Origin of the sequence: Chryseobacterium sp. PTM-20240506 (genome assembly GCF_048296755.1) — a bacterium.
GTDB lineage: Bacteria > Bacteroidota > Bacteroidia > Flavobacteriales > Weeksellaceae > Chryseobacterium > Chryseobacterium proteolyticum.
Genome location: NZ_CP182581.1, coordinates 288,358 through 403,700 on the forward strand (window position 1 = coordinate 288,358; position 115,343 = coordinate 403,700).

Annotated in this window: 85 protein-coding genes (1 of these 85 running past the window's edge); 63 read left to right on the forward strand and 22 right to left on the reverse strand. The window is 38.8% G+C overall.

Going from position 1 to position 115,343, the window contains the following annotated elements; translation table 11 throughout:
- The 3 genes from ACNFU2_RS01315 to ACNFU2_RS01325 form a co-directional block, all read left to right on the forward strand.
- Positions 1–781: the 3' portion of a sce7725 family protein gene (locus tag ACNFU2_RS01315; protein ID WP_418123371.1), read on the forward strand. The gene continues 158 nt to the left of window position 1, outside the view; only the last 781 of its 939 coding nucleotides appear in the window; its start codon lies off the left edge, out of view; the stop codon is at positions 779–781.
- Between the two features lies 1 nt (position 782).
- Entirely contained in the window at positions 783–1,850 is a 1,068-nt protein-coding gene (locus ACNFU2_RS01320; protein ID WP_418123372.1) for an RES family NAD+ phosphorylase, read from the forward strand.
- A gap of 946 nt (positions 1,851–2,796) precedes the next feature.
- Entirely contained in the window at positions 2,797–3,375 is a 579-nt protein-coding gene (locus ACNFU2_RS01325) for a Crp/Fnr family transcriptional regulator (RefSeq protein WP_273651045.1), read from the forward strand.
- Positions 3,376–3,939: 564 nt separating this feature from the next.
- Here the strand turns inward: ACNFU2_RS01325 and ACNFU2_RS01330 are convergent.
- Positions 3,940–4,935 carry an SDR family NAD(P)-dependent oxidoreductase gene (locus ACNFU2_RS01330; protein WP_273647678.1) on the reverse strand — a complete coding sequence of 332 codons (996 nt, stop codon included), beginning with the start codon at positions 4,933–4,935 and terminating at the stop codon, positions 3,940–3,942.
- A gap of 36 nt (positions 4,936–4,971) precedes the next feature.
- A complete protein-coding gene (locus ACNFU2_RS01335; RefSeq protein ID WP_273647679.1) occupies positions 4,972–5,739 on the reverse strand; it encodes a succinate dehydrogenase/fumarate reductase iron-sulfur subunit in 768 nt (255 codons plus the stop codon).
- A gap of 392 nt (positions 5,740–6,131) precedes the next feature.
- Between ACNFU2_RS01335 and ACNFU2_RS01340 the strand changes: the two genes are divergently transcribed.
- From ACNFU2_RS01340 to ACNFU2_RS01505, 34 genes are all read left to right on the forward strand, one after another.
- The gene (locus ACNFU2_RS01340; protein WP_273647680.1) at positions 6,132–6,323 is read left to right on the forward strand and encodes a DUF3606 domain-containing protein; all 192 of its coding nucleotides are present in this window, start codon (positions 6,132–6,134) and stop codon (positions 6,321–6,323) included.
- A gap of 93 nt (positions 6,324–6,416) precedes the next feature.
- Complete coding sequence (gene ligD, locus ACNFU2_RS01345; RefSeq protein ID WP_273647681.1) at positions 6,417–9,113, forward strand: DNA ligase D; 2,697 nt, start codon at positions 6,417–6,419, stop codon at positions 9,111–9,113.
- 53 nt (positions 9,114–9,166) lie between these two features.
- Entirely contained in the window at positions 9,167–9,352 is a 186-nt protein-coding gene (locus ACNFU2_RS01350) for a hypothetical protein (protein ID WP_306611805.1), read from the forward strand.
- Positions 9,353–10,038: 686 nt separating this feature from the next.
- A complete protein-coding gene (locus tag ACNFU2_RS01355; protein ID WP_172278131.1) occupies positions 10,039–10,764 on the forward strand; it encodes an NUDIX hydrolase in 726 nt (241 codons plus the stop codon).
- A 15-nt stretch (positions 10,765–10,779) separates the two neighbouring features.
- Complete coding sequence (locus ACNFU2_RS01360; protein WP_273647683.1) at positions 10,780–12,264, forward strand: xylulokinase; 1,485 nt, start codon at positions 10,780–10,782, stop codon at positions 12,262–12,264.
- 107 nt (positions 12,265–12,371) lie between these two features.
- On the forward strand, positions 12,372–13,700 hold the full coding sequence (gene xylA, locus ACNFU2_RS01365) for a xylose isomerase (RefSeq protein ID WP_273647684.1): 1,329 nt from the start codon (positions 12,372–12,374) through the stop codon (positions 13,698–13,700).
- Between the two features lie 93 nt (positions 13,701–13,793).
- Positions 13,794–16,688 (forward strand): SusC/RagA family TonB-linked outer membrane protein, encoded by a 2,895-nt coding sequence (locus ACNFU2_RS01370; RefSeq protein WP_306611807.1) that lies wholly within the window; start codon positions 13,794–13,796, stop codon positions 16,686–16,688.
- Positions 16,689–16,700: 12 nt separating this feature from the next.
- Entirely contained in the window at positions 16,701–18,659 is a 1,959-nt protein-coding gene (locus ACNFU2_RS01375) for a RagB/SusD family nutrient uptake outer membrane protein (RefSeq protein WP_172278139.1), read from the forward strand.
- A gap of 79 nt (positions 18,660–18,738) precedes the next feature.
- A complete protein-coding gene (uxuA, locus tag ACNFU2_RS01380; protein ID WP_418123378.1) occupies positions 18,739–19,914 on the forward strand; it encodes a mannonate dehydratase in 1,176 nt (391 codons plus the stop codon).
- 31 nt (positions 19,915–19,945) lie between these two features.
- Positions 19,946–20,761: an SDR family oxidoreductase gene (locus ACNFU2_RS01385; RefSeq protein WP_273647687.1), complete on the forward strand. Its 816-nt coding sequence runs from the start codon at positions 19,946–19,948 to the stop codon at positions 20,759–20,761.
- Positions 20,762–21,007: 246 nt separating this feature from the next.
- Positions 21,008–22,426, forward strand: a complete 1,419-nt coding sequence (gene uxaC, locus ACNFU2_RS01390; protein ID WP_418123380.1) for a glucuronate isomerase — start codon at positions 21,008–21,010, stop codon at positions 22,424–22,426.
- 4 nt (positions 22,427–22,430) lie between these two features.
- Positions 22,431–23,426, forward strand: a complete 996-nt coding sequence (locus tag ACNFU2_RS01395) for a sugar kinase (RefSeq protein WP_418123382.1) — start codon at positions 22,431–22,433, stop codon at positions 23,424–23,426.
- Complete coding sequence (locus tag ACNFU2_RS01400) at positions 23,423–24,055, forward strand: bifunctional 4-hydroxy-2-oxoglutarate aldolase/2-dehydro-3-deoxy-phosphogluconate aldolase (protein WP_418123383.1); 633 nt, start codon at positions 23,423–23,425, stop codon at positions 24,053–24,055. Before ACNFU2_RS01395 ends, ACNFU2_RS01400 begins: the two co-directional genes overlap by 4 nt.
- A gap of 4 nt (positions 24,056–24,059) precedes the next feature.
- The gene (locus tag ACNFU2_RS01405) at positions 24,060–25,334 is read left to right on the forward strand and encodes an MFS transporter (protein ID WP_418123385.1); all 1,275 of its coding nucleotides are present in this window, start codon (positions 24,060–24,062) and stop codon (positions 25,332–25,334) included.
- Between the two features lie 32 nt (positions 25,335–25,366).
- Positions 25,367–27,877 (forward strand): glycosyl hydrolase family 95 catalytic domain-containing protein, encoded by a 2,511-nt coding sequence (locus ACNFU2_RS01410; RefSeq protein ID WP_418123387.1) that lies wholly within the window; start codon positions 25,367–25,369, stop codon positions 27,875–27,877.
- An 11-nt stretch (positions 27,878–27,888) separates the two neighbouring features.
- The gene (locus ACNFU2_RS01415) at positions 27,889–29,607 is read left to right on the forward strand and encodes a glycoside hydrolase family 43 protein (protein WP_273647693.1); all 1,719 of its coding nucleotides are present in this window, start codon (positions 27,889–27,891) and stop codon (positions 29,605–29,607) included.
- A gap of 85 nt (positions 29,608–29,692) precedes the next feature.
- On the forward strand, positions 29,693–31,300 hold the full coding sequence (locus ACNFU2_RS01420) for a glycoside hydrolase 43 family protein (RefSeq protein WP_273647694.1): 1,608 nt from the start codon (positions 29,693–29,695) through the stop codon (positions 31,298–31,300).
- Positions 31,301–31,394: 94 nt separating this feature from the next.
- On the forward strand, positions 31,395–33,320 hold the full coding sequence (locus tag ACNFU2_RS01425; RefSeq protein WP_418123390.1) for an alpha/beta hydrolase-fold protein: 1,926 nt from the start codon (positions 31,395–31,397) through the stop codon (positions 33,318–33,320).
- 49 nt (positions 33,321–33,369) lie between these two features.
- Complete coding sequence (locus ACNFU2_RS01430) at positions 33,370–35,817, forward strand: TIM-barrel domain-containing protein (RefSeq protein ID WP_273647696.1); 2,448 nt, start codon at positions 33,370–33,372, stop codon at positions 35,815–35,817.
- 16 nt (positions 35,818–35,833) lie between these two features.
- Positions 35,834–37,207, forward strand: coding sequence for a glycoside hydrolase family 43 protein (locus ACNFU2_RS01435; RefSeq protein ID WP_273647697.1), 1,374 nt, complete (start codon positions 35,834–35,836; stop codon positions 37,205–37,207).
- 95 nt (positions 37,208–37,302) lie between these two features.
- The gene (locus ACNFU2_RS01440) at positions 37,303–39,321 is read left to right on the forward strand and encodes an NPCBM/NEW2 domain-containing protein (protein WP_418123393.1); all 2,019 of its coding nucleotides are present in this window, start codon (positions 37,303–37,305) and stop codon (positions 39,319–39,321) included.
- Between the two features lie 13 nt (positions 39,322–39,334).
- Positions 39,335–40,741: a glycoside hydrolase family 43 protein gene (locus ACNFU2_RS01445; RefSeq protein WP_273647700.1), complete on the forward strand. Its 1,407-nt coding sequence runs from the start codon at positions 39,335–39,337 to the stop codon at positions 40,739–40,741.
- A 168-nt stretch (positions 40,742–40,909) separates the two neighbouring features.
- On the forward strand, positions 40,910–42,292 hold the full coding sequence (locus ACNFU2_RS01450; RefSeq protein WP_418123395.1) for a glycoside hydrolase family 43 protein: 1,383 nt from the start codon (positions 40,910–40,912) through the stop codon (positions 42,290–42,292).
- On the forward strand, positions 42,289–44,226 hold the full coding sequence (locus ACNFU2_RS01455; protein WP_418123397.1) for a glycoside hydrolase family 97 catalytic domain-containing protein: 1,938 nt from the start codon (positions 42,289–42,291) through the stop codon (positions 44,224–44,226). Before ACNFU2_RS01450 ends, ACNFU2_RS01455 begins: the two co-directional genes overlap by 4 nt.
- 27 nt (positions 44,227–44,253) lie before the next feature.
- Complete coding sequence (locus tag ACNFU2_RS01460) at positions 44,254–45,474, forward strand: SGNH/GDSL hydrolase family protein (protein ID WP_273647703.1); 1,221 nt, start codon at positions 44,254–44,256, stop codon at positions 45,472–45,474.
- 16 nt (positions 45,475–45,490) lie between these two features.
- Positions 45,491–48,013, forward strand: a complete 2,523-nt coding sequence (locus tag ACNFU2_RS01465) for a glycosyl hydrolase 115 family protein (RefSeq protein WP_273647704.1) — start codon at positions 45,491–45,493, stop codon at positions 48,011–48,013.
- A 256-nt stretch (positions 48,014–48,269) separates the two neighbouring features.
- Complete coding sequence (locus tag ACNFU2_RS01470) at positions 48,270–51,008, forward strand: T9SS type A sorting domain-containing protein (protein ID WP_273647705.1); 2,739 nt, start codon at positions 48,270–48,272, stop codon at positions 51,006–51,008.
- 295 nt (positions 51,009–51,303) lie between these two features.
- Positions 51,304–53,937, forward strand: coding sequence for a beta-glucosidase (locus tag ACNFU2_RS01475; RefSeq protein ID WP_273647706.1), 2,634 nt, complete (start codon positions 51,304–51,306; stop codon positions 53,935–53,937).
- A gap of 52 nt (positions 53,938–53,989) precedes the next feature.
- Positions 53,990–55,978, forward strand: a complete 1,989-nt coding sequence (locus tag ACNFU2_RS01480) for an alpha-L-arabinofuranosidase C-terminal domain-containing protein (protein ID WP_418123400.1) — start codon at positions 53,990–53,992, stop codon at positions 55,976–55,978.
- A gap of 128 nt (positions 55,979–56,106) precedes the next feature.
- Complete coding sequence (locus tag ACNFU2_RS01485; RefSeq protein ID WP_273647708.1) at positions 56,107–57,807, forward strand: ribulokinase; 1,701 nt, start codon at positions 56,107–56,109, stop codon at positions 57,805–57,807.
- Between the two features lie 33 nt (positions 57,808–57,840).
- A complete protein-coding gene (locus ACNFU2_RS01490; protein ID WP_273647709.1) occupies positions 57,841–58,551 on the forward strand; it encodes an L-ribulose-5-phosphate 4-epimerase in 711 nt (236 codons plus the stop codon).
- Positions 58,552–58,589: 38 nt separating this feature from the next.
- On the forward strand, positions 58,590–60,086 hold the full coding sequence (gene araA / locus ACNFU2_RS01495; RefSeq protein WP_273647710.1) for an L-arabinose isomerase: 1,497 nt from the start codon (positions 58,590–58,592) through the stop codon (positions 60,084–60,086).
- Between the two features lie 27 nt (positions 60,087–60,113).
- Entirely contained in the window at positions 60,114–61,271 is a 1,158-nt protein-coding gene (locus tag ACNFU2_RS01500) for an aldose epimerase family protein (protein WP_273647711.1), read from the forward strand.
- Positions 61,272–61,274: 3 nt separating this feature from the next.
- Positions 61,275–63,002 (forward strand): sodium:solute symporter family transporter, encoded by a 1,728-nt coding sequence (locus ACNFU2_RS01505; protein ID WP_273647712.1) that lies wholly within the window; start codon positions 61,275–61,277, stop codon positions 63,000–63,002.
- Between the two features lie 80 nt (positions 63,003–63,082).
- Here the strand turns inward: ACNFU2_RS01505 and ACNFU2_RS01510 are convergent, their stop codons facing one another.
- The gene (locus ACNFU2_RS01510) at positions 63,083–64,801 is read right to left on the reverse strand and encodes an RICIN domain-containing protein (RefSeq protein ID WP_273647713.1); all 1,719 of its coding nucleotides are present in this window, start codon (positions 64,799–64,801) and stop codon (positions 63,083–63,085) included.
- 645 nt (positions 64,802–65,446) lie between these two features.
- Positions 65,447–66,133, reverse strand: coding sequence for an NUDIX hydrolase (locus tag ACNFU2_RS01515; protein ID WP_172278194.1), 687 nt, complete (start codon positions 66,131–66,133; stop codon positions 65,447–65,449).
- 514 nt (positions 66,134–66,647) lie between these two features.
- Here ACNFU2_RS01515 and ACNFU2_RS01520 point away from each other — a divergent pair.
- Genes ACNFU2_RS01520 through ACNFU2_RS01545 form a run of 6 tightly spaced genes read left to right on the forward strand, consistent with a single transcriptional unit; the run spans position 66,648 to position 76,611 of the window.
- Positions 66,648–69,035, forward strand: a complete 2,388-nt coding sequence (locus ACNFU2_RS01520) for a beta-L-arabinofuranosidase domain-containing protein (protein ID WP_418123405.1) — start codon at positions 66,648–66,650, stop codon at positions 69,033–69,035.
- 21 nt (positions 69,036–69,056) lie between these two features.
- Positions 69,057–70,961 (forward strand): sialate O-acetylesterase, encoded by a 1,905-nt coding sequence (locus ACNFU2_RS01525; protein WP_273647715.1) that lies wholly within the window; start codon positions 69,057–69,059, stop codon positions 70,959–70,961.
- A gap of 28 nt (positions 70,962–70,989) precedes the next feature.
- Positions 70,990–72,435, forward strand: a complete 1,446-nt coding sequence (locus tag ACNFU2_RS01530) for an MFS transporter (RefSeq protein WP_273647716.1) — start codon at positions 70,990–70,992, stop codon at positions 72,433–72,435.
- Between the two features lie 9 nt (positions 72,436–72,444).
- A complete protein-coding gene (locus ACNFU2_RS01535) occupies positions 72,445–73,554 on the forward strand; it encodes an endo-1,4-beta-xylanase (RefSeq protein ID WP_273647717.1) in 1,110 nt (369 codons plus the stop codon).
- 21 nt (positions 73,555–73,575) lie between these two features.
- On the forward strand, positions 73,576–74,550 hold the full coding sequence (locus ACNFU2_RS01540; protein WP_273647718.1) for a glycoside hydrolase family 43 protein: 975 nt from the start codon (positions 73,576–73,578) through the stop codon (positions 74,548–74,550).
- A gap of 27 nt (positions 74,551–74,577) precedes the next feature.
- Positions 74,578–76,611, forward strand: coding sequence for an alpha-glucuronidase (locus ACNFU2_RS01545; protein ID WP_418123409.1), 2,034 nt, complete (start codon positions 74,578–74,580; stop codon positions 76,609–76,611).
- Positions 76,612–76,725: 114 nt separating this feature from the next.
- Here ACNFU2_RS01545 and ACNFU2_RS01550 read toward each other — a convergent pair whose 3' ends face one another.
- Positions 76,726–77,322: a hypothetical protein gene (locus tag ACNFU2_RS01550; protein WP_273647720.1), complete on the reverse strand. Its 597-nt coding sequence runs from the start codon at positions 77,320–77,322 to the stop codon at positions 76,726–76,728.
- A gap of 156 nt (positions 77,323–77,478) precedes the next feature.
- Between ACNFU2_RS01550 and ACNFU2_RS01555 the strand changes: the two genes are divergently transcribed.
- From ACNFU2_RS01555 to ACNFU2_RS01620, 14 genes are all read left to right on the forward strand, one after another.
- A complete protein-coding gene (locus ACNFU2_RS01555) occupies positions 77,479–78,351 on the forward strand; it encodes an AraC family transcriptional regulator (protein WP_306611857.1) in 873 nt (290 codons plus the stop codon).
- Between the two features lie 92 nt (positions 78,352–78,443).
- Positions 78,444–79,097, forward strand: coding sequence for a fructose-6-phosphate aldolase (gene fsa, locus ACNFU2_RS01560; RefSeq protein ID WP_273647722.1), 654 nt, complete (start codon positions 78,444–78,446; stop codon positions 79,095–79,097).
- A gap of 90 nt (positions 79,098–79,187) precedes the next feature.
- Positions 79,188–80,372 carry a galactokinase gene (galK, locus tag ACNFU2_RS01565; RefSeq protein WP_418123412.1) on the forward strand — a complete coding sequence of 395 codons (1,185 nt, stop codon included), beginning with the start codon at positions 79,188–79,190 and terminating at the stop codon, positions 80,370–80,372.
- Complete coding sequence (locus ACNFU2_RS01570) at positions 80,356–81,405, forward strand: UDP-glucose--hexose-1-phosphate uridylyltransferase (protein ID WP_273647724.1); 1,050 nt, start codon at positions 80,356–80,358, stop codon at positions 81,403–81,405. Before galK ends, ACNFU2_RS01570 begins: the two co-directional genes overlap by 17 nt.
- 83 nt (positions 81,406–81,488) lie before the next feature.
- Positions 81,489–82,283: an HAD family hydrolase gene (locus ACNFU2_RS01575; protein WP_172278218.1), complete on the forward strand. Its 795-nt coding sequence runs from the start codon at positions 81,489–81,491 to the stop codon at positions 82,281–82,283.
- 55 nt (positions 82,284–82,338) lie between these two features.
- Positions 82,339–83,073, forward strand: a complete 735-nt coding sequence (locus ACNFU2_RS01580; RefSeq protein ID WP_172278220.1) for a helix-turn-helix transcriptional regulator — start codon at positions 82,339–82,341, stop codon at positions 83,071–83,073.
- A 70-nt stretch (positions 83,074–83,143) separates the two neighbouring features.
- Positions 83,144–83,677: a dihydrofolate reductase family protein gene (locus tag ACNFU2_RS01585; protein ID WP_172278222.1), complete on the forward strand. Its 534-nt coding sequence runs from the start codon at positions 83,144–83,146 to the stop codon at positions 83,675–83,677.
- Positions 83,678–84,079: 402 nt separating this feature from the next.
- Positions 84,080–84,274: a hypothetical protein gene (locus ACNFU2_RS01590; protein ID WP_273647725.1), complete on the forward strand. Its 195-nt coding sequence runs from the start codon at positions 84,080–84,082 to the stop codon at positions 84,272–84,274.
- A gap of 57 nt (positions 84,275–84,331) precedes the next feature.
- A complete protein-coding gene (locus ACNFU2_RS01595; protein WP_418123415.1) occupies positions 84,332–84,784 on the forward strand; it encodes a hypothetical protein in 453 nt (150 codons plus the stop codon).
- Entirely contained in the window at positions 84,781–85,695 is a 915-nt protein-coding gene (locus ACNFU2_RS01600; RefSeq protein WP_172278232.1) for an alpha/beta hydrolase family protein, read from the forward strand. The genes ACNFU2_RS01595 and ACNFU2_RS01600 overlap by 4 nt, the downstream gene beginning before the upstream one ends.
- Positions 85,696–85,855: 160 nt before the next feature.
- Positions 85,856–86,650, forward strand: a complete 795-nt coding sequence (locus ACNFU2_RS01605; RefSeq protein WP_411246714.1) for a hypothetical protein — start codon at positions 85,856–85,858, stop codon at positions 86,648–86,650.
- A gap of 180 nt (positions 86,651–86,830) precedes the next feature.
- The gene (locus tag ACNFU2_RS01610) at positions 86,831–87,697 is read left to right on the forward strand and encodes an AraC family transcriptional regulator (protein WP_418123418.1); all 867 of its coding nucleotides are present in this window, start codon (positions 86,831–86,833) and stop codon (positions 87,695–87,697) included.
- Positions 87,698–87,769: 72 nt separating this feature from the next.
- Positions 87,770–88,825 carry a hypothetical protein gene (locus ACNFU2_RS01615; protein ID WP_418123420.1) on the forward strand — a complete coding sequence of 352 codons (1,056 nt, stop codon included), beginning with the start codon at positions 87,770–87,772 and terminating at the stop codon, positions 88,823–88,825.
- A 200-nt stretch (positions 88,826–89,025) separates the two neighbouring features.
- Positions 89,026–89,841, forward strand: a complete 816-nt coding sequence (locus tag ACNFU2_RS01620) for a helix-turn-helix domain-containing protein (protein ID WP_418123422.1) — start codon at positions 89,026–89,028, stop codon at positions 89,839–89,841.
- Position 89,842: 1 nt separating this feature from the next.
- On the opposite strand, the gene ACNFU2_RS01625 is transcribed toward ACNFU2_RS01620, so the two are convergent.
- From ACNFU2_RS01625 to ACNFU2_RS01635, 3 genes are all read right to left on the reverse strand, one after another.
- The gene (locus ACNFU2_RS01625; RefSeq protein ID WP_273647731.1) at positions 89,843–90,289 is read right to left on the reverse strand and encodes a YybH family protein; all 447 of its coding nucleotides are present in this window, start codon (positions 90,287–90,289) and stop codon (positions 89,843–89,845) included.
- A gap of 134 nt (positions 90,290–90,423) precedes the next feature.
- Complete coding sequence (locus ACNFU2_RS01630) at positions 90,424–91,254, reverse strand: universal stress protein (protein WP_418123424.1); 831 nt, start codon at positions 91,252–91,254, stop codon at positions 90,424–90,426.
- Positions 91,255–91,305: 51 nt separating this feature from the next.
- Complete coding sequence (locus ACNFU2_RS01635) at positions 91,306–92,718, reverse strand: inorganic phosphate transporter (protein ID WP_273647733.1); 1,413 nt, start codon at positions 92,716–92,718, stop codon at positions 91,306–91,308.
- A 334-nt stretch (positions 92,719–93,052) separates the two neighbouring features.
- On the opposite strand from ACNFU2_RS01635, the gene ACNFU2_RS01640 reads away from it, so the two are divergent.
- Positions 93,053–93,688, forward strand: a complete 636-nt coding sequence (locus ACNFU2_RS01640) for an FMN-dependent NADH-azoreductase (RefSeq protein WP_273647734.1) — start codon at positions 93,053–93,055, stop codon at positions 93,686–93,688.
- 171 nt (positions 93,689–93,859) lie between these two features.
- Here ACNFU2_RS01640 and ACNFU2_RS01645 read toward each other — a convergent pair whose 3' ends face one another.
- The gene (locus ACNFU2_RS01645; protein WP_172278248.1) at positions 93,860–94,006 is read right to left on the reverse strand and encodes a bacteriocin-like protein; all 147 of its coding nucleotides are present in this window, start codon (positions 94,004–94,006) and stop codon (positions 93,860–93,862) included.
- A 27-nt stretch (positions 94,007–94,033) separates the two neighbouring features.
- On the reverse strand, positions 94,034–94,177 hold the full coding sequence (locus ACNFU2_RS01650; protein ID WP_172278250.1) for a bacteriocin-like protein: 144 nt from the start codon (positions 94,175–94,177) through the stop codon (positions 94,034–94,036).
- Positions 94,178–94,491: 314 nt separating this feature from the next.
- Between ACNFU2_RS01650 and ACNFU2_RS01655 the strand changes: the two genes are divergently transcribed.
- A complete protein-coding gene (locus ACNFU2_RS01655) occupies positions 94,492–95,367 on the forward strand; it encodes an alpha/beta fold hydrolase (protein WP_273647735.1) in 876 nt (291 codons plus the stop codon).
- Between the two features lie 53 nt (positions 95,368–95,420).
- Positions 95,421–96,014, forward strand: coding sequence for a dihydrofolate reductase family protein (locus tag ACNFU2_RS01660; RefSeq protein ID WP_273647736.1), 594 nt, complete (start codon positions 95,421–95,423; stop codon positions 96,012–96,014).
- A 40-nt stretch (positions 96,015–96,054) separates the two neighbouring features.
- Here ACNFU2_RS01660 and ACNFU2_RS01665 read toward each other — a convergent pair whose 3' ends face one another.
- The 6 genes from ACNFU2_RS01665 to ACNFU2_RS01690 form a co-directional block, all read right to left on the reverse strand.
- Positions 96,055–96,951 carry an aminoglycoside phosphotransferase family protein gene (locus ACNFU2_RS01665; RefSeq protein WP_273647737.1) on the reverse strand — a complete coding sequence of 299 codons (897 nt, stop codon included), beginning with the start codon at positions 96,949–96,951 and terminating at the stop codon, positions 96,055–96,057.
- A gap of 116 nt (positions 96,952–97,067) precedes the next feature.
- The gene (locus ACNFU2_RS01670) at positions 97,068–98,492 is read right to left on the reverse strand and encodes an MATE family efflux transporter (RefSeq protein ID WP_273647738.1); all 1,425 of its coding nucleotides are present in this window, start codon (positions 98,490–98,492) and stop codon (positions 97,068–97,070) included.
- A gap of 278 nt (positions 98,493–98,770) precedes the next feature.
- A complete protein-coding gene (locus ACNFU2_RS01675) occupies positions 98,771–98,953 on the reverse strand; it encodes a hypothetical protein (RefSeq protein ID WP_273647739.1) in 183 nt (60 codons plus the stop codon).
- Between the two features lie 182 nt (positions 98,954–99,135).
- The gene (locus ACNFU2_RS01680) at positions 99,136–100,065 is read right to left on the reverse strand and encodes a bifunctional helix-turn-helix transcriptional regulator/GNAT family N-acetyltransferase (RefSeq protein WP_273647740.1); all 930 of its coding nucleotides are present in this window, start codon (positions 100,063–100,065) and stop codon (positions 99,136–99,138) included.
- A gap of 138 nt (positions 100,066–100,203) precedes the next feature.
- Positions 100,204–101,052, reverse strand: coding sequence for a universal stress protein (locus ACNFU2_RS01685; protein ID WP_172278260.1), 849 nt, complete (start codon positions 101,050–101,052; stop codon positions 100,204–100,206).
- A gap of 20 nt (positions 101,053–101,072) precedes the next feature.
- Positions 101,073–101,522, reverse strand: a complete 450-nt coding sequence (locus tag ACNFU2_RS01690; RefSeq protein WP_172278262.1) for a MarR family winged helix-turn-helix transcriptional regulator — start codon at positions 101,520–101,522, stop codon at positions 101,073–101,075.
- Between the two features lie 237 nt (positions 101,523–101,759).
- Between ACNFU2_RS01690 and ACNFU2_RS01695 the strand changes: the two genes are divergently transcribed.
- Positions 101,760–102,890 carry an alpha/beta hydrolase-fold protein gene (locus ACNFU2_RS01695; RefSeq protein ID WP_418123430.1) on the forward strand — a complete coding sequence of 377 codons (1,131 nt, stop codon included), beginning with the start codon at positions 101,760–101,762 and terminating at the stop codon, positions 102,888–102,890.
- A gap of 51 nt (positions 102,891–102,941) precedes the next feature.
- On the opposite strand, the gene ACNFU2_RS01700 is transcribed toward ACNFU2_RS01695, so the two are convergent.
- The 5 genes from ACNFU2_RS01700 to ACNFU2_RS01720 all read right to left on the reverse strand — a co-directional run bounded on the left by ACNFU2_RS01700 (position 102,942) and on the right by ACNFU2_RS01720 (position 112,398).
- Positions 102,942–106,043 carry an amino acid adenylation domain-containing protein gene (locus ACNFU2_RS01700; RefSeq protein ID WP_273647742.1) on the reverse strand — a complete coding sequence of 1,034 codons (3,102 nt, stop codon included), beginning with the start codon at positions 106,041–106,043 and terminating at the stop codon, positions 102,942–102,944.
- Positions 106,044–106,431: 388 nt separating this feature from the next.
- The gene (locus ACNFU2_RS01705; RefSeq protein ID WP_273647743.1) at positions 106,432–107,358 is read right to left on the reverse strand and encodes a hypothetical protein; all 927 of its coding nucleotides are present in this window, start codon (positions 107,356–107,358) and stop codon (positions 106,432–106,434) included.
- Between the two features lie 68 nt (positions 107,359–107,426).
- On the reverse strand, positions 107,427–108,530 hold the full coding sequence (locus tag ACNFU2_RS01710) for a hypothetical protein (protein WP_273647744.1): 1,104 nt from the start codon (positions 108,528–108,530) through the stop codon (positions 107,427–107,429).
- A gap of 246 nt (positions 108,531–108,776) precedes the next feature.
- Positions 108,777–109,391, reverse strand: a complete 615-nt coding sequence (locus tag ACNFU2_RS01715; protein ID WP_273647745.1) for a response regulator transcription factor — start codon at positions 109,389–109,391, stop codon at positions 108,777–108,779.
- The gene (locus ACNFU2_RS01720) at positions 109,384–112,398 is read right to left on the reverse strand and encodes a ligand-binding sensor domain-containing protein (RefSeq protein ID WP_418123434.1); all 3,015 of its coding nucleotides are present in this window, start codon (positions 112,396–112,398) and stop codon (positions 109,384–109,386) included. The genes ACNFU2_RS01715 and ACNFU2_RS01720 overlap by 8 nt, the downstream gene beginning before the upstream one ends.
- Positions 112,399–112,668: 270 nt before the next feature.
- Here ACNFU2_RS01720 and ACNFU2_RS01725 point away from each other — a divergent pair, with 270 nt between their 5' ends.
- Positions 112,669–113,223: an OmpH family outer membrane protein gene (locus ACNFU2_RS01725; protein ID WP_418123436.1), complete on the forward strand. Its 555-nt coding sequence runs from the start codon at positions 112,669–112,671 to the stop codon at positions 113,221–113,223.
- Positions 113,224–113,341: 118 nt separating this feature from the next.
- Here the strand turns inward: ACNFU2_RS01725 and ACNFU2_RS01730 are convergent, their stop codons facing one another.
- Positions 113,342–114,457, reverse strand: coding sequence for an endonuclease/exonuclease/phosphatase family protein (locus tag ACNFU2_RS01730; protein WP_418123439.1), 1,116 nt, complete (start codon positions 114,455–114,457; stop codon positions 113,342–113,344).
- Positions 114,458–114,646: 189 nt separating this feature from the next.
- Between ACNFU2_RS01730 and ACNFU2_RS01735 the strand changes: the two genes are divergently transcribed.
- Complete coding sequence (locus ACNFU2_RS01735; RefSeq protein ID WP_172278278.1) at positions 114,647–115,240, forward strand: TetR/AcrR family transcriptional regulator; 594 nt, start codon at positions 114,647–114,649, stop codon at positions 115,238–115,240.
- Positions 115,241–115,343 lie beyond the last annotated feature (103 nt).

A 115,343-nucleotide genomic window follows, 5' to 3' on the forward strand; every position in this document is an offset into this window, starting at 1 on the left:
TAATAACATTAATTTCACTGTTATTGTCAATCCTCAATATGGAACTTTTAAAGACACTGAAAGCATTTTAAATTCTATTCAGATAGCATTAGATAATTACACAGATTTTCAAATAGGAGTTATTTTTGATGGTATGATAAACCATACTTTGATGCTATCAATTTTAAATCAATATCCAAGTTTAGCTAAATATCTAACTATTGTTCACCAAACAATATATGATAATATTGTGGATATAATTCCTCAATATGAAGAGATTGCTGAAATAAAATTTAATGTTGTTGATTTTGCAAATACCAGCAAAAGATATTTTCGCAATTTTGACAGAAGTACATTGGTGGAATTAGACGATTATTTTGGAAAGCAAAATAAAAATTCTGATTACCTGAATACTCCTGAAAGTTTTTTTTCAGAAGAACATTTACACTATATTGAAGATGGTTTTGTAGGTTTTTCAGATTACCTGACAATTGGAAATGATTATTCTGAAAGTGGTTTCCTTCCGTACGCAGTCGCGATACATCTATCGCACCCTGATTCTCAAAATAGAATATTTGTTCGCCATTTTGTTTCAAATTCAAATACTGACCAGTCTGATGTTCCTGGTAAATTTGCAGAAGCACTAGATAAATTAATAAGCTGGTGTGATACATCGGGGTACAATTCTGTTGCTATTCCTATTTTTAGAGATTATCATACTACTGGACATTTTCCAGGTTTGGGAACTCTTAAGAAATTGTCTTTAATGAATCACATAGATTTGGTTTTACGATTGATGTAATATGAATTGTTGTATCGGTTGTTTTGAAAGTCACTATCTTAAGCAGATAATACTCACAAATAATACTAAGGGAGATTGCGATTTTTGTGATTCTAAACAGGTAAATGTTTATAATGCGGAAGAATTGAATATTTTCTTTAAAGGTTTGTTGGATTTGTATGAAGTTGATGAGATAGAAGGTGATTCAATAGAAAATCAAATTCAAAAAGATTTTCCAGGTAAAGTATTTACCCAAACATTAATTACTAGAAATAATACAAAAACTTTACTTATTAATATGATGAGTGAAGAATCATCTGATTATGCAGATGTTTTGTCCAAACCTGTCATTCTAAAATTTCACAAAACTGATTATGAAGAGAGGATTGTAAAGCCTTTGGTCTTTTCTTGGGAAAACTTTTCTCGAGAAATTAAATCTGTAAACAGATTTCACTTTCAAAATAGTTTAGATTTAGAAAAATTAAAAGAAATTTTTGCTCACTATAAAAAAGAAATAATTAAAGGAAAAAATTTTTATAGAGCACGTATATCCTCTGATAAGAGTGGGTATCTTATTTCAGAAATGGGTAACCCTCCGAATAGTAAAGCTAGTGATGGACGTGCTAATCCTAAAGGTATCTCTTACTTGTATTTATCAAATGATATCAAAACTGCCTTGTTTGAAGTTAGAGCTAATTTGTATGACTATATTAGCGTAGCTAAGTTTAAGCTTAAGGAAAATTTGCAAGTGATTAATCTAAGTTCGAAAGTAATAGATATTTTTACTTTTTTAGATAACGATTTACTGGAAGAGCAAATTATACACCAGCCATTTATAAGTCGTCTAGAACAAGAATTAGCGAAACCACATAGGAAGAGTGATTCAGAGCTAGATTATCTTCCAACTCAATATATTTCTGAACTTATCAAATCTATGGGGTTTGATGGAATTGAATTTAAAAGTGCTCAAAATCCAGATGGTTATAATTTAGCTATATTTCATCCGGGTAAATTTGATGTTATAAGTGTAGAAGTTGTAGAAGTCACGAATCTTGATATTGAATATCAAAGAGTTGAGGTTGATATCTAATGGTTTAAAACAAGAGTCTCTCTAGCTATTCCCAAATAACATAATCAAATTTATACATACAAAAGCAGTGAAACGTTGCTTTTCAGTCAGTATAGTATTTAAAAATTTATATACAGTAGTACCGTCAAAAATAAAAACAGAAACCAAAAATAACTCGCTTTCCAGTCCAGCAGCTAAATTCTGTCAAGATCAAGTCCTCCGGATTTTCAGAAAAACTTTTTCCGTATAAAATCTACGCAAAAACTTTTTCCCAAAAACCTTGACAGAATGCCACGCTCATTTTCAAAAGGCTTTCTTTTTTTCTTTTTTTAAATTTTTTTTTCTTCGTTTTCTTTTAGAAATATTTCAACTGAGAAAATTCAGGCGCTAAGAGAAGGATTAAATTCTTGCTTTGAACACTCAAAAAAACTTGTTCAAAATTTGACCTTTTTACTTGCAGATTTGAACAAAAATTTTTAGTTTTACTACGTAAAATTTAAATTAGGATTTTACCACTTTTTTGCAAATGTCCTATTTAAGGCCATTCACAGAGATGCTACAGCGAAAATCTTATCCATAAAGCGGTGAGAAATGGGTACAAAATCCCTCACTCTCCGCAAATGCTTAACAAGAGTTTTTCTGAAAGCGTAAAAACATGAATACATCCTGCAAATTAAGATTTGCAGGATGTATTGTTTTTGGGATGAATGAAATTTCAAAAGCACTTCAAAAAATTTGTGATAACTCTGCAGTAGTTTTTAAATCACTTTAAAATTGCCATAAAAAATAGATTCAAGAGCTGTAAAATACCGGATGTTATGCTTTAATAACTACAGCTTCTCGTTATCGACTTTGATGATCCATTAATGAAGCATTTTTACACATTTTATTTACCAAATAAGTTTTTACGAAGATGATTATTTAAAATTATTAACAGTTAAAAAAAGATTATGTTATTAGCGAAGAAATTTTAAGCTCAGCTGGTGCTGGGTTAAAAAGATACAATCCAGAAGAAACGATTTTTCACGAGGGAGGCGCACCGTTATATTATTATCAAATAGTAAAGGGTGAAGTTAAACTGAATAATTATAATGCCGAAGGAAAAGAATTTATCCAGAATATTCTATTTGATGGACAAAGTTTTGGTGAGTCGCTTTTATTTGATGATAAACCATACCCAATGAGTGCAGTAGCTATCACTGCCAGTACTATTCTTAGATTAAGTAAACGAGATTTTTTAGAGATGCTGGCAAAGCATCCACTTCTCTTTTTTAATTTCTGCAAAGAGCTATCAGACGGGCTGTATTACAAATATATTATGCTTCAAAAAAATTCTCTGGAAAGTCCGGAGGAAAGGCTTATTGGCGTTATGGATTACATGAAAAGTTTTCAAAAAGAGCAAGCTACGTTCTCTTTCCAAGTACCTCTTACAAGACAGCAACTTGCCAGTCTTACAGGAATTCGTGTAGAAACTGCCATAAAAGCTATCAAACGTATGGAAAAAGAAAAAATTGTAAAAATAATTAACAGAAAAATTTTGTATTAATTCGTACCATTATGAAGTCACTCATAAAACCCGAATTACTCTATTGTAAAATTGGTTTGACAATACGATAAATCTACAGTTTTCCCTTGATACATGATAGAGACTGAATTATCAGCCTTTTTAAGAATAAAAGTGGGAAAATAAACACAGTATTATGGGTTTCAAAAAAATATTTTGGCATATATCAGTTAGGCTTTCTGCTTATAAAATTTTACTTACTTCTCTGCTTATAAAGGAGAAATCATCTTTACAAAAAGTTGGAGCTGTATCCCAAAACTGATGCTTTAAATGTACAACTCTAATACAGCCTTAATTTGAAAATGGTCCCTTAAAATCATAAAAGTAGAGGTAGAGAACCTGCTGTAGAAATGTTGTATATAAAAACGAGTACTATTGGTTTGCAGGAAGGCTCAATTTTTTTTAATGATAATAGTACCATGATAGTAGATTAAGAGAAACTTTCAAGAGCAGCCACAATTTCTTTTGACAGGAGTTTAATTAATATCTGAATGGCGTTGAACTTGTTGTATCTGTCCATTTATTTGATCAACAAAACGTGCTGCTTCATTCTTTTTTACTCAGAAAATTCCTGATATGGAAATCGAGGCTGTCTTCCACAGTAATAAATTCATAATTCAAAGTTTTTACAATTTTAGCATTAGACATTTTTGAGAAAGAGGTTAAAAATTCTATGTTTGCTTTGGTCAGTAATCTTAATTTTGGGATTAATCCTCCAGAAAGAATATTTAAAATTCTCCCTATTTTTAAAATGTTCTCAGATAAAATAAAAGGATTAACCGTCTTTTTAATTAGTCTAGACAGATCGCTGTACTTTCTGTTCTCTGAAATGATGATGAAACGTTCTCCGAAAATATTTTTTTCCATCAGTTCGATAGCGATTTCTGCTACATCCCTTACATCTACACATCCTGTTCCGCCAGGGAAAGAATACAATCTGTTAGCAAAAACTTGTAAGAATTCGCCACTGCTTTTTTGCCAGTTACCACTTCCGATAATCATCCCCGGATTAATGATAATGGTATCTAAACCTTGATGAAATGCATCAAGCACCGCTTTATCCGCATTGCATTTTGAGATGGCATATATTGTATTGTTTTCACCGCTGATAAGATCTGAATTTTCATCAATAAGTTTTTCACATTTTCCTTTATTGAAAATAGCTGCGGAACTTACATACAGAAACTTTATTTTATGGAAACGGTGGCAGCATTCAATTATGTTTTCAGTTCCTTCAACATTGACTTGGGTAACATCTTTCTGTTTTTTCGGATCATAAGTTACCTTCGCGGCACAATGATATACCTCCTGAACATCTTTAAGTGCATTTTGCAGACTTTCCTTGTTATGTAAATCTACCGTCACCCATTCTATCTTATTAAAATAGCTTTCAGCATTTTCTGAGTAATACTTCAATGATTGTTTCACTTCTTCCAAATCACTGGAGTCTCTTTTTGTGGCACGCACAGTTCTGCCTCTTTTGAGAAGTTCCAAAACAATTACCCTACCGAGAATTCCGGTAGCTCCGGTTACTAAAATCATTATTAAATAATTAAAATTACAATGTAGAATCTCGCCCTATTCTTCACTAAGCCAGGCATTCATATACTCTCTGTTCATTCTGGCGATAGTATCCAGTGAAATACTTTTGGGGCATTCAATTTCACATGCTCCAATGACAGAGCAATTTCCAAATCCCTCATCATCCATAGCTTTTACCATATTTAAAACCCTTCTCTTTCTTTCAATCTTTCCTTGTGGCAGTAATGCAAAATGAGAAACTTTAGCACCAACAAAAAGCATTGCAGCACCATTCGGACAACAAGCTACACATGCTCCGCAGCTAATGCAGGCGGCAGCGTCCATTGCTTTATCAGCATTCTCTTTGGGAATAGCAATAGCATTGGCATCCAGCGTATTTCCTGAAGTGTTGACAGAAATAAATCCACCTGCTGCCATTATCCTGTCAAAAGCACTACGGTCTGTCATTAAGTCTTTGATAACAGGAAATGCAATACTTCTCCATGGCTCAATGATAATAGTGTCTCCATCGTTAAACATCCTCATATGGAGCTGGCATGTTGTAATTCCTGTGTCCGGACCATGTGCTCTTCCGTTTATGTATAAAGAACACATTCCGCAAATTCCTTCACGACAGTCATGATCAAAAGCAACAGGGTCTTTATTTTCATAAATTAGCTGTTCATTAAGTATATCCAGCATTTCCAGAAAGGAAGAATCGGTAGAAACACCAGAAATTATATATACTTCAAATTTTCCTTTACTTTTTCTATTTTTCTGTCGCCAGATTTTCAAGGTAAGAGATAAATATTTCCTAGTATTCATAGCAGTTTTAAATTTGATTATCAAAGTATAATTAATACCATTATAGTTTTTATGAGTAAAATCATATTATAACTGAATACAGCAGGAAATACTTATTAAAGAAAAGGAAATATAATTTAATGCTATTTTTTCTTGCCTGTGAATACATGGTTACTGAAATCAATTTTACAACCCCCAGTTAATATATTAGCTTTAAGAAACAGATTGCTGTAAAGTCTGACAGATCCGATTTTGATCACTAATTTATTTTTATACAACAATTTTCATTCATAAGTCTTATGTTTTTAAACTTTTTAGTTTTGGTTATCTTATGTAAAAATAAATAATACGTAACGGCGTAATATTTGTATTTTTTTTAATCACCAAATGTAAATCACTTAAAATATTAAACCATGACAGACGATAAATCCAAAAAAGGGAAAAAAGACCGCAAACAGGTAAGTGGTTCAGAAAATTATGAAATCCAGTATTTCAAGGAAAAAATGGGAGTAACCTCACAAGCCGTTGTCGGTGCTATAAAAGAAAACGGTTCTAATGACCGAAAAACATTAGAAGATTACTTAAGGAAGCGTCACCAAAAATAGCAATACTTGCATCATTAGAGTGTCAGCTGTGCATTTGTTAAGTGCGGCCAAATTTTTAGATTCTAAAATCCATTAACTTAAAAAACAATTGGTATGGCTTTAGAAAAATATCGTGAAAAGCGGTCAGAAGAAAAGACTCCCGAACCCTTTGGGGGTAAGCCATCTGGCAAAGAATTGAGGTTTGTTGTTCAGAAACATGATGCTTCCCATCTTCATTACGATTTTCGTCTTGAAATGGACGGAGTGTTAAAAAGTTGGGCGGTTCCTAAAGGACCCTCCCTGGATCCGAATATTAAAAGACTTGCTATGATGGTTGAAGACCATCCATATGATTACCGGGATTTTGAAGGTATTATCCCAAAGGGACAGTATGGTGGGGGTACGGTGATTGTTTGGGACGAAGGTACTTATGAACCTTCGGAGCCAGTGGAAGGAGATTTGAAAAAGCAGGAGGAAAATCTATTGCACCAACTTCATGCCGGTAAGTTGAAAATAAAGCTAAATGGTAAAAAACTAAAAGGAGAATTCGCCTTGGTAAAAGCTTATGGTAGGGGCGAGAATAGCTGGCTTCTGATGAAGCTTGAAGATAAATACGCAACGACCAGGGATATTACATTAAAAGATAAATCCGTGATTTCCAAAAAGACAATAGTCCAGATGGAAAAATCTCCAGATAAAGTTTATGGAAAACCTAATGTAAAAAAGGAGAGTAGGCTCAAAGATAAGACTACTGAAAAAAAAACGACTCCAGAACTCATTGAGGAACAATTAAGCTCAAACAGATCAGAGAAGGAGGATATTGATGTGGATAAGATTTTAAAAGGCGCGCCAAAGAAGGCTTTTTACAATCATGTACAACCAATGCTTGCTACACTTGTGGATAAGCCCTTTGAAGATAAAAATTGGCTCTATGAAGTGAAATGGGATGGGTACAGGGCAGTGTCCTTTTTAAAAGGGGGCAAGGTTGAGATCAAATCTCGTAATGACAAAAGCTTTAACGAGAAATTTTATCCGGTATATGATTCGCTCAAGGCGCTTAATCTTAATGTTATCTTGGATGGAGAAATAGTCGTTGTAGGGGAGGATGGCAAGGCTGACTTCGGATCATTACAAAACTGGCGCAGTGAGGCAGACGGAACTTTACTGTACTATGTCTTTGACATTATATGGCATGATGGAAAGGACCTTACAGACCTTACCTTATGTCAGCGGAAGGAAATTCTAAAAGAAATATTAGAGGAGAATGATATAATAAAAATCAGTACACCATTTTATACTTCCGGGATAGAATTTTTGGAAGCTGCAAAGAACATGGGACTTGAAGGCATAATGGCCAAAAAGAAGGATAGTTTGTACCATGTACATGTAAGGACAAAGGACTGGCTTAAGATCAAAGCCAATAAAAGACAGGAAGTGGTTATTGGAGGTTTTACGTTGAATGATGACTCCAGAAAATCTTTTAGCAGCATCCTTGTAGGAGTTTATGAAGGTAAAGATCTTGTGTATAAAGGAAAAGTGGGCACAGGATTTAATGACAAGTTGCAGAAGGAGATGATGGAACAATTTAAACCACTGTTCACTAATAAGCCTCCTTTTTCTGAGGAGCCTGATGTCAACAAACCTTCCCGATTTCGGCCTAATCCCCCTCATGCTTCCGTTACATGGCTAAAGCCTAAACTTATCTGTGAAATAAGTTTTACAGAAATGACCAGTGATGGAGTTATGCGTCACCCTTCCTTTGAGGGGATGCGGGAAGATAAAGACCCAATGGAAATTATTCTTGAAAAAGAAATTGATACAGCTCAGATTACTGATGAACATCATGAAAAAATAATAAAACCTGCTGGCAAAATGAAAAGGAAAACCTTATTGAATCCTACTGAAAAGACACAGGTGAAAACCGTCAATAAGCACGAACTTAAATTTACAAACCTGGATAAGGTTTTTTGGCCAAAAGCAAAAATTACTAAACGCGATTTGATCAATTACTATTACCAGGTAGCACCATTTATTCTTCCTTATTTAAAGGACCGCCCACAGAGTATGAACCGATTTCCCAATGGTATTGAAGGTAAAAGCTTTTATTTTAAAAATGTGACAGATACAGCACCGGACTGGGCTGATACTTTTTTGTATAGGAGTGAAACAGATAATGAGGACAAGCACTACCTTGTTGGGAAAGATGAAGCAACATTGTTATATATGGCAAATCTTGGCTGTATAGAGATGAATCCCTGGAATAGTACAATAAAAAAACCTGAACATCCGACATACTGTATCGTAGACCTCGATCCTGATAAAAACTCTTTTGATCAGGTAATCGAAACCGCACAGGTTACAAAACAGATTTTAGATGATATGGGTATAGATTCTTACTGCAAAACAAGTGGATCGACCGGTCTTCATATCTATATTCCGTTGGGAAATAAATATACATATGAACAGTCCAAAGAATTTGCTCGCGTAATAGTCACCTTGGTACATCAAGAACTTCCTGATTATACAAGTTTGGAACGGGTCATTAAAGACCGTAAGGGAAAAATGTATCTTGATTTTTTACAAAACAGGCCTCATGCAACTATTGCATCGGTGTATTCTGTGCGACCAAAACCTGGGGCGACTGTTTCTATGCCTCTGCATTGGGATGAAGTTAAAAAGGGACTTAAAATGAGTGATTTTCATATTTTCAATACGTTGGAGCGATTGCAAAGTGAAGGCGATATATTTAAGCCAGTGCTAGGAAAGGGAATTGACCTTAAAAAGATAATTGATAAATATGCTGGGAAATGAAAAATGCCAGCAAGTCAAAAATAGAGGATACTAACCTAATAAAAAATAATATCATGAACGTCAAAAGAATTTTTGGGACAATATTAACCCTACTTGGGATAGGTGGCCTTATTTATGTAGGAAATGGCTTAATCACCAAAGGTGTAGCCAATATGCCGATTATCGTGGTGGGAATTATCGGTTTACTTTTCTTTTTTGCTGGAATCAGCTTAGTCAAGAATACAAAGGATGAGAGCTAAGCCAGGAAATAGTAATGAAGAAATTACATAGTTCAGATTCTCCGGACTATTACATCAGTAAAAGATTTAATATTCTGTGGTGTCCAGAGATGGACACTGCAGAATATAAGTTTCTTTGCAATTAATGACCGACAATAAAGTTGCCATATATTTTTTGTTTTCAACACTAATTTTCTTCTTCATAGTAAACATCTTGCCTGTCTTTTGATAGCAGTAGATGATATCGAAATCATCTGGCAATTCCAAGTTATAATTGGATTTTTTTGACGGATACCAGATCAAATAATCACACCTTTTAAATTTATTGTTTCATAATTTTTTGCTGTTAGAGCGGAAAATTGGTGAATGAAAATAGGTTTTTATTTACTTTTTCATAATAAAAAGTGTCTTTTTTACATTTTTTTTTCAGCTAAAATGAAAAAAAAATTAATTCTTCTTATCATAATATTTATTCAGAAAAAAATGATCCTCTTTTTGGTGTTGTGATATTGCAATTAATTGTGAACTCATGTCTTATGAAATAAGTAAGTGTATTTTTAATGATAACCTTATCATAATTTTTATACAATTCATATCATAAAAATTCGATATGTAATGTGTTGATAAGCAGTAGATAATGATGGATTTATTTTTTTTATTCAGATGAATTTTTATATTTGTAATGTTACCAAAATGTTAACAAACTAATGAATCAGAATTTTATTCATACCTACGTCTCTGTAGATTGCGTTGTGTTTGGATTTGACCATGAAAACCGGTTGAATATATTATTAGTACAACGTCATGTAGATGATGTACCATTGGAAAAACAAATCAAGCTTCCCGGAAGTTTGATTTTCAGCGACGAAGATGTGGATGATGCTGCACAAAGAGTACTGCATGAACTTACAGGGATTAAAAAAATGGTCCTCAAACAGTTCAAATGCTTTGCAGATCCCATGAGAGCAAGTAATGCGCATGATATCAAATGGATGGATCAGGAATACAAACATCATATAGACAGGATCATTACAGTGGCTTATCTTTCTCTTTGTAAAATAGACCACAAGATCAACAGTACAAAATATGATACCGTAGACTGGTATCCTATTGATGAAGTTCCGGGATTGCCTTTCGATCACAACAAAATTATCAGTGAATCTCTAATGGAGATCAGAAAATGGATTGAATCTGATTTCTCTATCATTTTTGAGCTGCTGCCGAAAAGATTCACCATCAGACAGCTCTATCAGCTCTATAGTGCATTAAGTGAAAAAAATATTGACATCAAGAATTTTCATAAAAAAATTTCTTCGTTCCCCTATATTGTTCCCTTGGATGAAATTCAAAAAGATGTGTCACACCGTGCAGCAAGGTACTACAGATTTGACGCTAAGATTTACAAGAAAAACAATACAAAACTTATAAAATAACCTTTTTAAAAAATTATGTACTTACTAGGCTATGACATTGGCAGTTCTTCTGTGAAAGTTTGTCTCATCGAGGCATCCAGTGGAAAAGTGATTGCTTCTGAATTTTCTCCCAAAAAAGAAATGAAAATCACTGCTATAAATCCGGGATGGGCAGAGCAAAATCCAGTCGACTGGTGGACCAATCTGAGGTTGGCACATGAAGCTGTGATGCATGAATCCGGTGTACATGCTGAAGATATCAAAGGAATTGGAATTACCTGGCAGATGCATGGTCTGATTCTGGTGGATAAAGATCAGAATGTCTTAAGGCCATCCATTATCTGGTGTGACAGCCGTGCTGTGCCTTACGGCGAAAAAGCTTTTAAAACAATAGGAGAAGAAAAATGCCTGTCTCATTTGTTGAATTCACCCGGAAACTTTACAGCATCAAAGCTGGCCTGGGTAAAAGAAAATGAGCCTGAAATTTTTGAAAAGATAGATAAAATCATGCTCCCGGGAGACTATATTGCTATGAGACTCTCAGGGGAGATCGGAATAACCATTGAAGGATTATCAGAAGGGATCTTCTGGGATTTTAAAAACAACTGCATTTCGGAAGATATCATCAACTACTATGGTATTCCTAAAAGCTTTTTCCCTGAAATCGTACCTACATTTGGTATCCAGGCAACGGTTTCCAAAGCAGCAGCTGAGGAATTAGGCTTAAAAGAAGGGACACCTATATCCTACAGGGCAGGTGATCAACCGAATAATGCGCTCTCCCTGAATGTTTTTAATCCCGGAGAAATTGCCTCCACAGCAGGAACCTCAGGAGTTGTCTATGGTGTTCTGGATCAGCTGGAATATGATAAGTTATCACGGGTAAATACATTTGCCCATGTCAATTATACACCTGAACAGATCAGGCTGGGAGTTTTACTATGTATCAACGGAACCGGTATTTTAAATTCCTGGCTGAAGCATAATTTCGCAACCTCACTTTCTTCTTATGGGGATATGAATGATATGGCTTCGCTTTCACCTATTGGCTCAAAAGGGTTAAGTATCATTCCTTTTGGAAACGGTGCTGAAAGGGTACTGGAAAATAAAGATACCAGCTGTTCTATTCACGGAATCAATTTCAATATACACACTAAGGGAGATATACTGCGTGCGGCGCAGGAAGGTATTGTATTCTCTTACGAATACGGAATGGATATCATGAGAAATATCGGAATGGATATACAGGTCATCCGTGCAGGAAATGCCAACATGTTTTTAAGTTCAATTTTTCGCCAGTCTCTGGCCAGCGTGAGCAATGCGGTCATTGAACTTTATGATACCGATGGAGCAGTGGGAGCTGCAAGAGCTGCTGGAATGGGAATTGGATTTTATTCAGATTCCAGGGAAGCATTTTCTTCACTTGAAAAGATAGCGGTGATAGAGCCGGAACACGAAAAACAAGAACAATATACAGAAGCCTATGCGCGATGGAAACATCATCTTAATGAAATAATCTAAAGCAATTACAACCGTATTTTTCATCCTCTTACTGACTTTTAAGAACCAGTGAGAAGGGAATTCCTACGCAAAAATTAAAAAAACAAATTAAAAATAATCAAATAAATATGAACACTTTAACAGGTACAAAAGAGTTTTTTACGGGTATTGAAAAAATTAAGTTTGAAGGAAAAGAAAGTAAGAACCCGTTGGCATTCCGATATTATGATGCTGAAAAGATTGTGATGGGAAAACCTATGAAAGATTGGACCAGATTTGCAATGGCTTGGTGGCATACCTTATGTGCAAACGGAAGTGATCCGTTCGGAGGTCCTACGATCCACCATCCATGGGACATCGGAAATGATGCAGTGACCAGAGCCATGCATAAAATGGACGCTGGTTTTGAATTCATGTCCAAAATGGGCTTCAATTATTACTGTTTCCACGATATCGACCTGGTAGATCCTGCTAATAACTGGAAGGATTATGAGAAAAACCTTCAGACTATTGTAGAATATGCAAAACAAAAGCAGCAGGAAACAGGAATTAAGCTTCTATGGGGAACAGCCAATGTTTTTACCCATGAAAGATACATGAACGGTGCCTCTACCAATCCGAATTTTGACGTCGTGGCCTGCGCAGGAACTCAGGTGAAAAACTCAATAGATGCAACGATAGCATTGGGAGGAGAAAATTATGTTTTCTGGGGTGGAAGAGAAGGATATATGAGTCTTTTAAACACGGATATGAAGCGTGAAAAAGATCACCTGGCCCGTTTTCTTTCCATGTCAAGAGATTATGCGCGTCAGCAAGGATTTAAAGGAACATTCCTGATCGAGCCAAAACCAATGGAACCTACCAAGCATCAGTATGATTATGATTCCGAAACAGTGATCGGATTCCTGAGACATTACGGATTGGATAAAGATTTCAAACTGAATATCGAAGTGAATCACGCTACGTTGGCGGGGCATACATTCGAGCATGAGCTTCAGGTAGCTGTAGATGCCGGACTTTTAGGAAGCATTGATGCCAATAGAGGAGATTATCAGAACGGATGGGATACCGACCAATTCCCGATCGATTATTACGACATGGTTCAGGCGTGGCTTGTACTGCTTCCGGCGGGAGGCCTGGGAGCCGGTGGAGTAAACTTTGATGCGAAAATCAGAAGAAATTCTATAGATGCTGAAGATTTATTCATTTCCCATATTTCAGGAATGGATGTATTCGCAAAAGGTCTTCTTGCAGCAGCTGATATTCTGGAAAATTCTGATTACAAAAAACTGAGAACAGATCGTTATGCTTCTTTTGATAACGGGAATGGAAAATCTTTCGAGGAAGGTAAACTTACCCTGGAAGATCTTCAGAGAATAGCTCACGAAATCGGCGAACCACAGCCAAAAAGCGGAAAGCAGGAATTGTTTGAAGCCATCGTGAATATGCATATATAATAAAAAATAAAAGGCTTGTAAACACTAAGGACTTTACAAACTATAATTATTAATCAGCCTTTTATTCAATAACTAATACTAAAAATAATAATTATGAACCGATTTTATTTCAATAAAAGCAATAAAGCAGCATTATTTTTTGCAATGACTTTATTGCCTTCCGGCATAGCATATTCACAGGTTAAAAAGGATACGATAGTTAAAGAAAAGAAAATAGATGAAGTTGTTGTAATAGGGTATGGAACACAAAGAAAAGAGGCGGTTACAGGTTCTGTGGCCACGGTAAAAGGAGATGCATTGCGTGAAGTACCTTCTGCTAACATAACTCAGGCATTACAGGGAAGAACGGCAGGGGTAGATATCTCACAAACCTCTACAAAACCGGGTGCTGCCATGCAGATCCGTATCAGGGGAACAAGATCTCTGACAGGAGATAATAATCCGTTGATTGTATTGGATGGAATTCCTTTCGTAGGATCACTGGGAGATATAAGCTCAAGTGATATCAAAAGTATTGACATCCTTAAAGATGCTTCTGCTACGGCGATTTACGGATCCAGAGGAGCAAACGGAGTTATCCTCGTTACAACCAACAGAGGAGCAAAAGGGCAGAAACCCAGATTCACTTACAATACCTTTACGGGAGTTCAGACCTTGTTTTCAAAATATCCTATGATGGATGGTCCTAAGTTTGCACAGTTGCGTGCTTATGCGATTCCGGCAGGAAATACAACACCTTTATATTCAAATGGTGCTGATGAAAGCAACAGTGTTAATACGGACTGGCAAAGCCTGTACTACAAACCGGCGATGATGACCAGTCATGATATCGGGGTTTCAGGAGGAACAGACGGAGGAAATTATAATGTAGGGTTATCTTACTTCAAGCAAGATGCATTGATCCCTATTCAAAGTTATGAAAGATTTGCCCTGCGAATGGCTATTGACCAGCAGGTAGGCTCTGTTTTTAAATTTGGTTTTACATCCAATACCAATTATTCAATCTCTGAAGGAAATGGGGTAAATCCGGGAGCAGTGCTGGGATTTTCTCCAATTGCCAATCCTTACAATGCGGACGGAAGCCCAAAGAGGGTAATGAGCACGGCTGGAGGTATTGATCAGACATGGATTTATACCAGAGGGAGCCTGGAAAGTCTTGGAGATAAATATATTGACGAAACCAAATCTTTTGCATCCTACAACAACCTTTACGGGGAAGCCAATCTTCCGATCAAAGGACTGAAATACCGATTGAACGTAGGTTTGGATTTCCGTACTTCAAATAGTGGAAATTATGCTGGGGTAGGAGTATTTAATACGAATCCTCTTGGGCCTTCAGCTGCAGGAAGAGGGAATAACCAAACCTATCACTGGGTCCTGGAAAACCTTTTAACCTACGACCGTACATTTGGAAAGCATAAAATTAATGCGGTAGGATTATATTCCGCAGAAGGGAATAAGTATACAAGCTCATACATGAGCGCAAAGAATGTCCCTGCAGATTTTTTTCAGTATTATAATCTGGGACAATCGCCTCAGGCAGATATTACCGTACGACCGGAAGACCAGATCTACTGGAAAACGGGTCTTCTTTCTGCAATGGGAAGGGTAATGTATACTTATGATAACAAGTATATGCTGACAGCAACACTTCGTGCAGACGGATCTTCCAGACTGGCTCCCGGCAACAAATGGCATACATATCCCGCATTATCATTAGGATGGAATGTTACCAATGAATCCTTTATGCAGAATATCAAAGCCATTAATCTTCTTAAATTCAGGGTTGGATGGGGACAGACCTCCAATCAGGCAGTAGATCCATATTCTACTATGGGAAGATTTAGTGTTGCTCCTTATAATTTTGGAAGTGCAGGAAGTACAGGGATCTATGGAAGTCAGCCACCAAATCCGAACCTGGGCTGGGAATATTCAAAAACGCAAAACTACGGTCTTGATTTCGGTTTATTGAACAACCGCCTTACGGGGAGTGTGGAGTATTACAAAACCCATACATATGACCTGTTGACACAGAAGAGTCTTCCGGCAACAAGCGGATGGTCATCCATTGTTTCCAATGTAGCGGAAACAGAAAATAAAGGTTTTGAAGTTTCCTTAAACGGTGTCATTTTCGATAATCCGGATGGGTTTACATGGGAAGCCGGAGTTAATTTTTATACCAACCGAAACAAAATTTTATCTCTTGCATCCGGAACAACACGCGATGTGAATAATCTTTGGTTTGTAGGTCATAATATCAATTCGTTATATGATTATCAGTATGTAGGCCTTTGGCAGGCAGGAGATCCCTATCAAAGCATTCTGGAACCGGGAACTGCTGCAGATGTAGTAGGATCTATCAAAGTTCTTTACACCGGAGGTTATAATCCTGACGGAACACCGGTAAGGGCAATAGGACCTGATGACAGGCAGATTTTTGATACCGCTCCTAAATTTCAGGGAGGATTCAATATGCGTTTTGCCTACAAGAACTTTGAACTAAGCACGGTAGGGGCTTTCCAAAACGGAGGAATCCTGGTAAGTACCATTTACGGATCTGCAAGTTATCTTAACAGATTAACAGGTAGAGGGAACAACGTGGATGTAGATTACTGGACAGAAGATAATACAGGAGCTTATTTTCCTCGTCCGGGACGCCATTTGAGCGGTGATAACCCGAAGTATTCTTCTACTTTAGCGATGTTTGATGCTTCTTACCTTAAGCTCCGTACGATTACATTAGGCTATAATTTCAACAAAGATTTTTTAAAGGATTTGAAGATCACCGGCTTAAGAATTTACTTTACCGTAACAAATCCTGTTGTATTATTCTCTCCTTATCATAAGTTCTCAGGAATGGATCCGGAACCGAACTCTTTTGGAAATGAAAACCAGGCCGTAAGCGGATATCAAAGCCGTCAGCTTGTTATAGGAACCAACAACCCTTCCACAAGAAATTACTTAATGGGACTTAACTTAACCTTTTAAAACTGTATTGTCATGATAAATTTTAACAAAAAACTGGTATTGGGAACAATCTTTTTATCCCTAACATTTACAGGATGTAATGAAATTCTGGATGAGCAGCCAAGATCAATATATACAGCGGATTACTTTAGTACACCGGATGGAATTAATCAGGGATTTACCTCTCTGTACAGACAGATGAGATTATTGTACGGTAATGGATATTTCATGAGCAATTGCCAGAATGGAACTGACGAATCAACATGGGCCCAAAGTGCGGATGGTAACTTTAAAGAACTTGATATGTCCGGAAACGGTATTATCAATTCCAATACTTTTCCTACTAGTATGGTTTGGAATTCAGTGTTTCCGTATATCAATACAGCCAATGGAATCATTGAAAAGGGACCGGGGTTCGGAATCGCAGAATCCATGATTTCCGAGGCCCGTTTCTTCCGCGGATTTTACTATTTCATGCTGGTGCAGACCTATGGAGGAGTTCCTTTGGATTTAGGGGCAGGAGAATTGAAATATAATACGCTTCCGTCCACGAATTCTGCAAGGAATACTGTGCCGGAAGTCTATACAAAAACGGTTTTTGCTGATCTTAAAAAGTCAATAGAAAATTTACCATCATCACCGAGAGTAACAGGTGGTGTAACCAAAAATGCAGCAAGATTAATGCTTGCCAAAGCTTACCTTACTTATGGATGGTGGCTGCAGAATCCTAACAATATTCCGACTTACCCTGAAGCAACAAGAACTGACCCTGACGGACATAATGCTCAATGGTATTTTCAGCAGGCTTATGACGTCGCAATGGAAGGAATCAACAACCCGGGACCTTATGCGCTTCAGCCTACTTTTTATGATGTCAATGTAGGTTCAAACGACAGAAACACGGAATCGATGCTCTATGCAGACCATATACAATCAAGTACTTACTATAATGAAAGTGATCCTGTAGGATTTGGATCAGGCTGGGCTCCGGACAATTTTGCAGCATGGATGCAGACCTGGAACTATACGGCTATCAAAAGCAGTAAAACCACAGCTTGGGTTGGCGCAGACGTTGTAAGTTCAGTACAGAGAGAGGCGGCGCAATCACTGGGACGTCCTTGGGTTCGTATGTGTCCTACTTTGGGAGTCATTAAAAATACTTTTGCAGATAAAACCAATGATTCCCGTTATGATGGAACTTTTGTAACCACGTACAGAGGAAACTGGAACAAGAATGGAACGGGTCTTACAACGGTTCCTGTACTTTATAACGCCAATAATTTACCGGTACAACCGGGTGGGGCTATCCTGAGCTTTCTTAACGATGACAGCCAGCTGCCTGCTTATCCTACAGGAGCGGGACAAAGTGGTGTAGGAGCAGGAACACTGGCTGGAAGAGCCGATTGGGTAATTGCACCGAATGGAATCAGCAGGATTGTATACCCTGGCTTATGGAAAATTGGAACTTATCGTACCGATGATCCGAATGGCTTAGGATATCCGAATGCGGGATTAACCCGTCCTTTCAGCGTTGCCAAGTTTTCAGAATTCTATTTTATTGCAGCAGAAGCAGCAGTAAAAGGAGCTTCAGGTGCTATGACAGCCAGAAGTTTAATTAATGTCATCCGTGCCCGTGCCGGAAAATGGAAGTTCAATAATGCCCAGAATGCTGCTTACGTAGCGGATAACAGTGCTGCCATGATTGCGGCTACACCAGCGGTAATTACCATTGATTATATCCTTGCAGAAAGATCCCGCGAATATTACGGCGAATTCTACAGATGGTATGACTTGGTACGTACACAGAAGTGGGGAGATTATGCGGCTACCTATCAGATCGGGGGAGCTTCTTATGGAGATCATGATCCGCAAACGGTGACAAGAACGATACAACCTTTTCATTATCTGAGACCTATTCCACAGAATCAGATTGATGCGATGGAAGTATCTGCAGACATCAAGGCAAAATATCAGAACCCCGGATACAATTAATTTTATTCTACATTCATATCAGCAACAGAGTAGGTGTGAAAGCACCTGCTTTGTTTATCTGAATTAAAATTTAAAAATTATGGAAAAAACCTGGCGTTGGTTTGGAAAAAAAGACAAAATAGAACTGAGTACGCTTCGTCAAATAGGAGTAGAAGGAATTGTTTCTGCCCTGCACGATATCCCCAACGGAGAAATCTGGAATCTGGAGGCCATCAATGATTATAAAAACTATATAGAAAGCCACGGACTTCGCTGGTCTGTTGTTGAAAGTCTTCCCGTAAGCGAAGCGATCAAATACGGAGGTGAAGACCGTGACTCTTTAATAGAAAATTATATCACAAGCCTTGAAAATTTGGGTAAAGCAGGCATTACAACAGTTTGCTACAATTTTATGCCTGTTCTGGACTGGGCACGTACCGATCTTTTCCACGAATGGGAAGACGGTTCGTCATCCCTCTATTTCGACAAAGCCAAATTTGCGTACTTCGAAATTCATATCCTTCAAAGAGAAGGGGCAGAAAACGACTATAATCCGGAGATCCTTCAGAAGGTAGAAGAATTAAAAAATACATTAACGGAAAAAGATAATAATGACCTGATAGATTCAGTCATTGTAAAAACACAGGGATTCGTAAACGGAAATATCAAAGATGGTGAATTGAATCCTGTAGAAAAATTCAAGAGTTTATTGGCGTTATATGATGGAATCGATAAAGACAGACTTCGCCAGAACATGCAATATTTCCTTGAAAAAATAATGCCTGTCTGTGAAAAATGGAATATCCAGATGTGCGTACATCCAGATGATCCTCCATTTTCACTATTGGGCTTACCAAGAATAGTGACCAATGAAGAAGATATCTACTGGCTTCTGAAAGCTGTTGATAACCCTCACAACGGATTGACGTTCTGTGCCGGATCTCTAAGTGCTAATCTTAAGAATGACGTTCCTAAGCTGGCTCAGAAATTTGCCCACCGTACCAAATTCGTTCACCTGAGAAGTACAAATGTCTTTGAAAACGGTGACTTCATCGAGGCTCATCACCTGGGAGGAAGAGGAAAGCTCATTGAAGTGATCCGTGTATTCGAAAAAGAAAACCCTAATCTTCCTATTAGAATTGATCATGGAAGGCTTTTAACCGAAGATATTGACAAAGGTTATAATCCCGGCTATTCATTTTTAGGAAGAATGCTGGCATTGGGTCAGATAGAAGGCGTAATGGCCGCAGTACAGTCGGAATTACAGAAAAATTAAACTGCGTTTGTAATAAATAATAAAAAGTAAAATGAAAGACCTGTTTAGTATTAAAAACAAAGTAGCAGTCATCACAGGGGCTTCAGGTGTTTTGGGAGGCAGTCTTGCCAAAAGCTTTATAGAGGCCGGTGCTAAAGTTGTTGCACTGGGGAGAAACCAGGAAACACTGGATGCCCGGGTAAAAGAACTTACAGACCTGGGAGGAGATGCATTCGCTGTAGAAGCCAATGTGATGGATATTAAAAGCCTTGAAGCTGCCGCAGAGAAAATAAAAGAAAAATATGGCAGCATTGATGTTCTGCTCAATATAGCCGGTGGAAATATCCCGTCAGCGACCTTATCTCCCGAACAGTCATTTTTCGATATGGATATGAAAGGATGGGCAGAGGTTACCGATCTTAATATCAACGGAACCGTTTACCCGAGCTATGTTTTCGGAAAAGCAATGGCTGAACAGGGGAGCGGAAACATTATCAATATTTCTTCCATGGCTGCCTATTCAGCGATTACAAGAGTAGCCGGATATTCTGCAGCCAAATCAGCAATTACCAATTTTACCCAATGGCTGGCCTCTGACCTTGCATTAAAATTCGGAGATAAGATACGTGTGAATGCCGTGGCACCAGGATTTTTCATTGGAGATCAGAACCGTGCAATTCTTCTGAATCCTGATGGAAGCTTAACGGAGAGAAGTAAAAAAGTAATGGCCAAAACACCGATGCAGAGATTTGGAGAAGTAGAAGAACTGAACGGGGTTGTACAGTTTCTATGTTCCGATGCCGCAAGTTTTATCACGGGAGCATTGATTCCTGTTGATGGAGGCTTCAGCGCATTCAGTGGAGTATAAAAAAAACTAATTTTTTCATATACAGTAAACAGGACCTTAATGGTTTCATTCAAGGTCCTGTTTTTAAAAAGTAGACACCTAAGTGTTGTGAAAATCTTTGATTTTCATCTTATGTGAACTTTTCTGCAGAATTATTTTAAACTTTCTTAAGTGAGCTAAAGCGTTTTAAAATAAGGCTTTTGTGACTTTTGTGGTTTTGCAGAGTTTAAACAAGTTAATTAAAATTCAGGGTTGTAAAAATAAATCATGAGTAATTCCATTAAAAATAAAGACGTTTTCGGAGAATTGTTTTTGCTTGAATCAGCAAAGGCAGAAAATTTGTATTTCGGTTATGCTAAAGACATGCCGGTGATCGATTATCACAATCATCTTGAGCCGGACGTTATTGCTGCCAATCAGAATTTCCGTTCTTCAACCGCTATATGGCTGGATGGTGACCATTACAAATGGAGAGCCATGAGAAACTTTGGTACTGATGAACAGCTTATTTCCGGAAATGCTTCAGATCAGGAAAAATTCAGGAAATGGGCAGAGGTAGTACCTTATACCCTTCGTAATCCGTTATTTCACTGGACCCATCTGGAACTCAAAAATCCTTTTGGAATCAGCGAATATTTATCATCCAATAATGCAGATGCAGTGTATCATCAGATGAATGAAAGTTTGCAGACACCTGGTTTTTTGCCACAATCCATTATTGAAAATTTTAAAGTAGAAGCCTTATGTACTACAGATGATCCTGCTGATGATCTGGTTCATCATAAAGCATTAAAAAACAGTGGGTTTAAAACAGCTGTTCTTCCGGCTTTCCGTCCTGATACCTATATCAATATAATCAATCCGGAACAATATCTTTCAGGAATTAAAAAGCTTGAAAAAGTCTGTGGTTTTTCCATCGCATCAGTCTCTGATCTGTTGAATGCACTTCAGTCCAGAATCAATTATTTTGTGGAAGCAGGAGCAAAAGTAGCTGATCACGGCTTTGAATATTTCCCGGATACTACAAAATGGAATCATAGCCTTGAAAAAGAGTTTTCCGAATTTCTAAAGGGCAATCTCTCAACATTTTCCGATCCGGATGCATTATGCGGCTATATGCTGAAAGAGCTTTGCAAAATGTATGCAGAAAAAGGCTGGGTACAGCAGTTTCATGTAGGAGCAACCCGAAACAACAATTCAGAAATGTTTAAAAAAATGGGTGCCAATGCAGGATATGATGCCATTGGAGAACCATATTACGCACAGCGATTGAGCGTTTTGCTTGATGCATTGAATTCAGAAGGAAAACTGGCCAAAACCATTATTTACAATCTGAATCCGGCATTTAATGAAGTTCTGGCTACTCTTGCCGGAAATTTCAATGAAGGAGGCATCAAATCCAAAGTACAGTTTGGAGCAGCCTGGTGGTTTCTTGATCAGCTTGACGGGATGACCAAGCAGATGAATACGCTTTCCAATATCGGTCTTATCAGCACTTTTGTCGGCATGCTGACCGATTCCCGAAGCCTTTTATCATTCTCAAGACACGATTATTTCAGGAGGCTTTTATGCAATATGTTCGGAAGTGAAATGGAAAGAGGTCTTCTTCCCGATGACGAAAAATGGGTAGGAAAGATCATTCAGGATATCTGTTATCACAATACAAAAAATTATTTTGAAATATAAAAGCATGCAGGATTCATCGAAAATATTATGTTTCGGGGAACTACTTCTCCACTTTGCCCCGGATTCCGAAGGAAACTGGCTGAATGAGCAATCTCTGAAGATGTATATAGGCGGAGCTGAATACAATGTAGCAGCTGCACTTTCCCAATGGAAGAATTCTGTGAAACTGTTATCAGCATTACCGGAGAATTTTGTAGCAAACCAGCTGGAATCTCAGCTTAACAGTAAAGGAATAGAAGTCCTTGCAGAAAAGAACAAGGGAAGAATAGGAACATTTTATCTTTCTTCCGATGGCGATATGCAGAATGCTTCAGTGGTGTACGATCGCTTTCCGTCTGTTTTTACCCAGTCGGATTTTGAAACTTTCAGTGATGATGGGATATTTTCAGAGGTAAAATGGCTGCATATCAGTACCATCACACCGGCTTTGAGTGACCAGGCATTCCACAAATGTCTGCAAATCATGAAGGAAGCCAGAACAAGAAATATTACGGTTTCTCTTGACCTGAATTACAGGGCGTTGCTTTGGCAAAACCAGAATCCTCACAAAATTAAAGAGCTGATGCCTTTTGTGAATGTTCTTATGGGAAATATCTGGTCTGTGGAGCAGTTTCTCAATATTCCTGTTGAATATGAGCTTAACGGAAACTTCGATGATGAAAACCTTCTTAAACAGGCCGAAAAAACAGCATTGGAAATCAGAAGACAATTCCCTGAGGTGGAAAAAATTGCGAATACCTTCCGTTTTACAAACGGAGAACAGGTGAATTACTTTGCCACCTTATTTACTGATGAGCTTTTGATTTCGAAAAAATATAACTCAGATACCATTAAAGAAAGAGTAGGAAGCGGTGATTCTTTTATGGCCGCCCTAATTCATGGAATTTTAAAAGGAAATCCTGATCAGCAGATCCTGGAAGATGCGACAAAAGTTGCTTTTAAAAAGCTTTTCGTAAAAGGAGATACCATTGATGAAAGCATTAATATCGAAACATTATGAGTGAAATAGTACAAAAAATAAAAGACCAGAAAATCGTTCCGTTGTTTTATAACGAATCGTTTGAAGTCTCAAAAAATATCATAAAAGCTTTATACGAAGCAGGAATCCGTGTGATAGAATATACCAACCGCGGCCATCAGGCACTGGAAAATTTTACCAGACTGAAAGAAGTTTCCCATACAGAATTTCCTGGACTTCTGCTAGGAATCGGGACGGTAAAAAACATACAGGAAATGGATGATTATGCTCATGCAAAAGCAGATTTCATCATTACACCTATTATCAATGAGGCATTGGTGAAACATGCTCTCGAAAAAAATATCCTTCTGATTCCGGGCTGCTTTACCCCTTCCGATATCAATATCGCGCATCAGAATGGGTTAACACTGGTTAAAATATTTCCGGCTGATGCCTTAGGAAAGAACTACATCAAATCGGTACAGCCTGTTTTTCCGGGAATGAATTTCATGCCCACCGGAGGAATCCATGCTGAAACTGAAGATATCAGAGAATGGTTCAATGGAGGTGCCATAGCAGCAGGGTTGGGAAGCTCTCTCATCGGAAAAGATGTTAATGAAGAAGAACTTACGCTGAAAACAAAAGAATTATTACAACAACTTAATCAATAACTCAATGCAGGCTCCTCAAAACCGCAATATAAGATGGTGGATGCTGTCTCTTGTCTTTCTCGCCACTACGATCAATTATCTTGACCGTCAGGTAATGGGCTTGCTGAAACCTGTGCTGGAAAAAGAATTCAGCTGGGATGAAAAAGATTACAGTTATATCGTCATGGCTTTTACCACGACTTATGCTATAGGTTATATGGCCATGGGAAGGTTCATAGACAGGGTAGGAACCAAAATCGGGTATGCCATTTCCCTGATTGTATGGAGCCTTGCCTCTATAGGACATGGCTTTGTCAAAAATACCATCGGGTTTATCATTGCGAGAAGCACGTTGGGAATCAGTGAAGCAGGAAACTTTCCTGCCGCCATCAAATCAGTGGCTGAATGGTTTCCCAAAAAAGAAAGAGCACTGGCAACGGGAATTTTTAACTCAGGAGCGACGGTGGGAGCTATTTTAGGGCCGCTATTGGTTCCGTTCATTCTCGGGCATTACGGCTGGAGACAGACTTTTGTATGGATTGGCGCTTTGGGTATGGTTTGGATTGTCCTTTGGTGGAAATTTTATGCCGTTCCGGAAAAAGCCAAAAATATCAGCAAGGAAGAACTGCAGTATATAAAAAGCGATCAGGCTGAAAAAACTGAAGAGAAAACGAAAATTCCTTTATCGGAATTACTGAAATATAAAGTAACATGGTCGTTTGCCATCGGTAAAATGTTAACCGATCCTATCTGGTATTTTTTCATGTTCTGGCTGCCGGCTTATTTTTCGGATGTATTCAAAATGGATTTAACAAAACCATCCCTTCCATTGATTATTATTTATAGCGGAACCACGATTGGAAGTATTGGCGGAGGCTATCTTTCATCATTTCTGATCAAAAAAGGCTGGGCCATCGGAAGAGCCAGAAGCATTACGATGTTATTGTTTGCATTGATGGTGGTTCCGGTAATGTTTTCAAAATATGTAGATAATATGTGGATGATTACGATCATTATTGCCTTTGCAACAGCCGCACACCAGGGTTGGGGAGCCAATCTTATGACCACGGTTGGAGATCAGTTGCCTAACAGCTACGTCAGTTCTGTCATTGGTTTTGGCGGAATGCTCGGTTCAGCGGCAGGAATTATTTTTCCTTTGTTCATCGGGATCGTTTTAGACACCTTCAAAAAGGCAGGAAACGTCAATGGCGGTTACAATATTATTTTCTTTATTGCAGGAATTTCATATGTTGCCGCATGGGGACTCATTTCGGTGATTAACAGAAAGAAAACAGTGTAACAATAAAATAGTTTGAAATTTAAAAAATAAAAATGAAATCCGGGTTTTACATAACCACAGGTCTTCTGATCAGTATATTTTCCTTTGCCCAGAAAGGAGGAAAGTATAAACTGTGGTATGATAAACCCGCAAAACAATGGGTGGAAGCTCTACCGGTAGGAAACGGAAACATTGCAGCTATGGTCTATGGAGACCCTTATCAGGAAAAGCTTCAGCTGAACGAAGGCACATTCTGGTCCGGAGGCCCTTCCCGAAATGATAATCCGGATGCTCCAAAAGTCCTGGATTCCATCCGATATTATTTATTTAACGGAAACTATAAAAGAGCTCAGATCCTTGCAGATAAAGGATTAACAGCAAAAACAGTTCACGGCTCAGCATTCCAGAATATTGGTGATTTTACGCTGGATATGGATAACCTTAAAGATATCAGAAATTATTACAGAGAATTGGACATTGAAAAAGCAATTGCAGCCACTACATTTACCTCTGATGGCGTTAATTTTAAAAGAGAAGTTTTCGCCTCAATTCCTGATCATGTGATTGTCATTAAATTAAGCTCAGATCACAAAAATGCATTAAACTTTACAGCAAAATTCAACAGCGAGCTCAAAAAGGAAGTCAAAGCCATTGATGCCACTACTTTACAGATGGATGGGGTTTCTTCCACATTAGACGGCATTCAGGGGCAGGTGAAGTTCAGTGCACTGGCAAAACTCATGACCAAAGGTGGCAAAACCCAGATCTCAGAGAGCGGAATTTCGGTAAGCAATGCTCATGAGGTTACGATTCTTATTGCAATGGCCACTAATTTTACAGACTACAAAAATTTAAATACAGACGAGGTTGCAAAAGCCAGAAAGTATATTGAAGCAGCAGCAAATAAAAGTTTCAAAACTTTAGTTCAAAACCATCTGAATGCTTATCAGAACTATTTCAAAAGAGTAGATCTGAATTTAGGAACTTCCGAAGCAGCAAAAAATCCTACAGATGTCCGTATTAAAAATTTTGCAACGGGCTATGATCCGGAACTTATTTCATTATATTATCAGTTCGGGCGTTATCTCCTGATTTCTTCCTCTCAGCCGGGCGGTCAGCCTGCCAATTTGCAGGGGATCTGGAACAATTCCAACAAACCGGCCTGGGACAGCAAGTATACGATTAACATCAATACGGAAATGAATTACTGGCCGGCAGAAAAGACTAATCTTCCTGAAATGCATGAACCATTGATCCGGATGATAAAAGATTTGAGCGAAACAGGAAAAGAAACGGCAAAAACAATGTACAACAGCCGTGGCTGGGTAGCACATCATAATACCGATATCTGGAGAATAACAGGGGTAGTGGATTTTGCCAATGCCGGAATGTGGCCGATGGGCGGAGCCTGGCTTTCACAGCATTTGTGGGAAAAATATTTATACAGCGGAGACAAAAACTATCTGCGAACCATTTATCCTGTTCTAAAATCTGCAGCACAGTTTTATGAAGATTTCCTGATTGAAGAGCCTGCGAATCACTGGCTGGTGGCAAGCCCGTCAATGTCACCCGAAAATATTCCGCAGGGACACCAGGGAAGTGCTCTGGCGGCGGGAAATACAATGGACAATCAATTGATGTTCGATTTGTTTACCAAAACAAAAAAGGCAGCACAGATTCTCAATACAGATTCAGATAAAATTCAGGTCTGGAATACTATTATTTCAAAATTACCACCGATGAAAATCGGAAGCTACGGACAATTGCAGGAATGGATGGAAGACATGGACGATCCTAAAGACAACCACAGACATGTTTCCCATTTGTACGGATTATTTCCTTCCAACCAGATCAGTCCCTTTACCACACCGGAATTGCTGGACGCCTCCAGAACTGTGCTTATTCACCGTGGCGATGTATCTACAGGCTGGTCAATGGGCTGGAAAGTTAATCTCTGGGCTAAATTATTAGACGGAAATCACGCCAATAAATTAATCAAAGATCAGTTAACGCTGGTGGAAAAAGACGGTTGGGGCAGCAAAGGCGGAACATATCCGAATCTTTTCGATGCACATCCGCCATTCCAGATTGATGGAAATTTTGGCTGCACTTCCGGGATTACCGAAATGCTTCTGCAGACTCAAAATGGTTTTATAGACATCCTTCCCGCACTTCCTGATGAGTGGAAAAACGGCAGCATTTCAGGGCTGAAAGTATATGGAGGTTTCGAAGTCAGTATTATCTGGGAAAATAATAAAGCTAAAGAAATTACCATAAAATCAGGATTGGGAGGAAACTGCAGAATAAGGCTTCCGAATGAAATGCAGCTCTCCGGAAATACAAAACTGAAAAAAGCAGAAGGTAAAAACCCGAACTCTTTTTTTGAAATTCCGGAAACTCCGAAACCACTAATTTCTGACAAAGCAAAATTGAATCCTGTTGAAATTAAAACTGATCTTATCTATGATTTCCCGACAGAAGCAGGGAAGGTGTATACGTTAAAATGGAGTGATAAAAGCTCTGAAGGACAATCCGAAACTAAATCTATTTACAATAAAAACTAAAAAATCTATATATGAAAAAGAGTCTAATGAATCCTGTTTTTTTAAGAAATAAAACCCACGTCATTGCAGTGGCGGCTTTACTTTCCATCAGTAACCTCTCTGCACAGACTTTTTCCGACTTCAACTACCGTGGAAACGATAAAATATATAATGACAACCCTCTTAAACAGGATGAGTTCTATTCCCCGATTTTGCAGGGTTGTTATCCCGATCCCAGCATTACCAAAAAAGGTGATGATTATTACCTGGTAAACTCTTCTTTCTCAATGTTTCCTGGTGTTCCGATCTTCACTTCCAAGGATTTGGTCAATTGGAAGCAGGTTGGACACGTTCTCGACAGACCTTCTCAGTTAAAGGTGGAAAAAGGAGGTGTTTCTCATGGAATTTATGCGCCTGATATCAAATACAATAAACACAACGATACATTTTATATGATCACTACCCAGATTGCAGGCGGTATCGGAAATATGGTCGTAAAAACCAAAGATCCGGCAAAAGGGTGGAGCGAAGTCCAGAAACTGAATTTTGATGGTATTGATCCTGCCATTTTCTTTGATGATGACGGAAAAGCTTACATCGTTCACAACGACGCGCCACCACAAGGAACCGAACAGTATCAAGGTCACCGTGTTATTAAAATGTGGGATTACGACCTTGAAAAAGATCAGGTTGTGGCAGGTTCAGACAGAATTATTGTAAACGGTGGAGTCGACCTTTCTCAAAAACCCATTTGGATTGAAGGTCCGCATTTGTACAAATACAAAGGGAAATATTACCTGATGTGTGCAGAAGGCGGAACCGGAGGCAACCATAGCGAAGTGATTTTTATGGCAGATTCTCCGAAAGGACCATTTGTTCCCGCTAAAAATAATCCGATTCTTACGCAAAGATATTTTCCGAGAGACAGAAAGGAAAAAGTGGATTGGGCAGGTCATGCAGATTTGGTAGAAGGTCCGAACGGACAATGGTATGGCGTATTTTTAGCAATTCGTCCGAATGTAAACAACCGTGTTACCAAAGGCCGCGAAACTTTCATTCTTCCTGTAGACTGGAGCGGAACGTATCCTGTTTTCCAAAATGGTCTGGTTCCGATGAAACCAAAATTGAAAATGCCACAAGGCGTTCAGAATCAAACCGGGCAAAACGGATTTTTCCCGAACGGCAACTTTAAATACAACGATAAACTAACCGATAAAAACCTCGATTTCCGTTGGATTGCGATGCGTGGTCCTCGTGAAAACTTCATTACAGCAACAAAAAATGGTGTAAAAGTGAACCCAATGGAAACGAATATCAAAGCGTTGGCTCCGGTTTCATCTTTGTTCCACAGATTACAGCACGAAGATTTTGAAACTTCCGTAACCTTGGATTATAAACCAAAATCGGAAAAAGAATTGGCTGGAATTACCCTCTACCAAAGCGAAACATTCAATTACGTTTTCGGAATTACCAAAAAAGATAAAGATTTCTATATCGTATTGGAAAGAACAGAAAAAGGCCAATCAAAATTGATTGCAAGCGAAAAAATTTCACTTTCAAAGACTATCAAATTTCAGGCTACAGGAGAAAAAGATGAAATTAGCTTCAATTATTCTTTGGATGGCAAAAACTTCAAAAATCTGGGAGGACAAGTTTCAGGAGATATACTTTCTACTGATGTAGCGGGAGGTTTTACGGGGAGTCTTATCGGACTGTACAGTACTTCTTCCAATGATATTATCCCGCAATAGTAGGACATTAGAAAAGATACTTAATGACAAAGATTAAGTGTTTTAAAATGAAAAACTAAGAGTAAAACCAAACATCACATACATTTTGAAAATCAAAATATCTTATATAGTTTCTTTTTTGGGGTTTATCGGGCTGAATCTTCTTTCAGCCCAGGTAAACTCTTCCGGAAAGCAGAGTACAACTTTTACCAATCCCATCATCTGGGCAGATGCACCGGATCTATCCATTACCAGAAACGGAAATGATTTTTACCTGATCAGTACCACCATGCATCTGATGCCCGGAGCTCCGGTAATGCATTCCAGAGATCTGGTACATTGGGAAATGTCCGGGTATGTTTTTGACACTTTGAACGACAACTCGAAATATGATTTATTGAACGGAACCGTTTACGGCAGAGGCCAATGGGCTTCATCAATTCGCTACCATAAAGGGAAATATTACGTTTTGTTTTCTCCGAATGATGAACCTTTCAAATCCTATTTCTATGTGACTGATCATCCCGAAAAGGGAAAATGGAAACTCATCACCAGAACACGGCATTTTCATGATGCGTCTTTGTTTTTTGATGATGATGACAGGATATATGTTTTCACTTCCAATAAAGTTTTTGAACTGAGTCCTGATTTTAAAGAAGTGATCGGAAATCCGGATGGAACTGAGGTATTTCAGAAAGATGCTTCGGAAACCGGACTTCTGGAAGGTAATCAGATCATCAAAAGAAACGGAAAATATTATATGATGATGATATCATGGCCAAGAAACGGAAAACGCCGCCAGGTAGTCTACAGGGCAGATAAAGTGACAGGTCCTTACGAGAAAAAAGTAATTCTGGAAGATAATTTTTTAGGATTTTCCTATGCAGGTCAGGGCGCTTTGATAGATGATAAAAACGGAAACTGGTATTCCCTTATTTTCCAGGACAGAAACGGAGTGGGACGAGTTCCGTTGCTTCTGCCTGTTCAATGGGAAAACGACTGGCCGGTATTGGGAGATAACGGAAAAGTTCCTTTGAAAGGAGAAGTTCCGCTTCCGCCGTTCAAACCCAAAAATCATCTGGTGGAAAGCGATGAGTTCTCTGGTAAAACAATGAAAATCCAGTGGCAATGGAATCATAATCCAGTGAATGAAGCATGGTCTTTATCTGAAAGAAAAGGCTTTCTGAGACTGAAAACCAGCAGAGTGGTAGACAATCTGTACGCGGCTCCCAACACTTTGACCCAGAGAATGGAGGGTCCGACTTCTTCAGCAGTTGTCGCAATGGAACTTAAAGGAATGAAAGATGGAGATGTAGCAGGTTTCAGTGCCTTCAACGGGGATTCCGGGATTTTGTCAGTAGTAAAGGAAGGTGAAGAAAAATTCATTGTTTTTTCAACCAACGAAGTGAGCCTGGATAATAAAACAAAAGCCATTACAGGGGTTAAAAAAGAAGAAAAAAAACGGATTCCTCTTAATTCTGATAAAGTTTTTCTTCGTATCGATGCTGATTTTAACCTCGGGAAAGATCTTGCAGACTTTTATTACAGTACTGATCAGAAGAACTGGACGGAAATGGCAAAAGATTACAAAATGATCTTTGATTACCGTAGATTTTTTATGGGATCAAAATTCGCAGTTTTCAATTATGCCACTAAAAATACCGGAGGCTTCGTAGATGTGGATTTTTTCAGAGTCACTGAAGTCGGAAAATAAGAATCAGATAAAAGTCTGTTGTAAACAGTAAATAAAATATACGCTATTATTTTTTTATCTCAATTAATAAGTGTAAAAAATACAAATAAAAATCATGAATAAATCAGTTATATGGGCTTTAGGACTTGTTTTGTCGGGAATGTTTGTTCCCGCACAAACTTTTGATCAGCAGGCGCCGCAGGGTTTCGATGTGGAAAATGCTGCTGTTTCCCACGGGAAAATTGACACGATTCAATACCAATCGAAAACCGTTGGAACAACAAGAAGAGCTTTGATTTATACACCGCCGGGATTCAAAAAAAATGAAAAATATCCTGTTCTTTATCTTCTTCACGGAATTGGCGGGGATGAAAAAGAATGGTTCAATCAGGGAAAACCCAATATTATTCTGGACAATCTGTATGCACAGGGAAAACTGCAGCCGATGATTGTTGTACTTCCCAACGGCCGTGCGATGAAGGATGACAGGGCGACAGGAAATATAATGGCTCAGGATAAAGTGGAAGCTTTTGCAACTTTTGAAAAAGATTTGCTGACTGACCTGATTCCGTTTGTAGAAAAAAAATATCCGGTTAAAAAAGACCGTGAAAACCGTGCTTTGGCAGGATTGTCAATGGGAGGCGGACAGACACAGAATTTTGCTTTCGGAAACATTGATAAGTTTGCCTGGCTCGGCGCATTTTCTTCTGCACCCAATACAAAAGAACCCAATAAGCTTTTACCCAATCCACAGGATGCGTTAAAGCTGAAGCTGATCTTTATTTCCTGTGGTGATGCAGACGGGCTGATGCCTTTCAGCAAAAGAACGAGCGATTATCTGAGAAAAAATAAAATCCCTCATATCTTTTATATAGAACCGGGCGGCCATGATTTTAAGGTTTGGAAAAATGATTTATACATTTTTTCACAGCTGTTGTTTAAGCCTGTTGACAAAACTAAGTTTGAAGGATTTACCGTTTTGGGAACTCCTGCAGCAACCAATATAAGAAATGCCCAGTATCCTCAGATCCTTCCCGACGGAAGAGTGATGTTCAAAGTGAAGGCACCGGAAGCACAGAAAGTTCAGATCGATTTAGGAAAAAAATACGATCTGAAAAAAGATGCTGATGGCTTCTGGACAGGTACAACTGATCCGCAAAGCGGAAGCTTCCATTATTATTCCCTGCTGATTGATGGGGTTGCGGTTGCAGATCCGTCCAGCGAAACATTCTACGGAATGGGAAGGTATGCCAGTGGAATAGATATTCCTTTCGAAGGAGATGATTTCTATGCATTAAAAGACGTCCCTCATGGAGATATCCGTATTAAAAATTTCTATTCCAAAGTCACCAATTCCTGGAGAAGAATTTTTATTTACACGCCACCGGGTTACGACCAGAATCCTGCTGAATCTTATCCTGCACTGTATATTTTACATGGCGGCGGTGAAGATGAAAGCGGCTGGGCTAACCAGGGCAAGACCAATCTGATTCTGGACAATCTGATTGCAGAAGGAAAGGCAAAAAAAATGGTCATCATTATGCCGGACGCCAATATCGGACAAGGCGGAATCCGGAACTTTGGAGAGCGCAATCTTCAGATGTTTGAAAAAGAGCTGAAAGAATCCATCATTCCGTTTGCCGAATCTAATTACAGGATAAAAAAAGGTAAAGAAAACCGTGCGTTGGCAGGACTTTCCATGGGTGGAATTTATACGCTGTATGCCGGAATTCAGAACTCTGAGATGTTTTCCGGTTTGGGAGTTTTCAGTTCAGGATATATGCTACCGATGCTTCAGGATGTTGCCGATAAACAGTACAAATTTTTAAATGAAAATAAATCTGCTTTTTCATCCAACATCAGAAATTTCTGGATTTCAATGGGCGGAAAAGATGATATTGCTTATGAAAACGGTCAGAAAATGTTGAAAGAACTGGATAAAACCGGAATTAAATATACGTACACAGATTATCCGGGAGGCCACACATGGCCGGTTTGGAGAAATAGTCTGCATCAGTTTGCCCAGGTACTTTTTAAATAATGTTTTTAAGTCAAAGGCATAAAGAAAAGTAATTCAAATCTGAAATAAAATGGGCTTTACAAAGATAAACACCAAAACTTCTATCATTACGGTCATCATGTTTTCCGGAATGGTAAATGTCAGTGCACAGGCTTATCAGAAAACAGATTCAGGATTGAAGTTTTCTGCTGATCATATGAATGTTGAAGTGAAATTTTATGGAGAAAATACGATCAGGGTTATTAAATATCCCGCCGGAAAATCATTTGTCAAAAATAGTTTGTCGGTCATTAAACAGGAGCAGAAAATCAAATTCTCAGTTTCAGAAAAAAATAATGTTATTTCATTAAAAACAAATGACCTCCTGCTTTCTATTAATACTAAAAATGGAGTGATCACTTATACATTACCATCCGGAAAGGAGCTTTTGAAAGAAACCGCAAATGACTTCAAGCCATTCAATGATGCCGGAACGCAGACTTATTCTATAAGACAGGATTTTCAGCTTGAAAAAGACGAACCTATTTACGGTCTGGGAATTCTGCAAAATGAAAAAATGTCCCAGCGGAATACCGATGTAAAAATGATTCAGAATAATACCTGGGATTTTGTGCCTTTTTTCCAGTCTGTAAAAGGATATGGTGTTTTTTGGGATAACTATTCACCAACACAATTTACGGATACGCCTCAGAAAACATCCTTTTCATCAGAAGTGGGAGATGGTATAGATTATTATTTTATCTATGGTAAAAATGCCGATGGAGTCGTTGCCGGAATGCGTGACCTTACAGGAAATGTACCCATGCTTCCTTTATGGACATATGGCTACTGGCAAAGCAAAGAACGTTACAAAAGCCAGGATGAACTGACAGATGTGGTTAAAAAATACCGCGATCTGAAAGTCCCTTTAGACGGAATCATACAGGATTGGCAATACTGGGGAAACAATTATCAGTGGAACGCCATGGACTTTATCAGTCCCGATTTTCCGGATGCTAAAAAAATGATACAGGATATCCATGATATGAATGCCCATCTTTCGGTTTCCATCTGGTCGTCATTCGGGCCAATGACCAGGCAATACCATGAAATGGATTCAAAGGGAATGCTTTTCAACATCAGTACATGGCCTGAATCAGGCCGTGATGTCTGGCCTCCGGATATGAATTATCCTTCCGGTGTCCGTGTTTATGATGCGTACAACCCTGAAGCCAGAAATATATACTGGAAATACCTTAACAAAGGTATTTTCAGCCTGGGAGTGGATTCCTGGTGGATGGACTCAACAGAACCTGATCATCTCAGCCAAAAAGCGGAAGACCTGGATACTAAAACCTACCTTGGCTCATTCAGAAAAGTAAGAAACGCATATCCGCTGATGACAGTAGGTGGTGTTTACGACCATCAGCGTGAAACCACCAGTGATAAAAGGGTTTTTATTTTAACAAGATCAGCGTTTGCAGGCCAGCAGAGATATGCGGCCAATACCTGGTCCGGCGATGTCAATTCTTCCTGGGAAACATTGCGCAAACAGGTACCGGCAGGATTGAATTTCAGCCTTACCGGAAACCCGAATTTCAATTCCGATATCGGAGGTTTCTTTGCTGGTGTGTATAAAAGAAATGGAGGTTCAAAAAATCCAATGTTCCAGGAACTGTATGTCCGGTGGCTACAGTATGGAACCTTTACACCAATGATGCGCTCGCATGGAACCGATGTTGCGAGGGAAATTTATCAGTTTGGAAATAAAGGAGACATTGTGTATGATGCGATAGAAAAATTCATCAGACTGCGTTACAGTATGTTACCGTATATCTATTCTGTTTCCCATGATGTTTCAAAAAACGGATCAAGCTTTATGAGAGCCCTTTCCATGGACTTTCCTTCAGACAGAAAAACGTGGGATATGAATAACGAATATCTTTTTGGAAAATCAATGTTGGTGGCACCGGTTCTCAATGCCCAATATACCCCTGAAAAAGCAGTTAAAACTGACGAAAATGAAGGTTGGAATAAAACCGACAGCAATAAGGATAATTCAGTTACCAACATAGATTTTAGCCAAAATAAAACCGTTAAAGTTTATCTACCGGAAGGAACAGATTGGTTTGACTTCTGGACCAATGAAAAATACAGTGGAGGGAAAGAAATTCAGAAATCTGTTAATCTTCAGACGATTCCTTTGTATGTAAAAGCAGGAAGTATCATTCCGTTGGGGCCAGATGTACAATATGCCACTGAGAAAAAATGGGATAATCTTACGGTAAAAATCTATCCGGGAGCAGATGCAGATTTTATCTTATATGAAGATGAATTCGATAATTATAATTATGAAAAAGGTGCCTATACAGAAATACCTTTTCACTGGAACGAAAAATCAAAAATACTCACGATAGGTGAGCGGAAAGGTAAATACAAAGGAATGATTGAGACAAGGAGTTTTAACCTGATTCTTCCTGATGGCCAGCAGAAATCGGTGAATTATGCTGGGAAAAAGATAAATGTAAGTTTGAAATAATATTAAAGTATTGATTATGAAGTTTTTAATTTTAATAATGATTTTAGGGTTTTTTCAGATTTCCTTCGCTCAAAATCCGATTATCCAAACCAAGTATACTGCCGACCCGGCACCAATGGTTTATAAGGATACGGTTTATCTTTATACGAGCCATGATGAGGACGATGCTTTCGGATTCAAAATGAAAGACTGGTTGCTCTACACTTCCACAGATATGGTCAATTGGACAGATCACGGTGTAGTGGCTTCGCTCAAAGATTTTAAATGGGTAAATACCGACAACGGTGCCTGGGCACCACAGGTTGTCGAAAGAAATGGTAAATTCTATATGTATTGTCCAATGCCGAACAATATGGGGATTGGTGTTTTAGTGGCGGACAGTCCGTATGGTCCTTTCACCGATCCTATTGGTAAGCCTTTGATCAAAAATTCTCTGGATGACATCGATCCCACAGTTTTAATTGACGACGACGGGCAGGCTTATCTGTACTGGGGAAATCCCAATCTTTGGTATGCTAAACTGAATGAAGATATGATATCTCTTGCCGGACCAATCACCAAAGACCCTTCGTTTGCGAAGGTGAAAGACCAGCCAGATCCTTTCAAGTATCAGGAAGGACCTTGGGTTTGGAAAAAAAATAACCATTATTATATGGCTTACGCATCAAAATGTTGCCCGGAAGGGATTGGTTATGCCATGGCAAAATCACCTACAGGACCTTGGAATTATGGAGGTGTGATCATGGATGGTGACCAGAGATCCAGCGGAAATCATCCCGGTATTATAGATTTCAAAGGCAGATCTTATGTTTTCGGATTCAACCATATGCTTAGGATGCAGACCATGAGCAAGCATTACGAACGCCGGTCTGTCAGTGTCACAGAAATTACCTACAATGCAGATGGAACTATTCAGAAGCTTCCTTTCTGGACTGCGGATGGCGCAAAAAGAGTGGGTACTCTGAATCCTTATAAAAAAGTTGAAGCAGAAACTATGGCTTACAGCGAAGGCCTGAAAACAGAAATGGTCACAGAATGGGAACGCAATCAACCCTATAACAGAGGTAAAAAAATCACAGACCGTATCATCGTTACCTCAATTAACAATGGTGATTATATTAAAATCCAGGGAGTAGATTTTTCCAAAGGCGTAAAATCTTTAGATGTGAATGTTGCTTCTCTCTATGGAGGAAAAATAGAAGTACGTTCAGATGCTCTTAATGGGCCTATGCTTGGCGTTGTTAACGTTACAGGAAAAGGTGAGGGCGACTTATATAAAACCATTAATACACCTCTGAAAAGTGTAAGAGGAATCCACGATTTATATTTTGTTTTTAAGGGAGAAAAAGACCTTTTCTATTTCGATTGGTGGAAATTTAATGAAAATTAAAGCTGAATTCAGGAATATCAATAGGAATGGGCTTTAGCCAAAACTTAAGTCATTTGTTATGAGTTATAATTAATATATCAGTTACAATTTAAAAAATGTTCAGATTTAAACTCTTTATTTTCAGTTTTTTAATTGCCGGATACTGTTTAAATGCGCAGTCAACCGTTTGGTTAGACCAGTTGGATTTGAGCGTTGTAACACAGGGACACGGAAAACCCGGCATCAATACTTCAGTGGACGGAAAACCTATAACCATTGCCGGCGAAGTTTTCAAAAGAGGTTTCGGAACTCACGCTGAAAGTTCTTTGTTGATTAATTTAAATGGCAAAGCAAAAATCTTTACCGCAATGGTGGGAATGGATGATGAAATCAAAGGTCAAAATCCCGCTGCCGAATTTGAAATTTATGGCGACAACAAAAAACTTTGGTCTAGCGGGGTCATGAAATTAGGCGATAAAGCAAAGCCTGTTTCCGTTTCGCTGGAAGGTGTAAAACAATTAGAATTAGTCGTAACAGACGGCGGAAACGGACCTTATTATGATCACGCCGATTGGGCAGATGCTAAGTTTGAAACAGCAGGCGGTGCAAAATTGATAACATTTAACCCAATTTCATCAGTACCTTATATTTTGACGCCAAAACCTGCGGCAACTCCAAAAATTAATTCAGTAGGCGTTTACGGAGTTCGTCCTGGCTCACCTTTTTTGTTCAGGGTTGCGGCAACGGGTGACAGACCAATGACTTTTACGGCGAAAAACCTTCCGAAAGGTTTAACAATAGATTCACACACCGGAATCATCACTGGAAAAATAGATTCTAAAGGAAGTTATGAAGTGATTTTGAATGCTAAAAATGCGAAAGGTTCAGTTTCAAAAAAATTAAAAATAGAATGTGGAGACAGGATCGCCCTTACACCTACAATGGGCTGGAATAGCTGGAACTGCTTCGGACATGAAGTTTCTGCCGATAAAGTGAAACGTGCAGCAGATGCCCTTATAAAGTCGGGGCTAATCAATCACGGATGGAATTATATCAATATAGATGATTCCTGGCAGTATAACAGAGATGGAAAAGACCCTTCATTCCAGGGAAAAATGCGTGATGAAAACGGTTATATCCTGACCAATTCCAAATTTCCTGATATGAAAGGCCTTGCAGACTACATGCATAACAATGGCTTGAAAATGGGAATTTATTCTTCCCCCGGTCCATGGACCTGTGGCGGATGTGCCGGAAGCTACGGTTACGAAAAACAGGATGCTGAAAGCTATACCAAATGGGGCGTTGATTACCTGAAATACGACTGGTGCAGTTATGGTGGAGTGATTGACGGGCTGCCGGATAATGATCCAAATAAAATTCCTTCTCTTGCTTTTCAGGGAGGCGGAGATTTGGATAAAGGCGTGAAACCATTCAGACTGATGGGAAGCCTTTTGAAGCAGCAGCCGAGAGACATTGTGTATAACCTCTGCCAATACGGAATGGGTGATGTGTGGAAGTGGGGTGATGAGGTCAATGCACAATCCTGGCGTACCACCAACGATATTACAGACACCTGGTCAAGCGTAAAGAATATTGCCCTTGCTCAGGACAAGGCAGCTCCTTTTGCGAAACCCGGAAACCGGAACGATCCGGATATGCTGGTTGTTGGCGTTGTCGGTTGGGGAAATCCACATCAGAGCCGGTTGAAGCCTGATGAACAGTATCTTCATATGAGTCTGTGGAGTATTTTTTCAGCCCCGTTGCTGATTGGCTGTGACCTTGAGAAACTGGATGATTTCACTTTAAACCTTCTGACGAATGATGAGGTTATTGCCGTCAATCAGGATACTTTGGGAAAACAGGGTGTTGGTTTGCAGACCATTGGTGAGCTCAGAATTTATGTCAAAGATTTGGAGGACGGAAGCAAAGCTGTGGCTTTTGCCAATTTCGGAAGAGAAAAAGTGACGCTACCCTATAAAGATTTCAAAAAATTAGGGATTTCAGGTGTTCAGACGGTTCGTGACCTTTGGAGACAGAAGGATATTGCAGAAATCAATACGGACAAAAAAGGTCTTTCATTGGACATTCCGGCACATGGTGTTGCCTATTATAAATTCATTTCACTCAAATAAATAAGATTAAGATATGAATCAACGAAACTTAAAATATATCACACTTTCTTTTCTGTTGGCAGGGATTGGTATTTCTGCGCAGAATCCGGTTATTCAGACCCATTTTACACCAGATCCTGCTCCCATGGTCTATAAGGGGAAAATGTATATTTATACAGGGGATGATCAGCCGGGATTTGATTTTTATACGATGACCAAATGGCGGGTGTATTCCACGGAAGATATGGTCAATTATACAGACCATGGTTCGCCTATTTCTTTAGAGTCTTTCAGCTGGGCACGGGACAGAGCCTGGGCAGCACAGTGTATTGAAAGAAACGGTAAATTCTACTGGTATATCTGTGTACAGACCGTTGACAACAATATGGCTATTGGGGTTGCGGTGTCTGACAGTCCTACCGGGCCTTTCAGAGATGCTTTGGGAAAACCTCTGATTTCAACCGGAACCTGGGATAATATTGACCCGACAGTTTTTATAGATGATGACGGACAGGCTTATCTGTATTGGGGAAACAGTAAATTATTTTATGTGAAGCTCAATAAAGATATGACTTCCTATCAGGGGAAAATCACAGAAATTCCACAATCGGTGGAAGCTTTCGGCGGGCTGAGACGTCCCGGGAAAAGTGATGAGGTTCTGCAAAAGCAGGAAAAATTTGATGATGTATATGTAGAAGGACCATGGCTTTACAAGCGAAACAATCAATATTATATGATGTATGCCGGAATGACCGGAAGAACAGAATGTTTATCTTATTCAACCAGCCCATCGCCAACCGGGCCGTGGAAATATCAGGGGAAAATAATGACCGACCAGCCTACTAACAGCTTTACCAACCATGGCGGAATTATCGATTTCAAAGGAAAGTCCTACCTGTTTTACCATACCGGACTATTGCCGGCCGGAGGAAGCTACGGACGCTCAACTGCTGTAGAAGAATTCAGATATAATGCTGACGGGACTATTCCGAAGATCACCATGACCAAAGAAGGTGTAGCTCCGGCTGGAACCTTAAATCCATATCAGAGAACCGAAGCCGAAACTATGGCATGGTCGGAAAAATGCAGCACTTCCGAAAACAGAAAAACCGGAGTGTATGTCTCCGATGCCAGAGCAGGAGGGTATATCAGGGTCCGTTCGGTAGATTTTGAAAAGGGAACTTCAGGATTTTCAGCTTCCGTTGCCGCAGGAATTGATGGCGGAATTCTGGAAGTTCATCTGGATGATGTTAAAGGGCCAAAAATAGCCGAGATTGAAATTCCGAGAACCGGTGGCTGGGAAGAGTTCAAAACCCTGACCTCAAAAATTTCAGAATCTGTTTCCGGTGTTCATGATGTATACTTTGTGTTCCAGGGGAAAAATATTACGGCAGGAAGAAAGTTATTTAATTTCGATTACTGGAGCTTTCAGAAAAAATAAGATAAAAATTTCCCTCCTTTGGAGGGGTGTCAAAAAATCGAAGATTTTTTGACGGGGTGGTTAAAATGGCTATAACAATATGAGAAACCAAATTTCGAAAACCTTAATAATTCAACCATTTAGCTCCTACAGGTGATAGCGGCCTTAGTGCTCAAATAAAAGTTAAATATGAAAAAAACAATAAAGGCAATACTTAATCTCTGTTTAACAGGATATTCGGGAATATTACTTTCTCAGAACCCTATTATTCAGACCAATTATACTGCAGACCCGGCACCAATGGTGTACAATGACAGGCTGTATGTGTACACGACACATGATGAGGATGATTCCACCTGGTTTACCATGAACGACTGGAAAGTGTATTCCACCAATGATATGATCAACTGGACAGATCACGGAACAATTCTCTCGTATAAAGATTTCGACTGGGCAAAACGTGATGCCTGGGCCGCACAATGTGTAGAAAGAAACGGAAAGTTTTTTTTATACGTTCCGATGTGGTCTAAAACCAATAACAAAGGCGCTATAGGGGTTGCCGTTGGCGACAGTCCGTTTGGACCTTTTCATGATCCGCTGGGAAAACCTCTTGTTCAGAGCGAATGGGGAGATATTGATCCCACCGTTTTTGTGGATGATGACGGACAGGCTCATATGTATTGGGGAAATCCTAAATTAAAATACGTAAAGCTGAATGAAGATATGATCTCCTATTCCGGAAATATTACAGAAGTTCCGATGACCGAAGAATCATTTGGAATAAGGGACGGAAAGCCTAATCCGGAAAGACCCACAAAATACGAGGAAGGCCCGTGGCTGTACAAAAGGAAAAACCTGTATTATCTTTTCTGGCCGGGAGGTCCGCTTCCTGAATTCATAGGATATTCTACAGGTAAAACAGCACAGGGACCATGGAAATATGGAGGAATTGTAATGCCTACTGAAGGGAAATCATTCACCAATCATCCCGGTGTTATTGATTTCCGGGGGAAAACGTATTTCTTTTATCACAATGGGGCATTGCCAGGCGGAAGCGGTTTTACAAGATCGGTAAGTCTGGAAGAGCTTACATTCAATAAAGACGGTTCCATCTCACCATTTAAAATGACCAACGGAATTACAAAAGCTATCGCGACAGTTAATCCTTATTCATTCAATCAGGCAGAAATGATTGCCTGGTCGGAAAATGTAAAATCCTATCAGAATAAAGAGGCTGGTGTTTTCATCAAAGCAAAGAAAAATGGGGCTTATAGCAGTGTAAAGAATGTAGATTTCCGGAAAAAAGGAGCTGCTGCCTTCTCTGCAAGAGTAGGAACTACCCATAACAGTGACGTCACAATGACCGTTCATCTGGATGCTGTGAACGGCCCGGTTGCTGCAACGGTAAAGGTTCCGCTGACGGGTGGAGATGACCGCTGGGAAACCGTAAAAGTTCAGATGGCTGAAAAGATTACCGGCATTCATGATCTGTACTTTGTATTCAATGGAAAAGCCTCAACAGATATTATGTATTTCGATTACTGGACCTTTCTTGAAAATAATGAGTTATGAGAAAAAAAGTTTTATATATAGTAATCAGCCTGTTTCTGATCAGCAAAGGTTTTGCACAGGTAGCAGAGATTTCAAGTCCTGATGGACACCTGAAGCTTCAGGTTTTTTCGGAAGAGGGAAAAGCATCGTATAATGTTATCCTTCAGGGAAAAACAATGCTTGAAAAATCCCCGCTGGGCCTGGTAACCAATGAGTCCGATTTTTCAAAGGATCTGAAATTTATGGACAGCAAAAAGGATATTGTTTCTAAGAAATATACAAACGAAAAAATCAAAAAATCTGAGGTTCATTATAATACGAATACTTTAACCGTTAATTTCATCAATGCAGATCAGCATGAAATAGGCATTGAATTTCAGGTGAGCAACAACAATATTGCTTTCCGCTACAATATTCCACCGATGAAAGAGCGGCTGAGTGTTGTGATAAAGTCAGAATCCACAGGGTACAGATTTCCGTCACAGACGACTACTTTTCTTTCACCTATGATGAAGCCGATGACAGGATTTGCCCGCACAGCGCCAAGTTATGAAAGTGGTTATAAAGCTGATGCTGAGCTGGGAATACCATCCGATTACGGATACGTTTTCCCTGGTCTTTTCCATATCGGAAATGAAGGATGGGTATTACTTTCCGAGACTGGAGTGAACAGTACATATTGTGCTTCACACCTTGAAACCACAGCAGAAAAAAGCCTTTACAAAGTCGCTTATCCGAACATTTCTGAAAATAACGGCTTCGGAAGTACCGGAGCAGCTGTTTCTCTTCCCGGAAAAACACCATGGAGAACAATTACAGTGGGGAATTCTTTGAAACCTGTTGTGGAGACCACGATTCCTTTTGATGTGGTAGATCCGATGTATGAGCCGTCACAGGAATATCAGTTCGGAAAATCTATCTGGAGCTGGATTCTTTGGCAGGATAACAGTATGAACTATGATGATCAGGTGAAATTCATAGACCTTGCTGCTGCACTGAAATATCAGTTTATTCTTATGGATGCGCTTTGGGATAAAAACATAGGTAAAGACCGCATGAAAGAGCTTATTCAATATGCAAAATCTAAAAATGTCGGGGTATTACTCTGGTATAATTCCAACGGTGCTGCGAATGATGCACCAATGGGACCTAGAAACAAAATGAATTCATCCGTTGAACGGAAAAAAGAAATGAAATGGCTGAAAGAAGCGGGCGTAAAAGGACTGAAAGTCGATTTCTTCGGAGGAGATAAACAGGAAACCATGCGTCTTTACGAAGATATTCTGTCAGATGCCAATGATTACGGATTAACCATTATTTTCCATGGAGCCACTGTCCCGAGAGGTTGGGAAGTGATGTATCCGAATTATGCAGGAAGCGAAGCTGTTCTTGCTTCAGAAATGCTTTATTTCTCAGAAGATGTACGGAAACAGGAAGCTTTTTTTGCCACACTTCATCCTTTCATCAGAAATACAGTGGGCAGTATGGAATTTGGCGGGACTTTCCTCAATAAATATTTAACGAAATCCAACAGGGATAAAAATAAAAGACATACTACGGACGGCTTTCAGCTGGCTACGGCAGTCCTGTTTCAGAATCCCGTTCAGATGTTTGGCATCATGCCGAATAATCTGACCGATGCTCCGGAATTTCAGCTCAGCTTTATGAAAGAAGTTCCAACACTTTGGGATGAAACAGTTTTCATAGACGGCTATCCCGGGAAATATGCCGTGGTTGCGAGAAGACATGCAGATCAATGGTATGTGGCTGGTGTAAACGCTGAAAAACAATCCCGGAAACTGAAAATAAAGCTTCCGATGTTTGCAGGGAAAACAGTTAGATTCATTAATGATGATGCGCAGGGAAATTCGTCAGAAAAAGAACTAAAAGTAAATGCAAAAGGCGACTTTATGATTGAAATTCAGCCGAACGGAGGATTTGTAGTAAGAAATTAAAGATTGATAAACAAAAAACAGGGAAAAATGCACTTCAAAAACCTATACATCTTCATCATTTCGGGATTTTTGATTTCCTGCTCTTCCTCTCGAAGTTTGGAAAAAAAGTCTTCCAAAGACCAGTGGCTCACTACCTGGGCAACGGCTCCCCAATTGGTGGAACTCAAAAATCTGCCGCCGGAACCGGGGCTTTCGGGGAATACCCTGCGTCAGATTGTGCGTGTATCTGTGGGTGGGAAAAAATTGCGGTTACGTTTTTCCAATAGGTATTCTACAGACAGCCTTGCAGTAAAAACAGTTTCTATTGCCGTGCCATCCGATAGCAGCAATGTGGATGCAGCCACTATCAGGACATTAACGTTTGAGAATAAAAACAGTTTTAAAATTGCTCCCGGATCTGATATTTATTCCGATGAAGTGAACTTTAATCTCAAACCTAATTCGCTGCTGGCCATTACCATTTCCTATGGAAAAGTAACCCAATCTGTCACCGGACATCCGGGTTCAAGAACAACCTCTTTTATTGTTAAAGGTGAGCAGACCAATGCTGCGGTATTTAAAAATCCTGTAAAAACAGATCATTGGTATTCGCTTTTTAACATCGATGTAAAGACCGGTGAATCTTCGTATGCGGTGGCTATTATGGGGAATTCCATTACCGATGGAAGAGGATCGGGAACCAACAGACAGAATCGCTGGCCGGATATTTTTTCTCAGCGGTTACTGGCAAATCCTTCGACCAGGAATGTAAGTGTCCTTAATTTCGGGATTGGTGGGAATTGTGTAGTGCGTGGCGGTTTGGGTCCTACAGCAATAGACCGTTTCGATTATAACATTCTCAATCAGCAGGGCGTAAAATGGCTGATCATTCTGGAAGGAGTGAATGATCTGGGAGGAACAAGAGATCCTGATGAGGCTTACAAAATAACAGAAGAACTCATTGCCGCTTATCAGGTGATGATCGATAAGGCACATGCTAACGGAATCAAAGTGTACGGAGCAACGATTCTTCCTTTCGGAAAGTCATTCTACGACAAACCTTTTCGTATTGAGTCATGGAAAAAAGTGAACGACTGGATAAGAAACAGCGGGAAGTTTGATGCCGTCATCGATTTTGCCAAACACATGCAAAGTGAAAATCCGGAAGTCATCTTAAACGATATGCACGATCATGATTTTCTTCATCCCAATGAATCCGGCTACAGGAGAATGGGAGAATTTGTGGATATGAACTTATTTAAAAATTAAATCAAAAAGATATAGTATGAATTTTACAAAAAACATTTCGCTGTTTCTTATGTTGTTGTTTATATTTTTTGTAAAAGCAACCGAACCATTTATTTCTTTTGCTAAGACAGAAAATTCGGTGGTGTTGAAAGAGCGTAATTCAGGTTTGATGCTTTTTTCAGACAGTGATTCGGACAAAGGAATTCTGCGTGCTGTTGCGAACCTTCAATCCGATTTTCAAAAAGTAACCGGTGTTCAGCCTCATCTGGTTTCCCAAAACTCTGGTGTGAACGGAATGATCATCATTATTGGTGAAGCAGGTAAAAGCAAGACCATTGATAATTTAATTCGGCAAAAAAAGCTGGATGGAAAAGCATTAACAGGGAAAAGGGAAAAATATATCATTCAGAATGTCAGCAATCCTTTTCCGGGCGTTTCCGAAGCCATTGTGATTGCAGGTAGTGATAAAAGGGGAACAATTTATGGAATTTATGAAATGTCTAAGCAGATAGGTGTTTCACCATGGTATTATTGGGCAGATGTTCCGGTTGAGAAAAAAGAAAATGTATACTTTAAAAAAGGATTATATACTGATGGTGAGCCTGCTGTAGAGTATCGCGGTATTTTCCTTAACGATGAAGAACCTTCACTTGGAGGCTGGGCAAGAGCAACTTTTGGCGGAGTTAATTCTAAATTTTACGAAAAAGTTTTTGAACTGATTCTGCGTCTTAAAGGAAACTATATCTGGCCGGCAATGTGGGGGAAAGCATTCTATGACGACGATCATCTGAGCGGGCCGTTAGCAAATGAAATGGGTATTGTGATGGGAACTTCTCACCATGAGCCTATGGCTTTGGCACAAACCGACTGGCACAGGTATATCAAAAAAAATAACCTCCCGAATATCTGGGATTATGCTAAAAATGCAGAAGTTTTAAAGAAGTTCTGGAAATCCGGACTCGAAAGAAGCAAGAGCTGGGAAAAGCTTGTTACAGTAGGAATGCGTGGTGATGGTGATGAAGCGATGGGAGAGGGAACTAATATTTCCCTGCTCGAGAAAATTGTAAAAGATCAGCGTAAAATCATTGCTGATGTTACAGGTAAAAAAGCAGAGAAAACACCTCAGGTCTGGGCATTGTATAAAGAAGTTCAGGACTATTATGATAAAGGAATGCGGGTTCCGGATGATGTGATCCTGCTTTTCTGTGATGATAACTGGGGAAATGTAAGAAAGCTCCCTGATCTTTCAAAACCTTTGCATAAAGGAGGCTATGGAATCTATTACCATTTTGATTATGTAGGCGGCCCAAGAAACTCCAAATGGATTAACATCAGTCCCATCCAGAGAGTCTGGGAACAGATGAATCTTTCTTATGAACATAAAGTAGATAAGCTTTGGGTAGTGAATGTGGGAGATTTAAAACCTATGGAGTTTCCGATCAGTTTTTTCCTGGAAATGGCCTGGAATCCGAAGCAGTTTAATGCTAAAAATCTTTTGGAATATACTGAGAAGTGGGCTGCTCAGCAGTTTGGTGAAAAACATGCCGGGGAAATTGCCGGGATGATTAACATGTATTCCAAATACAACAGAAGAGTAACCCCTGAAACCCTTGACAGCAAAACATACAGCCTAGAGAATTACCATGAATTTGAAACGGTCTTAAATGATTACAGAGCATTGGCCGTAGACGCCTTACGGTTAAAAGAGCAGATTCCTGCAGAATATCAGGATGCGTATTATCAGTTGGTTTTGTACCCGATTGATGCATGCAGTAATTTATACGAAATGTACTATGCGGTGGCAAAAAACAGGGAACTGGCAGCGAAAAAAGATCCGGGAGCCAATTTCTACGCAGATAAAGTGAAGGCATGTTTTGAAAGAAACGCTTATCTGGATAATCAATACAATAATGTGATTGCCGAAGGAAAATGGAAGCATATGATGGATCAGATGAGGATAGGATATAAAAGCTGGGCAGACGGAAAAGAAAATATAATGCCTGAAGTGACCTATATTTCTGAAGCCGAGGTTCCCAAAGAAAAAATATTTCAGGAGAAAAACGGCTATGTTTCCATTGAGGCAGAAAATTTTGCAAGAATGAGCAATTCTGACCGAATCCATTGGGAAGTGATTCCTGATTTTGGAAAAACAAAGTCGGGAGTGACAACGTTTCCACAGAATGCCTATCCAAAAGCCGATGAAAATATCTGGCTGGAATATGATATCAATTTTGAATCAAAAGGGAAGTTTGAAGTCCAGTTACTATTAGCACCGACTTTAAATTTTAATCATAATAAAGGATTGCGTTACGAAATTTCTTTTGACAACGAAACTCCGCAAATTGTCAACTTCAATGGCCATTACAAAGGAGAATTGGGAAAATGGCAGTCAGAACATATCATTAAATCTGCTACAAATCATTCTGTTCAGCAGGAAGGAAAGCACATGTTACGTTTCAGAGTGCTGGAACCCGGCATTGTCCTTGAAAAGATACTGATCAACACCGGAGGATTAAAACCCTCTTACCTGGGCGCTCCCGAAAGCGAAATGCTTCACTGAGTGACCCAATATTCATCACAAACAACACTTTAATTATGAAACATTAATCTTAGTTCACATTCCAATCTGAAATACAGTTCCCTCACAGAGAATGAAGAGAAAGAACAGCAGATGATTTTGTAAGCAACTTTATTTAACAGATCGCTGCCTGATATCATTCAGGGTATTTTCCTGACGGCTTTTGAAAATCAACCGTCTTGATGGGGAATCTATTGCCCTTACTTTAATTGTTAAAATCAAAATCACGAAAACCATTATGAAAAAAATTTTAAGTCTTGTAACCATTCATTCTATAGCTCTGTTTTGCAGCCTGATGCTGCATGGACAGCTTACTACGGTAAAAATTGATAAGAACATATCTTATCAGAAAATAAAAGGGTTCGGGGGATTTGTCTGCAGTCCCCAGTTTGCCTATAACCATATGTCTACCTCAGAAATTCAGACGCTTTGGGGCGCTTCCAGTGAAGGTGGATATAATATTATGAGATTGTATATTCCCGAAAACAGCAGTAATTGGAGCTCAGTACTGGCTACAGCACAGTTCGCCAAATCTATGGGACTTACCATTTTTGCTTCGCCTTGGACCATGCCCGCAGCCTGGAAAACCAATAACCATGTGAATGCAGTGTATACTGATGCGAACGGAGTACAGCAGGTAGGATATTTAAAGCCGGAAAATTATCAAGATTATGCGCTTTATCTTAACAGCTTTGTTACCTATCTCCAGAACAACGGAGTAGAGCTCGATTATATCTCCATTCAAAATGAACCGGATGAAATGGCACAGTATCAGGGATGTATCTGGACTCCTGCGCAAATTACCAATTTCATCAAGAATTACGGACAGCTTATCAATTGTAAAGTGATTGCCCCGGAAAGTGTGGGATTTACGGATAATTTTGCCAGTGCTTTGCTGGATCCTGCGGCAATGGCCAATTTTGAAGTGTATGGAGGGCATCAATACGGGCTTATGCAGTCTACCTACAAACAATTCCAGAATTATAATAAAGAAATCTGGCAGACAGAATATCTGATCAACTGGAACTCTTCATCCACCCAGCCGGCCCGTGACTTCAGCTGGAATACAGATGCATTTACCTTTGCCAGCAGTGTCAACAATGCATTATTGGGTAATGTCAATGCCTGGATTCATTATTCTGCCAAACGTTATTATGGCTTAATGGGTGACGGAACTTACGGAACTCCCGCAGGTGTAATGACCAAAAGAGGTTACATCCTTTCTCATTATGCCAAATACACAACAGGAAAGACGAGAATAGAAGCTAAATGGGATGACAAAACAGGTGTTTTACAGGGTTCTACCTATATTTCGCAGGATGGAAATCAGGTTGTTCTTATGGTTATTAATCCTTCTCAGAACTCCTATAGTTTAAAAGTTGATCTGCCTTTTTACACGACTTCAGGAACAAAAGTACTGACCAATACGCAATCCAATATGGTGAGCACACCTATTTCTTTGAGTACGGCAACATTCCGGCCTACTGCTGATATCAGCCCTTCCAGTATCATGACTTTCGTTTTTAATAAAAGCGGTGACAGGCCTGCTTCTCTCATGACAGGCGGTGATATTCATTATAATAAAATTGAAACACAAACTCCTACCAGTGCAGCTTTTGGGACAGGATTCAATATCAGCAATACAACGGTGACGTTCTCCAATCCAAGTCCTCTTATCAGCAATAACATGACCGCAGCTAATGGTTATCTTCAGCTTAACGATAGGTACAATAAACTGATCCTGCATGTAAACAGCTATACAACGGCGGGACAAAGTTACTCAGACAATACGACTTTATACTATATCAACAGCCAGGGCGTAACGAAATCATATAATTACGGCAAGATTAATTTTCCGCAGGGAGGAAACTTCGATATCACCTTAGATATTTCAAGGCAGGTGCTTACAGACGGATGCAAAGGAATTTTAGGACTGAGAAATTCCAATTACAGCTCTGTGCTTACGATTAATCTGGGAGATGTTTATTTCAATGTAGGTAATGAAATTGCTTCAAAATTCGGAGGTACCTATTCCGCAAGTGACAGCTATCTGATGGATGCGCTGGAAAATGGCTACTACACTTCTGTAGACTTCAGAAATGCAGCAGGAGTTACTTCCTCCAATAACTGGCAGCCTATGAGTGCTAACTCTAACAGCATTTATTATGTAAATTCAAACGTAAGTTCATCTGCCAATAATGTGATCTCCGGTACTACATGTTCAAATCTTATCCTTTCCGGTCAGGGTATGGATTTTCAGGTGCCGTTTAACTTCACAGCCAATGCTGCCTCTTACAGCCGTACATTTAATGGTTACGATGTGCTGATCCTGCCATTCCAGGCTAATATACCTTCCGGAGTTACTGCTTATCTGATGTCTCCGAATGCCAATAATATCAGCTGTACCGCAATTTCAAACGGAATCATTCCTGCAAACACTCCGGTAATCGTCAATGCGACAGGGAATATTACTTTCAGCGGTACAGGAAATGTTTCCACACCCAAAGCAATCACGGTCAATCAGATGAACGGAGTTTACCAGGGCATCAAAGTTCCGGCGAATGCTTATGTGCTGAAAACAGAAAACGGAGTAACAGGTTTCTATAAAGTAACTGCCGGAAATGAGCCTTTAATTGGTACTTTCAAAGCATATCTTACAGAAGAAAATACTTATTCTGCCAACGTTCTTCCTTTAAACTTCGGATCGTTAAGCACCAGAGATATTTCTGCTGAAATTAAAAAAGAGTTTGTAAAAATATATCCTAATCCGGTAAAAGCAGAGCTTTTCATTGATTCTGATCTGTCAGAAGCTGCTGCCACCATTTTTGACGGAAGAGGAAGCATCATCAGATCCGGAATGAAAATAAATTCAGGGAAAAACCAAATTAATGTGGGAGATTTCCCGGCCGGTATTTACTTTATTGAGGTTACTCAAAAAAATAATACAATCGTAAAACAAAAATTCATCAAAGAGTAAACTGAATCCGAAGCCATCATGAGCACTGCTTGTGGTGGCTTTATTTCCACAATTTAGTAGATGAAAACCAAAAGTAAGTAGGATTTATTCTTAATTTAAGTGTATTATTTACATTTATTTAAAATAGAACGTTATATTTGTTTTTCATTGCATTGTTGCTGAATAATACTGGCAATTTGTGTAAAATAAGAATGAAAACATAATTATCCGTAAAAATCTGTGAAATCAGTGGTTTAAAAATGATTAATCACAAAATCCACAGCCTTTTTCGGACTTTATTGAAACCATACTACCTATGAAAAGAATTGTATTAATACTATGTGCAACACTGGCAGCATCTTTATTTTTTGCTCAGAATCATTATAAATACCCATTCAGAAACCCGGATCTTCCGGTTAATGAAAGAATAGAGAACCTTCTTACTTTGCTGACTACAGAAGAAAAGATAGGAATGATGATGGATAATTCCCAGGCAGTTCCGCGTTTGGAAATTCCAGCCTATGGATGGTGGAATGAAGCACTTCATGGGGTGGCAAGAGCAGGAACAGCTACTGTTTTTCCTCAGGCAATCGGGATGGCGGCCACATGGGATGTTCCGGAGCATTTTAAAACCTTTGAAATGATTTCTGATGAAGCAAGGGCAAAATACAACAGATCTTTTGATGAGGCTCTAAAAACAGGACGGTATGAAGGACTGACCTTCTGGACACCCAATATCAATATTTTTCGTGACCCAAGATGGGGAAGAGGCCAGGAAACCTATGGTGAAGACCCTTATCTGACCTCTGTTCTGGGTGTTGCTGCAGTAAAAGGTCTGCAGGGAAACGACCCGAAATTTTTTAAAACCCACGCCTGCGCCAAACATTTTGCGGTACACAGCGGACCGGAATGGAACCGCCACTCTTATAACGCAGAAATCTCAAAAAAAGATCTGTATGAGACGTATCTTCCCGCTTTCAAAGCATTGGTTCAGGAAGGAAATGTAAGAGAAGTGATGTGCGCTTACAATGCTTTTGACGGACAGCCATGTTGTGCAAACAATACTTTACTTACTGAAATTCTCCGTGGAAAATGGAAGTATGACGGAATGGTGGTCTCAGACTGCTGGGCACTGGCCGATTTCTTTCAGAAAAAATACCACGGCACCCATCCTGACGAAAAAACAACGGCAGCAGATGCCCTGAAACATTCTACGGATCTGGAATGCGGAGATACTTATAACAATCTGAATAAATCTCTTGCCAGCGGACTGATTACCGAAAAGGATATTGATGAGTCGATGCGCAGAATCCTGAAAGGATGGTTTGAGCTGGGAATGCTTGATCCGAAATCTTCCGTTCACTGGAATACCATTCCGTATTCTGTAGTCGATTCTGAAGAACATAAAAAGCAGGCACTGAAAATGGCACAAAAATCAATTGTGCTGATGAAAAACGAAAAGAATGTTCTGCCTCTCAGCAGAAGTATTAAAAAAATTGCCGTTGTAGGACCAAACGCCAACGACGGATTGATGCAGTTAGGAAACTATAACGGAACTCCTTCTTCAATTGTCACGATTTTAGACGGAATCAAAACCAAATTTCCAAACGCTGAAATTATCTACGAAAAAGGAAGCGAAGTAACAGATCCTTCGTCCAGAACCTCACTCTATCAGAATTTTATCAGTCAGAAAAACGGCTCGAAAGGAATGAAAGTAACGTTTTTTAATAACAATGAATTCAAAGGCCAGCCGGCAAATACTTCCGTAAATTCCACTGCAATCAGCTACAACAGTTTTGGAGGAACCCAGCTTGCACCCAATGTAGGAAGAGAAAATACCTCAGCCATCATTTCAGGGATTTTTAAAAGTACCTATACAGGAGAGGTTGTGTTTTCTGCTTCCACTTCCGATGTCTATACCCTTTTCGTGGACGGAAAAGAAATTGCCACAAGAAAAGGACCTGATGCAAGACATCCTTCAGAGTTTCCTGTAAAAATGGAAAAAGGAAAAGAATACAAGATAGAACTGCGTCATACACAAAAAGGAAAATATGTGAGTATCACTTTTGAAGTGTACAGAAAAGACCTTGTTAATTTTGTTTCGGTGAGGGAAAAGGTGAAAAATGCAGACGTTATTGTCTTTGCAGGCGGACTTTCTCCAAGTCTGGAAGGTGAAGAGATGATGGTAAATGCAGAAGGCTTCAGAGGAGGTGACAAAACTTCGATTGCCCTTCCTAAAGTGCAACGGGAACTGTTAGCGGAGCTTAGAAAAACCGGAAAATCTGTTGTTTTTGTTCTTTGTACCGGAAGTGCTCTGGGATTGGAACAGGATGAGAAAAATTATGATGCCCTGTTGAATGCCTGGTATGGCGGACAATCAGGAGGAACGGCCGTAGCAGATGTTTTGGCAGGGGATTATAACCCTTCAGGAAAATTACCCATTACCTTTTACAAAAACCTTGAGCAGCTGGATAACGCTCTTTCAAAGACAAGCAAACACGAAGGATTTGAGAATTATGATATGCAGGGAAGAACCTACCGTTATATGACGGAAAAACCTCTTTATCCGTTCGGGCATGGCCTGAGCTATTCAAAATTTGTTTATGGAGATTCAAAACTCAGCAAAAATACTATCAATACCAACGAAAATGTGACGATCACAATTCCGGTAACCAATGTTTCAGAAAGGGATGGCGAAGAAGTCGCTCAGGTCTATATCAAAAGAAATAATGATACCCAGGCACCGGTAAAAACGTTAAGGGCTTTTGAGAGGACTTTAATCAGATCTAAAGAAACAAAAAATATTCAGCTGACCCTCTCCAAAGATTCATTTGCCTTCTATGATGAAAAAGCAGATGATCTGGTTTCAAAACCTGGCGACTATACCATTTTTTATGGCGGAACTTCTGATGAAGCCGTGTTGAAAAGTATTCCATTAACAGTAAAATAAAAATTGATTCAAGACAAATTGAGACATGCTTTAGTTTTCAAAATAACGATCTATGACAACCAAAAATAAAATATTTTCCATCGCGATTTCCCTCAGTGCTGCTTTTTTTTCGGCTCAGAATAATACGGTTCGTACCTTTAACCTTGATCTGAAAGAAACCTCTACACCTATTAAAATACAGCCCACCATGTACGGGATTTTTTTTGAAGACATCAATTTTGCAGCAGATGGCGGATTGTATGCGGAACTAATTAAAAACCGGAGCTTTGAATTTGATGAACCTTTCACAGGATGGAAACAGCCCAATACAAAAACACTTTCCCCTAATCTGTATTCCGGATTTCTGACCATTTATTCTGATCCTGCCAAAACCAATAAAAATTACGCACGAATTACCGTTCTGAATGATAAAAAATATATTCTGGAGAATGAAGGATTCAGAGGAATAGGGCTTCATCAGGGAGAACAATATGATTTCAGTTTTAATCTGCAGAATGTTTCAGGAAATGTTGCTGCGGTAAAGGCAAGTCTTGTTGATGAAAATGAAAAGGAAATTTCTTCAGTTTCCATACTCATAAAAGAAAAGGGATGGCAGAAGTATACAGCTGTTTTCAAAGCACCTCAAACTGTAGAAAAAGCAAAACTGCGGATTACATTTACCGGAAACGGCATCGTGAACATGGATATGATATCCCTCTTCCCGCAAGACACCTGGAAAGGCAGAAAAGGCGGCTTACGAAAAGATCTCGTTCAGAAACTATACGATTTGCAGCCCGGATTTTTGAGATTTCCTGGAGGCTGTATTGTAGAAGGAAGAACGTTGGCTGAGCGGTATCAGTGGAAAAAAACAATAGGAAATGTAGCAGACCGCGAATATCTTATCAATAAATGGAGTACAGGATTTCCACATCGTCTTACACCGGATTACGGACAGTCTTTCGGACTGGGATTTTATGAATATTTCCAGCTTTCCGAAGATCTGGGTGCAGAACCCGTTCCTATTCTGAGCTGTGGAATGGCATGCCAGTTCAACACAGCGGAGTTGGTGAAAATGGAAGACCTTGATCCTTATATTCAGGATGCCCTTGACCTGATTGAATTTGCCAACGGAGATTCCGGCACAAAATGGGGTAAAATCCGTACTGAAATGGGGCATCCAAAGCCTTTTAATTTAAAATTTATCGGAGTGGGAAATGAACAGTGGGGAGCGGATTATATCGAACGCTATAAAGTATTTGAAAAAGCCATTCACACAAAATATCCTGACATTAAGATTATTTCCGGAAGTGTACCGTCACCCGACGGCGAGTTCTTCGAATATGGATGGAAAGAGTTGAAGCAGCTTAATGCACAGATTGTTGATGAGCACTATTACAATTCCCCCGAATGGTTTATGAAAAATGCAGGCAGATACGACCAGTATGACCGCTCCGGGCCAAAAGTTTTTGCCGGGGAATATGCAGCCCAGTCTGTAGGCGTGGTAAAGCCTGATAATAAAAATAACTGGTTAACCGCTCTTTCAGAAGCTGCTTTTATGACCGGACTTGAAAGAAACGCAGATGTGGTCTATATGACTTCCTACGCACCGCTTTTTGCCCATGCTGACGGCTGGCAGTGGACGCCCGATCTCATCTGGTTCAATAATCTGAAATCCTACGCGACCCCGAATTATTATGTTCAGAAATTATTTTCCAACAATAAAGGAACGGATGTATTAAAAATAGAACATAACGGAAAAGCGGTATCCGGCCAGGAAAAATTATATGCTACAGCTGTAAAAGATGCCAAAAATAATGAGATCATTATTAAAATGGTCAATACTGATACTCAGGCTAAAACGGTAAATATCAAACCAGAAACTCTGAAAATCGGTAAAAAAGTAACCAAAATTCTTCTGTCTGCGCCGCAGCTTTCCAGTGAAAATAATTTCGATGCTGAACCTGTGAAACCCAAAGAGGAGAATTCAGAAGCTAAAAAAGGTGAAATTTCAACAGAAATTCCGGGCAATTCTTTGGTTGTTTTAAAGGTGAAAACAATTTAAAAAACTGTTTTATAGTATGTTATAAAAAATAAGTGTGTTTTTTACATTTATTTAAAATAGAATCTTATATTTGTTTTTATCTCATCAGGAGAATTTAAAATCTCAATAATCAAAAACGTTTCACCACCATGAAAAAATATGTTATCGGGCTGGACTACGGTACAGATTCCGTACGGGCCGTCCTTATTGATACTGAAAACGGTTCCGAAATAACTTCTTCAGTCAGCTACTACCAGAGATGGAAGGAAGGCCGATTCTGTAATCCTTCAGCCAACAGTTTCAGACAGCATCCTTCAGATCATATTGAAGGTCTGGAAAAAACGATTTCAGAAATAGTAAAAGAAAGCGGGATACCGGCAGAGCAGATCGTCAGTATTTGTATTGATACTACAGGCTCTTCACCGTTACCAGTAACAAGTGATGGAACTGCTCTGGCGCTGGTTCCGGGATTTGAAGAGAATCCCAATGCCATGATGGTTTTATGGAAAGACCATACTGCCATTCGTGAAGCCGAAGAAATCAATACCCTTGCAAGAACCTGGGGTGGTGAAGATTATACAAGATATGAAGGCGGTATTTACTCTTCAGAATGGTTCTGGGCTAAAATACTGCACATCAGCAGAGCAGATGCAGAGGTAAAAAATGCTACGTACACCTGGATGGAGCACTGTGATTATCTGACCTATCTTTTATCAGATCATAAAGACCTGGCAACATTCAAAAGAAGCCGTTGTGCTGCCGGCCACAAAGCCATGTGGCATGAGTCGTGGGGCGGTCTGCCTTCCGAAGAGTTTCTCAACAGGCTAGATCCTTCTCTGGGAGCGCTCAGAGGAAGATTATACAAGGAAACCTATACTTCAGATGAAATTGCCGGCTACCTGAATGAAGAATGGGCCGCAAAAACCGGTCTTACCACCAAAACCATCATTACCGTAGGAACCTTTGATGCCCATTCAGGAGCTGTAGGAGCCAGAGTGGAAGAAAATACACTGATCAGAATCATGGGAACTTCCACCTGTGACATTATGGTTGCCTCGCAGGAAGCTATCGGGGACACAACTGTAAAAGGAATCTGCGGACAGGTTGACGGCTCCGTAATTCCCGGACTGATAGGGCTTGAAGCAGGACAGTCAGCTTTTGGAGATGTTCTGGCATGGTATAAAGATATCCTGATGTGGCCGGTTCACCAGGTTATGGTGCATTCCGAAAGTATTTCAGAGGAGCAGAAAACAAAGCTCGCTGAAGAAATGGAGGACGGACTTATCAGAAAATTGACCCTTGAAGCAGAAAAAATTCCTCTTTCAGATACTGTTCCGGTTGCATTGGACTGGGTAAACGGAAGGAGAACACCGGATGCAGACCAGGAACTTAAGGCAGCAATTAGTCAGCTTTCTCTGGGAACAAAAGCTCCTCATATTTTCAAAGCTTTGGTCAATGCTATTTGTTTCGGAGCTAAAAAGATCGTTGACCGTTTTGAAGAGGAAGGGGTGAAAATCAATAAAGTGATCGGAATCGGAGGAGTAGCAAGGAAATCGCCGTTTATCATGCAGACACTCGCTAATGTTTTGGATATGCCGATTGTTGTTGCCGCTTCGGACCAGACTCCCGCGTTAGGGGCTGCTGTTTATGCAGCTGTATCAGCAGGAATTTATCCGACCGTACAGGAAGCAAGCATGAAAATGGGCTCTGCATTTGAAGCGGAATACCATCCGAAAGCGGAAGAAGTACAACACTACAGAGAATTAATGCAGCAATACCAAAAGCTCGCTGATTTTGTAGAATACAATACCAAACTGAAAAACAACAGGAAGGAACTTCAGAACTCCTGATTCTCCCATTTTAACCTTTTTAATATACTCAAAATGAATACCTATAAAGAACTCCAAAGAGAATGTTATGAAGCGAATATGCAGTTGGATGCCCTGAAGCTGGTGGTCTATACCTTCGGGAATGTGAGTGCTGTAGACCGTGATAAAGGTGTTTTTGCCATTAAACCAAGCGGTGTTCCCTACGACATTTTAAAGCCTGAAGATATGGTGATTCTGGATTTTGATGCCAATGTCATCGAAGGCAGTCTCAGACCTTCTTCCGATACCAAAACCCATGCTTATCTGTATAAAAACTGGGAAAACATCGGTGGAATTTCCCACACCCATGCGATCTATTCCGTAGCGTGGGCACAGGCACAAATGGATATTCCTGTTTTCGGGACCACTCATGCGGACCATCTTACGACAGATATTCCCTGCGCTCCGCCTATGCGGGATGAGCTGATTGAAGGAAACTACGAATACAATACAGGAATACAGATTCTGGAATGTTTTAAACAAAAACAGCTCTCTCCGGAAGAGGTAGAAATGGTTCTGATCGGCAATCACGGCCCGTTTACCTGGGGGAAAAATGCAGAGAAAGCAGTTTACAACAGCAAAGTACTGGAGACCATTGCCGAAATGGCTTATCTCACCAGACAGATCAATCCTGATGCGGAACGACTGAAAGACTCACTCATCAAAAAACATTATGAACGTAAGCACGGCAAGAATGCTTATTACGGACAGGAATTTAAACACTAAACACTTCAACATAACAACTATTAACGATCAACAAAATTATGTTAACACCTCTCAATACCAAAGAAGTCTGGTTCATCACAGGAAGTCAGCATTTATACGGACCTGAAACACTTGCCCAGGTGGCAGACCATTCACAGAAAATTGTGGCAGAACTTGAAAAATCTTCTTTCATCCCGGTAAAAGTCATTGTAAAGCCAACGGTAAAAACTACCGAAGAGATATTTGAAACCATTGCAGCCGCTAATCATGCAGAAAACTGTATAGGAGTAATCACGTGGATGCATACCTTTTCACCCGCTAAAATGTGGATCAGAGGACTAAAAATTTTACAGAAGCCTCTTCTGCATCTGCATACCCAGTTCAACAGAGATATTCCATGGTCCACGATGGATATGGATTTTATGAATCTTAACCAGGCGGCTCACGGGGACCGTGAATTTGGTTTTATGGTAAGCAGGCTCCGAAAGAACAGAAAAGTAGTGGTTGGGCACTGGTCGGAAGAAAGGGTTCAGAAGCAGATCGGTGACTGGAGCCGTGTTGCAGCAGGATGGGACGACTGGCAGGGCGCTAAATTTGCACGTTTCGGAGATAATATGCGGTTTGTAGCCGTTACAGATGGTGATAAGGTGGAAGCTGAAACCCAGTTCGGCTTTTCAGTCAATACCTGGGGAATAGGTGATCTTGTAGGCGTTATCAATTCTGTAAGTGAGGGAGAAATAAAAAGCCTTATGGAAGAATATGAATCTTCTTATCATATGGCAGCTTCCCTTTTGGAAGGAGGAGCCAACAGAAGCTCACTTCACACCGCCGCAAAAATTGAACTAGGACTTGAAAAATTTTTAAAAGACGGAGGATTTAAAGGATTTTCAGATACCTTTGAAGACCTTCACGGGCTGGAGCAGCTGCCGGGAATTGCCGTACAGCGACTGATGCAGAAAGGATACGGATTTGCAGGCGAAGGAGACTGGAAGACAGCAGCACTCGTACGTGCCATGAAAACAATGGGGCAGGGCCTTGAAGGTGGAAATGCCTTTATGGAAGATTATACCTATCATTTAGACCCTTCCAATCCTTCTATTTTAGGCTCCCATATGCTGGAAGTAGACCCTGTGCTGGCTGCCGGGAAACCTTCATGTGAGATACATCCACTGGGAATCGGAGGAAAAGCAGATCCGGTTCGTCTTGTTTTTAACTCCAGAGGAAATATTGATTCTCTGAATGCTGCCCTGATGGATTTTGGAAACCATTTCAGACTGCTGATCAATAAAACCAGAGCATTGGAAATTACAGAAGAGTTGCCAAAACTCCCGGTAGCAAGGGTTTTATGGAAACCTCTTCCTGATTTATATACGGCCGCAGAAGCCTGGATACTGGCAGGAGGGGCACACCATACATGTTACAGTGAAAATATTTCAGCAGAACAGCTGGAAGATTTTGCTGAGATAGCAGGAATTGAATCATTAGTCATTGATGAAGATACCAGAATGCGTGACTTTAAAAATACACTTCGTTGGAATGAAATGTATTATCGTTAATTAATTTTAAAAAATATGTAAATAATTATGAAAAAAACAACATATAACGGCATTTTTATTTTATTATTTTTAATTATTTTCGGCTGTAAAAAAGAAAATAATAAACAGGATATTTCAGGAAAAATGGAGAATATTTCTACTTCAGACTATGGAGTGACGCCAAAAGGCGATTCTATTAAAAAATATACGTTGACCAATAAAAACGGGATGAAAGTTGAGGTCATCAACTTCGGGGGAATTATCACATCCTTAACCGCTCCGGACAGAAATGGGAAATACGAAGATGTAGTGCTTGGCTTTACAAAACCCGAAGGATATTTCGATGGCAACCCTTATTATTTCGGTGCTTTGATCGGAAGATACGGCAATAGGATTGCCAATGCCAAATTCGCACTGGAAGGTAAAACATACGAAATTGATAAAAATGATGGTCCCAACAGCCTTCACGGAGGAAAGGAGGGATTTCATACCAGATTCTGGAATATTGAGGCAGTAAAAGATGCAAAATTTCCGACATTGAAATTATCTTATATCAGTGCAGATGGTGAAGAAGGATATCCGGGGAAATTAACAACAACTGTTTTTTACACGCTTACAGACGACAACGCCTTGGAAATTTCTTACGAGGCTGAGACGGATAAGCCTACAGTGGTAAATCTTACCCAGCATTCTTATTTTAACCTGTCCGGGAATTTTACTAAAACGATTACTGATCATGAACTGCAGATTAATGCAGATCATTTTCTTCCGGTGAACGAAACCTTAATTCCTACAGGTGAGCAGAAAGCTGTAAAAGGGACTCCTTTTGATTTCACGATATCAAAACCGATCGGAAAAGATATCAGTGCAGACGACGATCAGCTGAAAAAAGGAAAAGGGTATGACCATAACTGGATCCTGAATGGAAAAGGACTTAGAAGTATCGCCAAAGTATATCATCAGGGAACAGGAAGGCTGATGGAAGTTTTCACCGATGAGCCTGGTGTGCAGTTTTATTCCGGAAATTTTCTTGACGGAAAATTTGATACCAAAACAGGTGGTAAAAATGAATTCAGAACAGGATTCTGCTTAGAGACCCAGCATTTTCCTGATTCACCAAACCAGCCTTCTTTCCCTTCTACAGAATTGAAGCCTGGGCAGAAATACCACTCGAAAACCATCTATAAATTCTCCGTTAAAAACTAAACTATGGGAAAATTAGCAACTATTGATATCATCATATTTCTGATCTATTTCGTAGTGGTAGCTTCCTACGGATTATGGATCTATAAAAAGAAAAAATCTGAATCTACAGGAAGTAAAGATTATTTCCTTGCCGAAGGATCTTTGACCTGGTGGGCTATCGGAGCCAGCTTAATCGCTTCCAATATTTCTGCTGAACAGTTTATCGGAATGAGTGGCGAAGGTTTCTTTGTCGGAATCGCTGTTGCCGCTTACGAATGGATCGCTGCTCTTGCGTTGATTATTATTGCGGTCTGGTTTATTCCGATCTATCTTAAAAATAAGATCTATACCATGCCTCAATTTCTGGAGAGAAGGTATAACAAATCTGTTTCACTGATCATGGCTGTATTCTGGCTGTTTCTGTATGTTATCGTGAATCTTACTTCTATCCTTTATCTGGGTGCTCTTGCTATTGATACTTTACTGGGAGGAGAACATCTTCACGGTATTATGATCGCTCTTCTGCTTATGGCCCTTCTGATTGGTCTTGGAGGTATGAAAGTGATAGGATATACAGACGTTATACAAGTGGCAGTTCTTATCATTGGTGGTTTTGCAACGGTGTATATGGCGCTGCAGATTGTGGACCAGAGAATCAACGGAGCAGCTGTAGGAAATGCTTTAGCAGGATTTAATACCCTGATCAATGAGGCTCCGCAGCACTTTAAGCTGATTCTTCAAAAACCAACAACCACCACAACTACGTTGGCAATGCCTCAGAATCTGGATGTACAGAAGTATGTCGTATTACCTGGTTTGGCGATGTATTTTGCCGGTCAGTGGATTGTTAACCTGAACTATTGGGGTTGTAATCAATACATCACCCAGAGAGCTTTAGGGGCAGATCTGAAGACGGCAAGAACAGGAATTCTGTTTGCTGGTTTTCTGAAATTATTCATGCCTGTAATCGTAATGCTTCCGGGAATTGCCGCTTATGTTTTATATTCAAAAGGACATCTTCCGGGATTCAACGGAGTGAAAGACGGAGCCTACTCTGCAATATTAGGATTTTTACCAGTAGGATTGAAAGGATTGGCTATTGCCGCTTTGACCGCAGCGATTGTGGCTTCACTGGCAGGAAAAGTGAACAGTATTTCAACTATTTTTACGCTGGATATCTATAAAAAATACCTTAAAACAGATGCCACCGAAATCCAGATGGTGAGAACAGGCCGTTGGGTCATTATTATTGCCATGATGGTTGCATTGGCTTTTACCTGGACAGACGTTTTAGGAATTGGAGGTGAAGGAGGTTTCACATTTATCCAGAAATATACAGGCTTTATCAGTCCTGGAGTTTTTGCCATGTTCCTTCTGGGAATGTTCTGGAAGAGAACAACCGGTACAGCTGCATTGGTAGGAGTTATCTTAGGTTTTGTCCTGGCGATCTTCTTCAACAGTTTTGCTGTAGAGATTTTCGGGAAAGAAACATGGTTGTATACTGCATTCACTTATGAAAAGCTGGAGAATGGTGTAGTTCATACCATTACCGAGATTCCTTTCCTGATCAATATGGGATGGTCATTCTTTATCACGATAATCGTGATGATCCTGATCAGTCTTGCAGGTCCGAAAGTAAACCCTAAAGCTTTTGCCATTGATGTGACGATGTTTAAAGTGGATAACAGAACTTTAGTATTGATCGTAATGACGCTGCTTTTACTGACGGCCTTGTATGTAAGGTTTTGGTAGAAATTATTATACATAACAAATAAAATAGGATGCTGAAAAAGCATCCTATTTTTTTTGATCTTAGAATTGGTTATGTACGTTTAGTTCATTGCTATAAATTTGAACTTAAACAGCTGGCAGGATGTACCATAATAATCCCAAAGATGTAAGTTTGAATTACCATCCATGGTACAGTTGGGAATATCCCAGCCGCGTGTAGGATCCACCTTGGATAGTATTTTGTAATAACCATTAGAGACAGCAACTACCTGCCAGGCTTGTGCGTCATTACTATAGTTCTGCCAAAGCCTGATCGAAGTTCCCAATGTATTACTATTGCTGGCCAGATCAATACAACGATTGGTTGCGCTGGCTTTGGATACAAAACGCCAGTAGCCATTACCTGCGTCAATGGCAACCCATCGCTGTGCAGCAGCGCCATTCCTTGTCCATGGCCTTAATACTGCACCATTGGCGTCTTCTCCTGATTTCAGATCAACTACTTTGTTGGCATCAGTCTGAAATTCGATCTCATAAATACCATTATTAACCAGGCTACTGTTTGTGTTGCAGTTGGCAACGGGGTAGTTGGAGGATGCATATTGCTGAAACCACTGTTTAACCGGGGCAGCGCAGGCTTCCCAATCGTTGTTGTAAGCTGTTCCTGCATTAGGATCGCCTTTGTGGAGGAGGTTATCCGGGGCAAGAACATTCCAGCTTACATTGCCGGATTGATCCACGATGTATTTTAAATTGGCACCAAATCCGCTTCCGCCTGCCGTACCGGTATTACCAATGCCGAAGGTACCATATCCTTGTGGTGCCCAATCGGTCTCGGTAATGGCGATCGGTGCAATGTCTGCAATCGGTTTAACGTTGACATTCCATGCGTTCTGAAAGGATTGATAGTTGTTGAGACCACCCCAGTAACCGGGATAAATATGAACAGCGTAGCCAATATTACCTCCTGTGATCTGATTATTGACATAGCCTTGATAATGCGATTGCCAGCCTGTACCCGGAATCCAGCAAACATTGTTGGCTCCGTTGTTACGGATGATATTAACCAGTGGCTGAAAGAAGTTTTTGAGTGCTGCAAAATGCTCATTTCCCGTACTACCCCAAGCACCATTTGTTCCCAGGATTTCAACAGGTTCGTTAGCTAATTCAAACATCACATTGTCAGCATTCTTTAATCCGGGATGCTGAGACAGAAAAGTCCATACGGTCTTCAGATAGCTATGGTACGCATCATTGACTGCAATACGATTTGGGCATACACCTGGTGGGCGAAGGATGACATACATTCCCAGACTGCGGGCATGGTTGATCAGTGGGATAATTACCTGATCGGTGTAGGTAACCAGGCGGCTGTAATTGAATCTTGAGATATCGTTCTCCGGGATAGCTGGTCCGGGATCATTGGTCCAATACGGATCAATATGAAGGCGGATGTAATTGAGGTACCAGCCATCGGAAGCGCTGCTGAGCTTGTTCATAACAGCTTTGTTGTAGTTCAGAGCACCCTGTACATTGTAATTATCCCAGGTACAGTAGCCGGAATTCGCACCATATTGACATCCATTGAACCAGGGGCTGGGGGTTATGGCAACCCCATGTAAGATAACGTTATTGTCACAAGGGTCTTTAAGGTATCTGCCTCCAACATGCAGCATTGGAGTTGCTGCCAATGCTCTTGCACTGGCATTGGCGCTTACATTGTTTTCAGGTTCTTCTTGTAAAGTTTTTTCCATCCGGGAGCAGCCCGAAAGAATGGTTAACAGAAAGGCCATAAATAGCCACATTGTGTTTGTTCTCATAATTTATATATTAAAGGGTTATTAATTTTGTTTTTGGTGATCGATTTTTTCCTCTTTACCCTTAGAAGGATCATGCAGATACTCGATTTTTTTAAATCTTAATGGGATAGTTGACTGGACAGGGCGTATTGACTAAAAACTGCTTATCTCAAAGTGTTGTAATCTGTTGCGGTTTTTCGGCATTAATCACGGGGAGGAAATGACAGGACTATCTCTGTCAGGTTTCAGATATGAAAACCCTTATTCTCTTTTTCTCCATTTTTCACGCATGAAGCATGATATGATGAAAATTCAAATAAATGATATTTGTTGTTGTTAGTTTTGTATAAAAATACATATTTATTTAAATATATGGCAATATTTTAGTTAAAATTAACATAAAAAATCATATCATAAATATAATAATTGGCAAATAGTTATAATTGTTTTATTTGAAAGGGAAAATAGAAAACCTTATCATAAATTTTCTTTATGATACTTCTATAAAAAGGCGCAAATGTTTATTTGCCAGCTGAAATTTCCAGGTTAGCTCAAAAAAAAATCCCGTAAAAAACGAGATTTCATTTATCTTAAGGTCATAGAAGATTTGTGGAAAGGTGCAGGGTATAGATATTAAATAGATGATTTGCATAATATCAAAAACAATTACATTTTAAACATAAACCCGCGCGATATTTTCTTGGTGTATTTTTTTTCGTCAAAGCGGTAAAGAAAAGAACCTTTTCTGGATGAGGTCATATCCTTTTTATTGGTATTGACAAGGATATCCATGCTATTGATCTTGCTTGTGAAATTACGCTTATCGAATTTTTCGTCAAAAATGGCTTCATAAAGATTCTGAAGATCCTTCATGGTGAATTTTTCAGGAAGAAGCTCAAAGCCGATAGGTCCGGTGGAAGCTCTTCTCCTCAGTCTGGCTACCGCATCCTTTACCATATCGTTATGATCGAAAATAAGATCCGGTGCTTTCTGAAGCTCAACCCATTCTGCACTGTACTGTTCATTGATCTGAATATCTTTTTCAATATTGATCAATGCATAGTAGGAGATTGACATGATTCTGGCTGTAGGCTCACGTTTAATTTCCGTATAACATTTCAGCTGTTCAAGATAAATATTTTCAAGACCAGTTAATGTATACAGAACCCTGTTGGCCGCTTCATCGGATGTCTCTTCACTGCCAATGAATCCACCCATGAGGGACCATTCGCCCATCTGGGGTTCAAAATTTCTTTTTACCAATAGGATTTTAAGATTTTCGCCATCAAAACCGAAAATAATGCAGTCAACAGCAACCAGGTGTTTGGGATATTGGGAGTAATCCTCAGTCATCTTTTATATTTTGATGCAAAGGTAAAACTTTTATACTTACGATCTTATACAAATGTAATTCTTACACTTTTAAATCTGAATCATTATTTTTATTAAAACGATTCTACAAAGGTATTTTGGGAGCTAAAACTGGGATTAAAAATGAAAAATAGCAATGAAATCCAGTTAAATGTATATGAATTTAATGTTAAAATTGTGTTAAAATTAGAATTAACACTTATTATTATTAATTAAAATAGCTTAACGTTAAAAATACGATAAGGTATTCGCTATATCATTGAAATTTTTATTAAAACGTATTCTTAATTCATTTTCATAGGGAATCCTGTGATTGCAAAGTTTTCTTTTTCTGTGAATTGATTATCTTATTTTTTATGATAAGGTAGTGGCTTTTCTTTTATTTTCCGGGCTTTGTGAAAGATTTTAAATAAAAAAATAACTAAAACAGACTCAAAAAAAGTTTCGTATATAGATTGTTTCCATTATTTTAGAAATGTTGAATTAACATTTATTCATGAGACCAAAATTTTCAGTTATTTTATTGTGTTTCGCTTCATTCACCTCAGCCCAGGTAAAGGAGAAAATTCATTATTTCCCTTTGGAAACTGTAAGGTTATCAGAGAGTGTTTTCAATAAAGCCATGACAGCAGACCGGAAATACCTTATGGAGATGGAGCCGGACAGATTGCTGGCTCCCTATCTTAAGGAAGCCGGACTAAAACCAAAAGCAGATAATTACCCCAATTGGGAAAACACCGGATTAGATGGTCATATAGGAGGACACTACATTTCTGCACTATCATTAATGTATGCTTCCACAGGTGATTCCGGAATCAAGCAGAGGATTGATTATATGATCAGTGAGCTGGAACGATGCCAGAAAGCTTCTCCGGACGGATACATTTCTGGGGTTCCCAACGGGAAAAAGATCTGGAAAGAAATAAAGCAGGGGAATATACGCGCCTCAGGTTTTGGATTGAATGATCGCTGGGTTCCTTTGTATAATATTCATAAGTTATATGCAGGATTACGCGATGCCTATTGGTATGCAAAAAGTGAAAAAGCAAAGACAATGTTGATCCGACTTACGGATTGGATGCTGAATGAAGTGTCAGGCCTTTTTGATGAACAGATACAGGATATGCTGCGCAGTGAGCATGGAGGACTTAACGAAGTTTTTGCGGATGTTTACGATATCACCCATGAAAAAAAATATCTGCAACTGGCTCATCGCTTTTCCCATCAGGCTATCCTTAATCCTCTTCTGGCGGGAGAAGATAAGCTTACAGGTCTTCATGCCAATACACAGATTCCAAAAGTAATCGGCTACAAACGCATTGCTGATCTTGAAAATAATACTTCCTGGAGTAATGCCGCTGATTTTTTCTGGCATAATATTACCGAGAAAAGATCGTCTGTTATTGGCGGAAACAGTGTCAGTGAGCATTTTAACCCTGCCAATGATTTCAGCAGCATGATAAAAAGTATAGAAGGTCCGGAAACCTGCAATACCTATAATATGCTCAAGCTGACGAAAGAGCTTTATGCAACGTTACCTGAATCTTATTATATCGATTATTACGAAAAAGCATTATACAATCATATCCTTTCCACGGAAAATTATAACCAGGGAGGCTTCGTGTACTTTACCCCGATGCGTCCCGGACACTATCGTGTTTATTCACAGCCTCAGACCAGCTTCTGGTGCTGTGTAGGATCGGGGATGGAAAATCATGCCAAATACGGGGAAATGATTTATGCCCGGTCGGATAAGGATTTATATGTGAACCTGTTTATTCCTTCCACATTGACCTGGAAACAGCAAAAAGTGATAGTTCGTCAGGTGAACAACTTCCCGGAAGTTCCTGAAACAACACTGATCTTTGATGCCGCAGGAAAATCAGAATTTGGTTTAAAACTAAGATGTCCGGAATGGACCACAGCCTCGGAAGTACAAATTCTGATCAACGGAAAACAGGAGAAAGTACAACGAGGTTCCGATGGCTATTTTACACTGACTAAAAGATGGAAAAAAGGAGATGTTGTGAAAATGATTTTGCCGATGCATCTTTCTGCAGAACAACTTCCTGACCATTCCAATTATTATGCATTTAAATACGGTCCTGTAGTGCTTGCCGCAACATACGGTGCCGAAAACCAACAGGGACTTCTTGCGGACGATAGCAGAGGCGGCCATATTGCTCATGGTCCGCAGATTCCTTTAAACGAAATTCCAGTTATCCTTGGAAATCCTTCCGAGGTAGTCAGCCATGTTACACCTTTGAACAGTAAACCGCTCAACTTTGCCGTTACAGGGCTTTATCCGTCGGAAAAATTCGGGAAAGGTTTAGAGCTTGTACCGTTTTACAGTATCCAGGCAGAAAGATATATTCTGTACTGGCCGCAAGCCGACAAAAACGGGATAGAAAATATGCTGAAACAGAAGGCGAAAGAGGAATCGGAAACCAAAGAACTGGATGTCCTTACAACTGATAGAATCCAACTGGGCGAACAGCAGCCGGAATCAGATCATTTTATAGAAAGCAAAGACTCTGGTACAGGTTATATGGAAGACCGGCACTTCCGAGATGCCAAAGGCTGGTTTAGCTATCAGATGAAAAATAACGAGAAAAATGCTTCATTCCTTTACCTGCTTTATTTTGATGCCAATGCCAATCGAGTACTGAATATTGAAATCAACGGTAAAAACATCATTACTCAGAATTTGAACGGAAAGTCCGGAGCCTTACCTCAATATCTGGTTGTTCCGATACCGGATTCAGAAAAGAATAAAGAACATCTAACGGTAAAATTCCTGGCAGATGAAAAATTGATGACCGCTAAAATCATCGAAGTTCGTTTGCTGAAAGGAAAATACGAAAAGCAATACAAGCTGAACTAAAAATAAAAACAGATTTTTCCCATGAAAAACAGAATCCTATACTTATTATTTTTTCTGGCAGCCATTTGCAGTTTTCATGCAAAAGTAAGGCTCCCTGCTTTGGTTTCGGACGGGATGATCCTTCAGAGGAACCAGGATCTGAAAATCTGGGGATATGCAGATGCGGGAGAAAAAATTACGGTTAAGTTTATCAGTAAAACCTATCATGCCACGGCTGATCAGAATGGCAACTGGACCCTTATGCTTCCAAAGCTTAATGCCGGTGGTCCATATAGCATGACAATTAATGAGATCACCCTTAAGGATATCCTTATTGGAGATGTATGGGTGGCTTCAGGGCAATCCAATATGGAACTTCCGATGCGCAGGCTGACACCTCTGTATGAAAATGAAATTAAAAATGCCAATAATCCGAATATAAGATTCTTTACTGTCCCGCAGAAATATAATTTTAAAGCGCCTCAAAATGATCTTGACGGTGGGAAGTGGGAAAGTACCAACCCTCAGACTATTCTTGATTTTTCAGGAGTTGCCTATTTCTTTGCCAAAGAACTGAATGAAAAAAACAAAGTTCCGGTAGGAATCATTCACACCAGTCTCGGAGGCTCTCCGGTTCAGGCCTGGATGGATGAAAACTCACTGAGAAAATATCCGGAATATCTTACTGAAGCAGAAAGATGGAAAAATGATGACCTGATAAAAACCACAGAATCTCAGGAACGGTCCCTAAGCAAAGCATGGTATGCAGAGCTTGATCAGAGTGATATAGGGTTGAACCAGCACTGGGAGAAAGACAATGGGGATGATTCCGGATGGAAAACCATGGTGGTACCGGGATCGTGGGAGGATCAGGAAGGCTCGTTTGACGGTTCGGTATGGTTCCGCAAAGAAATTATTCTTCCAAAAGGAGTGGATCAGAAAACAGCATTTTTGAATCTGGGAAGGATAAAAGATGCTGATGTTACTTACATCAATGGAATTAAAGTAGGAAATGTGACTTATGAATATCCGCCACGTTGGTATGATGTTCCCAAAGGTGTTTTAAAAGAAGGCAAGAATATCATTACCGTAAGAGTAATCAATGGAAGCGGTAAGGGACAGTTTATTGCCGATAAACCGTATTACCTCGAAATTGACGGACAAAAAACAGATCTTAAAGGCGAGTGGAAATATAAAATAGGAGCAAAAATGGAAAAAATGGCTCCCGGACAAACTTTTATCCGGTGGAAACCGTTAGGACTATATAATGCCATGATTAACCCGCTGATCAATTATAAAATCAAAGGATTTATCTGGTATCAGGGTGAAAGCAATACAGGAAAACCTAAAGAATATGGAGATTTGCTATCAACAATGATTTCACTTTGGCGTTCAAAATGGAACAAGAATGATTTGCCGTTCCTGATTGTACAGCTGGCTAATTTCATGGAGAAAAAAGATGAACCTCTGGATAGTGGCTGGGCTGAGCTGAGAGAGCAGCAGAGACAGGTTTCCCTCAATGTTCCTTACGCAGGGCTTGCAGTAGCTATTGATGTAGGAGAATGGAACGATATTCATCCGCTGAATAAAAAAACAGTAGGTGACAGATTGGCTTTACAAGCCCTGAAAATTGCGGAAGGTAAAAAGATTATTGCAGACGGACCCGTTTATCAGTCCATGAAAACAGAAGGGAATACCATTATTTTATCCTTTAAACCCGGAACAGATGATCTGGTACAGGGAGAACTGAAAGGTTTTGCCATACAGCAGAAAGATGGCAGTTACCAATGGGCCAAAGCAGAAGCAAAAGGTAGTAAAGTCATTGTCTGGAATGACCAGGTCACCAGCCCTGTCAATGTACGTTACGACTGGGCAGACAACCCGGACGGCAATCTTAAAAACAAAAATGGGCTGCCTGCTTCACCTTTTACAACAGAAAAAAATTAATTTAACATAGAAAACCTTATTAAAATCAATGGATAATCAACCGCAAAAAATATCGGTAATAGAAAAAGTAGGGTATAGCCTGGGAGATCTGGCAGCCAATCTTGTTTTTCAGACCCTGGTAACCTACTTAACCTATTTTTATACGGATATTTACGGACTCAAGGCAGAAGATGCCTCTGTCATCACCCTTACCGTAGGTTTAATTGCCGGGTTTGGCTTTAACCCGCTTATCGGAGCACTGGCGGATCGTACAAGCTCACGATGGGGGAAATTCCGTCCATGGATTCTATTTACCGCTGTACCGCTTGGTATTGCAGCACTATTAGCTTTCAGTACGCCTCACTTTTCCTATCAGGGTAAAATGATCTATGCAGCGGTTACCTATTCATTATTGTTGCTATTATACGCATCCAATAACTTACCGTATGCTGCGTTGAGCGGTGTTATTACGGGAGATATGGGAGAAAGGAACAGTATTTCTTCATACCGTTTTGTAGCCGTGATGTTTGCACAGTTCTTTGTACAGGTATTTATGCTTCCCATCATTTTATATGTAGGACACGGAGATAAAGCTCAGGGAATTGAAACTGTTATGACATGGCTGGCGGTGATCGGATCCATAATGCTTCTGATTACTTTTTTTACGACCAAAGAAAGAATCATTCCCAAGCCGGAGCAGAAATCAAGTCTGAAAGAAGATTTAAAAGATTTATTCCAGAACAGACCGTGGATTATTATGCTTACCGTGACCGCATTTATATTTATCACATTGGCTATGAAAGGAGGATCTTATGTATATTATTTTAACAACTATGTGGATGAAAATGCCCTGAAGAGCTTTATCTCACCCATTACCGCATTTTTTAATTCTGCAGGGATGAATTTCTTCGGAGAAGATCCAAAGTCTGCGGGATTCGGATTATTTAATGCAGGAGGAATTGTCATGATGATCGTCGGGATTACTTTCTCTAAAAGGCTGGCAGACAGATTTGGAAAGCGTGATACTTTTATTGCTTCATTATTTATCTCTACATTGTTCATCCTGATGTTTATATTTTACCCTCCGAAAGCAGTAAAAGTGATGTTTTTGTCACAGATCTTACACGGATTCTTTTACGGAATCAGTACGCCGCTTTTGTGGGCCATGATTGCTGATGTTGCCGATTATTCGGAATGGAAGAACAACCGCAGGGCAACGGCTATTATCTTTTCCGCAATGATGGTTGGCTTAAAAGTAGGCCTCAGCATCGGAAGCTCATTGGTCGCTTTGATCATTGGGAAATACGGATACATTTCAGTACACGGGAGCGAACAGGCTATTCAGCCTGAAACAGTGGCTGCAGGAGCGAAAATGCTTGTGAGCATATTTCCATCCATACCGTTTTTCATTGCCTGCGGACTGCTTTTATTCTACAAAATCAACAAAAAAATGGAAGTTCAGATTGAAAAAGATCTGGCTGAAAGAAGAAAATAAACGATTACTATGAAACGTATTTTACTAGGTTTGGCGGCTCTTACCGCTGCCGGTCTGTCGGCGCAGAAGTCTGACGGTACTTTAAAAAAAGCATTTCAGAATAAATTTTACATCGGAACGGCGATGAGTCTTCCCCAGATTGACGGTACAGATAAAAAAGCGGTAGCCATCATCAGAAACCAATTCAGCTCTATTGTTGCTGAAAACTGCATGAAATCTATGTTCCTTCAGCCTCAGGAAGGGAAGTTCTTCTTTGACGATGCCGATAAATTTGTCGATTTTGGAATAAAAAACAAGATGTTCATCATCGGGCATACGTTAGTCTGGCATTCGCAACTTCCAAAATGGTTTTTTACAGATAAAAATGGGAAGGATGTCTCTCCGGAAGTATTGAAACAACGCATGAAAAACCATATTACAACGGTAGTTTCCCGTTACAAAGGGAAAGTAAAAGGATGGGATGTGGTGAATGAAGCCATTATGGAAGACGGAACCTACAGAAAAAGTAAATTTTACGAAATCCTGGGTGAAGATTTTATTCCTTTGGCATTTCAGTATGCACAGGAAGCCGATCCCAATGCAGAACTATACTATAACGATTATAATGAATGGTATCCTGAAAAGGTAAAAGCAGTCATTACAATGGTTGAAAAGCTTAAATCAAAAGGAATCCGCATTGATGGGGTGGGAATGCAGTCTCACGTCGGAATGGATAACCCTTCTATGGATGAGTATGAAAAAGCAATTGTAGATTATTCCAATGCCGGAGTTAAAGTTAATATAACAGAACTGGAAATAAGTGCGCTGCCTTCTCCGTGGGGAAGCTCTGCCAATGTTTCGGATACCGTTGCCTATCAGAAAGAAATGAATCCTTACACCAAAGGTCTTCCCAAGGAAGTAGAAGCGAAATGGGAAAAACGCTATCTTGATTTCTTTGGTTTGTTTTTGAAACATAAAGACAAAATAAGAAGAGTAACCTTATGGGGTGTTACCGATAAGCAATCCTGGAAAAACGATTTCCCGGTAAAAGGAAGAACGGATTACCCGCTACTTTTTGACAGGAAAGATCAGGAGAAACCAGTAGTACAAAAAATAATAAAATTGGCAGAGAAAAACTAAAATCAATAGAATTTTTACTTAATGAAAAAATCAAAATATTTATTCCCGGAAGATTATATGGCAGACCCTTCCGTTCACGTTTTTGAAGATAAAATCTATATCTATCCTTCTCATGACCGCGAAAGTGGAATTGAAGAAAACGATAACGGAGACCATTTTGACATGAATGATTATCATGTCTTCTCAATGGATGATGTGGAAGGTGGAGAAATTAAAGACCATGGCGTAGTACTTTCGGTAAAAGATATTCCATGGGCGGGAAGACAGCTGTGGGATTGTGATGTTGCGTTCAAAGACGGTAAATATTATATGTACTTTCCCTTGAAAGATCAGAATGATATCTTCAGAATCGGGGTTGCTGTGAGCGACAAACCTTACGGGCCTTTCATTCCTGAAAAGCATCCGATGATGGGCAGTTACAGCATCGATCCGTGCATTTTTGAAGATAAGGGAAAATATTATATGTATTTCGGAGGAATCTGGGGTGGACAATTACAGCGCTACAGGGATAATAAAGCACTTGAATCTGCTGTAATTCCCGAAAATAATGAACCTGCAATCCATTCTAAGGTAGCTTTGCTGAGCGATGATATGCTTGAATTTGCTGAAGCACCTAAAGACGTTGTCATCATTGATGAAAACGGAAAACCACTGCTTCATGGAGATAAACACCGCTTTTTTGAAGCATCATGGATGCATCAGTACAACGGGAAATATTATTTTTCTTATTCCACAGGAGACACCCACCTGATTTGCTATGCAACCGGGGATAATCCTTACGGGCCGTTTACCTTTCAGGGTGAAATTCTTACTCCGGTGGTAGGATGGACTACTCATCATAGTATTGTGGAATTCAAAGGGAAGTGGTACCTGTTTTTCCATGATTCTGTTCCCAGTGGCGGTAAAACATGGTTGAGAAGTATGAAAGTGATTGAACTGGAATACGATCAGGAAGGGAAAATCAAGAGGATTGAAGGTCTGGAAGACCGGTCATAGTCATCTTTAATAATTTAAAATTTTTCAATGCGATATCTGAGACTCAACATTCTATTTTTTCTGATCATTCCGTTACTGGCCTTCGCGGAGGACGGAAGTCAGCTATGGCTTCGGTTTCCTGCCAAAAACGGAATATCTGCAGATAAAATTATTTCCAGAGGGAACAGTCCCACGCTGAACATTGCCAGAAAAGAGCTGAGCGGCCACTGGCAGGGACAGGCGGTGGAACTTCGTACCGAAAACAAAGAGAAAAATCTGAAAGACGGCTATAAGATTGTTTCCACCCCTGAAAAAATCGTTATTTCTGCAGGCAAAGAAATAGGACTGTTGTACGGAGTCTATCATATTTTACGATTACAGCAGACAAAAGCCGACTTGTCTCACTTAAACAGTATTGAAAAGCCATCATACGATGTAAGGATTCTGAATCATTGGGATAATCTGGACGGAAGCATTGAGAGGGGATATGCCGGAAGATCGCTTTGGAAATGGGAAGATCTGCCCGGGAAAATTTCTCCGCGCTATGAAGAATACGCGAGAGCGAATGCTTCTGTAGGAATTAATTCCGTTGTTTTGAATAATGTGAATGCATCGCCCAATATGCTTAGGGAAGATTATCTTAAGAAAGTCAAAGTTCTGGCTGATATTTTCAGGCCTTATGGTATCAAGGTGTATCTTTCTGTGAATTTTTCTTCCCCAAAAGTGCTTGGCGGATTGCAAAATTCAGATCCATTGAATAAGGATGTACAAAAGTGGTGGAAAGATAAAGCTGCTGAAATTTATAAGTTAATTCCCGATTTCGGCGGATTTTTGGTGAAAGCCAATTCCGAAGGGCAGCCGGGTCCTCAGGATTACGGAAGAACCCATGCAGACGGAGCCAATATGATGGCTGATGCCCTGAAACCTTACCATGGAATAGTGATGTGGAGAGCATTTGTCTACAGTCCGAGCAAAGACGACAGAGCCAAACAAGCTTATCTGGAATTTGTTCCTCTGGATGGTAAATTCAGGGATAATGTGATTATTCAGATCAAAAACGGTCCGGTTGATTTTCAGCCCCACGAAGCGTTTAATCCGCTTTTCGGAGCATTAAGAAAAACTTCCGAAATGGTAGAATTTCAGATTACACAGGAATATCTGGGCATTTCAAATCATTTGGTTTATTTGGCTCCATTATTCAAGGAAACACTGGAAAGTGATACTTACTCGGACGGTCAGGGATCTACGATTGCTAAAATAACAGACGGAACTTTAAGACCCGCAAAATTGACAGCCATTTCGGCTGTTGCCAATATCGGGGAAGATACAAACTGGACAGGGCATCATTTTGCACAGGCCAACTGGTATGCCTTCGGAAGGTTGGCATGGAACCATCAGCTGAGTTCAGAGCAGATTGCGGATGAATGGATTAAAATGACCTTTACAGACAATCAGAAATTCCTGAATCCGGTAAAAGAAATGATGCTTTCGTCCCGAGAAACCGCTGTGGATTATATGATGCCTTTGGGACTTCACCATATTTTTGCAGGCGGACATCACTACGGGCCAGAGCCATGGGGAGATTATAAAGGCGGAAGACCGGACTGGTCACCCGTCTATTATCATCAGGCTGATGCTCAGGGATTGGGCTTTAACAGAACAAAAACAGGAAGTAATGCTGTTTCGCAATATTTTCCACCATTGAATGAAAGGTATGGGAATATCTCAACCTGTCCGGAAAATCTTATCCTGTGGTTTCATCATGTTCCGTGGGATTATACAATGAAAGACGGAAAAACACTATGGGATGAGCTGTGCTATACGTATGATTCCGGAGTAAAAAAAGCAAGGGACTATCAGAAAGTATGGGATAAGATGGAACCTTATATAGATGAACAAAGATTTGCTGATGTTCAGTCAAAACTCAAGATTCAGTCAAAAGATGCAGTCTGGTGGAAGGATGCCTGCCTGCTGTATTTCCAGACTTTTTCCAAAAAACCGATTCCTTATGACATCGAACGCCCTGTTCACGAATTGGAAGATCTGAAAAAAATTAAATTGAATATGGGACATCACAATTAAAAAAATGAGGCCGTTTTTTTTCCGGATCGGAAAGAAGAGCGGCCTCAAATAATAATAGCTATGTAAAATTTTAAATCCAAATAATTGGAATGAATGATCTTTAAATGTAGCGGGTTATCTAAGGGAAATTATTTTATTAAAAATATTTCCGTTTTCTTCAACCTGGATGATATATTGGTTGGCTGTTTGTGGGTTAAGATTAAAGGTAATATCTACATTGCCGTCAGCATATTCTCTGTTGGATGTATAATACGTCGTATTGGATAGATCATATACTGAAATATTTACGGGACCCTTTACATCCGACATATGCAGCTTCGCCATATTACCGGAAATGGTATATTCAGGCTTATTGATTGAGCTCACAGGCTTTTTTTCCACTTCCATTACATTATCGGAACTGATTTGTATTTTATACTTCTCTATCTTCATTTCTGATTCTGCTACCAGATAATAAGTTCCGGGTTCAAAGCTTTGAAAATCATACGTTTTCATTACATGGCTCCCATCCGTAAGATTTTCGGAGAATAGTTCATCATGTGCACTGTTATAAACAAAAACAGATACGCTTCTGGCGTTCGACAGCTCAAAATTTAACGTTTTGGCTTGTACGTTTCCAAAGGAAAGGGAAAAATCTCTATCCTTACTCATTACATTTGCTGAAAACAACAAGGCTCCTGCAAAAAATACGGCTTTTAATAATGTGCTCATGGGTTAAGGCTTTTAGGATTAATACTGCAAAGCTAGGGCACCAATAATTCTCAGGCTATAATTAAATTTTCATATTTATGTGCTATATTAACCTTGTTTAATGATATTAGTGTATTATTTGTTAATTTTGCATATGAAATTATTTGTATTTGGCCTATGAAACATGTAAATCCTTCTTTTGAGGCGGTAAGACCTACTATAGGAAGCAGCTTTACCAGCCTTAAATTTCTGACTAATGAGAATATAAAATCACATGTCTGGCATTACCATCCCGAGATTGAGTTGATTTTTGTATGCAAAGGTTCCGGGAAAAGACAGATTGGAAGTAGTATCACTTATTTTTCAGAAGGAGATCTTGTACTTATAGGAAGCAATCTACCGCATTGCGGACTCACCAATGAAAGTACGCATAATGAGTATGAAATGGTTATTCAGTTCAAACCTGATTTTTTAGGAGAACCTATCTGGGACATACCGGAAATGCAAAGGATTTCTTCTTTGCTTGAAAAATCAAAAGCAGGTATTGTATTTGGGGAGGATGTGAAAAAAAGAATCGGGAAAGAGATTGTTGAGATGCATGAAGCTTCCTCTTTGGACAGGTTATGCAGATTTTTAAAAATATTGGATGAATTGGCTGTTACTCAGGATTACAGGATTTTAAATGCGGGAAAATATTACCTTCAGACACAGATTGAAGATAATGAAAGAATCAATCTTATATTCAATTACGTCAAAGATCATTTTAAAGAAGCCATAACCCTGGAAGAAATGGCTGATCTTGCCAATATGAAAGTACCGTCTTTTTGCCGTTATTTTAAAAAAATCACAAATAAGACCTTTACACAGTTTGTTAACGAATACAGAATTACCCATGCCCTCAAGCTTCTTGCTGAACAGCCCTTAAGCATTACAGAAGTCTGCTTTGAATCCGGATTTAATAATTTCAGTTATTTTAATAAAACGTTTAAGGAATACATCCAAAAAAGTCCTTCTCAATACAGGAAAGAGTTTAATTATTTCATGGAATAATTTTTAGCAAAACAATAAAAAAGTGTAATCATATGATGATTTATTAAAATATAAGTGTAATTTTAACACTTATAAAATAACAATCACTTTTTATGAAATTTTTTATTGACACTGCCAATCTGGCGATGATAGAAGAAGCCCATGCCCTTGGAGTTCTTGACGGAGTAACCACCAACCCTTCGCTGATGGCGAAAGAGGGGATTTCCGGAAAACAAAACATACACCAACACTATCTTGATATCTGCAACATTGTGGATGGCGATGTAAGTGCTGAAGTTTTAGGAATTACTTTTGGAGAAATGGTTAAGGAAGGTGAAGAGCTTGCTGCACTACATCCGAGAATTGTTGTAAAAGTACCCATAACTCAAGATGGGATTAAAGCCATCCGCTATTTTTCTGAAAAGGGAATAAAGACCAACTGTACGCTTGTATTCTCTTCCGGACAGGCATTGCTGGCTGCCAAGGCAGGAGCCACCTATGTTTCTCCGTTTCTGGGAAGACTGGATGATGTCTCTACCGATGGCCTTCATCTGATATCGGAAATCCGGGAGATTTATGACAATTATGCTTTTCAGACACAGATCCTTGCTGCTTCAGTCCGACACAGCATGCATATTATCAATTGTGCAAAGATTGGTGCTGATGTGGTAACGTGTCCTTTGGCTCCTATACTTTCTCTTCTTAAACATCCGCTTACAGATTCAGGATTAGACCAGTTTATTAAAGATTCACAAAAAATGAAATAAGATTGGGCAGAAAAAGTATAACTTCTCTGTTAAAATTCAGTAGTTTTATACTTTAGATGAGCCCAGATCTGTTGATCAAATGAGATTGATATGCAGGAACAGTTAATCAACCCAACCATACAAAAGTTTAGGACCGAATTCAAAGCAGAGCCTGAACACATCTTCCTTTCTCCCGGGAGAATTAATATTATCGGTGAGCATGTAGACTATAGCGACGGTTTTGTATTACCTGCTGCCATAGATAAATACATTTGTTTTGCCGTCCGCAAGCTGCAACAGTCTAATTTTTGTACCATCATAGCCAAAGACCTCGGAGAAGAATATACATTTGATGTCACAATAGAGGTAAAACCTGTACCGCAAATGTGGATGAATTATATTCTGGGCGTTTTCAGCCAGTTGCAGAAGTCGGAAAACCAGTTTTGCGGAATGGAAATTGTCTTCAGTAGTACCATTCCAATGGGATCCGGACTTTCTTCTTCGGCAGCCCTTGAATGTGGCTTTGCCTATATCCTCAATGAACTTTTTGACCTTCATCTCACCAAGAAAGAAATCGCGGTGATCGGGCAAAAATCAGAACATACTTTTGCAGGAGTTCAGTGCGGAATTATGGATCAGTTTGCCTCCGTTTTCGGAAAGGAAAATAAGGTGATTATGCTTGACTGTAATTCTTTGGAGCATCAATATTTTGATGCCGACCTTAAAGGATACAGCCTGCTGCTTTTTGACAGCTGTGTAAAGCATAGTCATCTGACATCCGGCTATAATGAAAGACGTAGAGATGTAGAACACGGCAAAAAAGTCTTATGGAAAAATTTCCCTGAGATTGAAAAATTCCGGGATTTTACATTGTCTATGCTTGATCATACAAAGGAAGAAATGGGAGATATTTCATACAAAAGATGTCTCTATCTGTTGAAAGAAATCCGAAGAGTAGAAATGGCGGCCAAAGCAATTTCGGAAGGAAATATTGAATATCTGGGAACACTTCTCACAGAAACCCATGCCGGGCTGTCCACTGAATTTGAGGTCAGTTGCATTGAACTTGATTTTTTGGTTGAAAACACATTGCAGAAGGAAGGGGTTCTGGGAGCAAGAATCATGGGAGGCGGCTTTGGGGGCTGCAGCATCAACCTGATTCAGGAAAACAGAGCTGAAGAAGTGATTAAAGCCATCAGTGAAAAATATCTTGAACATTTTAATATTCAGATGAAAGTGTATCAAGTTAAAATTTCAGACGGGATAAAAGAATACACCAATGAATACATCATTTGACCGTAATAAACATCCCCACAGAAGATACAATCCTCTCCTGAATGAATGGATACTGGTTTCTCCCCAACGGGCAAACCGGCCCTGGCAAGGACAGAGAGAGAAGACCGCAGCAGATGATCGTCCTGCCTATGATCCGGACTGTTATCTCTGTTCCGGAAATTGGCGTGCTAACGGAGCCCGCAACCCTGACTATAAAGGGACATACGTTTTTAATAACGATTTCGGGGCGTTGCTTAATGAAGAGGTTGATTTCTCAGAAGGACATTCAGGATTTTTTACCCTGCTTCCGGAACGTGGAATCAACAGGGTTGTTTGCTTTTCTGAAGACCACAGCCTTACCTTACCGGAAATGTCCGTGGAACAAATAAAAAATGTGGTGGATGCATGGCAGGCGCAGTTCATTGAATTAGCAGCTTTCGACCATATTAATTATATTCAGATTTTTGAGAATAAAGGAAGCATCATGGGATGCAGCAATCCTCATCCGCACGGCCAGATATGGGCACAGTCATCAGTTCCGGCAATGGTTCAGAAAACCCAGGATCAGTTGAAATCTTATTTTGAAAAGAATAAAAGAACATTGCTGGAGGACTATATTGAGCAGGAAATAACGGCCGGCGAACGTATGGTCACAGAAAATGAAAATTTTGCAGCATTAGTGCCGTTTTGGGCATCATGGCCTTATGAAACAATGATTATCAGTAAACAACAAAGAGAAAATATTGCAGCATTTTCTGAGGATGAAAAAGAATCACTTGCAGCCATACTCAAGGACCTGACTACAATTTATGACAATCTTTTTGAAACGTCATTTCCTTATTCTGCGGGAATTCATCAATCACCTACGGACGGAAAGCAACATCCGGAATGGCATTTTCATATGCATTTTTATCCACCGCTGCTCAGGAGTGCGGAAGTAAAGAAATTTATGGTAGGGTATGAAATGCTTGCAGAGCCTCAGCGAGACATTACCCCGGAACAAAGTGCGGCAATATTAAGAAGCCTGCCCCGGATTCATTACAAGAAAAAATAATAAAATCAATACCTTTGGAAAGAATATGCAGATGGTAATTCTGATACATACAGAATATAACATCTCTTTTTCTCAATAAAATTATGGAACAAATTAAATTAATTGTGACGGATATGGATGGGACGTTTCTGAATTCCAACCATGAAATGAGCCCTGAATTTTCGGATATTTATAAAGAACTGAAAAAAAGAAATATTGTATTTGTTCCCGCGAGTGGCCGGCAGATGCCGGGGATTACCCATTATTTCGGGGATATAGAGAGTGAGATCGGCTTTATCGCTGAAAATGGAGGTTATGTGATCTATAAAGATCAGGAGCTTTTTGCTGATATATTGGAATATAAATATATTGTTGAGATCATCAAAGCGGTTCGGGAAATACCGGGAGCGAAAGCGGTACTCTCAGCTAAAAAAATGGCATATTATGAAACCGAAGATCAGCAGTTTGTAGATTTTTTCTCAAAGTATTATACCGAAAATATGAAAAAGGATGATCTTACTGAAAGAATTGATGATACAGCCTTTAAAATAGCAGTCTATCATCCTGAAGGCTCTGAAGAATATCTGTATCCGGTTTTGAAAAGATTTGAAGAATTTGGTCTGGAAGTGGTTGTTTCGGGAGAATACTGGCTGGACATTATGAATAAGGATATCAATAAAGGAAACGCTTTGAAAATCCTTCAGAAATCTTTGGGAATCTCTCCTGAAAATACGATGGCATTCGGAGATTATATGAACGATATAGAAATGCTGAAGAATGCCAAATATTCTTACGCGATGAAAAATGCACACCCGAATGTAAAGCAGGTGGCCAATTTTGAAGCGTGTACCAATGACAGCTTTGGAGTTTTAAAAACAATCAAGGGCTATCTGGACTGATTAAAGGCATTTGTAGTAAGAAATGCAATAGAATATCGGGCTGTAAAATAAACCTATGGAGTATAAAAAAGTACATCCGCATAAAGCATTAGAATCCTTCATTCATTTCTATTGGGAATTGAAAGGAAATGAACAGGAAGAGCAATGGGAAAGAGTTTTTCCGGATGGCTGTGCTGGTATACTAATGAATGTAGGAGATCCTTGTTTGACGGATAACGGTTCGGTCGTAATGGAGTTCGGAAAAACTTATGTAGTGGGAGCAATGACTTCATTCAAAGATAGTTTTATTGATACTGATACTCATTTAATCGGTGCATGCCTGAAGCCGGCAGCTTTTGCCAATTTCTATAATTATACTTCACAGAATGAGCTGGTAGACGACACGATTGAATTTGAAAAATCAAATTCCTTTAACGTTGACAAAGCATTAGAGGATACTTTCCATTATTTTGATCAATTCTTTTCCGCTAGAGTACAGAATAAGAACAACAAGTTACAACCTGTACTTAACGAGATACATTCTGCAAAAGGAAAAATCAGCATATCTGAGCTTGCAAAAAGGAATTTCACGTCCGTAAGACAATTGGAAAGGGATTTTAAAAGACTTATTGGAATATCACCAAAAGAATATACCAATATAATCCGATTTCAGAATGCTTTGCACCTGATCAGAAATCCGGATCAAAACAGGAGTCTCTTAGATATTGCATTTGAATGTGGATACTATGACCATTCACACCTTAGCCATGAAATCAAAAGAAATACAGGACTTTTGCCATCGTTACTTTGATTTGTCGCATTTTTACAAAGTATACCAGGCTGGGTAAAAGTAAATTTGCAGAGACATTAAAATTCAAACAATGCGAAAAATATCACTTTTTATTGCGATGAGCTTAGATGGTTATATCGCGCAACCCAATGACGATTTAAGCTTTTTAAAACTTGTAGAGAAAGAAGGCGAAGATTATGGCTATACGGAATTTACTTCTCAAATTGATACCATAATTATTGGTAGAAGAACCTATGATTATGTAGTAAATGAAATCGGAGCATCTCATTATGATAATGGGGAACGGGATGTTTATGTAATTACCAGAACAGAAAGGCCGCAAGTAGGCAGAACGATTTTTTATACGGGCAATTTAACCGAATTGGTTGAGCGTTTAAAATCAGAAAACGGTAAAAATATTTATTGCGACGGCGGGGCGGAAATAATTAATGAATTATTGAAGCAAGACCTAATAGACGAGTTTGTAATTTCGGTTGTCCCGGTTTTATTAGGTGATGGGACAAGACTTTTTAATGACAGAAGACCAGAACAGGTACTTGAATTTATTACCGTAAAAACATTTGAAACCGGTTTGGTACAACTTCACTACAAACGTAAAAAGTAATCAAAGAAAGCCGCTTAAAAGAGCGGTTTTCTTATATTTGGAACCGATACTTGTGGTATTATATCCCTCATTCTCTAAAAACCAGGTAGCACCATAAAGATAGATGGTGTCATTTTCTTTATAATTAGCATTCCTACATGTATGATAACCGGACTTTTTGTTCTCTTCAATATTGTTTAGGTTAGTATTTAACAGGGATGATTACAATGATCTATTTCGTTTCATAAAAAAAGCAACGTTCTGTAATTAAGATGGTTGCGGTGCTTCAATATGCTCTAAATTTATAAATATAAATAGTGTATGCTATGAATATATCTAATTAAAATTTATGTTTGCCCTGTTAAAAAAAGCGAAATCCGAAAAGCTTAATAGAGTAGGAGAAAATTAAACTGTTTATTAATTATGAGTTCTGAAAGTAACAGAAAAAAGAAAGTTATTGATGATTTGTTGAAGAAGAAAATCGAAGGTCTTAAAGGAATTTATGGTGGTGTTGCATGCACGGCACCTCCTAAGCCGATTGTTATTACTCAATGCTACATCTGTACAGTAACTTCCCCGACCAATCCGAGCGGACCAGTTGTTGCAATTGCTCCTTAATTACTAAAAAAAGAAGGAATGAGCAATCATTCCTTCTTATCTAAAACTAGACTTACTATGATAAACAAAAGCTTACATGATGTGCTGGCCTACAGAAATGATGATGTTATTGATCGTTTTTTAACCATGTACAATATTGAGAAGGAAGAAGCTTTAAAGATATTTAACGAAACATTGAAATGGCTATGGCTGGGTAACCACATTGATGATGTTTTTATTGATGATTCTACCTTAATAATTGATGAGATGTGGCATAACTTTATTCTTTTTACGCAGGACTATGAAGCCTTTTGTTCTGCACATTTTGGACGGTTTATACATCATCAGCCTGAAAAAAGAAAACAACAGGAGTGGTATAATGACACATTTAATGTTGAAAGCCATACAGACCGATTAAAAAGTTTATATGAAAGGGTGTATGATAATCTGGGAGAAGAGACCTTACTAACCTGGTATGAAGAATATCCTCAAAAATATTCTCCAGAGCAAATAAAAAAACTTAGAAAATGAAAAGAATTATTTATTTCTGTTTACTGATCCTGTCGAATCTGGTTTTCTCTCAAAATTTATCAACCGGTTTTGAGGAATTACAACCGGAAAAAATAGGGGGGTATACCGTAAAAAATACTGAAGGGAAAGAGGTTTATAAAACGGAATATCAACATCTTGACTCAGTAAAAATTTTCGGATATAATTATTTATCAGAAGACAATCTTAAAATAAGAGGGTTTCTTATAGAGCCCAAAATAAAAGGGAAGTATCCCGTAATTATTTTCAACCGTGGAGGCAATGGTGAACTTGGAGCTGTAACTCTACCAGTATTAACGGATTTTCTATCAAAAATTGCGGCTAAAGGCTTTGTGGTAATAGGCTCTCAGTTACGGGGAGGAGCCCGTAGTGAAGGAAAAGATGAATTTGGGGGGAAAGATATTGGAGATGTCTTAAAATTATTTGAAATTATTGATCATCAGGAGACTATTGATCCCAAAAAAGTTGGAATGCTGGGTGTAAGCAGAGGAGCAATGACCAACTTTTTAGTCCTAAAAGAAACAGACAGAGTAAACGTAAATATTACGGTAGGAGGCATTGCTGATTTAAATCAAAAAGACAGACCGGAAATGTGGGAGCTTTACAAAAAACTCATTCCTGATTTTGAGAAAAATTCGAAAAAAGAAATGGATAAGCGCTCTTCAGTTCTTGCTATTCCTATGATCAAAAATAAAAAAGTAAAAAATATGATTATCCATGGGGCCAATGATGAAAGGGTAAATGTTGAAAATGCAATTGTATTGTTTAAAAATTTAAAGGAAAATAATTTTTCAACAAGACTACTGATTTATGAAGATGCCAATCATGGAATTAATAATAACACGAAAAGCCTGATAGAAAATATAACCAAATTTTTCAAAGAATATCTTTAAACCTTCTGATGAAGTAAATGTGGCATTAGTTCGTTTTAGAATATCATTTGAGAAACGACAAAGGTCGATTTACTCAAAGAAAATAGAAGAAGCGATTGAGAAAAAATACACTAATGACTATAAATAAAAATAAATAAATAACATTAAAATTTTAAACAACATGAAAAAATTCTTTAGACCATTACTTTTGATATCAATGTTTATGATTTCATTTTCCTGTAATGATGATTCACAATCTACAGAGAACGACTCTGTATCAGCTTTACATTCCAATTTAAGTAACAAAGCCGGTGATTGTGGATTAGTAACAGAAGGAGATGATCAAAAGTGGGAGGCTATAGATCCTGTGGAAGTGGCGATACTTCATAATAAATTTTTAGAAGTGGCTGTGAATACCGCACTTCAAAATCCTGGTAAATCTGACATAGAAATTTTGACAAGTCTGGATATTCCGAATGTAAGTAGTGACTATATGAATTGCATATCGACCAGAATATCCAATACTTCAGATGATGAGATGGATAAAGTTATCATGAGCAATTTGAGTGATGATAGAGCCGTGGGTCTTTATAATGAAATATTAGATGATTTATCAGGGGATAATAAATCGTTTTCCACAATATCAAAAGAAATGGATGACACTAGATTAAAAATCAATTCTCTTTCTAATCAGAAAGATAGAGACATCCTATTAACGTGTTTAGAAACAGGATTAGCTTCATCAAAATTCTGGCTTCCTACAGAATTGGAAGGCGATGGAGTTGGCTATCATTATCTTTCCGTTGTAAACAGTACTTCAAAAGTAGGTGGTGATACACGATTCAAGAAAGATATGCGTGGTGCAGGATATGGAATGGTTGCATGGTCTTTTAGTGCTTTTTTAGGACCGGTTGGTGCTAGTGGACTTGTATACGGAGCTGTAACCGGAGCTATAGGTTCTTCATTTTTACCATAAATCATGTGACATATAACTCAGGAAGAAAGTCCTTCAAATAATTTTGAGGGGCTTTTTTCAGGTTGGCTGTATACTATAATCTTTGATCATAGAATTATAATTTTTTGTTCATTACCATATACACTCCGGAAATTTGTATTTTTAATCCATCATTGGTGCAAGAAAAAGTTGTTAAAAGAAATGGAACCGGTCACAAAAATTAAAACGTATCACTTTCTTCCCTACAAGTATGGTTTAGAGTTGCTTTTAGATATTGGTCGTATTGAAACATTAAATCATTTTGTATTAGATAGTACATTGCACCAGCTTAGTTTTTACGAAATTCTTTTTATTGAAAAGGGAGCCGGTACCTTTACATTGGATGAAAGTAAGATTCCCATCACTCCTGGAACTGCTATCTTCACAAGCCCCGGACAAGTTCGGTGCTGGGAAATCAAAGAAAAGGTAGAAGGATATACTTTATTTTTTGATAAAGATTTTCTCTATCTCTTTTTTTCAGACGAGCTGTTCCTGTATAGATTTCAATATTTTCATCAATATTCATTTCCAACCGGGATGAAGATACCGAAAGTATCATTTGAGAAATGTATGAACCTTTTACATGAAATAGAAGGGGAGTTCGGGCAGCTCCAGAATGACAGTGGCCATCTGATCAGATCCGTCTTATATCAGCTGCTTGTCATTCTCAATCGTTATTATGCAAGTGTTTATCATATTCAGGGGGATACCTATGTTCATCCGGATTTTTACAGGTTTCGATCTTTACTGGAAAATAATTTTATAAATGACAGGACTGTAGAGGCTTATACCCAAATACTTAATGTCAGTCCGGGATTTCTGAACAAAATATGCAGGCAATTCAGTGGGCTATCAGCACAACAAATGATTCACCATAAACTGATTTCAGAAATAAAGAAAGAGCTGTATCAAAACAAATCTGCAAAAGAGATTGCTTACGGGTTTGGTTTTTCTGATCCTTCTAATTTTAACCGCTTCTTTAAAAAACTTACGGGGAGCACTCCTCAACAATACCGGAAGAGTTTGTAAAATGACCATTTAAAAATTAAAATGACCTTTTTGCAGTATAAGATTGTTCCTAATTTTACCCAAAAAAGGAATATGAAAAAATACATACTTAGCTTTCTGCTTTTTATAATAAGTGTAGCGATAGTACAGGCAGAACAATTATATGTTAATCCCAGGACCGGCAACGATACCAGTTCCGGAATAAAAGAACAACCTCTGAAAACAATTGCAGAAGCAGCAAGACGCGTCAACCAAAATAAGGAAAAGGAATCCACTACAATCATTCTTTCGGAAGGTATCCATCTGATCACCGAGACTGTTGTATTCAGTAATGATAAGTATACCCCTAAAAACCGTTTGGTTATTCGTGCGGAGATTATGCCTGATGATGCAGATTGGGGGCCTCAAAAAATGCCGGTTGTCGTTACAGCAGCACCCCTTGTACCGGGTGTGGGAGGAGAAGAGGCAAGAGGCATACAACCGGAGGTTAGTCATGTGACTATTGAAGGTCTTAGATTTACGGGAAGCCCTGACTATTCTTATATAGATGGTAAAAACTTACGCAGGTCTTATCCCATTTGGAGGGATGGCAAAAAATTAGATGATCTTCTGGTAACGCAGTGTCTTTTTACCGGAAATCCGGATGTATTGCCGTTGCATGTAGGGGTTATAGCTAATGGATATGGTCTGGTGGTTGATCATTGTGTATTTTTCAATTGTAAAAATCCTGTTGTTTTCTGGAAAAATGAAGGAGCTAAGGGGAGCAGAAGTGCCATGCGTTATTCATTGGTTTATGGAGGTTATTTCAGTGGGGTCTGGACTACAAAAGGTACTGATGGTGACTATTTTGACTTTCATCATAATGTCATTGCAAATACGACTACGGTATGGATAAGGGAAAAAGGAAGTACACTCAGATACAAAGCCTCTGATTGCATTTTTACAGACTATAAAAATATGGCAGGATTTGGTGACGGTGCGATAGGTGGTAATGATTTAACTTCCTCAGATTTTCTGGATATGAAAAACGTGCAGACTACAGGAACTGTACAAATTGAAAAAGATCAGAGTAAGCGTAATTATCTTCAGCTGGCGGAGGGGTCGTTGGGCTCAAACCTAAGAGCAGGACTTTTTAAAAAAAATCAATAAGTATATAGTTTAGATGATAAAGAATCCTGTCGTTTTTAAAATTGCAGGATCTTTATTTTACTGTAACCAATGAAAATTTCGCAAATATCATACATCTCAGCCAGGGCCAAAAAGTATGTGTTTTTCTTTTGATCTGTCATGTTTTTTTATAACTTTAACAGGCTTTGTATTAGCGAATTACTTAATTATTTATTCCGATTATGCAGATTTTGCCATCAGCTGTTTTAGCGCCTTACGTAAAGAATTATACGGTTGTAACGATTGGTAAAGATATCACGGATGCTGTATTTTATCCCAGTGGTTATATCGATTTGATTATTAATATCTCTGGCGGATCAGCTGCGACTATCATTAATGGCAAAAGAAAAGATACCCCGTCCGTAGAGTTGCTGGGGCATATTACACTTCCAACAAGACTTACGGTCCTGAAAAATACGACGGTGCTGATCGTAAGAATTTATCCTCATGCCAGCACTTTATTTTTTGATGATCCGGTCTCTGAATTTACAAACTATGCCACTGATATGTATGATGTAACAGCAGAAAGTAAAACCTTGTATGATCGTATTATAATGGCGGGTGACTTGTCCGGCCAGATTAAAATAGTAGAAGATTTTTTGTTGCAGCAAATGAAAAAAAATGAAAACCGATTGAAAAAAGTTTCAATGGTTCTGGCTCTTAGTAAGCGGATTTCCTTTGATCATCAGCCATTAAATTTAAACCGGTTATCTGAAGGCTCCGGACTATCGGAAAGATATATTCAAAAACTTTACATGAACAATATCGGTATCAGTCCGGCAGCCTTTACTTCCGTCGTCCGATTTAACAGATCCCTGCATCTGGTGCTTAATACCCGGTCATCACTGACTTCTATCGCCTATGATTGCGGGTATTATGACCAGGCACATTTTATCCGGGAATTTAAAAGATTTACGGGTATTGTTCCCTCAGAATCCCGGAGTTTCCTAATTGAAAACGGGAAAGATTTTCAAGAGGCTGTCAATGTAGGCTTTTAGCCTATTTCGCTGGATGATTACTGCTAAACATATCGCGATGCATTTTCCATCCGTTTTTTGTATTTTTCCAGATGACCATTACTTTTCCATCATCTATTTTCTTACCGTCAAGATCTCTCATTTCATAAAAGCTTTCTTCAGTAATGGATGTTTTGTCACTCCCATATAAATGCTGAATTGTAAATGTAACATGTACCTTAGGTCCACCTTTAAAGAATGAAGCTATTTGCTCCCGTCCGCACACGGGTGAAGCGCCTGGAGGAAACAGACATGCATCTTCAGTATATCTGGTAAGAATAGATCCATCGTCTTTATTGGCGAGATCTGCATAGATGGCATTGCTTGATTCTATGGCTTTCCTGGCACTTTTTGACACCATATCTGTATTTTGGGCTTTGCAAAAACCGGCAAACGCTATGAATACGCTTACCATAACTACTTTTTTCATTTTAATTTTTTTTACAAAGTAACCGATTGATCGAAAATGAAAATTGTATAATTGCGAACTAATATTAATTTTTTCTTTTAACCTTATGCAGATTAAAGGATGGTTTGATACAAATGAAAAATGAACAATATTGTTTAAGCATGAAGTACCAATATTGCTTTTACGGATTTGTTAAGAATTTCTTCTACAGTGCTGCTGCTAAATAAGCGGTAAATAATATTATGATTTCTTTTAACCAGACACAAAATGTCTGTTTCATTATTATCAATAAACTCTATAATTCCATTTGATGTTTTACCCTCCTCATCGATATAATTGAAATTAATTTCTACGGAGGGAAACTGTGCCGTGAGCTTTTTTTCACCATTCTTTATAACCTTAGGGTTGGTTTCTTTTTCAGAAATATGAAGAACCTCAAGTTTTTTAGGCTTAGAAACTTTCAGAATCTGATTTAAAGCTTTAACATCCCTTACAGATAATTTTGTTGTTTTATAATCGGTGGCCAGCGTAATGACAGGAACTTCTGGCATTGCACTTTCGATAGGAACAATTAAAGTAGGGATCCGGATTTTAGATACCGCCATACTGGTGTTGCTGCCTACAATTCCCTTGATACCCGTAGCACCTGTAATCCCCATTACCAAAAATGAAACTTCATGGTATTCTGCATATTTGGTCACCACATTTCGAAGAAAACCTACATCACAGATTGTTTTAACCGGAATGTCTTTATATTCTTCACTCTGAATAAAGCTTTCTGTCCATTCCTGAAGAGCCTTTCTCTTTCGCGCATAATAATCCTCGATAAAAACAACATTGTAAATATTATTATTGATTCCTTCTGTGGGATGTATGGCATTTAAAACTGTTATCTCCATTTTTAAAGCTTTAGCAAGGGATAATGCATACAGCATAGCGTTCCCGGCACTGTGAGAGAAATCGGATGCAACCAGTATTTTTTTCATTTTTTTGTTTTTGATGACAATTTGATTAATCTAAAAGGAGACCATGTTAAATTAAATAAACAGGTGAAAGAGTGTAAACAATAACAAAGATAATATTATTGAAACAGGTAAAGTAAGAATCCAGGCCATCCCGATATTTTTCAATGTGCCTGCATTCAAGTTATTCTTGCCTCCCGATGCTACCATAGATCCGGCAATTCCACTTGACAATACATGGGTGGTACTAACAGGTAGCCCCAAAAATGTACTGATACCGATGGTTGAGGCCGCTACAATTTCACTTGAAGCACCTTGAGCATAATTCAGGTGTTCATTACCAATCTTTTCACCAATGGTTACTGCAATTCTTTTCCAGCCGATCATTGTTCCCAATCCCAATGAAACTGATATGATAATAATAACCCATACCGGTGCAAACTCAGTAAGTTTATTTAACTCAGCTGCCTGATGCATAAGTTGGCTCCTATTCGTATCATCAATGATTATTTTTTTATTATCATTGATCATTTTAATGGACTTTACGAGGGTTTCAACCTGTTTTCGGAAGGCATAGGTCCCCTTTTTATCTTTTTCACTTTTATAAGCCAGCTGTTTTTTTACAGCTTCGATCTGTTGACTTATGGAAACCAGTCCATTTCGGTTTTCAATAGATGCAGCGGCTATACCTTGTACGAGCTTTTCTGTATGATTCAGAGTGTAGAGGATCCTGTCATTAGGAATATCATGATTGATCGCAAATTTGGCAGGAAGGAATGCAATAAGGATGAGCATAAAAAGACCGACACCCTTTTGCCCGTCGTTGCTTCCATGAAAAAAGCTGACCAAAGTACAGGTGGTAATTAAAATGCCCCTGATCACCAAAGGTGGTTTGTCATTTTCTCCTTCCGGGATATGAAACAATGCTTTATAGCGGAGAACATATTTAAAGAACCACATTATCAGAATAGCCAGTCCAAAACCCACAATAGGAGAAAGGATGAGTGACAGTCCTATTTCTTTTGCCTTTTCCCAGTTGACACCACCTCCGTAATACCAGCTGAAACCAAGACCGGCACCAATCAGTGAACCGATGAGGGTATGTGAGCTCGAACAGGGAATACCCAGGTACCAAGTTCCAAGATTCCAGATGATGGATGCAATTAGCACAGCAAGTACCAGGCTTGCCCCGACAGCTATGGGAAGTGTCATAAGCGTGTCCATGGGTACCAGTTTCAGGATTCCCATCGCTACAGCAATCCCACCCGTGAAAACACCGAGAAAATTCCAGAGACCGGACCAGGGGATGGCAATAACGGGCTTAAGGGCTTTGGTATAAATAACTGTGGCAACTGCATTGGCTGTATCATGAAAGCCATTTACAAATTCAAAGACAACTACAGCAAATAAGGATAAAGCAAAAACGATCACTAAGCCTATGGTTAATTCTGATTCTCCAGAAAAAGGCAGGGTAGTGTTTAAAAGCATACAATATTTTTATTTAAGTAAAAAGATATCCGTGCAGTATGCCCCAATGATTGCGTTAAGAATAAATGCCCGGTACTTTTCACTTTAACAAAGAAAAGTGATTTAATTTATCTGTATTTAAACGGATCATTAATAATTTGTTATGCTTTACGGACCGACTGTTTTAATGTGGTCAATCGGGATCTGGATCGTAATTTATCTGGACTACTTATATATGTATGTCTGGTACCTTAATGGGGATGTAAAGCAAAATACCTTTGCGTAGAAGATGGATCCACGAGTTGAATAAAGGATTCAATATAAAAGAAACTAATTAGCTTATTAAATTTAGATTATGAGCAACGTATTAATTATTAACGCCAGTGCAAGAAAAGAACGGTCATTAAGCCGTCATCTTTCAGAGGTATTTACTAAAGAATGGAAAGAAAGGCATCCTGAAGATCATATTGTCTATAGGAATATAGGGCAGGAAAATATTCCACACGTCACGGAAAAATGGATTGCAGCAGCTTTTAAACCTGCCGGACTGAGAACAGATGAAGATATAGAAACATTACAAGTGAGTAATCAGCTGGTCGCAGAACTGAAAAATTCTGATGTTATCGTATTGGGAACCCCGATGTATAATTGGTCGGTACCCAGCGTGCTAAAAGCATATATAGATCAGGTGGTAAGAGTGAATGAAACGGTTTTGGTAAATAAAAACAAACCAGAAAATCCCTATACGGGCCTATTGATAAATAAGAAGGCTTATCTGTTGATGGTTCGCGGAAATGCAGGGTATGATCCCGGAGAATTTTATGAACATATGGATTTTCAAACTACTTATCTTAAGACTGTACTAAGCATAATGGGGATAAAAAATATCAATTGTATGACACTCAATGGAGTAGATTTTGAAGGGAGCTCATTAGAAGCCGCTAACAAAAAAATAAAAACGATGATCTTGAATGAAAATACAATAGCTTAGCCCTGGAACTTCTTCTGTTTTTGTCAATGAATAGTCTGTGGAAACAGAAGTTATACCCTCTGAAAAAATGATTGAGTGCAGATGATTAAGTAAAAGCATCCTTTAGATACTTCTAAAGGATGCTTTTTATTAAAGTTAATGAACCGTATTGATCGGATCGCCTTTCAGCTTTTAACTTAGTATTTCACACGGCGCAAAGCATACTACCGATGGACATCTTTTAATTCCCGGAGGAGGGCAGCAATCATTCGAGCAACCTACTGCTCCGCCATTGATATTCTTCAATTGGTCTCTTGTAATTTTTGTGAAATTTTTCATAATAATAAAATTTGGATAAAATTAAAATTAAGGTTGGTTTCCGCCACCGCATCCATCGAATGGCATACATTGCCATTTTCCACCGATTAAGCAGATCTGGCCACCAGGACAGTTAATTCCTCCTTTAATTGTTTTCAAATCCTCTCTTTTGATTTTTTGTAAATTTTTCATAATAAATTAAGTTTAGTTCGAGTTAAAATTAATCAAATTTCATTTACATCACTAAAATTATCTGATAAATTTTCAGGTAAAATATGATTTGTCTATTGATTTTACATTGATTTTATAGATATGTAGTAAAAGAAATATTTGAGAAATAACAGGAATTCCTGCAAAAAACAGGATCGGCAAAGAAGTCTTTTTACCCAAATAAAATCTTGCCCTATGGCAAGCGATTTTTTCTAATGGCTTAGTAATTTTGGATAAAAGTTTTTTGATCTGTTTGAGAATAAGATCAAAAAAATAAACCAAATTAAAATATTGCTATGAAAAATCTATTCAAATTTGATACGTTTCGTAAGCCATTGATCATGATTGTAATTATGATGTTAACGGCTTCGCATTTGTATGCACAGAAAATCAAGCCTTCCGGAAGCGGGTATGTTCCGGTAGAAGGAACTAAGGTTTACTATGAAATATACGGAGAGGGCAGACCGGTAGTTTTATTGCATGGTGCTTTTATGACCATTGATATGAATTGGGGACAACTGATCCCTGAATTATCAAAAACCAGGAAAGTGATTGCTATAGAATTGCAGGGACACGGTCATACACCTTATTCGGACAGGAAATTGTCACATGCTACATTAGCAAAGGATGTGGAAAAAGTAATGGATTATCTTAAAGTTGAGAGTGCTGATGTAGTAGGTTATAGTTTTGGAGGTGCCATCGCCTATGAGTTTGCTATCCAGAGTCCAAAGAGATTAAAAAATCTTGTCATCATTTCTGCTACTTATAAAAGCGCGGGTTGGCTACCGGAAATTAATAATGCTTTTAAGGGAATGAAACCGGATGTTTTTAATGGTAGCCCTATGCAAACTGCTTATGATGCTGTAGCTCCTGATAAGACAAAATGGACTAAATTTCTTGAGCAAATGATGGCTTCTGCATCGGAATCTTATAATATGGGAGATGAGAATATCGCAAAAATTACAGCTCCTGTACTGATCATAGCTGGGGATAACGACGGCCTCGATAAAATTGAGCTTGTAAAAACCTATAAGTTATTAGGTGGAGGTATTGCAGGAGACTTTGGAGCCTTGCCCAAATCACAATTAGCCATTGTACCGGGTCAAAACCATGTCAGCCTTATGATGCAGACTTCGACCATATTGAATTACCTTAACGCTTTTTTAAAGTAATTTAATTAAAGGATCAGCGTAATAATTTTAATACATCATAAAAAATTAATAAAGTGAGAAAAATAACCGTTTTATCCATGATAACATTAGATGGTATTATGCAGGCTCCCGGAGGACCTGAAGAGGATACCTCCGGAAACTTCAGATATGGAGGATGGACAGTGTCCTATGGAGATGAGCTTTTTGGAGAGATTATGAAAGAAGAGATGAAGCCTTCAGATTATATTTTAGGAAGGAAAACATTTGAAATTTTTGAATCCTATTGGCCTGAGCATGCAAACTTTTGGCCTGCAATTAATGAAGGGACAAAATATGTCCTGTCTAAAGAGAGGGAGACATCTGATTGGAAAAATACCGTATTCTTAAAAACTTTGGAAGATATCAGAATGCTTAAAAACACAGAAGGATCGGATATTCAGGTATGGGGAAGCAGCGAGCTAATTCACCTGCTGCTTGAAAATGATCTGGTAGATGAACTAAGGCTTAAAATCTATCCGTTGATCCTTGGCAAGGGAAAAAGACTTTTTGATGAGAATGGAATTCCTTCAGCATTTAAATTAACAGAAAATCACGTGACTTCGAAAGGGGTTATGATCGCAGCTTATCAACGTGACGGAGGCGTCGTAACGGGTAATGTTGAAATATAATGACCTTTTTATTGAACTAATTTAACCCAAATATTTAAAATTATAAATTGTTTATGGCCCAGTTTTCAATTTTTTGGTAATCATCATGCTCTTTTCGTACAGTATGAATATACAGATGGAAAAGAGTATAATGGATACGGTAGCATTGTAGCCGTTCTTCTATATGCTCAAAATTGATATACCCGGGTTTCATATTCATCCAGATCGAAAGAAAATCAGGACCAGTATCCCTTATCCAGGGTTCATTCATATGCAGTAAATCATAAAGCGGGTCGCCAAGCATCATTTCGGCCCAATCCAGAACAGCGGTTACTTTTCGGTTTCCGTCCAGTAAAAGATTATCAAACCCGAAGTCTCCATGAAGGATATATTTTTCATTGGGCAGATAAGGGAAAAAGCTTTTCATTTTTTCGATAAGATGTGTGAAAAGCTGTCTGTTAAGCCATGAGGTCTGGGCAAGATGTTGCCAGCTTGCAGTCGTTTTGCTATTATAAAATGATAAGAGAAAATGCTGCCAGCTTGGAAACATACCTTTTCCCTGGGGATCGGTAAAGCCCCAACCGCTGAGGTTCGTGGTATCGCTCAGGTGGATATTTTCCAATTGCCGGATGATTATTTTTGCAAGCTCTGTTTGCGAATAATGATCAAGATGGTCCATGATCTCATCGGAAGGATCACCATTTGCCTTTCTTGAAATACAGTAGTATACATTATCATGATAATTTCCGTATTCCAAAACTTCAGGAATAGGAATTTTCGTATTATTCAGATGTATAAAAGCCCAATGGTCTTTCATAAAATCCTGTACATGATTGCCTGTTCTGATAATGTATTGCTGCCCTTCAGCAGTAAAACTATATGCCTTAGACCACCATCCTTCAGCAATAAATTGGAGGTTAAAGATCTTTCCAAATTTTTTGGTTAAAAAATTTTCCATACTTCAATTTTTCAAGCATTAATTTACAAATTAAAAACAGCTGGACCTAACTAAAAGAGGCCACTCAATAGAGTGGCCTCTTCATTTTAGAAAATTATGGTATAATAAGTCCGGGACTATACATTGACCGTTTTCCATTTACCTCTTTTGAAAAAGATAAATGTCGTAATTGCGATGGCCGTTTCCGCAACCGGTATTGCGATAAAGACACCGGTTGGTCCCATGCCTACGTGTTTGGTAAGGATATAGGCCAATGGGATCTGAAGAAACCAGAAGCCAAAGAAATTGATCCATGTCGGGGTTTTTGTGTCACCGGCTCCGTTAAGGGCATTCATCATTACCATACCAATGCCGTAAAAGACAAAAGCGGTACTCATAATCCACATAGCCTTTTGGGCAACTTCTTTGATCTGGATATCATTGGTGAAAAATGAAACCAGCCAATCTCCAAAAAAGAGAAATAATATGGTGACAATGATCATGAAGATGACATTGTATTTTACAGTAGCCAGGACAGAATCTTCAGCGCGTTGAAATTGTTTGGCTCCAAGGTTTTGCCCTACCAGGGTAGCGGCAGCATTACTCATACCCCAGGCTGGCAGCATAAAGAACATCATCAATCGCAATGCGGTCTGATAACCGGCAGATCCATGATCACCACCCGTGGTTGCTACCAGCTCAGCAAGAAATATCCAGCTGCATGACCCGATAACAAACTGAAGTATACCAGGAGTTGCAATCCCAACCAATGATTTTATTACCGGCCAGTCAATACGAAAATGATGAAGCTTGATTTTTAGCTGATGCTTTCCGTTAAACAGGCAAAATAGCTGGTAAACCACTCCCATTGACCGTCCGATAACCGTTGCCATAGCCGCTCCTGTTAGTCCGAATGCAGGGATGATACCCCAGCCGTTAATGAATATAGGACACAGGATGATATTGCAGATATTGGCAATCCATAAGCTCCGCATGGCAATAGCAGCGTTTCCTGCACCACGAAATATACCATTGATCAGGAATAATAGCATTATGACAAGGCTGCTTCCCATCATGATCCGGGTAAAGTTTACTCCAGCATCAACGGTTTCCTTGCTTGCTCCCATGATCCGTAAAATATCCCCGGCATAAATCATCCCCGCGATGCTTAAGACAAGGGTTACGGCAAAAGCTACGATAATAGCCTGCATACCGGCATGTGCTGCTGCATCAGGATCTTTTTCTCCCACCCGTCGTGAAACCACCGCTGTGGCTGCCATACTCATACCAATTGCGATAGAGTACATTACCGTAAGTACAGATTCCGTTAAGCCCACTGTTTGTATGGCATAGCTGCTGTTTTCGAGATGCCCTACAAAATAAAGATCTACCAGTGCAAATACCGATTCCATGATCATTTCAAGCATCATGGGAATGGCGAGTAAAATAACAGCTTTATTAATATTACCGGTCGTATAATCCATTTCGGTACCCAGTAATGATTGTTTCAACAATGTGAAATAGCGCAAACCCTTCGATGGGGTTTTCTTATGATATGACATAAATGTAAAATTAAAAGTAAGTAATAGTAATATGGAACGAAGAGGCTTCGTTCTTTAAAGTGTTCTTATGTTTTAAGCCCGGTGATTAACCAATGATTACACTGGTGAGGGCTACTATCACTTTCATATGCAGTAGTAATTGAATCGCAAATATAATTATTTTTTAATTGCAAGTGACTAATAAGATGAAAAAAATCAGACAAATAATAAATCCGGACTTATATAATATGTTTATTTATATTACTTTAGTTCTTATGACGTATAGTTTTTTGTCTGACTTATTGATATAGAAAGAGAATGTCACAAGGTATTAAAATATTTTTAATCGTGTTGTAGGTGTATCCGTTAGCAACGATCAATGCTTTTACAGGACTGGTTCTGCCAATACTTATAATATTTTCCGATACAAAGCTTTTACTAGAAGAGGCCTGGTTGTCACTTCCTAAAATGATCAATTCCACAGAAGGCAGGTCTTTGAGAAGATCGTTGATGTTTATTGATCCGTTTCATCCAATAGGATATCGAATATTAATATCTATATTATCAGTGTTGCTTAATAGAACAATTCCTGATTTTTTTTCAGGAACTAATGCAAGCATACTTCGATAGCCTATGTCACCACTGTCTAATTTTAATATTTAAATTAGGAGATATCCTTCAACATATGAATAGTTGTTGCATAATGCCCGGAATCTCCTATGGAACTGTGTAAATGTTTGTATTCCAATTTCTCATACATTGATATTGCTCCCTTAAAAACCTCAAAAGATTCTAAATAAAGTTGCTTATAACCTGCTTTTTTTGCTCTCCTTTCTATCATTTTTAGCAAATATTGTCCAACACCATTTCCTCTCAATTGATTGGAAAGATAAAATTTAACAATCTCTGCGCATGCAGAAGGCAACCCTATGGTAGGATAGAAGCCACATCCACCTAAAACTACATCATTAGATTCTACTATCCAATATTCTGCGTTTACATCTTGAAAAAGCTGATATAATTGGTTTGTTCTGGGATCATCATATACACTTCCTTCTTGAGGAGCGTTGAACTCTTCAAAAACTGTACGAATAATATCTGCTAAGGCTTTATTGTCTTTTTCTTCAATAGGTCGGATAATAACAGGATCTATAACTGCATGATTATCTCTGTGATGAAGTAGAGAATCAATCGTGGTCATACTCCGAATGACCGTTTTCAGATTTTGCTCGGAAAGATCTGAAAATAAATTTTCTATTTGAATGTCTGAATCACGGTTGATCTTTTCATAAGTGCTGCGTCCTAAGTCTGTAAGACTAATCACGCTGGAACGGTTGTCTTCTCCTGATTTTTTTCTAATAGTCAGTCCTAATTTTTCAAAACGTTTAAGGATGCGGCTTAGAAAACCCTTATCCAATCCCAGAGTAGCGGCCACTTCAGTAGGTCTTACATCAGCATTGAAATAAATCTCACGCATAACCCTGACTTCCGAAATACCCAGGTCTCCATCAAGAATACCCTTGTTGAGTAATCCCAGTACCTGTGTATAATACCTGTTGAAGGCTCTTATTTGTTCAATATAATGTTGTTTCATGATGTAAATATACATCAATAGTTGACTTTGTCAACTATTTTATATCAAAAATACATTACGTTATTTTAGTTTGCTTATTTTCTGTTGTTTATAATGTGATTAAGTCAGCTTTTGAAAATAAAAGATAGAAGATAGAAGTTATTTTAATATCAAAACAGGTTGATTTACATTTTGGTAAATTCCTTCAGAAATACTTCTGCTTGCCAGATAATAAAGGAAACTATGTCTTCCCGGTAGCGCAATAATCAGATCCGTTTTATTTGATGAGGCAAAAGTCAGAATTCCGTTGATAATATTTTCGTCGTAATAATAATGAATAGTACTCGGAATCTTGGTTAAATATTGGTGGATGTACTTTTCCAGGTCTCTCTTTTTATCTTCATTATCATCGATCCCTTTTCTTGTGTTGATATTGAGAAACATAAGGCGAACATCCATCTGCTCGATGATGGATTTGTGGTGAAACAGCCGGTCTAATTTTGTTATGCTGTTTATATCACAGGGTATTAAAATATTTTTAATCGTGCTGTAGGTGTAACCGTTAGGAACGATCAATGCTTTTACAGGACTGGTTCTGGCAATACTTATAATATTTTCAGACACAAAGCTGTTACCGGAAGAAGCCTGGTCGTCACTTCCTAAAATGATCAGTTCTACAGAAGGCTGGTCTTTCAGCAGTTCATTGATGCTTCTCGTAAGTGTCCATTCGCTTACCGCTTTTAGAACAGTTACTTCAGGTGATTTTTCAGTGATGATACCTGTTAATTTGCTAAGGAGTAATTCTGTACTTTTAATGAGGCTGTTTACATTTTCTTCATTCACAAGCAGATGACCTTCGGCTATGTGGAGATAGTCAAATTCAGATTCCTGTGACGTTTTTAAAAGAATAATATGTGTGTATTGATATTGTGTGGCCCATTCTGCAGCAAGTTTTACAGCATTTTCGGTAGTTGATGTGAAGTCAACAGGTACAAGTATTGTTCTCATATCAGTAAATTTAAACTCAGTTATTCAAGATTTGTTGTCATTTTTTTTACCAGGAAAAGAGCATCCTGTATTTTCTCTATACCAAGGTTGCCGGCTGCTTTTTCATACAGTTCCAGTGCCCACGGATAAACAATTTCTACAATTTCCTTTCCCTTTGCGGTAAGGAATATCTGTTTATTCCTTCGGTCATTGCTGTATTCTATTCTTTCAACCAATTCCCGTTTTACAAGATTGTTGATCAGGTAGGTAACACTTGATTTGTCTTTGCTTATTTTATTGCTTATCTCCTGCTGATTGATCCCGTCATTCCGGGATAAAACTCCAAGGATCTCTATAAGCTCAAAAGAAAGATCCGGATCATACTCGTTGATTCTGGTCTGGATTTTCTGTCGCAAACGGCTTTTCATTTCACTCATTGCCAAACCAAGCTCCAGGGCTAATTCTGATATGTTGTTTTGTGTGACGGGCATATGATGAATATTAACGTATAGTGGAGGTTTGATCAATCGCTGTTGTATAACAAATATACTTAAAATTAGTTTGAATTAAAACTAATTTTTCAAAAAAATAAAAGATTTTTTTTCTGTTGTTTACTTATTTAAGAAGAATATTTTCTTATTATTGAATTAAATTATAAGAAAAACTTGATTTTTACACGGAATGTAAGAAATGAGTGTTCGTATTTTTCTTATGTTAAAATCAAAATAATGCAATATTTACAAAAGATATTTCTCATTTCTGTTTTGTTTTCGTCAATGCTATTTTGTCAGAATTCCAGTGTTTCAACAACGGCATTACCGGGAAAGGATTTTCCGAAGCTGGATTTTGAAAAGAAGGCTCAGTTCCGGGTGTATTTTCCGGATGCTCAATCTGTAACTTTAGAGGGGGGGGATGGTATGAAAAATATAAAATCTACCGCCTCAAAAGATAAAGACGGTTTTTGGAATATTTCAACAAGTCCTCTTGAAATTGGATTTCATTATTACTGGCTGAACGTGGATGGAAAGCGGGTCAATGATCCGGATACTCAGCTGTACTTTGGCTACGGTCAGCCGACCAGCGGGATCGAAGTTCCATCAGGAGAAGATTTTTTCTTTGAGAAGAATGTAAAACATGGACAGATTATAGAGGATGGTTTTAATTCAAGAATAACAAAAGGTAAGCGAAATTTTAAGGTTTATCTTCCTCCGGGATACGGATCAGAGAAACTACCGGTATTGTATCTATACCACGGAACAGGAGAAGATATAACGGGTTGGGAAAGACAGGGGCATATTGCCTGGATTCTTGATACTCTTCTGGCAGAAAGAAAAGCAGAGAAAATGATTGTCGTAATGGATTACGGAGTGGCATTAAATCCGGAAGAAGAAAAACTAGCGGATAATTCTTCCAAAACAGTCATTTCATCCCGAAATCTGGATAAGATTTTTATCGAGGAGCTGGTTCCCTATGTAGAAAAAAAGTATAAAACCAATGGTAAAAAAGCGATTACCGGACTTTCCCGTGGAAGCTATCAGGCGATGCTGATAGGGGTAAGTCATCCTGAAATGTTTACAGCCATCGGGTCATTCAGTCCTGTAATTTATGGAGGAACTGAAGATGAGCCTTTTAAGGAGCTGCCGATTGATCATCTTTTAAAGTCACGGAAAAAGCCTTATTTCTTTGTCGGGATCGGGGAAAAAGAAGAAGCACGATTCTTTGGATTCAATGAGATTCTGCATGATTTCTTTACTCAGAATAATTACCCCTATACTTCATACAGATCCGCAGGAACTTATCACGAATGGCTTACCTGGAGAAGATGCCTTTATGAGTTTGCGCAACAGATTTTCAGATAACTTTATATTAAAAATCCCCGGCCTTGGCCGGGGATACACCATAACTAAAAACTAAGAATGCATGCCCAGATACTTTAAATAAGCATCAAGGACAGGTTTGTTGAATACAGGTTCTTTAATGTCTGAGTCTTTGAGGAACTCCTGTACATTCGAACAGTCCCAAATGTAAGTATGCTGGTAAAGTTCCACAGTAGACAGGCCTTCATGCATATTATCTTTAAACAGGCTTGTTAATGGATACAATCTGTTTTTGGTATCATTTTCCCAATGCTTACGCCATTCTTTATAGGGAAGGGGAGTAAGTTCATAAGGGTAATTCTTTTTGAGCAGGCCAAAGAAATCCTCCAGCGTCAGATTAGTTTCAGGGCTGGCAATCAGATTGAATTTCTTGCCGATTGCATTTTTATTTTTCGTGATATGAGCCATTGACCGGGTCATGTAGTCTACGGTGATCAGGCCTTCTCTAAGTTCTGTTAATGCAGGGTAAGATTTAAACTCTATACAGTTTTTTACCAGTCCGGACCACCACTGATAAGGTGCGCTCGCTCCGGATTTACTGTGACACATCGCATATCCCAAACGATACGTAATCAGCGGGAGACCTTCCCGGGCTGCAAGATCCGCTATAGCTTCCATTACATATTTGCTTCGCACATAGCCAATATCTTTACTTACCGACATGATATTCTGTTCTATGTCGTCAGATTCCAGCATGATCTTTTTTCCGGTAAATAGATGTCCCCAGCTATAAACTGAAATTGTAGATAAAAGAGCCAGGCACTTTGTTCTTTCTGTTCCTGCCAGACGTATAATTTCCCTTATTCCATCTACATTGGGTGCTTTCATATAAGAATAAGGCTCAATAAAATTGACCGAACTTCCGGAATGATATATCACATCAATAACAGTGGCAAGCAGATCGAATTTTTCTTCAGATAAACCCAAAGAAGGTTTTGCCAGATCACCTAAAACCGGAATAATCCTTGATCTCTGCGAGTGATTTTGCGGGATATGAAACTGAATAAAGCACTGGTTGATTTTTTCCATGGCATGAAATTCATCCTGTGCTCTTACCAGGCAGTATATATCTGCATCCGTTGTATCTAAAAGCTCCTGAAGAAGATGGATTCCTACAAACCCTGTGGCGCCTGTGAGAAATATGGCAGATGGATTTTCCAGTTTTTCTGGATCAAAATTATCCTTGAATCGGGTGCCGGGATTCAGGTAGACGTCCTGTTGTAATTCAACATAAGGTTCTACGTCTTCAGAAGGAATTGCTTCTCTTGCCTCGTGAGCACGTGCTATAAGCACATCGCTGAGTTTTTTCAGAACAGGGTATTGATAAATATCGCGCAGATATACTTTTATATTTAATTTTTCCTGTAAAGCTACCGCAACAACAGCAACCAGAAGCGAATTTCCTCCGATATCAAAGAAATTATCAGTGATATTGATAACCGGAAGTTCCAGTTCCGATGACCAGATGTCAGCTATTATTTTCTCGGTTTCATTTGTTGGCGGTTCGTGTGAGATAAGTTCCTTTGCCTCTTTTTCTGCAAGGCTGCTTAAGAGGTCCGTATTGGTTTTTCCATTCGCGGTCAATGGTATTTTGTCGATACAGATGATCTGGGCGGGGATCATATATCCGGGTAATTCTTCTTTGAGAAAACTCCTGATTTGCTGGATATCCTTTGATGTTCCGGGTTTTAAAACAATAAAGGCGACAAGATATTTGTTATTCCCTGAAGTATTTTTTGTGATTACTACAGCTTCTTGTATTCCTGCCAGTCGATCGAATGTGCGTTCTATTTCTCCCAATTCTATTCGGAATCCTCTTATTTTTACCTGATTATCCATTCTTCCCAGAAACTGGATTTCTCCATCGGAGGACCATCGGGCAAGGTCTCCCGTTCGGTATAGTTTTTCAGTTTCCATAAAAGGATTAATAATGAATTTTGAAGCTGTGAGTTCCTCATTGTTTAAATATCCTTTAGCCAGTAAGGTGCCGCCTATGTATAATTCTCCGGTTGCTCCTATGGGTAATAGTTTCATTTGATTTCCCAATATGTAAGCTTTAGCATTTGCTATAGGCCTGCCAATGGAAGAAACATATTTTCCGTGAAGATCTTTAACCTTCTTAAAAGTAGCATATACGGTACATTCTGTAGGACCATAATAATCGATAAGTTCATAGTTTAGTCCATCGGTGAGTACAGGCTTTAGTTTTTCACCTCCTGTAAAAAGATATTCCAGCTGAAGATCATTATGATTTCTGGTGTGTGCCACGACTGCCGGAACCAAAACAGTAGGGGCAAAACCGTGGGTAATTTTGTTTTTCTGATAAAAGCTGGCCAGGGCGGAAGCTTCAGTTCTCTCTTCGCTGTCCGCTATAAAAAGGGTCGCTCCGGAAGTCAATGCCGACCAGGTTTCCCATACAGATATGTCGAATGCCAAACCGGCCACCAGGCTGAGATGAGAAGTGGGGGTGACATTAAAATAAACATTATGCCAGGTTACCAGATGCTGGATACTTTCATGAGTGATCATTACTCCTTTAGGGTTGCCTGTGGAGCCGGAGGTGTAAATGGTATAAGCAAGAGTGTTGTGATGAATAATCACCTCCGGATGCTGAACGGAGGAATCAGTGAGGTCATCCTTACGGTCAAGATAAAATATGTGGAAGTTTGGGTCTTTAGATAAATCTTGAGAGAGGACCTGATTGGTGATTATAATTTCTGCTTTAGTATCATTCAGAATATACTCTACGCGTTTTACCGGATAGGCAGGATCTATAGGAACATAAGCAGCACCTGTTTTTAATATTCCAAGAATTGCAATGACCCATTCCAGGGAGCGGTCCAGCCATACAGGGATGTACATTCCTTCTGTTATCCCTTTTGCAATGAGTGTATTGGCGATCTGGTTGCTTTTTTCATCCAACTCACGGTAGGTTATATGCTGATCCTGATAAACAGCAGCCACGTTATCCGGATGTAGGGAAACTTGTTTGAGAAATAATGAAACCAATGTTTGTTCCTTTTTGTAGTCCCAATTTGTTTTATTGAACTCGTACAAAATTTTGTTCCTTTCTTCTGAGGACAAAGGAAGGATAGTGTTGATTCGGGTTTGTGATGTTAAGTTTGTGTTTGGCATATTAGTTTTTTTTGATTTGGTTGTATGTTGTAATGTTTATGGCATGGTTGTTATTTTGGGTTATAAAATTTAGAATAAACTAAATGTGAAATTTTTTTCACGGAGTCATATTTTTTTATGTTTTAGTTTTATTTGTTAAATTTCATGAAGTATCTGTTAATGTTTTATTCATAATTGATTTATTTTAAGGATTAGTCAATAAATTTAAGATTATAAATTGAAGGTACTGCACAATAAGTGTTAAATTTTCACCATAAAGAGATTTAAATTAAACGACTGTCTACTAATGAGACAGTCGTTTTTTAATAAGAAACCTTGTAAAATGAGGGATTTCTACATGTTTAAGTTTCAGTTGTGTTATTAGAATCTATCCGCGGTTTTGTATAAATTAATTCGCGATTTTATATCCGTAAAAGGAGCTTACGACAACCTGGTATATTGGACTGCCGGTTACTCCGGCGGCGGCTGCCATGCTTACGGTTTCATCTTTATTAAGATACGTGATACACGATACGTTTCTTCCCGTCAGTGTACCCGGAGCAGGTTGGAAAGATTGTACCAAAATATTGTCTGTGCTCACCGCATAGTTTTTCATAAGATACAATACAACCCAGTCGAAACTTGGTGTACCCGGAATATTTCCGTTATCAAATTGGGTGGAACCATAAAACATATAATATCCGTTTGAAGGTGCAGTAAACCGACCGTTACTGATATTCAGTACATTTCCCGTGTTGATTACTGTTCCCTGAGGATAATTGATTTCCCTTCTGATGTAAGGACCGGTGCTGGCGGTAAGATCCTGTCTGCTTGTGGTGCTTACTGTAGAAAACGGATAACTGGTGGTGGCTGCGGGCAAGCTGTCAGAGCTTGAAAGCAAAATAAGCTCCCATGTTGTTCCTGTCGTTGTTCCTTTACTTATAAAAAATGCATAGTAACCTGCGGGAACATTAACAGTGCCAACGCCTGCTCCTGTTTGATTGTCGATTAATTCTGCTCCGTTGGCTGCAATAGATAATACGGCTGTCCCTGTATTTTTGAAATGATAGGTTCGTCCTGCAAAGTTACCGGAACCAGTAATGGCGGCAGGTAGCGTCAAAGTTCCGTTCGTATTGCTGCTGTAGGCCAGATAGTAATCCGTAGGGGCGACATTTCCACTTGCTGTAACGGATCTGTACGTAGCGGCAAATGAACCGTTCACAGTGAGTGTGCTCCCGGGAGTGGTAGTGTTGATACCCACATTTCCTGTTTGCGAATAGCTCAGAGTGCTACTCATGGCGGCAAGTAAAGTCAGGAAAATTGAATTTCTTTTCATATAAATTGTGGTTAAAATGATCAAAAAGTTAGTTGGATGATGAATGTATTTATTGATTATTTATACTGTTAATTCTGAAACTTTACAAAATCAAGATAAAAAGAAGGATTACCCGCATTAAAACTGGCAGGGATAATACCATTTGTTTTACCGGCTAAAATGGTATAATTTCCTGGTGTTGCGAAGTACAAGACGCGATTTTGATCCCGGGGAAACATAAAAGCTGCCGTGTTAGAGCCGCAATAACTTCTCCATACGTCTCCAATACCATTGATATAAAAGAAATAATCATTACACTCAGAATTGATGGCCACGCCACTTCGGATAAAATACCATCCTTTTGCAGGGATAGTCAGTGATATTCCGGTAACCAGGCCGCCGCCGCCGGTAGGTGCTGTGAAAGGATTTACTAATGTTCCCGTATAAGAAGTCCAGTTATTGGCAAACGCAGTAGTAACAGTAGATGACCAGGTGGCTAATCCATTAGAGTCGCTGGTTAATACATAGCCTAATTGTTGTGTTCCATCCTTAATCTGCAGCGCTCCGTTTGTTGTGCCATTATCAATAACAATTTTAGCATCAGCCGCACCAGCCGGGATCGTGTTGGATCCTAATAAAACTTTACCAGTACCGGTGATACTCAGATTATTTCCTACGGTAGTAACGATGTCTGTAGCCTGGGAAAGGGTACCTCCTAACTTAACATCATTCCCGGAAAGGTTTAGACCGTTACTGGCCGTATTTGTTACTCCACTTATGCTTTCCCATGTGGAATTTGCTCCGGTAAGTCCTGTACTGATCAACTGTGCACTTTGATTGGGAAGGACCAGAATATTTGTATTCCCATTAATTGTTTCAGGTAAAGCAGAACTTATGGTTATCGTAAAATTACTGTTATTGGTAATCCTATACATACGTCCTTTAAAATTTCCGGTGCCATTAATTGCGGGAGGAAGGCTAAATGTCGTATTCGTACTACCATTATATGAAACATGGAAATCAGTGGCGGTTAAACTGTAAGATGCCGTATTAACTGTCTTATAACTTGCCGCTACCGATCCGTTAATGTCTAATGTAGAGCTAGGGGTTACCGTATTAATTCCAACATTTCCCGTTTGTGCAAAGGTAATAGTTGATAAGAATAATACTAGTGGGATAAAATTTTTACTCATTTATTAAATGTTTATGGTTATGGTTTTGATGTGTCAATAATCCTATATCAGAACAGGAAAAGTCCGTGATATCAAAGTATCATTTACAAGGCGTAAAATTATAGGAATACTTCCACAAGAGCCTGTAATGGACTGTAGAATGAAATAAAGAATCGTGTAGAAAATTTTCTACACGATTCTCAGGATCACTAACTCTTTTTTAAACAGAACTAAAAGAGTCAGTTGTCAGTGTTTGCAAATTTTACTTCAGGAAGTATAATTTTGATAAAGTTTAATAAGATCTGCAAGATGATTGGTCTTCAGTTTGTTATGGATCCTTTTTTTATAGGTGCTTATGGTGCTCATCTGAATGTTCATCTCATTGGAAATTTCTAAATTTCCATATCCCTTCACCATTAAAATAAAAATCTGATATTCTCTTTCCGAAAGCCTCTTTATGGAATCTAGCGGAGAGTCCTGTAGTAATTGATTAACAATACCAGAAGGGTAGTAGTAGCCCTCACGGAAAATCCTGATTACTGCTTCTGATATTTCCTCCACTTTGCTCAGTTTACTGAGGTAACCGTTGGCTCCCTCTTTTATGTATTGTACGGCAATCTCTTCTTCATAGGCCGAAAATATCAATATTTTTACATCCGGATCGATTTCTTTAATTTCAGAAATCATTTTTTTATTTTTACTTTCAGGCATATTGATATCAAGAATAATCAGGTCGTACTTTCGCTGGGAGATTTTTTCCAGAGTTTCCGGGTAATCTTCTGCCTGATCAACGGATATATCAGGGATTCTGGACTCCAGTATCAGGCTTGTTCCCGTAAGAACCACATCATGATCATCAGCTATAAGAATGTATTTAATCATTTTTTTTATTTTTTAAAATCAATCGGCAGGTAGTTCCTCCTGTCTTGTTTCTGGTAAAGATTATTTTACTTTCTATCATTTGTAGTAGTTGTAGCACCAGATGGATTCCCATCCCATATTTTTGGAGTAATAATTTTTCATTTTCGATGTTGTTCTGAAGCTCTTCATAATAATCTATTTTTTGCTGATCCATTCCTGAACCGGTATCTTCTACAATTAAAATAACGCTTCTGTACTCGGTAAAAGCATCTATGGTTATGGTTCCTCCTCTTGTATATTTTACTGCGTTATCCAGAAGGTTATGGATAATGGCTGCCAGAATATTTTTACTGATCCGGGTGTGTATTTTTTGATCAGCATTGTTAATAATGGATGTATGATTGCTTTCAGCTATGGTACTGAAAAGCACTATTTTTTCTGTGATCAGATCATGCAGAGAGTATGTTTCCGTTTTATCGGTTCTGTGGTGGCTGTAGATATCAGCATACTCTTTGAGCGTTGCCGTAAAATTATACAGCTGATCGGAGGATTTATAAATTGAAGCGAGCACTTTTTCAGTCCGTTGTTGATTGAATTCTTTATTCCCTAATATTTCCTTTGCAGTTAAAGCAATAAATTTTACAGGAGTGGTAATATCGTGTGTTATGGTACCGATCAGTTTTTTTTGCTGCTCGATTTCCTTATGAAGCTGAATTTTTGTTGTTTCAAGCTTTTCGACGGTAGCGGAAAGTTTTTCGGTACGTACGGTGATAATTTTTTCCAGTTCCAGATTTTTCTTTTGCAAAAACCGGATCCTCCATTTGAGAAGGAGGTATAACACAAAGAATAGTAATAATATCATCACTATCTTAAACCATAAGGTCTGATAAAAATAAGGCCTTACGATGAGGTTGATTTTTTTATAGATGTATTTTCCTTTATCGGAAACAAGCATTCTTGCAATGAAAGAATAATTCCCGTACCTCAGATTGGAAATGGAAAACTTCCTGTCTTTCCCGATGGATTCCCATTTTGCGTTGGGAAGCCCCATAATTTTAGCTTCTATCACAATATTGTCGGGATTTGCATAATAAGGAACATCTATAAAGAGGTCTAATCTGCTGGATTTCTGTTCAAGAAAAAGAGTTTTATGAAAGGACTCTTCTTTGTTATCTATCATTGCTCTTTCGATGTAGATGTTTTTAGGGTAGTAACTTTCGATTTTTAAGGGGTTAAAAAATACTAATCCATTCAGAGAAGGTAGCACAAAATCCCCATTTTTAAGTTTATTGCCACTTACATTGCTGCCACCATTGAATTCATTGGTGAAGAAACCCGAATCTTTTGAAAATCTGTAATAATTAACCTTAGAATCCAGGGCCTGAACAAATTTCAGAAGCTGGCTTTCATGAACTTTATATAAGCCGTTATTGGTAGGGATCCAGAAAAAACCTTTTTGATCTTCGAGAATGGTATGAGGAGATGAAATATTACCATCAGCATCATAAGGCATCCTGATAAGCCTGTTGTTTTTTAGTAAATAAAATCCCTTTCCCAAAGTTGTGATCCACAAGTTACCGTCTTTTGACCTTATGATATTACGGATAGACAATTCCTGGTCAGCGATTACCGGATGTATTTGGTTTGTGCTCAACCGGATATTGTATAAACCCTTTACCGTACCGACTAAAATATGATCAGGATCGACCTTTAAAAATTTGGTAGGCTCACTATCCAATACAATTCTTCTTTCCAAAGATAGCAGGGAGTTGTCTTTGTATATCTCAAATGTTCCGCTAAATTCAGAAACACTATTCTTTTTGGGTTTTGCAACCAATGCATAAGATTTTTTTGCATCGAAAAAGAAATCTTTTAAAAAAAACTCTTTTAAAACAGTGAAGTCCCTGTACGAATTTGATTTTTTATAGATCCTTAAATCCCGGTCTTTTCGTATCATAAGGTTTTCATGCCGGTCGTATGCCATAAAAAAAGGAGCTGTATTTTTAAAATGCTTCTCACGGACCATTCCATTACGGGTGTAGATTTCACCAAAGGGATTAATGACCGAAGTGCTGTCGTAAGGAAGGGTAGCATAAAAAACGGATTCTGCTTTCGGCGAAGATCCTTTGACGGTAGTGAAATCATGAAGATTGATAACCTGCAATCCTTCTGTACTACTCCCGAGATAAAGTTTCTTGTACCGTTTGTCATAATATACACTGATCAGGTTGTCATTTTTTATATTGTCCATTTGGACGATCTCGGATATGATAAATTGTTCCTTTTCATAGGTGCAGAGGTAAAACTTATTATGGCTTAACACGAAAAGCTGATTGTTTATTCTGCTCCAGAAAATCTTACTATCCTTGTCAGTTAGCAAAGGGACCTGATAGGAATTTGTGATTTTTCCTTTTTCTATTTTTTCTACTTTATTTGTGGTAAAGTTGATGTAGAACAGGATTTCATTGATTGTAAAAATGCTGGGAATATTTTTGTAGATGGCTTTAATTTTGAGCGTTTCTTCAGGTTTCGAGCGAAAACTGGTAAAGGTAAGGCTGTTTTCTTTGATGTAATACCTTCCATCCTTATCGTTCATGTAAAAGTTGATGCCGGGATATCGGGTATAGCTATAATTGGAACAATACAAAAGGTAACCGGTATTATCTTTTGATACTACTGTAGGGAATTGTTTCAAAGAATTTGTTACCCGTGGAATTTTATTACGCAGAAGGATGGTTTTCCCGTAATCACCGGCTGTGAAAATACTGTCTTTTTCTGGATGTCCATAGAAGTATGTAAAACGCTGACTGCTCAACGGGAAGTTTTTATAGACCAGAAACTGAGCGCCATCATACCGTACAATTCCATTTTCAGTGGTGAGCCATATAAATCCATATTTATCTTTTATAATGTCTTTTACACTGTTTTGCGGGAGCCCGTTATCGGTATTATACAACTCGATGTTGTATTTCTGGCTGTAGACCTTAACAAAAATAAATATGAAAATTAATAGTATATTTTTATTCAAATCTTATTTTTTACGAATAAAACAAAGATATAACGGAATAGATAATAATAAACCAATAGTAGGTGAAAAAAACTTTAATTAACAATTTTGGATAAAGTTTATTTAATTATTTTATTTTTACAGCTGAATTTTAGCTATTGATATAAAAAATGTTGATACTTACCTGTAAGGACAATAGAGGCGCTAAATCTGCGTTGATAAATATAATTTTAAATGTTTTTTTATAATTTTCCGCTAGAATATCAATATAGAATGTAATAACAGTTCCCAATGAGAAATAAAAAAATTGCACTAACCCTTATATTATTTTTGCTTTTCAGTTTAAGTAAAGCTCAGAAGATCGGTGTTATAGATACCAATGTGATATTGAGTAAGCTGCCAGATTATAAAGAGGCTGAAGCAAGGCTTAATGCGCAGATAGCTACATGGAAAAGTGAGCTTCAGAGTATACAGTCGGAATATGAAAAGAAAAAATCGGCATTGGAAAACGATAGGGTATTATTGGTAGGCGAAGAATTAAAACGAAGAGAAAAAGAAGTATTCGATTTAGAGAAAAACATTAAAACGACTACCAGTTTAAGATTCGGAAGTACCGGTGAAATCAACAAGCTGAAGGCCAATATGGTTTTGCCTTTTGAAGAACAGATTCACAATGCAATGGAAACCATTTCTGAGAAAGAAGCATTAGGTGCTGTGATCGATAAGAGATATAATAATGTTCTGTACCTTGAGAAAAAGTTCGACTATACGGAGAAAGTTTTAGATATCTTATTACATAGAACCCCTGTGGTGGAAGTGAAAGAAACACCTAAAAGAAAAAGATAACTTTAGAAATATAAAAATTAAAAAGCCTGGACCAGTCACAGGCTTTTTTTATAGCTATTGGTTACCATAATGCAGTATGCTTTCATGGTTCATATTTTTGGGGATACTCACCTTTAAGTTATCGATTACTTGTTCCATTTTGTGTAACCAGCTCAAAGGTGGATAATACTCCTTTATGATCCGAAGGCCAGATACCTATAGGAGGAACAAATGAATCCTGGGTATTCTCCGGAGTACGGATATTTTTTACAATAGACTTGTTATAGCCTATAATATGGGAGCTTTTTAAAGTAAGATTGGGAGCCTGCATAAAGAAAATATAGTCAATCCGCTCTCTTTCATCTGCGTCAGGAGCCCATGTTAACTGGTTGACGGGTTTTGCCGGATTATCGGAGGGGTAGGTGAATCCGGGATGGGTAACGGGAGAAGGATGCATCATGCGGTATGAGTCTTTAAAACCTGCATTATTCAGGAGTTTGGTGGTATCCCATTCGTAAACTACGGTATGATGATCATATAAGTTGGCTGTAATACTTACCCAATCAAACATAGAAGGCTCATTAAAATCTCCTCCCAGAAATACTATGGAACCTTTTGTTTTTTCTGTATTTGCATCGGAGATAAACGCTGAGATAGCTTCATCTCTATAAGATGCAAGATTCATTTCCGATATTTTTGTGAGATTGGTTTCAGGGCCATTGGGTAGTTTTGACCATGTCGTCCCACTGTACCCACGAGGAAGATAACAGGCATAATGAGTATAATCCAGATGACTGGTGTAAGCAGCGATGCGCTGTCCGTTAATTTGAGTGACCAGTTTGTAAACTGAGCCGTGATCATTACTCACCGGGTAGACAGAAGCATTTTCAATAATCGGATACCTGGATAATATCCCCGAATCATCTGAACGGAAGGAATAGTAGGTATACCCTTTGGAATGAAGTGACTGAACCAGTTTATTCGTGAAGTCGACATTATTATAGTTTCTGACTTCGCTGAGAAATATAAAATCAGCATCCGACCGGAGAATTTCATTGACAATAGCATCATAGCCTCCCGTTACAGAGGTTCCTTCCTGCCACACATTGATCTGGAAAAGTTTCAGTTCTTTTACAGTAGCGCATATGTTTTCCGTCTTTTTATTTGAATTCTTTAACAGATCTTGCCTGGATTCCTCCTGAGAGCAAGCCATCATGCTCAATGAGCATAGCAGTAATATTTTTATTTTTTTCATATTGTATTTTCAAGTTTAGTTTTGGTGTTCTTTTTTTACTAAAATAAATATTTTTTGGTTGACAAGGATAATTTAATCAATATAGATTTATGTACAATTTGAGATATAGGTTAACTTTTAAGGAAAATAATATTTATTAATTAATAAATATTCATTAATTTTATAACCTGAAATTTTAGAACTTTACTCATGCGTTTAAAAGAAGGCGATAAAAGAGAGCTCATTAAGACAGAAGCGATTAAAATGATCATCAGAAACGGACTGGAGGGATTCAGCATGAATAAACTTGCGAAGGCCTGCAAGATTTCTGTTGCTACTCCTTATCTGTATTTTAAAGACCGGGATGATTTAATTTTAACGATTGCCAAAGAAGAGGGGCAAACAATGTCTGATGCCATTCTAAAGAATTTTGATCCTGAAGCTCATTTTGAAGAAGGCTTACGGGTACAGTGGAGAAATCGGTATAGCTACATGACCACTCATCCCGACAAACATTTGTTTTTTGAGCAATTGAGGAACTCAAGCTACCAGGAAGAATTTCTTCATCATTTTTTACGGGGATTTAAGGAGACTTTAGGGAAATTCTGGGACAATGCAGTAAAGAGAGGTGAACTCAGCCCAATGCCTTTTGAAGTATACTGGTCGGTTGCTTTTTCACCCATGTACTCTTTAGCAAGGTTCCATAATGAAGGAAAAAGTCTTGGCGGAAAATCCTTTAAAATGACGGACGAAATTTTATGGCAGACATTTGATCTTGTCGTAAAAGCTTTAAAAAAGAAGTGATAAAATTTCTATTACATTATTATTTACACAAAAACTAATCAAACAAGGGATGCTAGGAGGTTGGTCATAACTTACGACTCCCGGAATCTTAATTTACTTTTAA

Excerpts from the sequence above, each read along its gene's own strand:
- ACNFU2_RS01320 (WP_418123372.1), top strand. The coding sequence starts at position 783 with ATGAATTGTTGTATCGGTTGTTTTGAAAGTCACTATCTTAAGCAGATA.
- ACNFU2_RS01330 (WP_273647678.1), bottom strand. The coding sequence starts at position 4,935 with ATGATTTTAGTAACCGGAGCTACCGGAATTCTCGGTAGGGTAATTGTT.
- ACNFU2_RS01335 (WP_273647679.1), bottom strand. The coding sequence starts at position 5,739 with ATGAATACTAGGAAATATTTATCTCTTACCTTGAAAATCTGGCGACAG.
- ACNFU2_RS01340 (WP_273647680.1), top strand. The coding sequence starts at position 6,132 with ATGACAGACGATAAATCCAAAAAAGGGAAAAAAGACCGCAAACAGGTA.
- ligD (WP_273647681.1), top strand. The coding sequence starts at position 6,417 with ATGGCTTTAGAAAAATATCGTGAAAAGCGGTCAGAAGAAAAGACTCCC.
- ACNFU2_RS01350 (WP_306611805.1), top strand. The coding sequence starts at position 9,167 with ATGAACGTCAAAAGAATTTTTGGGACAATATTAACCCTACTTGGGATA.
- ACNFU2_RS01355 (WP_172278131.1), top strand. The coding sequence starts at position 10,039 with ATGAATCAGAATTTTATTCATACCTACGTCTCTGTAGATTGCGTTGTG.
- ACNFU2_RS01360 (WP_273647683.1), top strand. The coding sequence starts at position 10,780 with ATGTACTTACTAGGCTATGACATTGGCAGTTCTTCTGTGAAAGTTTGT.
- xylA (WP_273647684.1), top strand. The coding sequence starts at position 12,372 with ATGAACACTTTAACAGGTACAAAAGAGTTTTTTACGGGTATTGAAAAA.
- ACNFU2_RS01370 (WP_306611807.1), top strand. The coding sequence starts at position 13,794 with ATGAACCGATTTTATTTCAATAAAAGCAATAAAGCAGCATTATTTTTT.
- ACNFU2_RS01375 (WP_172278139.1), top strand. The coding sequence starts at position 16,701 with ATGATAAATTTTAACAAAAAACTGGTATTGGGAACAATCTTTTTATCC.
- uxuA (WP_418123378.1), top strand. The coding sequence starts at position 18,739 with ATGGAAAAAACCTGGCGTTGGTTTGGAAAAAAAGACAAAATAGAACTG.
- ACNFU2_RS01385 (WP_273647687.1), top strand. The coding sequence starts at position 19,946 with ATGAAAGACCTGTTTAGTATTAAAAACAAAGTAGCAGTCATCACAGGG.
- uxaC (WP_418123380.1), top strand. The coding sequence starts at position 21,008 with ATGAGTAATTCCATTAAAAATAAAGACGTTTTCGGAGAATTGTTTTTG.
- ACNFU2_RS01395 (WP_418123382.1), top strand. The coding sequence starts at position 22,431 with ATGCAGGATTCATCGAAAATATTATGTTTCGGGGAACTACTTCTCCAC.
- ACNFU2_RS01400 (WP_418123383.1), top strand. The coding sequence starts at position 23,423 with ATGAGTGAAATAGTACAAAAAATAAAAGACCAGAAAATCGTTCCGTTG.
- ACNFU2_RS01405 (WP_418123385.1), top strand. The coding sequence starts at position 24,060 with ATGCAGGCTCCTCAAAACCGCAATATAAGATGGTGGATGCTGTCTCTT.
- ACNFU2_RS01410 (WP_418123387.1), top strand. The coding sequence starts at position 25,367 with ATGAAATCCGGGTTTTACATAACCACAGGTCTTCTGATCAGTATATTT.
- ACNFU2_RS01415 (WP_273647693.1), top strand. The coding sequence starts at position 27,889 with ATGAAAAAGAGTCTAATGAATCCTGTTTTTTTAAGAAATAAAACCCAC.
- ACNFU2_RS01425 (WP_418123390.1), top strand. The coding sequence starts at position 31,395 with ATGAATAAATCAGTTATATGGGCTTTAGGACTTGTTTTGTCGGGAATG.
- ACNFU2_RS01430 (WP_273647696.1), top strand. The coding sequence starts at position 33,370 with ATGGGCTTTACAAAGATAAACACCAAAACTTCTATCATTACGGTCATC.
- ACNFU2_RS01435 (WP_273647697.1), top strand. The coding sequence starts at position 35,834 with ATGAAGTTTTTAATTTTAATAATGATTTTAGGGTTTTTTCAGATTTCC.
- ACNFU2_RS01440 (WP_418123393.1), top strand. The coding sequence starts at position 37,303 with ATGTTCAGATTTAAACTCTTTATTTTCAGTTTTTTAATTGCCGGATAC.
- ACNFU2_RS01445 (WP_273647700.1), top strand. The coding sequence starts at position 39,335 with ATGAATCAACGAAACTTAAAATATATCACACTTTCTTTTCTGTTGGCA.
- ACNFU2_RS01450 (WP_418123395.1), top strand. The coding sequence starts at position 40,910 with ATGAAAAAAACAATAAAGGCAATACTTAATCTCTGTTTAACAGGATAT.
- ACNFU2_RS01455 (WP_418123397.1), top strand. The coding sequence starts at position 42,289 with ATGAGAAAAAAAGTTTTATATATAGTAATCAGCCTGTTTCTGATCAGC.
- ACNFU2_RS01460 (WP_273647703.1), top strand. The coding sequence starts at position 44,254 with ATGCACTTCAAAAACCTATACATCTTCATCATTTCGGGATTTTTGATT.
- ACNFU2_RS01465 (WP_273647704.1), top strand. The coding sequence starts at position 45,491 with ATGAATTTTACAAAAAACATTTCGCTGTTTCTTATGTTGTTGTTTATA.
- ACNFU2_RS01470 (WP_273647705.1), top strand. The coding sequence starts at position 48,270 with ATGAAAAAAATTTTAAGTCTTGTAACCATTCATTCTATAGCTCTGTTT.
- ACNFU2_RS01475 (WP_273647706.1), top strand. The coding sequence starts at position 51,304 with ATGAAAAGAATTGTATTAATACTATGTGCAACACTGGCAGCATCTTTA.
- ACNFU2_RS01480 (WP_418123400.1), top strand. The coding sequence starts at position 53,990 with ATGACAACCAAAAATAAAATATTTTCCATCGCGATTTCCCTCAGTGCT.
- ACNFU2_RS01485 (WP_273647708.1), top strand. The coding sequence starts at position 56,107 with ATGAAAAAATATGTTATCGGGCTGGACTACGGTACAGATTCCGTACGG.
- ACNFU2_RS01490 (WP_273647709.1), top strand. The coding sequence starts at position 57,841 with ATGAATACCTATAAAGAACTCCAAAGAGAATGTTATGAAGCGAATATG.
- araA (WP_273647710.1), top strand. The coding sequence starts at position 58,590 with ATGTTAACACCTCTCAATACCAAAGAAGTCTGGTTCATCACAGGAAGT.
- ACNFU2_RS01500 (WP_273647711.1), top strand. The coding sequence starts at position 60,114 with ATGAAAAAAACAACATATAACGGCATTTTTATTTTATTATTTTTAATT.
- ACNFU2_RS01505 (WP_273647712.1), top strand. The coding sequence starts at position 61,275 with ATGGGAAAATTAGCAACTATTGATATCATCATATTTCTGATCTATTTC.
- ACNFU2_RS01510 (WP_273647713.1), bottom strand. The coding sequence starts at position 64,801 with ATGAGAACAAACACAATGTGGCTATTTATGGCCTTTCTGTTAACCATT.
- ACNFU2_RS01515 (WP_172278194.1), bottom strand. The coding sequence starts at position 66,133 with ATGACTGAGGATTACTCCCAATATCCCAAACACCTGGTTGCTGTTGAC.
- ACNFU2_RS01520 (WP_418123405.1), top strand. The coding sequence starts at position 66,648 with ATGAGACCAAAATTTTCAGTTATTTTATTGTGTTTCGCTTCATTCACC.
- ACNFU2_RS01525 (WP_273647715.1), top strand. The coding sequence starts at position 69,057 with ATGAAAAACAGAATCCTATACTTATTATTTTTTCTGGCAGCCATTTGC.
- ACNFU2_RS01530 (WP_273647716.1), top strand. The coding sequence starts at position 70,990 with ATGGATAATCAACCGCAAAAAATATCGGTAATAGAAAAAGTAGGGTAT.
- ACNFU2_RS01535 (WP_273647717.1), top strand. The coding sequence starts at position 72,445 with ATGAAACGTATTTTACTAGGTTTGGCGGCTCTTACCGCTGCCGGTCTG.
- ACNFU2_RS01540 (WP_273647718.1), top strand. The coding sequence starts at position 73,576 with ATGAAAAAATCAAAATATTTATTCCCGGAAGATTATATGGCAGACCCT.
- ACNFU2_RS01545 (WP_418123409.1), top strand. The coding sequence starts at position 74,578 with ATGCGATATCTGAGACTCAACATTCTATTTTTTCTGATCATTCCGTTA.
- ACNFU2_RS01550 (WP_273647720.1), bottom strand. The coding sequence starts at position 77,322 with ATGAGCACATTATTAAAAGCCGTATTTTTTGCAGGAGCCTTGTTGTTT.
- ACNFU2_RS01555 (WP_306611857.1), top strand. The coding sequence starts at position 77,479 with ATGAAACATGTAAATCCTTCTTTTGAGGCGGTAAGACCTACTATAGGA.
- fsa (WP_273647722.1), top strand. The coding sequence starts at position 78,444 with ATGAAATTTTTTATTGACACTGCCAATCTGGCGATGATAGAAGAAGCC.
- galK (WP_418123412.1), top strand. The coding sequence starts at position 79,188 with ATGCAGGAACAGTTAATCAACCCAACCATACAAAAGTTTAGGACCGAA.
- ACNFU2_RS01570 (WP_273647724.1), top strand. The coding sequence starts at position 80,356 with ATGAATACATCATTTGACCGTAATAAACATCCCCACAGAAGATACAAT.
- ACNFU2_RS01575 (WP_172278218.1), top strand. The coding sequence starts at position 81,489 with ATGGAACAAATTAAATTAATTGTGACGGATATGGATGGGACGTTTCTG.
- ACNFU2_RS01580 (WP_172278220.1), top strand. The coding sequence starts at position 82,339 with ATGGAGTATAAAAAAGTACATCCGCATAAAGCATTAGAATCCTTCATT.
- ACNFU2_RS01585 (WP_172278222.1), top strand. The coding sequence starts at position 83,144 with ATGCGAAAAATATCACTTTTTATTGCGATGAGCTTAGATGGTTATATC.
- ACNFU2_RS01590 (WP_273647725.1), top strand. The coding sequence starts at position 84,080 with ATGAGTTCTGAAAGTAACAGAAAAAAGAAAGTTATTGATGATTTGTTG.
- ACNFU2_RS01595 (WP_418123415.1), top strand. The coding sequence starts at position 84,332 with ATGATAAACAAAAGCTTACATGATGTGCTGGCCTACAGAAATGATGAT.
- ACNFU2_RS01600 (WP_172278232.1), top strand. The coding sequence starts at position 84,781 with ATGAAAAGAATTATTTATTTCTGTTTACTGATCCTGTCGAATCTGGTT.
- ACNFU2_RS01605 (WP_411246714.1), top strand. The coding sequence starts at position 85,856 with ATGAAAAAATTCTTTAGACCATTACTTTTGATATCAATGTTTATGATT.
- ACNFU2_RS01610 (WP_418123418.1), top strand. The coding sequence starts at position 86,831 with ATGGAACCGGTCACAAAAATTAAAACGTATCACTTTCTTCCCTACAAG.
- ACNFU2_RS01615 (WP_418123420.1), top strand. The coding sequence starts at position 87,770 with ATGAAAAAATACATACTTAGCTTTCTGCTTTTTATAATAAGTGTAGCG.
- ACNFU2_RS01620 (WP_418123422.1), top strand. The coding sequence starts at position 89,026 with ATGCAGATTTTGCCATCAGCTGTTTTAGCGCCTTACGTAAAGAATTAT.
- ACNFU2_RS01625 (WP_273647731.1), bottom strand. The coding sequence starts at position 90,289 with ATGAAAAAAGTAGTTATGGTAAGCGTATTCATAGCGTTTGCCGGTTTT.
- ACNFU2_RS01630 (WP_418123424.1), bottom strand. The coding sequence starts at position 91,254 with ATGAAAAAAATACTGGTTGCATCCGATTTCTCTCACAGTGCCGGGAAC.
- ACNFU2_RS01635 (WP_273647733.1), bottom strand. The coding sequence starts at position 92,718 with ATGCTTTTAAACACTACCCTGCCTTTTTCTGGAGAATCAGAATTAACC.
- ACNFU2_RS01640 (WP_273647734.1), top strand. The coding sequence starts at position 93,053 with ATGAGCAACGTATTAATTATTAACGCCAGTGCAAGAAAAGAACGGTCA.
- ACNFU2_RS01645 (WP_172278248.1), bottom strand. The coding sequence starts at position 94,006 with ATGAAAAATTTCACAAAAATTACAAGAGACCAATTGAAGAATATCAAT.
- ACNFU2_RS01650 (WP_172278250.1), bottom strand. The coding sequence starts at position 94,177 with ATGAAAAATTTACAAAAAATCAAAAGAGAGGATTTGAAAACAATTAAA.
- ACNFU2_RS01655 (WP_273647735.1), top strand. The coding sequence starts at position 94,492 with ATGAAAAATCTATTCAAATTTGATACGTTTCGTAAGCCATTGATCATG.
- ACNFU2_RS01665 (WP_273647737.1), bottom strand. The coding sequence starts at position 96,951 with ATGGAAAATTTTTTAACCAAAAAATTTGGAAAGATCTTTAACCTCCAA.
- ACNFU2_RS01670 (WP_273647738.1), bottom strand. The coding sequence starts at position 98,492 with ATGTCATATCATAAGAAAACCCCATCGAAGGGTTTGCGCTATTTCACA.
- ACNFU2_RS01680 (WP_273647740.1), bottom strand. The coding sequence starts at position 100,065 with ATGAAACAACATTATATTGAACAAATAAGAGCCTTCAACAGGTATTAT.
- ACNFU2_RS01685 (WP_172278260.1), bottom strand. The coding sequence starts at position 101,052 with ATGAGAACAATACTTGTACCTGTTGACTTCACATCAACTACCGAAAAT.
- ACNFU2_RS01690 (WP_172278262.1), bottom strand. The coding sequence starts at position 101,522 with ATGCCCGTCACACAAAACAACATATCAGAATTAGCCCTGGAGCTTGGT.
- ACNFU2_RS01695 (WP_418123430.1), top strand. The coding sequence starts at position 101,760 with ATGCAATATTTACAAAAGATATTTCTCATTTCTGTTTTGTTTTCGTCA.
- ACNFU2_RS01700 (WP_273647742.1), bottom strand. The coding sequence starts at position 106,043 with ATGCCAAACACAAACTTAACATCACAAACCCGAATCAACACTATCCTT.
- ACNFU2_RS01705 (WP_273647743.1), bottom strand. The coding sequence starts at position 107,358 with ATGAAAAGAAATTCAATTTTCCTGACTTTACTTGCCGCCATGAGTAGC.
- ACNFU2_RS01710 (WP_273647744.1), bottom strand. The coding sequence starts at position 108,530 with ATGAGTAAAAATTTTATCCCACTAGTATTATTCTTATCAACTATTACC.
- ACNFU2_RS01715 (WP_273647745.1), bottom strand. The coding sequence starts at position 109,391 with ATGATTAAATACATTCTTATAGCTGATGATCATGATGTGGTTCTTACG.
- ACNFU2_RS01725 (WP_418123436.1), top strand. The coding sequence starts at position 112,669 with ATGAGAAATAAAAAAATTGCACTAACCCTTATATTATTTTTGCTTTTC.
- ACNFU2_RS01730 (WP_418123439.1), bottom strand. The coding sequence starts at position 114,457 with ATGAAAAAAATAAAAATATTACTGCTATGCTCATTGAGCATGATGGCT.
- ACNFU2_RS01735 (WP_172278278.1), top strand. The coding sequence starts at position 114,647 with ATGCGTTTAAAAGAAGGCGATAAAAGAGAGCTCATTAAGACAGAAGCG.